We start from the raw sequence: 109,933 nt of genomic DNA, 5'->3' as shown, positions 1-109,933 counted from the left end.
GGCCCAGACCGCTTTCGCGCCGGGGGCGCGCAGCACGCCCCAGGCGGTGCTCAGCCGACTGACGATGTGCAGGCCGTGGCCGCCGGGGCGGGAGGAGCTGTGCGGGCTGCGCGGCTCGGGCACGCCGTCCCCGGCGTCGAGGACCTCGATCCGCACCGAGCGGTCGTTGAGGACGAGGACGAGCTCGCGCGGTCCGCCGCCGTGCAGGCAGGCGTTGGAGACGAGCTCCGACACGATCAGCCGGACGTCCTCGTCCAGCAGTTCGTCGCAGGCCAGGCCCCAGTCCAGGAGCACCTTGGCGGCGAACTCCCGGCCCGACCCGACCTGCCCGCCGGGTCCGAAGACGTACCGGCGGCGCTGGCCCAGCACGGGCCCTTCGGCGGTCTGCGAACTGCTGCTCATGTCCTCACCCATGGATTTCCGACACTTCCCCGGGACGCCCTCGTCCGGGGTCTTGTCGCCGGGGCGGCCCGGGGCCGTCCTCACCCGGCTGCGCACGCCTCCCCCACTGTCCCGAAGACCCGGAACACCGCTCCCGTGCCGGTCAGCTCGAACAGCCGGCTGAGCTGCGGGCCGGGCTGCGCCAGGACGAGCGAGACCCCCGACTCCTCGGCGTCCAGCCGCAGCCGGAGCAGGAGGTTGAGGCCCGTCGAGTCGCAGAATCCCACGGCGGAGAGGTCGAGGCAGAACACGCCCGGCGGCGCGGCGTCCGCCAGGAGCCCGCGCAGCGGGCCCTCCACGCCGGGGAGGCCGTCCAGGTCGAGGTCGCCGGTCAGGGAGCACACCAGCGCCCCGTCCGGGCCGGAAGCCGTCCGCAGCGCAGGCGTCGCGGCTCCCGTGGACCGGCCGGTCGTCGTCCCCGTACCCAGCTCACCGCTGCCCATGTCCTGTGCCCTCCGCTGGCGGCCGTCCTCGGTGCGGCCGCCGATCCGTCACTTCTCCCGCGTCCGACGGCCCGGCGCCGGGTCGGCCGTCCCTGGCACCGTACCCGGTGGCGGCCGCACCCGAACCCGGGCGGGCCGGGCGGGTCCCGGCGGCCGGCCGGGGCGGTCCGCGGGCCGCCCCGGCCGCCGGCGGGCCGTCAGATCATCGGCCGGTAGTAGCTGCCGAGGGCGCTGAGGTGGTCGGCGGGCACGGCCCCGTGCTCGCCGACGAACTCCGGCGCGCCCTTGATCTCGTCCTTCGGCCGGTCGACCAGCACGGTCCTCTCCTCGTGGTCGATCCGCAGGATCGTGCCGGCGGGCAGCAGGACCTGCCGGCCGAAGATCCAGGGGCCGGTGTCGACCACCAGGTAGGCGGCGTCGACCTCGGCGGAGTGCCGGTCGACCTTGCCGATGCGGCCGTCCGTGGCCTGCACCGTGTAGCCGGTGAGGTCCTGGTCGGAGATGTGGTCGGGGTGGTGGTTCCACAGCTGCTCGTTCATCGTCCTCTCCCTGCGGTTGTGTGCGGTTCTCGGTCGGTGCCGGGGTGTGCTGCACCCGGCGGTGGTGACTGCCGGTCGGTGCGGGTCAGCGGCGGCGTCCGGCGTACACCGGGGAGGCCGCGGCGATCAGCACCGCGGCGACGCCCACCTGCAGCAGGTGGCGCAGCCAGTCGATGCCGCCGGTGTGCCGTACGCCCAGGTACGAGGCCAGGGCGTTGCCGACCAGTGCGCCGGCCAGGCCCAGCAGGACGGTCAGCCACAACGGGACGGGCTGACGGCCCGGCAGGACCAGCCTCGCGAGCAGTCCCACGACCAGGCCCGCCACCAGTGCCCAGAGAATCGTCATCGCTCTCCCTCTCCTTCCGTCTGCTTCGGTCCGTCTGCGTGCGGGGGTTCGTCTGCCCCGGGTCGGCCGGGCCATGCGCCCCGTTCCGGGATCAGCCCCGGCGGGGCGGCCCGGAGGCGGCGGGCCGGCCGCGGCGGCGGGTCCGGGTGCGCAGGGCGCGGCGCTCGTCCTCGGTGAGCCCGCCCCAGATGCCGTACCGCTCGTCGGCGGTGAGCGCGTACTCCAGGCACTGGCCGCGGACGGGGCAGCGGGTGCAGACCCGCTTGGCGGCCTCGACGCGGTCCTGGTGCGGTTCGCCGCGCTCTCCGGCCGGGTGGAAGAACAGTGCGGTGTCCTGCCCGCGGCAGGCGGCCCGGTGCTGCCAGCGCCTGCTGCGGTCGTCCCGTCCGCCGGGACGGTCCTCGGTGTCCATCGGTGCTCCTCCCGGGCTCACAGCCCGTCGTAGTAGCGGCGTTCCTCGACTACCTGCTCGGCCGGGCGGCCGGCTACCGTCCGGCGGCGGCGCAGGGCGCTCGCGTACACGACCAGTCCGAGCAGGCCGGCCGCCATCAGCACGATGCCGACGGTGTCGAGGTCGACACCGGAGAGGTGCCAGTCCACCGCGAAGGTGAGGATGGCGCCGATCGCGAACAGGATGATGCATCCGCCGATGCCCATGGGGGTCTCCTCCGTCGTCGCTGCGGTCCGCCCGGACGGCGGGCCGCTCCCGCGTCTACCCCCGGGGGCGGAGTGCATGTCCGGCCGAACAGCAGGCACCTGGGTTCCCGTCAGCTGCCGGAGGCGGCGGGCAGGTCGTCGGTGCGGTCGAAAGCCGGCCTCGGCAGGGCCTCGGGGTGGTGTTCGCGGAGGTAGCCGATCAGCTGTTCCCTGATCCAGCAGCGGAGTTCGAAGGCGTCGGAGGCGTTGCGGGCGGTCATCAGGGCGCGCACCACGATGGTGGTGGGCGTGGTGTCGACGACCTGCAGGGCGCTGCCGGTGCCGTCCCACCACGCGCACTCCTTGAGCAACCGCTCGAACTCGGTGCGGAGTTCGGCGACGGGTGTGCGGTGGTCGAGGTGGAGCAGGGCGGTGCCGGTGATGGCCGGGTCGCGCCGGGACCAGTTCTCGAAGGGCTTCCCGACGAAGTAGGACACCGGCATCACGATGCGGCGCTGGTCCCAGGTCGCGATGACGACATAGGTCAGGGTGATCTCCTCCACGGTGCCCCAGTCCCCCGCGACGACCACCTCGTCGCCGAGCCGCACCATGTCGCCGAAGGCCAGCTGGACACCGGCGAACAGGTTGGCGAGGGTGCTCTGCGCGGCTACGCCGACGACCAGGCCGAGGATGCCCGCGGAGGCGAGCAGGCTGGCACCGACCGACCGCACCGCCGGAAAGGTCATCAGCGCGGCGGCGAGCGCCACCACGGCGATGCCCGCGCTGGAGAGGCGGCGCAGCATGCCGGTCTGGGTACGGACGCGGCGGATCCGGGCCGGGTCGCGCCGTTCGGTGGCGTACCGGGCGAGCGAGGTGTCGATGAGCAGGGCGACCACGCGGGCGAGCAGCCAGGCGCCGGCGGCCAGGACGAGCAGTACGAGGCCGTGCCGCAGCGGGCCCCGGGCGGCTTCCGGCAGGCCGGCGGCGGGCTCGGCCGCGAGCGCGAGCAGGGCGCCGAGGGTGAGCAGGGCGGGCACCCGGCAGGGCTGCAGCAGGGTGCGGAGCGGGCCCGTGGACGGGCGCCGGGCGATCAGCAGGACGGCGCGGTCCAGCAGGGCGATCGCGAGCAGTGCCGCCGCGGCGACGGCGACGGGCCGCAGGGCGGTCCACACGGACATGGTCCTCCCGTCGTTGGGGGCTTCGGCGGTTCAGGACGCCAGGAGGCGGTCCAGGACGGTGCGGTAGTCGCGCAGGGCGAGCCGCAGTTCCTCGGTGCCGGTGCGGGTCCCGGCGGGTGATCCGGGCTCGGCGCGCAGGCCTTCGCGGCGCCGGCGGACGGCTTCGGCGACCAGGTCGGCTGCGCGCTCGACGAGTTCGTCGGCGCGGCGCACGGCCTCGGCCGGGTCGTCCACGAAGCCGGCCTGGACGGCCTCCCACTCGGCGGAGACGGTCTCGACCTGCTGCGGGTCGAGCCAGTTGCCGAGGGCCTCCCGGGCCTGGGCGGCGGGCGCGGCGAGGTCCGCCGCGGAGGCGTTGGCCCGCGGCGAGGAGGCGTCGGGCTGACGCGGGAACGGAACGGTCCCGTCGGGACGGTCGGTGGTCATGGTTCTCCTCGAGTCGGAGTTCGGGCAGGTCTTTCATGGGTGTCCGCCTTCGGCGGTGCCGCCTTGCCGCTGGCCGGGGCGGCAAACCTGCGGCGGGGCTTCCGGTGTGACTGTCCGTCGGAATCCGGCTGCGGCACCGGCCGCATGGACGCCTGACGCCGGGGCAGGCGCCCGGGGACGGGCAGGGCCCGGGTCGCACGGAGCGGAGGGACGCAGCATGGTGGAGACGATCGAACGGCACACGACCGCGCGGATCGGCGGGCCGCGACCGCGCCGGGTCCGGGTGGTGCTGCGCTACCGGACGGACGACCCGTACGCCGTCGGGCTGTGCTTCCCGGGGCCGGCGCGACTGACGGACACGCTGGTGGTGGAGGACGGCGGCGCGGTGGAGGACGGCCCGCAGTGGACGGTCGGCCGCGACCTGCTGGCGGAGGGCCGGTACGGGCGGGCGGGCGACGGTGACCTGTGCGTCCGGCCGGACGGCGAGGACGGGTTGGTGCTGGAGTGGCGCTGCCCGGGTGCCGGTTCGGCCGTGCGGCTGGGCGCGGCGGAGGTCGGGGCGTTCCTGGACAGCACGTACCTGGCGGTGCCGGCCGGTTGCGAGTCGGCGTTCGTGGACTGGCCGCACACGCCGGAGGAGTTCCTCCGGCGGATCTTCTGAGGCGGCCGGTCCCGGGCATGCGGGCGCTCCCCGGCTGTCGGCCGGGGAGCGCCCGCGCGCGCGGGGCACGTCCGCGCCTTCCTGCCGGGGTTCAGGCTCCGGCGCCGAGCATGCCCTTCCGCAGGGAGCCGAGGATGCGGGCCAGCAGCCGGGAGACCTGCATCTGGGAGACGCCGAGGCGGGCGCCGATGTCGGCCTGGGTCATCTCGGCGACGAAGCGCATGTGCAGGATGGCGCGGTCCCGTTCGGAGAGGGCGGCGACCAGGGGCTTGAGCGCCTCCAGGTTCTCGACCTTCTCCATTCCGGGGTCGTGGCGGCCGAGGCGCTGCAGCAGGGAGCCGTCGCCGTCCTCGCCGTCGGTGCCGAGGTCGAGCGAGCCCGCGGTGTGGGCGTTGCGGGCGATCATGCCTTCGATGACCTCGTCCTCGGTGAGGTCGAGGTGGGCGGCGAGTTCGGCGACGGTGGCCGGGCGGCCGAGCGCCTGCTCCAGCTGGTCGCCGGCCTTGGCGAGGGCGAGCCGTAGCTCCTGGAGCCTGCGCGGCACGTGGACGGCCCAGGTGGAGTCCCGGAAGAACCGCTTGATCTCACCGACGACCGTCGGTACCGCGAGGGTGACGAACTCCAGGCCGCGGTCCGGGTCGAACCGGTCGATCGCCTTGATCAGGCCGACCGTGCCGACCTGCACGATGTCGTCCATCGGTTCGCCGCTCTGCCGGAAGCGCCGGGCGACGTACCGGACGAGGGAGAGGTTGAGCTCGACCAGCGTGCCGCGGACGTAGGAGTACTCGGGGGTGCCCTCCTCGAGGGTCCGCAGCCGCTCGAACAGGGCCGCCGAGAGGACCTTGGCGTCGGCGGGTGCGACCGCCGACGGGTCCTCGACCATCCGCCGGACCGGCTGCGCCTGCGCCCGGGCGACGCCCTCGGAGCTCGCGCCCGCCGCGGTCGCTCCGGGTGCGATCGTCGACCCTTCACTCATCACTGCCATGGCCATTCCTTCCGTGGGTGCGTCGGCGGCTCGCATGCCCGGGTGTCCGGAGCTCAGACCCCGAGTGCCCGATCCTCGCCGGACGGCCCCCGAAGCTCCACGGCCCCTTCACGAACGACATCGTTCGCTTACGCCCCCGGCGGGCCCCGGGCGGCCCGGTCGCGTACCGGGAGGGAGCGGTCGGCAACGCTGCGCAAACGCTGCACCTGGCAGGGGTGGGGGCCGGGCACCAGACTCGCCGCAGGGCCCGGCGGGCGGCGGCGGGCCGTCGGCCGCCGGGCTGCCGCGCCGTTCCTCCCGAAGGGCCTGCACCATGCGACACCGGCAGGGGACGGTTGGACTGCGCACCGGTGGTCGGGCGTGCAGAACGGGCCCGGGGCATCCGCTGCCCGGGCCCGTACACCTACCGCCGGCTCGGTCCACACCTACCGCCGGCTCGGTCCGCCGGACGCCTGAGGGGGTCCTGTCATCCTGCGCCCGGTGCCCCTTCCGGGCCACCCGCACCGTTCGCGCAGCGCCTGCCGGCCCGGTCCGTGGCGGGCTGCAGCAGGCCGGCCACCGACAGTGCACCCCAGCCGAGCGAGACCGTCAGGGCCATCACCCGGTGCCGCCGGGCCGGCAGGGCACCGGACAGCAGGACGGCATCGCCGAAGTCGGCGGCGACCCTCAGCAGGGTGGCGGTGCGGAGGCTGCTGTCGTCCGGGGCGAGAAGCATCGCCAGTCCGCAGGCCGCGTCGCGCAGGGCGAGCGGGCGGAGGCAGGCCTCGACCGCGGCGGGGACGGTGCCGTCCGGTGCGGTGAGCCCGGACGGGCGGGCGAGCAGGCCGGGACGGCGGGTGACCGCCACGCCGTAGAGGGCGGTGGCGGCGCCGGTGAGTCTGAGCAGTCTGCGGTTCACGAGCGGGCTCCGGAGGTTCGGCGGCTGGGGCGTACGGGGTCGGGCGTGTGAGGTGTACCCGCGGGCGTGGTGCGGCCGACCCCCGCGTGGGCCGTACGGGGGCCGTACGGAGACGAGGAGGTGGCGGCATGGGGCCGTCGGTGGACGTGGTGGTGGTCGGGGCCGGGCTCGCGGGGCTGGCGTGCGCGCACGACCTGGTGGCGGGCGGCCTGCGGGTGCGGGTGCTGGAGGCCTCGGACGGCGTGGGCGGCCGGATGCGCACCCACACGGTGCGCGGCTTCCGGCTGGACCGCGGCTTCCAGGTGTTCAACACCGCGTACCCGCAGGTGAGGCGGCGGATCGACCTCCAGGCGCTGCGGCTGCACCCGCTGACCCCGGGGTTCCTGCTGGCCGGACGCCACGGGCGCCGGCGGCTGGTCGATCCGACGCGGCGGCCCGGCGAGGCCGCCGACCTGCTGCCGGGCCGGCTGGCACCGTTCCGGGACACCGTGGCACTCGGGCTGCTCAGCGCCCGCGACATGGTGCTGCCCGCCGCGCTGCTGCGCCGCGGCCGCGACGAGCCGACGCACCGCGCCCTGGCGGCGGCCGGCCTGTCGCCGGAGACGGTGGACGCCGTGCTGCGGCCCTTCCTCTCCGGGGTGTTCCTGGACCACCGGCTGGAGACCTCCGGCCGGGTGTTCCACCTGGTGTGGCGGAGCATGCTGCGCGGCACCCTCTGCCTGCCGGAGGCCGGGATCGGGGCCGTGCCGGAACAGCTCGCGGCCGGGCTCCCGCCGGGCACGGTGACGCTCGGCTCCCCGGTCGCGGAGGTGACGGACGGGGGCGTCCGGCTGGTGACAGGTACGGAGGTGGCCGCGGAGCGGGTGGTGGTGGCCACCGAGGCGCCCGAGGCGGCCCGGCTGCTGCCCGGGCTGGCGGTGCCGCCCGCCCGGTCGGTGACCACGCTCTACCACGCGGCGCCGCGCTCCCCGCTCGCCGAGCCGACCCTGCTGGTCGACACGGACGGGCCGGTGCTGAACACGGTGGTGCTCTCCGAGGCGGTGCCCGGGTACGCGGGCGACGGGCGGGCGCTGGTCTCGACGTCCGTGCTGGGCGCCGACGCTGACGAACCGCAGGTGCGGGCCCGGCTGGCCGAGCTGTACGAGACGGACACCGGCGGCTGGGAACACCTGGCGGACTACCGCATCCCGTACGCACTGCCCGCGATGCCCGCCCCGCACCCGCTGACCCGGCCGACCCGGCTCGGCGGCGGCCGCTACGTCTGCGGGGACCACCGCGGCACGGGGTCGGTGCAGGGGGCACTGGCGTCGGGAACGCGGGCCGCCCGCGAGGTGCTGGCCGACGCCGGCCGGTGAAGGGGCTGCCGCCGGCGCCGGGGATCACCTCGCCATGGGCTGCGCGGTTCCCCGCGCCCCTGAGCGGGGTGCTTCAGGGGGCTGCCAGGGTCTCCAGGTGGACGAGGCTTTCGGTGAGGCGGCGGGGGCGGAGGGTGCCGGGGATGCGGCCGGCGCCGGACCAGCCGGGGCCGCCGAGGAGGACGGCGGGGCGGGCGCGGGCACCGCGGGGGCCCCAGGCGGTGGCGGCGGCCAGTTGGGCGAGGCGGGTGTCGGCGGTGTCCCGGGACTGCGACCAGAGCAGCGCCGCGGACGGGCCGATCCGCCGGACGGACTCGACCAGGGCGGCCGGCGGCACGGCCGGGCCGAACATCCGGAACGGGATGCCCCGGCCGGAGAGGGCGGCCGCGACGGCCTCCAGCGGCAGCGAGTGCAGCTCCCGCGGCATGCCGGCCAGCAGGACGGGCGCGACCGGCGCCGGCGGGTCGATGCAGCGGGTGACCCTCCGCAGGGCGCCGGAGACGTGCCAGGAGAGCAGGTGCTCGACCTCGACGTACCGCTCGCCCTCCACCGCCCACTTGCGGCCGACGGCGCGCAGCGCGGGCATCATGACCTCGTCCCAGGCGGTCACCAGGCCGAGGTCGGCCACCGCCACGTCGAGCAGCCGCTCGACCACGGGTGCGTCGAGGCGGACGGCGGCGCGGCCGAGCCCGCGGCACTCCGGGCGGACGGTGCCGAGCGGGAGGGTCCGGCCGCCGCCGGACTCGCGGGGTTCGCCGGTCTCGGCACGGCCCTGGGGCAGCCGGGCGAGGGCTCCGCCGCGGGCGAGGCGGGCGGCCTCGGCGGGCGGCACGCCCCGGGCGGTGAGGCGGCACATCGCCTCCAGCACGGCCACGTCCTGCGGGGTCCAGCGGCGGTGCCGGCCCGCCTCGTGGCCGGACGGGCCGATGCCGTAGCGGCGCTCCCAGGAGCGGACGGTGGTCGGCGAGACGCCGAGTCTGCGGGCGACTCCCCCGGTGGTGATGCTCGCCTCGGCGAGGGGGGCCGACAGGTCGGTCGGGGTGTCCACGCTGGGCACGGTAGTCGGTGCTGCACCTGCCCGGGGCAGGACACGCCGCGAAGCGCTGCACAGGCGGTGCGGGCTGCCGGACGGGGTCGGCGGTCGCACGGTGGAGGGGCCGGGTGCAGAACCCGGCGCGGGAAGGAGGTCGATCGCCATGGCAGCCGTCGCCCTGACCCCGTGGGAGCGATCGGTCCTCGCCGTCATCGAAGAGCAGGCCCGCCTCGAGGATCCGGGGCTCGACCGAAGGCTGCGCAGCGGGCGCGGCCGTGCGGGCCTGCTGCTCCGAGGTCCGCGAGTACCCACCGCGGTGGTCACCGCGCTTGCGGCGGCGGCGGCCGGACTCGCCCTGTGGGCCGCTGCGGGGAATCCCGCGGCGGCCCCGCTCGCCGGAGCGGCCGCCCTGGGCTCGGCGGCCGCCCTCCGGCGGTCGGGGCGTTTCGGATTCGGTTGTTGATCGAGGTTGCTGAAGGACCGGGCGGGCGCCCGCATCGGCGCCCGCCCGGCGGCATGTCGGTCGACGGCCGGCGGAGGCCGGTGGTCGACGGTGCGTCAGCGGCGGGGCGGCAGCGGGACGAAGCCGCTGGTCCTGGCGGCGTAGGCGTCCCATCCGGGCCTGCCGGAGCTCATCCGGCGCTCCAGCAGGGGTTTGCCGCTGCCGAAGGCCAGCAGCCAGGTCATCAGCAGCGGGCTCGCGACGAAGGCCCAGCCGATCGGTGCGTCCGCGGCGAGCAGGAACAGGCCCCACCAGACGCAGGCGTCCCCGAAGTAGTTGGGGTGCCGGGTGTAGCGCCACAGGCCGCGGTCCATGATCCGGCCGCGGTTGGCCGGGTCGGCCTTGAAGCGGGTCAGCTGCCGGTCGCCGACGGCCTCGAAGAACAGGCCGACGGCCCAGACCGCGGTGCCGGCCCAGGCGAGCGGGCCGGGCGGGTCGGGCAGGTACTGGGCGGCCTGCACGGGCAGCGACACGAACCAGACCAGTGCGGCCTGCAGCAGGTACACCGTCCGTACCGCGTACAGGGTGCGGGCGCGGCCGGGCGGCTTCCGGGCGAGCATCCGTTCGTAGCGCGGGTCCTCGCCGGTGCCGCGGGCCCGCAGGGCGATGTGGACGGACAGCCGGACGCCCCACACCGCGGTGAGGACGGTGGCGAGCAGCCGCCGCCCGTCGTCGCCGTACCCGGCGGAGAGGCCGTACCCGGTGAGGGCGACGGCGGTGAAGGCGAGTCCCCATGCGACGTCCACGGTGCGGTGCCGGCCGGTGCGCAGGCCGACCGCGAGGGCGGCCAGCAGGACGGCGAGCGCGGCGCCGGCCGTGGCCGCGAGGTTCACCGCGAAGGCAGCACCGTTCATGTGGCCGCCCCGTACCAGGGGGCGGGCGTGGCGGGTGTGCCGCTCGCCCCGCCGCCGGTCGGGCGGACGGCGAGGATCTGGTCGACGCCCATCCGCCGTTCGGCGAAGGCCAGCGAGCTGCCCGCCGTGTACAGCTGCCAGAGCCGGACGGTCCGCTCGCCGACCAGGCCGGTGAAGTCGGCCCGCCGTTCGCGGAGCGTCTCGTACCAGGCGTCGATGGTGCGGGCGTAGTGCTCGCGCATCGCCTCGACGTGCCGGACCTCCAGGCCGGCGCCCTCCAGCAGGTCGACGGTGCGGCCGACCGGGCGCATGTGCATGTCGGGGGCGATGTACGTCTCGATGAAGGCGCCGCCGCCGGGGGCGTTCGCGCCGCGGGACATCTGCTGCACCAGCAGCCGCCCCTGCGGCCGGAGCAGGCCGTGCAGCCGGGCGGCGAAGGCCGGGTAGTGGCCCTCGCCGACGTGCTCGCCCATCTCGATGCAGCTGATCGCGTCGTACGGGCCCTCGGCGATGTCGCGGTAGTCGCTCAGCAGGACCTCCACCCGGTCGCCGAGGCCGGCCTCGGCGACCATGGCGGCGGCGAAGGCGTGCTGGCGGCGGGAGAGGGTGACGGCGGTGACGCGGGCGCCGTGGTGCCGGGCGGCGTGCAGCGCGAGGGCTCCCCAGCCGCAGCCGACGTCGAGCAGGCGACTGCCGGGGCGCAGGCCGAGCTTGCGGCAGATCAGGTCGAACTTGGCGGTCTGCGCCTCGGCCAGACTCTGCTCGCCGGAGGTCCAGTAGGCGCAGGAGTAGGCCATCGCGGGGCCGAGCAGCAGGGCGTAGAACTCGTTGGACAGGTCGTAGTGGTGGCTGACGACGGCCCGGTCGCGGCCGCGGCTGTGCAGGGCGCCGCGGACGGCGGCGCGGCCGCCGGGCGGCGCGGGCCGGGGGCCGAGGGCGCCGAGCCGGGCGGCGGCGGCGAGCAGCCGGGGCAGGTCGCGGGCGGCGGGGCGGACCGGGCCGCGTCCGGCGAGGGCCCGGCGGACGGTGCCGAGGCCTTCCGCGAGGTCGCCCTCGACGTCGAGGTCGCCGGTGATGTACGCGTCGGCGAGGCCGAGTTCGCCGGGCTGCCAGAGCAGGCGGCGCAGTGCGCGGCGGCGGCGCAGGACGACGGTGGGGGCGTCCTCGGGGCCGGCGGTGGAGCCGTCCCAGGCGCGGATGCGGAAGGGCGGCGGGCCGCCGATCAGGTCGGCGAGGAGCGGGGCGAGGCGGGCGGCGGCGGTCACCGGGCGTCCTCCCCGCGGGTGAGCAGGATCTGCCGGACGTCGAGGTAGCCGGTGCGGAATCCGGCCTCGGAGTAGGCGAGGTAGAGCTCCCAGGTGCGGCGGAAGACCTGGTCGAAGCCGAGCGCCGCGACGTCCTCGGCGCGTTCGGTGAAGCGTTCGCGCCACAGCCGCAGCGTTTCGGCGTAGTGCGGCCCGTAGGCGTGGTCGGCGGCGACCCGCAGCCGGGTGTGCTTGGCGGTGGTCTGGTCGATGGCCTGCACGGAGGGGATCAGGCCGCCGGGGAAGATGTACTTGAGGATCCAGGTGTAGGTGTTGCTGCTGGCGATCATGCGGTCGTGCGGCATGGTGATGGCCTGGAGCGCGGCCCGGCCGCCGGGGGCGAGGACGCGGTCGATGGTGCGGAAGTACTCCGGCCAGAAGGGGCGCCCGACGGCTTCGATCATCTCGACGCTGACCACCGCGTCGTACCGGCCCTCGGCGGAGCGGTAGTCGCAGAGCCGGACGTCGGCGCGGTCCGCGAGGCCGGCGTCGGCGATGCGGCGCCGGGCGAGGGCGAGCTGCTCCTCGGAGAGGGTGAGGCTGGTGACGCGGGCGCCGCGGGCTGCGGCGCGCAGGGCGAGTTCGCCCCAGCCGGTGCCGATCTCCAGGACGCGGCCGCCGGGGCCGACGGCGGCGAGGTCGAGCAGGCGGTCGATCTTGCGGTGCTGGGCCTCGGGAAGGTTCTCCCAGGTGGCGAGGGGTGCGCCGGCGGGAGTGGTGGGGAAGACGGCGGACGAGTAGGTCATCGTCCGGTCGAGGAACAGCGCGAAGAGGTCGTTGGACAGGTCGTAGTGGTGGTGGATGTTGCGGCGGGCGTTCTCGGCGGTGGAGAGTTCGGCGGCCGGGGGCCGCTGCACGTACAGCCGGCGCAGCCACTGGGCGCCGGTCGGGACGATGGTCTCGGGGGCGGTGGCGAGGACGCCGAGCAGGCCGATCAGGTCGGGGGTGTCCCAGTCGCCGGCCTGGTAGGCCTCGCCGAAGCCGATCAGCCCGGTCGCGCCGACGCGGGCGAGGAAGGCCTCGGGGCGGTGCAGGCGCAGTACGGGTGCGCCGGGCGGGGCGGCCACCAGGGGGCTGCCGTCGGGGAGCTCGACGCGCAGGCCGCGGCGCCGGGCGACGCTGCGCAGCAGGCGGCCGGCGACGGCGGCGCGCAGCGGGGCCCGGGGAATGCGGGCGACGTCGGGCCAGCGGCCGGGGTCGACGGCGGTCGGCGGCGGGGCGGTCGGAAGGGCGGGCCGGGTCACGGGGCGGACACCTCTTCTTCGGTTGCGGGTGCTGCTGGGATTGCGGTTGCCGGGGGCGTGGCGTGGCTGCGGTCGGCCGGGTTCGGGGGCGCGGTCCGGGGGTGGACGGGCAGGCCCTGCAGGTAGAGGCGTATGCCCTGGTAGCGGATGTGCACACTGACGGCGAGGGTGGCCAGCGGGTGGTGCAGGGCGGCCCGCAGCAGCGCGGCCGGCCCCGCGGGGCGGCGGGTGCCCTGCACGGTGGCGGTGAACGGGCTTCCGCCGGCCCGTTCCAGACGGACGGTCAGGCGGAGCCGCTCGCCGGGTTCGGGCAGGGCCATCCGGTAGCGGCCGTCGACGGGGAAGAACGGCGAGACGTAGAACTCCTTGGCCGTCTCGGCGCGGCCGTCCGCGTCGGGGCGGAGCAGGTAGCGGTGGTGGCCGCCGTAGGTGTTGTGCACCTCGGCGACGGTGCACAGCGGGCCGCCGTCCGCGCCGCGGCACCAGTAGACGGTGAGCGGGTTGAAGACGTACCCGAGCGAGCGGGCCTGCGCGAGCATCAGGACGCGGCCGCCGGCGAGGTCGATGCCCTGCCCGGCGAGGTACTGCTCCAGGTTGCCGCGCAGGGTGCCGCGGGGGTCGCCGGGGTGGTCGGCGGCCCGGAAGCGGGCGAGCGGGCGCAGCGGGCGGGGCAGCACCGGCAGGTGGTCGAGGTCGACCAGCCACAGGTAGGTGCGGTGGCGGAAGGCGTGCCGCAGCGGAACGGTGCGGACGTGGCCGATCCGGCACTCGTACAGGGCTGCGCCCCAGGGGCCGGGGAGTCCGGTGCCGGGGCGGGCCGGGCCGGGGCTGCGGCGGGTGGCTGCGGGTGCGGTCATCGGGTGCTCGCGGTGAGCCCGTGGCGGTCTGCGGCGAGGGCGGGGGTGCCGAGGAGGGCCCGGGCGGCGTGGATGCCGGAGCGGCAGCCGTCCTCGTGGAAGCCCCAGCCGTGGTAGGCGCCGGCGAAGGCGGTGCGGCCGGTGGTGAGTTCGGGGAGGCGGCGCTGGGCGGCGACGCTCTCGGCGGTGTAGACGGGGTGTTCGTAGACCGTGCGGGAGACCACGTGCTCGTCGGGCAGCGGGTCGTGGCGGTCCTCGTTGAGGGTCACGAGGTAGTCCTCCTCGGTGGCGAGGCCGAGGAGCCGGTTGAGGTGGTAGCTGACCTGGACGCTGTCGGCGCTTCCCCGGCAGTCGGCCATCCGGTAGTTCCAGGATGCGCGCGCCCAGGCGGCCCGCGGGAGCCGGGAGGCGTCGCGGTGCAGGACGGTGGGGTTGCGGGAGTAGCGGAAGGCGCCGAGGACGTGGCGTTCGGTGCGGGTGGGGCGGGCGAGCAGGGCGAGCGCCTGGTCGGCATGGGTGGCGACGACTACGGCGTCCGCGGCGGTGCGGCTGCCGTCGGCGGTGGTGATCTCGACGCCGTCGTGGTGGCGGTGCACGGCGCGGACGGGGGCGCCGCGGTGGACGGCGGTGAGGCGTTCGGCGATCCGCTCGACGTAGCTGCGGGAGCCGCCGACGACGGTGCGCCAGGTGGGCGAGCCGGTGACGGACAGCATGCCGTGGTTCTCGAGGAAGGCGAAGAGGTAGCGGGCGGGGTAGTCGCCGGCGAGGTCGGGGGCGCAGGACCAGACGGCGGCGACCACCGGCGTCATGAAGTGGCTGACGAAGTAGTCGGAGAAGCCGCCGTCGGCGAGGAAGGCGCGCAGCGAGGGGTCGCCGGCGCCGGGGTCGGCGAGCAGGCGGCGGGCGCGGCGGTGGAAGCGGGGTACTTCGGCGAGCATCCGCAGGTAGCGGCCGCGCAGCAGGGCGTCGGGGCGGGCGAGCAGGCCGGCGGGTCCGCGGGCGCCGGCGTACTCGAGGCCGCAGCCGCGGCACTGGACGGACATGCTCATGTCGCTGTCGCGGGTCTGCACGCCGAGTTCGCGGAACATCCGGACGAGGTGCGGGTAGGTGCGCTCGTTGTGCACCAGGAAGCCGGTGTCCAGGGGGACTTCGCGGCCGTCGGCGCCCACCGCCCGCTGGGTGTGGGCGTGGCCGCCGAGCCTGCCGTCCGCCTCGAACAACTGCACGTCGACGCCGGCCCGCCGGAGTTCGTACGCGGCGGTGAGGCCCGCCACTCCGGCGCCGACGACGGCGACGGTCCGGCCGGGGTGCGCGTGCCGCGCGCCCCTGCCTGCCGTCGTGTCCGGGACCGTTCCGGGCACTGTCACTGGGCCCCCTCCACTGCACGGGCCCGTGCTGGTGCCGGGCCGCTCCTTCGCTGGCTACCGGGTCTTCGGAGCGGCCCGGCGGATGGATTGCCCCCGGCCGGTGTGGAGTTGTGGTGAACGGTGCGCGCGCGGACGGGCTACCAGTACATGACCGCGGTGGGGCCGCCGCCGTAGACGGAGTACATCCGGACGCGCAGCACGTAGCGCCGGCCGGCGACGAGCCGCACGGACAGCCGGGCGTTGGCCTCGGTGCCGCTGTCGTCCCTGCCCGCGAAGTAGCGCAGTTCGCCGCCGACGTCCTCGAAGAGGACCATGACGACGTCGCTCTGGCCGAAGCTGCCGATGTCGTACGCACGGGTCTCGTCGGGACTGATCTCGAAGTCGGCCTGCTGGCCGGAGACGAGGCCGAGCGGGGCGGAGGCACCGGGCTGCAGCGCGGTCGGGCCGACGGTCAGCGCCGGATACCACTGCCGCACGACCTCCTTGTCGATCGCGGAGAGGTCCAGGCCGCCCTCGATACCGTCGCGCCCGTACTGCTCCGGCTCGATGATCAGCCCGGGTTCGAACGGGTACTCCATGACGGAGGCCACGTCCCAGTGGGAGCCGCCCACCTCGTCCTTGGGGAGCTTGCGCAGGATGTTGTGGAAGGTCTCCTCGCGGCTCCACCGGTTGGGCGGCGCGGCGAGCGCCGCGTAGACGGCCTCGTCGTTCCAGACGATGCCGGCGTTGGGGTTCTGGTGCTCGTGCTCCAGGCCGAGGGCGTGGCCGGTCTCGTGCCGCGCGGTGGCACGGCCCCAGATGCTGGTGACGTCCCAGCCGAAGTTCATCGTGGCCTCGCCGACACCGATCGTCAGGGCGTCCCGCCCGACGTACGACCACGAGCCGTCGTCCTCGAAGGCGATCCTGATCTCGGCCGCGGCGGGGCTCTCCACCTCCTCGAAGTCCAGGCCGATGCCGAGGCCCTTCCATTCCCGGAATGCGTCCCTGACCTGGTCCAGTTGGGCCTCGCCCCGGCCGCCTCCGGTGCTGTCGAGGAAGGTGAAGTGGATGTGCGTGCCGTTGACCCACTTCGAGCTGATGTTGACTATCGCGCGCTCCCGGGCGAGGCCGAGCCCGGGCCGGAGCTCCGGCAGGACGCGTGGTTGAACGGTGCAGTACTTCTGTGCGACAGATCCGGGTGCCGCTGTGTCCACCATGACCAATGCCTCCGATCCGCGGACCGGCGCTCGCACGGTCCGGCCGAAAATGGAACTGGCGGATGGTCAGCTCACCGGGCGGGCGTCACCGGTGGTCGGCCTCTTCCCACACTACGCCCGGTCGCACGGCATCTCGACAGCGAAGAGTCACGGTTGACGCTCGGTCAACACGTACCCTCGACGGTCACACCGGGTAGCCAGGGGGCGGTGGTCCACGGCCGCCGCCCCCGGCTCCGACGTCTCAGGCGAAGGGCAGGAGCATCACCGGCTGCCCGCTCGGAGTGGCGGAACCGCCGGCCGGCTCCACGGTCACGCCGATGCCCTCGGCGCCGTTCAGCGGGCCCTCCATCAGCAGGTAGCCGGTGGAGGCGGGCAGCAGGCCGGCCGGGCGCATCGTCCCAGCGTCGTCGAACCACAGCTCGTACGTCTTGCCCTCGGGCAGCGCAGGCAGCCCGGACGCCAGGAACCCGGCCCTGCCCTGGCTCTGCGACCAGACCACGGTGCCGACACCGTTGCCGGCCGTCCCGGTCGCCGTACGGGCGTCCGGTGCGGTGAGCAGGGTGCCGAACGCGGCCTGCTGCGCCTGCAGCTGAGCGGCGCGGCTGTTCGCCTCGTCCGCCCGCTGGCTCTGCTCCACGGCCAGGCCGCCGAACGCCGCCGCCAGGGCCACCGAGGCGGCCAGCGCGAACTTGGGCCAGTGCCGTGCGAAGCGGCCGCGGCGGGCCGGGCCGCCCGGTGCCCCCGAGTCACCGGGCGGCCCGGCCGGCGGCGGCGCGAGCTGGCGGACGGCCCCGATGTCCGCCATCACCCGGGCCTTGAGCTCCGGCGGCGGCGCCTCCGTCTCGGCCGCGCCGAGCCGGGCCAGCGTCGCGGCGAACTCCCGGACCTCCAGCGCACAGGCCTCGCACACCGCCAGATGGTGCTCGAACTCGATGCGCTCGGGCTCGTCCAGGGCGTGCGCGGCGTACGCGCCGGTGAGCGTGTGCAGATCGGCTCCGATGGTCATGACCCCACCCCCAGGCAGTCCCGCAGCCGGATCAGCCCGTCCCGCATCCGCGTCTTGACGGTGCCCAGCGGCGTACTCAGCATGTCCGCCACCTCACGGTAGGAGTAACCCCGGTAGTAGGCCAGGGTGACCGACTGCCGCTGGAGCTCGGTCAGCATCTTCAGGCAGCGCCGCACCTGCTCGCGCTCCAGGCGGCCCTCCACCTGCTCGGCGACCTCGTCGAAGGCCGGCATGTGGGAGCGCGCGGCGACCCGCTGGTCGCGGTCGGCCGCGGCCTGGACGGCGCGCACCCGGTCGACCGCCCGGCGGTGCGCCATGGTCAGCACCCAGGACATCACCTCGCCGCGCTCCGGCTGGTACCGGGCTGCCGTGCGCCAGACCTCCAGCATGACCTCCTGGGTGACCTCCTCGGACTGCGCCGGGTCGCGCAGGACCCGGCGGACCAGGCCGAAGACCGGGCCTGCCACGGCGTCGTACAGCCGGGAGAAGGCGTCCTGGTCGCCGAAGGCCACCTGGGCGACGAGTTCCTTGAGATCGGGTCCGCGCCGGTGCGGGCCCGACAGGTGGACGACGGTGTTCACTCCACCACCCCGCCGGGACGTGTCGTCACGGGCAGCCGGGCGGCGCGGGCCGGGCAGGCGCGCGGCTCGCCCGTCTGACGGGTGGCGGGCATCGGGAACCTCCGCAGATCGACTGGGGACCGCGCCGTCCGCCGACGGCGGCAGTCATCGGTAACGGGTGTTCGGAGCCGGGCGCCCGTCGGATTGCCCGCCGCACGGACCGTCGCAGAACTGCTACGCCCGAGCGGCTCGCCGACCGAACCGGTCGGCCACCGGACACCTCGACAACGGAGCACCTCGCAGACCGAGCAATTCACCAACCGGACCGGTCGGTCCGGGCAGCAGGCTGTCACATCGGGTACCGCCCGGCCAGTCACCGGGCCGTACCCACGCCCTGCGAACCCGCGGCCCGGGGCCGGGCCGACGCTCAACGGCCGCTGCCGGGCAGCCAGTCCCGGTCCGGGTCGCACTCCAGCCAGCGCAGCCGCCGGGCCGTCCGGGCGAAGGCATCGAGGAGGGGGCGGAACGCGGGCGGCTCCTCCGCGCCCGCCCACAGCAGCGACCAGGCGTAGAGCGGGGTCGGCCCGACCAGCGGGACGAAGCGCAGGCCGGGGTGGTCACCGGTGACGGCGTCGGCCGGGAAGAGCGAGAAGGCCCGGGGGTCGTCCCGGATGCCGGCCAGGAAGGGCTCCAGGCCCAGGTTGGGGCCGCCGATGCGCCGGGAGACCCCGAAACGGTCGGCGAAGGCGGTGAGGAAGTCCAGTCGGCCCGGCTCCCCCGGATGATGCAGCAGGCCGTCCCGCAGATCGGCCGGCCGCAGCTGCGCGGCGTCCGCCAGGGGATGGTCGGCGCTGAGGACGGCGTCGACCGGCTCCAGCCGGACCGTCCGGTGGGCGAGGCCGTCCGGCGCGGCGGCGGCGGGCACGCGTCCGAGGCCGAGGTCGGTCTCGCCGCGCCGCAGGGCCTGGACGACCGCCGGGAAGTCCCGGGCGGCGCCCGGTTCCACGGCGGGCAGCCCGGCCCCGTCCAGCACCAGGGCCAGGCTGCGCATCGGCGCGTAGAGGTGGCCCCAGACGTCGATCCGCAGGCTGCTGCGGCCACCCGCAACGGCTGCGACCGCCTGCTCCCCCGCCGCCAGGGCCCGGCGGGCCGGGCCGAGGAACCGCTCGCCGGCCTCGGTCAGCCGCACCCCGCGCCCTCCGTTGCGGTCCAGCAGCCGGGCACCGAGCAGCTCCTCGAGCCGGGCGATCCGCTTGGAGAGGGCCTGCTGGCTGATGCCGAGCCGGTCGGCGGCACGGCCGAAGTGCAGGAAGTCGGCCGCCGCGACGAAAGCACGCACCTGGGCAAGATCCGGATCCACCCCGCTGACCTTAGGTGACAACCCCCGGTTGTCGATCCTTCGGGCCGGTTGTTGGACCGTCAGACCTGGCGCACGGTCTGCTGGGGGTACTGCCCGCCGACCCTCAGGACCAGCTTTGTCCACCTTCCTCGAACTGCCCGGCATCCTCCGCGACTTCACCCGCGTCAACCGTTCCCGGGCCGTCGCCGCCGGCCTGGACGCCTTCGCCTACGACCGCGTCACCGCCGGGCTGGGCTGGCTCACCGACTGGCCCGCGGCCTTCCACGCCGCGGGACGGGACCGCCTGGAGGCGGCGGGGGCGGCCGACGCCCGCGGCCACCGCGTCTCCGCGGGCGAGTCCTACCGCTCCGCCGCCCGCTGGTTCCACTGCGCGAGCTGGCTGCCGCACCCGGACCGGACCCTCGCGGCCCGCGCCGCCGCAGACGCCGACGCGGCGATGGCCGATGCGCTGGCCCGGCTGGACCCGGGTGCGGTGCGGATCGAGGGCGAGACCTTCACCGGCTGGCTGCGCCGCCCGGTCGGCACCGGCGGGCCCGCCCCTGCCACGGTCCTGGTGATCCCCGGCATGGACTCCGGCAAGGAGGAGTTCCACGGCGTCGTGGAGGCGCTGCTGGCCCGCGGTCTGGCCGCACTCGCGCTGGACGGCCCCGGGCAGGGCGTCCGGGCGGCCACGAGTGCGCCGCGCTCCGACTACCGGGCGGTGGTGGGCGAGGCCCTGGACGCGCTCGCCGCCCTGGGCGGGCTCGATGCCGCCCGGACGGCACTGCTCGGGCTCAGCCTGGGCGGCTACTACGCCGCGGTCGCGGCCGCCCACGAGCCGAGGGTGCGGGCCGCCGCCACGGTCAGCGGCCCGTACCGGCTGGTGTGGGACGAGCTGCCGCCGTTCGTCACCGACACCCTCACCCAGCGGGCGGGCAGCCGTGAGGCCGCCCGGGAGTTCGCCGACCGCGTCGACCTGGCGGCCGCCGCCGGGCTGATCAGCTGCCCGCTGCGGGTCGTCGACGGCGGCCTGGACACCATCCCCGGCGTGGTGAACGGCGAGCCGCTGGCCCGCAGCGCCCCGCGGGGCGAGTACCTGCTCGTCCCGCACGGTGACCACCTGCTGGGCAACGCCCGCCCGGACTGGCTCCCCGGCACCGCCGACTGGCTCGCCGACCGGCTCCGCGACTGACCGGCGGACGCGGGCAATCCGCGCGGCCGCACGCTCCGAATACCGTCCGGCGGGGCGTACGGTCGGACGAGCGGCCGGGCGCTGCCGTCGTACCGCCCGACCAGCACCGCACAGCACCACCCCAGGAGACCGACCGCCGTGCCGACCGCCCGCCGACCGTTCCCGCTGTTCGACGTCCGGGAGATCTACGCCGAACCGCAGGCCGCGGCCTCCCCGCGCGGCCGGCAGGTGCTGGAGCGCTTTCCGCAGGCCAGGGTGGTCGAGGTGCCCTCGCACTGGCAGATCCCGCACCTGCACGGCAACGCCGGGAACGTCGAGCGGTGGGCGCGGATCAAGAGCGAGGTCCTGGTGCTGGGCGTGAAGAAGTCCCTCGCCGCCCGGCCCAACGGCCGCTCGGCGGACTGGATCGCCCCCAGCTCCGCCAACGGCTGCGCGCTCGCCTGCGCGTACTGCTACGTGCCCCGGCGCAAGGGCTACGCCAATCCGATCACCGTCTTCACCAACATCGACCGGATCATCGGCTACCTCTCCGGGCACGTCCGCCGCCAGGGCCGAAAGCCGGGGCCCAACCAGTGCGACCCGGCCGCCTGGGTGTACGACATCGGCGAGAACAACGACTGCTCGGTGGACGCCCTGGTCTGCGACAACACCGCCGACCTCGTCCGGGCCTTCCGGCACTGGCCGACCGCCAAGGCGTCCTTCGCCACCAAGTGGGTCAACCGCGACCTGCTGGACCTGGACCCGCGCGGCCGAACCCGCATCCGGTTCTCACTGATGCCGCCCGCAGACGCCCGGCTGCTGGACGTCCGCACCACGCCGGTGCCGGACCGGATCACCGCCGCCGGCGACTTCCTGGAGGCCGGGTACGAGGTGCACTTCAACCTCTCCCCCGTCGTCCTGCGCGAGGGCTGGCAGCGCGACTGGGCCGAGCTGCTGCACCGGATGGACGACATGCTGCCCGCCTCCGTGAAAGCCCGGGCCGCCGCGGAGATCATCATGCTGACGCACAACCAGGGCCTGCACGAGGTCAACCTGGGCTGGCACCCGAAGGCGGAGCAGCTGCTCTGGCGGCCCGCCCTGCAGGAGCCCAAGCGGTCCGAGAACGGCAGTATGAACGTCCGCTACCGGGCCGGCCGCAAGGCCGCGGCGCTGGCCGAGCTCCGCACCCTGATCGACCGTCACGCGCCCTGGCTCACGGTGCGGTACGCCTTCTGACCCACCCGCGGGAGACCCGATGACCGAACAGACCGCCCGGCCGCAGCTCTGCCTGGTCACCGGGGCCACCGGCTACATCGGCGGGCGGCTGGTGCCCGAACTCCTCGCGGCGGGCCGCGCCGTGCGCTGCCTGGTCCGCAACCCGGGCCGGCTGCGCGACCACCCCTGGCGGGCCCGGGTGGAGACCGCCACCGGCGACGTCACCCGGCCGGAGACCCTGCCCGCCGCCTTCGAGGGCGTCGACACCGCCTACTACCTCGTCCACTCGCTCGGCACCGGGCCCGGCTTCGAGCGCACCGACCGCGAGGCGGCCCGGGCCTTCGGCGCGGCCGCCGCCCGCGCAGGGGTGCGGCGGATCGTCTACCTGGGCGGACTGGTGCCGGCCGGCGTACCGACCGCCGAGCTGTCCCCGCACCTGCGCTCCCGGGCCGAGGTCGGCCGGCTGCTGCGGAACAGCGGCGTCCCGACCGCCGAACTGCGCGCCGCAGTGATCATCGGGTCCGGCTCCGCCTCCTTCGAGATGCTGCGCTACCTCACCGAGCGGCTGCCCGTCATGGTGACCCCCAGCTGGGTCGGCACCCGCATCCAGCCGATCGCCGTCCGGGACGTGCTCCGCTACCTGGTCGCCGCCGCCGACCTGCCGCCCGAGGTCAACCGGGCCTTCGACATCGGCGGGCCCGACGTCCTGACGTACCGCCGGATGATGCTCCGCTACGCGGCCGTCGCCGGGCTCCCCCGCCGGATCGTCGTACCGGTGCCCGTGCTCACCCCCCGCCTCTCGAGCCTCTGGGTCGGCCTGGTCACGCCCGTGCCCAACTCCATCGCCCGGCCGCTGGTGGAGTCGCTGCGGCACGAGGTCGTCTGCGCCGAGCACGACATCGCCCGGTACGTGCCCGACCCGCCCGCCCAGTCCGTCCCCGGCCTGCCCCGGCCGGTGCACGGCCCGATCGGCTTCGAGGACGCGGTACGGCTCGCGCTGCGCCGCATCCGGGACGCCGAGGTCGTCACCCGCTGGTCCTCGGCCTCACTGCCCGGGGCGCCGAGCGACCCGCTGCCCACCGACCCCGACTGGGCGGGCGGCAGCCTCTACCAGGACGTCCGGGAGCGGCGGGTCGGCGCGGCGCCGGAGGCCGTCTGGCGGGTCGTGGAGGGCATCGGCGGGGAGAACGGCTGGTACTCCTTCCCGCTGGCGTGGGCGCTGCGCGGCTGGGCGGACCGGGCGGTCGGCGGGGTCGGGCTGCGGCGCGGCCGGCGCGACCCGGCGCGGCTGCGGGTCGGCGACTCGCTGGACTTCTGGCGGGTCGAGGAGATCGAGCCGGGGCGGCTGCTGCGGCTGCGGGCAGAGATGCGGCTGCCCGGGCCGGCGTGGCTGGAGCTGTCGGTCGCCCCGGACGGCGAGGGCGGGGCCGTGTACCGGCAGCGGGCACTGTTCCACCCGCACGGGCTGGCCGGTCACGCGTACTGGTGGTCGGTGGCGCCGTTCCACGCGGTGGTCTTCGGCGGCATGGCCCGCAACATCACCGAACGCGCCCTGGCCGTGAGCTCATAGGGACGCTGGGAGCCGCGCAATCCGGGACCGGGCATCATGACGGTCATGGGCCGACCCGAGGTCTGTACGGTGGCCCCCATCCGAATTGCACAGTTCCTCCCCCGGCCTTCGGCCGGGAGGTGCCCCCAGCGCCCCTGTGGGGTCACCCGACGGCGGCAGACAGGCCTCGCGTGCCCCTCAGCGTTTCTTGCGGTCGAGCCATTGGCCGTAGACGGCGGCGAGTTCGGCGAGGACGGGGGTGCCGCCGGGGAGGGCGGTGGTGAGGGCGGTGAGGGCGTTGGCGGCCTGTGCCGGGGTGGCGGTGGCCAGCCACTTGGGCCAGAAGCCGGTGGCGGGGAGGACGGCGCCGGGTCCTGCCGAGGCGGCCATCCGGGCGGCCTCGCCGCCGAGGGCGGTGTCCCACTCCGTCAGGACGCGGGCCAGGCCGTCCCGCTGGCCGGCGGTGAACCGGCGCAGGCCGATCACCCGCAGGCTCTGCCGGACGAGCGCGGGCCGCATGTCGCCGACCGCGCCGGTGACGGCGAGCAGCAGGCGCGGGTCCTGGGAGATCAGTTCGACCGTCCGCCCGTCGATCAGCCGGACCAGCCGCCGGGCGGCGGCCCGGATTCCGGCCTCCGCGTCGGTGCCGTCGTCGCCGGTCGCGCCGTTCCCGCGGTTGCGGGCCAGTTCCCAGCGGGCGAGTTCGACCCGGACCTCCATCAGCCGGTCGCCGAGGTCCCCGGCGAGCTGCACGGCCTCGGCGAGGACGGGGCCGGCCTCCTCGGCGCGGCCGTCCTCGAAGGCCCAGCGGGCGCCGGCGAAGCCTGCCTCCAGTTGGAGGGCGGACTCGTGCTGCTCGGCGGCGTGACGGCGGGCCGCGTCGGCGAGGGCCCGGGCGGCGGGGACGTCGCCGAGGGCGGCGCGCACCCTGGCCTCGAGCAGCAGCAGGCGGGGGCCGTGCTCGGCGCCGGCGGGGCGTCCGGCGATCACCTCGGCGGCGCCGTGCGGGTCGTCGAGTTCGAGCAGCCGGGTGACCTGGACCTCGGCGTGGCGTTCCCATTCCTCGGCGGGGACGTCGCGCAGGGTGGCGGAGAACAGGGTCCGTCCGGAGCGGGAGGCCAGGTAGGCCTGGGCGGCGGGCGGCAGTTCGTCGATGGAGCCGGTGATCAGGGCCTCGACGCCGGGCTGCCAGCGGCGGTCGAGTTCGGCGGCGGGCTCGCCGAGGCTGAGCCGGTGGTAGAGCTCCTCGGCGCGGGAGGTGAGGTCCTCCTGCTGCACGTAGTGCAGGACGGCGGCCTCGTGGATCTCGGCGACCTGGTCGGGTGCCTCGGCCCGCAGCAGGGGCAGCAGCTGGCGGCGGACGTCGCCGCGGTGCTCGAGGGCGCCGTCGGCGGCGCGGGTGAGCAGGGCGACCTCGCGGGCGAACAGGTCGAAGAGCTCGGTGGCGCGCTGGTCGTCGCGGACGGGGACGCCGCTCGGTGCGGCGAGGACGTAGCGGAGCACGTCCGGGGTGAGCCGGCGCAGGACGAGGGCGGGGCGGGCGAGCCGGCAGACGTCCGGGTCCTCGATGTGGTCGAGGACCCGGCGGTAGAGGTAACCGTGGAGTTCCTCGCCGGTGATGCGTTCGAGGGTGCGGTCGGCGCCGGTGCCGGTGAGGTCGGCGAGGCCGTCGGCGCGGACGAGGTCGGCGGCGAGGCGGAGGCTGAGCGGGTTGCCGCCGACGAGGTCGATGACTCTGTCGAGGCCTGCCGGGTCGGCGGCGGGGCCGAGCAGGGAGTGCAGGTAGGCGCGGGCGGCGTCGCGGTCGAAGTCGGGCAGCCGCCGGGTGCGGGCGGGGAGGTCGACGGGGGCGCGGCCGGAGAGGACGATCCGGACGGCGGGGTTGGCGTCGGCGAGGCGGTCGAACATCCGCCAGAGTTCGGCGAGCACTTCGGGGCCCTGGTACTGGGCGGTCTCGAAGGTGTCGACGGCGATCAGGACGGGCCCTTCGGGCAGGACGAGGGTGAGCAGCCGGGCGAACTCCTGGTAGAGCTCCTCGCGTTCGGAGGGTGCGGTGAGGAGCCGGGCGGAGGCGGTGATGTGGTCGGGGGTGCCGCGGGCGGCGGCCGCGGAGTCGGCGTGGGCGGCGACGAGGGTGTGCAGGTCGGGGGTGGCGGCCCGGGAGATCCACTTGCCGGTGAAGAACTCGGCGAGGGGGCGGAGCCCCGGGTGCTGGATGCGCAGTTGGCGGACGGCGTCGAGGAGGAGGGTGAGCGGCTCCTGGGGGAGCATGCCGGGCCGGTCGAGGTCGATGAAGGCGAACGGGAGCCGGGGGGTGGCGCCGCGGTGTTCGCCGTCGAGGATGAACCGGGCGAGGACGGTGGACTTGCCGATGCCGCCGGGTCCCCAGAGCAGCATGGGCCGGGGGTCGGTTCCCGCGGTGTGGTCGGCGAGTTCGGCGAGGACGTCGGCGCGGCCGCCGAAGTGGCTGCTGACCAGGCGGCGCAGCGGTTCGAGGAGTTGGCGGCGTTCGAGGTGGTCGGTGACCTCGTCGCTGCCGGGCAGGCCGGGGACGAGTCCGCCGAGCCAGTCGGTGACGCGGGCGGTGGCGAGGAGTTCGTCGAGGTCCTGTTCGGCGGCCGGCGGGGCGGTGCCGGTGAGGTAGCGGGTGAGGGCCTGCTGGACGGGGCCCTGGGGGCGGTCGGGGTTGGCGTCGAGGGCGCGGCGGTAGGCGTCGGGACCGGCCATGGCGGCGAGGGTGGTGCGGCGGAGCGGTTCGGGCAGGCGCCATTCCTGGGTGCCTTCTGCGCCGTAGACGGGTTCGCTGGCGGCGAGGAGGGACTGGAGGGCGGTGTTGTCGGGTGCGTGGTCGACGGGCCGGAGGGTGGCGGGGTCGTAGCAGGCGAGGACGGCGGCGGCCTGCCGGTAGGCGTGTTCGGCGGGGGTGGCGGGCCGGGCCGCTTCGGTGGTGCTGCGGGCGAGGCGGCCGAGGCGTTCCTCGACCGCGCCGGCGGTGATGCGTTCGCGGTCCTTGCTCATCGCAGTACCTGCCTGTCGAAGACCGCGTTGGCGGTGTCGCGGACGGTGTCGGGCAGGCGCCGGATCGCGGCGGCGCGGTCCGCGGGGAGCATGTCGAGCATGCGGTCGACGATGTTCTCGACGACGGGCGGGGCGATGTCGACGTCGAGACCGGCGGCGAGGCGGGTGAAGAAGTCGCACAGGACGCGCCGGTCGATGGTGCCGACGGGTTCGGTGAGGACGGAGTCGAGGGCGTCGAGTTCGGGGTGGCCGTAGCCGAGGAGGATGACGCGCAGGCCGGGGAGGCGTTCGCGGATGGCGGCGCCGGCGAGGTGGTCGACGAGGGCGGCGGTGTCGGCCTGCAGCGGGACGTGGTCGAGGCTGTCGACGACGAGCAGGTACTTGGAGTGGACGCTCTGGTCGTAGAGCTGGCCGACGAGCCAGTCGCGCAGGCGGCGGGCCTGGGCTGCACCCTGGGCGTACTGGTCGACGGCGGGTTCGGGCAGTTTGAGCTGGGAGGCGATGGAGCTCATCAGGTCGTGCGGGGTGCAGACCTGGTCGGCCCATTCGCTGAGGTCGACGAGGACGGGTTTGAAGCTCTGCAGGTGCTGGGCGACGTGGGTGACGAGGTACCAGGTGTAGGACTTGCCGCAGCTGCGGGGGCCGGTGACGAGGAGGACGCGGCTGCGGCTGTCGGAGACCAGGTCCTTGAGGTGGGTGCGCAGCAGGGTGCGGTCGAGGAAGAGCCGTTGGCCGAGGAGGTCGGTGAGGTAGGGGTCGTCCTGGCCGCCGGCCCCGGGGGGCGGGGCCGCTGCGGTGAGGAGGCGGTCGGCGAGGGTGGCGACGGTGGGGAAGCGGCCTTCGCGCAGGGCGCCGAGGAACTGGTCGAGCCAGCCGGCGCGTTCGGCTTCCTCGACGACCTTCTGGACCATGCTGCGCAGGTCGGTGTCGGTGCTGATGGCGGCCAGTTTGCGGTCGATGTAGGAGAGTTCCTGCCGGAGGTCCTGCTCCTCGTAGTCGGTGACGACGGCTTCCACGAGGTGCCGCCGGTCCACGCCGGAGAGTCTCACCGCAACCGCCTCCTAGCCTGCCACGGGGAAGACGCGGTCGGCGTGTCCGCGGCGCTCCAGCAGGGCGCGGACGGCCGGTAGCGGGATCGCCTCGTTGTGGGTGGGGCGGTGGGCGGGGCTGTAGTCGGGGTCGCCGCTGTGGTGGAGGGCGACGGGGCTGAGGTCGCGGTCGAAGCAGGGGGAGCCGGAGGAGCCGGGTTCGGTGTCGGCGCCGTGCCGCAGCCGGGTGGCGTTGGCGTTGAGGCCGAGGACGGGTCCGATGGCGAGTTTGAGCGGTCCTGCGGCGGGGTGCTGGAGCAGGAAGAGGTAGGCGTGCTCGTCGTCGGCGGGGGCGGCGGGGCCGGTGATCCAGCCGCGTTCGGGGGCGTCGGGGGCGGCGCGGTCGGCGGCGACGGGTTCGCGGCCGGCTTCGGTGGCGAGGCGGAAGAGGGCGTAGTCGAGTTCGTCGTCGGCGGGGAGGCGGTCGCCGGGGTCGGTGCTGGTGTCGACGGGGCTGGGCGGGCTGGCGTCGACGAGCCAGTCGCCGTCGGCGAGCGGGACGGGGGTGCCGGGGTTGAGGACGGTGCCGTCGGCGGACTTCTTGTGGTCGAAGCGGACGAGGACGTCGGCGGGTTTGCTGCGGCCGTCGATGACGGGCGCGAGGACGTGGTGGTTGGTGAGGCACAGGTCGGGGGCGACGAGGAGGGCGGTGCCGTAGGAGGTGCCGTCGGCGCCGCCGACCTCGACGCGTCCGACGCGGCCCTCGAGGGCGCCGAGGCGCTGCCGCCAGCCGGTGGGGTCGAGGTAGCCGGGGCGGTCGGCGAGGACCCGCTCCAGGGTGGCGCGCTGTTCGGGTTGGACGGGGGTGAGCCGCCACTGTTCGGCGAAGGCGGCGAGGCGGGGGTTGGTGGGGTTGGCCTCGCGGGCGCCGGCGACGAGGGCGGGGGCCCAGCCTTCGCGGTCGGCGGTGTCGAGGACCTCGAAGGCGACGGTGCGCAGGTTGGGGCCGAGGGAGATCTCCTCGCGGCGGCGGTCGAGGTGGAAGCGGAGCATCTGGTCGAACGCGTTGAGGGTGAAGGCGTCGAGGAGGGCCGCGACGGCTTCCTTCATCTGCGTGCCTGGCAAGGTCATCTGGGGTGCCCCCGGTGGTGTTCCGACCGGTCCGCGGCGGGCTGCCGGCGGGCCCGGCCGCTGCGGGCGGTGGCCGCCGGGGTGCGGCGGACGCGACCCGGGCGGTCCGTCAGGCGGCGATGTGGGTGAGGACGGGGTCGCGGACGGCCGGGCAGGCGAGGTACTCGGCGGCGCCGTGGTGGTTGGCGCTGTCGTTGACCACGAAAACGTCCTCGGTGAGGACGGCGGGTTCGTACTCGGGGCGGACGGTGCTGTCGAGGGCGACCAGGTCGCGGGCGTCGCAGGCGTTGCGCCAGGCGGCGACGCCGGGCGGCACGGTGAGGGGTGCGGCGAGCCGGTCCTGGATCTCGGTGATGCCGAGCGGGGAGCCGATGGTCACGAACAGCGGCACTTCGCCCTCGTAGGTGCGCAGGACCTCGTAGGCGATCACCGAGCCGAGGCTGTGGCCGATGACGACGAGCGGGCCGTCGGCCTCGTCGAGGGCGCTCGCGACGATCTTCTGGATCTGTTCGCGCAGGCCGCCGAAGAAGTAGGCGTGCACGTCCTTGAAGGTGTGTCTGACGAGGGTCTGGAAGGCGAGGGTGCGGCCGAAGCGGGGCAGCGGCAGCGCTTCCAGGCCGTTGGCGCCACCGGGTGCGCCCTCCCCGGCGGACAGCGCCTCGGCGGCGTACACCATGTCCCGCAGCCAGGGGTCGAGCGGCCCGGCACCGCTGCTCTCGAACGGCCCGGCGGCCTCGGCGCGCACCGCGGCGAGGAACTCCTCGGGCGGGGCGGGCTCCGTGGCCCGGACGGACTCCAGGGGTGTTCCCGACGCGGGCAGTTCGGTGACGCCGTCGTCGGGTACGGCTGCGGGCAGGGGCTCGGGGTGGCGCAGCGGCGCCCAGTACGCCATGCGCGATTCCTCGCCCATCGGGCGGCCGAACAGGGCCGCGTCCCATTGCTGTTTCAACTGCTGCTCGGGCGGCTTGTTCCCGATTCCGTGCACATACACGATCGCGGGTCCCATGGCGTTCCTCCGGCGACGGGCTCTCCTACCAGTGTCGGCCCGTGGACGGCCGTCTGCCGTTCGTCCGGCGGTTGGTGACGATCCGTGACGGGAGCCGGGCGGGTCGCCGTGAGGAATGTGCGAGGCGGGCAGGGCTGTTGGGACAGCGGAGCGTGACGGCGTACCGGGTGCCGGCTGATGCCGTCGGTGCGGGCGGGCCCAGGGGGTTGCCGAGGGTGACGGGCGGTGGGCGGCGTACCGGGGAGCGCAGCGGCGGACGGGCCGTGCCGGGCGACCGGCCCGGTCGCGGACGGTGCACGGCCGCCGCCGCGGTGCGGGAAAATCGGTGTGCGGAGCGCCGCGGCGCGACTAGGTTCGGACGGCGGAACGTGATCGCGCGGAGAACGGTACGGAGGACGGCATGACCGGGACGGGTATTCCGGGCGCGGGGCTGACGCTGTCCGCCCTGCTGGCGGGCCACCGGCCGCGGACGGCCGAGGAGGCCGCCGACCTCGCCCGCCTCGCACCGCTGACCGCGGCCGACGACCCGTACGCGCGGGAGCTGCCGCTGCACGTGACCGCCTCGGCACTGATCGTGCACCCGGCCGAACGCCGGGTGCTGCTGCGGTGGCACGCGCGGATGCAGGACTGGCTGCAGGTCGGCGGGCACGGTGATCCGGGCGAGGAGTTCCCGGCCGCGGTGGCGCTGCGCGAGGCCCGGGAGGAGACCGGGCTGCCGGACCTGGCGTTCTGGCCGGCGGAGGAGCTGCTGCACGTCGTCGTGCTCCCGGTACCGGCGTCCGCGCACGAGCCGGCGCACGAGCACGCGGACCTGCGGTTCGTCCTGGCCACCGGCACGCCGGACGCGGCCCGGCCGGAGCACCGGGACGCCCGGCTGCGCTGGCTCCCGCTCGACGAGGCGGCCCGGGCGGCCCGCGGCGAGGCGCTGCGAGAGTCCCTGGCCCGGGTTGCCGAACTGCTGGACGGCGGGCCGCCGGCGCGCCGGCCGGACTGACGGACCGCCACGGAACCGGTGCCCACGGAACGGATGCGAGGAATGGAATTGCACAGCGACCAGGTGCTGGTCTTCGACGCCGACGACACGCTGTGGGAGAACAACGTGCTCTTCGAGCGCGTGATCGACGGCTTCCTCGACTGGGTGGCGCACCCGGAGGGCCGGACGGCCGCGCGGGCGGTGCTCGACGCCGTCGAGTCGGCGAACGCGGCGACGCTCGGCTACGGCGCCGAGGTGTTCCGCCACAACCTGGCCGAGTCCCTGGAGCGGCTGCACGGGCGGGCCGCGACCGCGGCCGACCACGACCGGATCGAGGAGCTGCTCGTCCCGCTCACCGCCCGGACCGTGGAGCTCATCCCGGGCGTCGCCGACACCCTCGCCGTCCTCGCCGGGCGGCACCGGCTGCTGATGCTCACCAAGGGCGACCCGGCGGAGCAGCAGCGGAAGATCGACGCGTCCGCGATCGCGCACCACTTCGGCGGCATCCACATCGTCGCGGAGAAGGACGTCGACACCTACCGGCGGCTCGTCGCCGAGCTGTCGCTCACCCCGGAGCGCACCTGGATGATCGGCAACTCCCCCAAGTCCGACATCGTCCCAGCCCGCCGGGCGGGCCTCAACGCGGTGTTCATCCCGCACGAGCACACCTGGGTGCTGGAGCACGAGGAGTTCGGCGCCCACACGGCGACCCTGGAGCTGAGGGCCTTCACCGAACTCCTCGGCCACTTCTGACCCGGCCGCGCCGGGGGCCGCACGTGCCGCGTCCCGTTCCCTGCGCCCGAGCGGCCCCCGGGTTGGGTCCGCATACGCACCACGTGAGCAGCGCGGCAGGTTTGAGCGGTGCGGGAACCGGCCAGGGGCCAGACATGGACGTTCACACCCTCCCCGGCTCCCGGCGTCCGCCGCTCGCCGAGTGGCTGGACGCGCCGTCCGGCTGGACCGACCTCGACCCCGTCTCCGAGCGCCTGCACGGCCTGCTGCAGCAGGTACCGGGGCCCGTCCGGGACGCCCTGCACGGCGTCTGGCTGGGCCACCCGCTGCACCCCGCCGTCGTCCAGGTGCCGGTGGGCTGCTGGCTGTCGGCCACCCTGCTGGACGCCGCCTGCGCCTCCCCCGACGCCGCCCGGCGGCTCACCGCGATCGGCCTGGCCGGCGTCGCACCGGCCGCCTGGACGGGCTGGGCCGACTGGTCGACCCTCCCCCGCGAGCAGCGCCGCACCGGCCTGCTGCACGCCGTCGGCGTGGTCACCGCCGCCGCCCTGCAGGGCGCCTCCCTGGGCGCCCGCTGCCGGGCCGCCCGCACCGGCGCCACCCCCACCACCGGCCGCCGCCTGGGCCTCGCCGGCCTCACCGTCCTCGCCGCAGCCGCCACCCTCGGCGCCCACATCGCCCACCGCACCGAACCCCCGGCCCCCGCCCCGGACGACACCTCCGACCTCTCCTGACCGCGGCAGCTCCGGCGCTGCCCGGCGCACTCCTCGAACCCGGCCGGAACCGGTGCCTGCCGACGGTAGCCTGGCGAACGCGGCCCGTGCCCGAGGCGGCAGCCGGAGCGGCGGGCGCCCGAGGCCGGCCCGCCGGACAGGAGGGCAGTAGGTGAGCACAGTACACGCCGGCCCCGGCGACTACAGCCGGGTGCCCAATCCGGAACAGGCGCTGAAGTACGCGATCCAGCACATCGCCGGTGAGCGGGTCGAGATCGTCGAGGGAGTCATCACCCCCGTGTCACCGTCCTGGGCGCATGAGAGTGCCGTCGACCTGATCCGCGAGCAGATCGGACCCCGGATGCGTGCGCTCGGCCTGCGCGCGGGCTCGGGAAACCTCGATCTCCCCGGCACGGAGAACTTCTACGTGCCCGCCCTGGCCGTGGTGCCGGCCGAACTGGCCAAGACGGAGGGCGCGCTGCTGCCCGACCGGACCGTGCTGGTGGTCGAGGTCACCTCGCCGTCGAACGGCGACACCGACCGCACGGCGAAGCGCCGCCGCTACTCGCAGTACGGCGCCCCGGTCTACCTGCTCGTCGACCGCCAGGAGCGGACCTGCACGCTCTTCTCCCAGCCCGGGCAGCTCGGCTACAGCCGCGTCGAGGGGCCGCACCCCTTCGGCGTCCCGGTGCACCTGCCCCCGCCGTTCGACCTGGACCTCGACACGGCGGAGTTCTGAGCCGCCCGCGGCACGGCCGTCGGCCGGTGGTGGCGGGGCGCCTGACAGGTGGACCCGGCGGGGGTTGAATGGTGGACGGGGCCGATCGGGCCGGAGGCACCATGGACGCGGCGGCCGCAATCACGGATGCCAGGCGCCTGCACGGCGGGCGTGCCTGGCGGGACGCCTGCGAGGCGTATGCCGCTGCGGACGGTGGCGGCGGGCCGGCCGGGCTGGGGCCGGACGACCTGGAGGACTGGGCGGAGTCCGCGCAGCTGCTCGGCCGCGGCGAGGAGGCCGCCGGGGTGCTGCAGCGGGCGTACCGGGCGCGGGAGGAGGCGGCGGACGTCCGGGGTGCGCTGCGCTGCGCGTTCTGGCTGGCCGAGGTGCTGAGCATGCGCGGCGAGTTCGCGCACGCGGGCGGTTGGCTGGCCCGGGCCGCGCGGCTGGCCGAGGCCGGGCCGCCGTGCGCCGAATGCGGTTACCTGCTGGTGCGGGAGGCGGAGCGGCAGCTGGAACAGGGCTGCCACGAGGAGGCGTTCGCGACGGCGGGGCGCGCCCTGGCGCTGGCGCAGCACTACGGGGACCGGGATCTCGCCGTGCTGGCCGCGCAGTACCAGGGCGCGGCACGGATCGGCCAGGAGCGAGTCGACGAGGGCCTGGCACTGCTCGACGAGGCCATGGTGTCGGTGACGGCGGGCGAGACGACCCCGCGGATCACCGGCTGGGTGTACTGCCTGGTGATCGCGCTCTGCCGGGAGCTGCAGGAGCTGCGCCGGGCCCGCGAGTGGACGCTGGCGCTGGACCGCTGGACGGATTCGCTGCCGCAGTTCGAGGGCGGCTACTCCGGCATCTGCCTGGTGCACCGCTCCGAGCTGCTGCGGCTGGTCGGCGACTGGCCGAACGCGGCCGTCCAGGCGCGGAGCGCCTGCGAGCGGCTGACCCGGGGCTTCGGGGAGTTCCTCGCCGGCGGGGCGTTCTACCAGCTGGGCGAGATCCACCGGCTGCGCGGTGCCTGGGACGAGGCCGAGGAGGCGTACCGGGAGGGCGGGCGGTACGGCAGCGACGCGCAGCCGGGGCTGGCCCTGCTGCGGCTGGCACAGCAGCGGACGGACGCCGCGGCGGGCGGCATCCGGCGGGCGCTCGCGGAGACGGCGGACCGGCTCGCCCGGGCGCGACTGCTGCCCGCCTTCGTGGAGATCACCCTCGCGGCGGGCGACACCGCGGCGGCCCGCGAGGGCGCGGCCGAGCTCGCCGCGATCGCGGAGACCTACCGGCGGACGGCCCTGGACGCCCAGTCCGCGCTGGCCCGGGCGGCGCTGCTGCTCGCCGAGGACGCGGCCGCCGAGGCGCTGCCCGAGGCCCGCCGGGCCTGGCGGCTGTGGCGGGACCTGGACGTGCCGTACGAGGTGGCCCGGTGCCGGGTGCTGGTGGCGCTGGCCTGCCGGGCGCTCGGCGACGAGGACACCACCACGGTCGAGCTGGAGGCGGCCGCGGCCGCGTTCACCCGGCTCGGCGCCGAACCGGACCGCGCCCGGACGGAGGCGCTGCGCACCCGCGGCACCGACGCGGCGGGCCGGCAGGCGGCGGCAGGGGCCGGGCTGACCCCACGCGAGCTGGAGGTCCTGCGGCTGGTCTCCGAAGGCCTCACCAACCACGCCATCGCGCGGGAGCTGCACCTCAGCGAGAAGACGGTCGCCCGCCATATCAGCAACATCCTCGCCAAGCTCGGCGCCCCCTCCCGCACGGCCGCCGCCGCCTTCGCCTTCGAGCACGGCCTGACGGGCGCCCCGCGCTGAGCATCGTCACCGTCGGGGGCGGGCTCCCGGGGCGCGCAGCCGTCCGCCCCGTCTGCATACAAATGCCCATGCCCCGGCAGCGGGAACGCATGGTTCTCCCGACGCGCGGCGGGGCGCCGGCCCGTAGCGTCGGAGATACGGCGAACGGCGACGGGAGGCGGCGATGACGGTGGCGACAGAGCACCGGACGCGCGCCCGCGGTGCGGGGCCCGCCGGGGAGGCCGACGCGGCGGCGGTGCTGGGCACTGCGCTGGAGGCGCGGGGCGAGCACGCCGCGGCGGAGGCCGCGCTCCGCCGGGCGGTGCGGATCTACGAAGCCGAGTGGGGGCCGGACGATCCGCGGCTGGCGGGGCCGCTGCGGGCACTCGGGGCCGCGTGCGCGGCGCGCGGCCGGCTGGCGGAGGCGGAGCACCTGCTGCGGCGGGTGCTGGCGCTGCTCGCGGCGGACGGACCGGAGCAACCGGATCGGCAGTGGGACCAGGGGGCCGAGGAGGAGTGATGGACGCGGAACGGCACGAGACAGTGATCATCGGCGCGGGCCAGGCGGGGCTCTCCGTCGGGCACCATCTCGCGAAGCGCGGACGGGAGTTCGTGATCCTGGACGGCAGCGACCGGATCGGCGACAACTGGCGTTCGCACTGGGACTCGCTGCGGCTGTACAGCCCGGCCCGGTACGACGGGCTGCCGGGCATGCGGTTCCCCGCGCCCGGCTGGTCGTTCCCCGGCAAGGACCAGGTCGCGGACTACCTGGAGGCCTACGCGCAGCGGTTCACGCTGCCGGTGCGCACCGGGACGAAGGTCCGCAGGCTCTCCGGCGAGAACGGCGGCTACGCGGTGGACACCGACCACGGGCGGCTGCTCGCCGAGAACGTGGTGGTGGCCACCGGCACGTTCGGACGCGGCGCCCACATCCCGGCGTTCGCGGCACAGCTCGATCCGCGGATCCTGCAGCTGCACTCCAGCGAGTACCGCAACGAGGCGCAGCTGCACGACGGCCCGGTGCTGGTGGTCGGCGCGTCGCACTCGGGCGCGGACGTGGCGTACGAGGTCGCGCTGCGGCACCGGACGGTGCTCTGCGGGCGGGAGACCGGGCAGATCCCCGTGCGGCTGGAGGCCCGCTCGACGCGGCTGGTGATCCCGCTGCTGTGGCAGCTGGCCAACCACGTGCTGACCACCGGGAATCCGCTGGGCCGGAAGATGCGGCCGGAGGTGCGGGTGCACGGCGGGCCGCTGCTGCGGGTGCGGGCCGAGGATCTGGAGCGGGCCGGGGTGGAGCGGGTGCCGGACCGGATGACCGGGGTGCGGGACGGCATGCCGGTGCTCGGTGACGGCCGGGTGCTGGAGGTGGCCAATGTGGTGTGGTGCACCGGGTTCCGGCAGGACTTCGGCTGGATCGATCTGCCGGTGATCGGTGAGGACGGCTGGCCGGCGGAGCACCGCGGGGTCGCGGACGGCTTCCCGGGTCTGTACTTCTCCGGGCTGTCCTTCCAGCGGGCGTTCAGTTCGATGCTGGTCGGCGGTGCGGGGCGGGATGCGGAGATCGTGGCCAAGCACATCGCGGCCCGCGAACGCCGTCTGCACCGGGCGGAGCGGGAGCACCGCGTGCCGGCCGCCGTCTGAGCCGGGCTCCGTCCGAGCCGGGCTCCGTCCGAGCCGGGCTCCGTCTGATCCGTACGCCGTCGGAGGGACACGGGAATCCGACTTGACCGAGGAGATACTAAGCGCGCATAGTAGTTTCATGACGAAGCTCGCAGAGGCACGGATCACCTCCACCGCACACCCGTCCGCCTTCTTCGCCCGCTGGGCGGACACGGCCACCTGGCCGGAGTGGAACACCGACACCGAATGGGTGCGGCTCGACGGCCCGTTCGAGGCCGGCACCACCGGCGTCCTCAAGCCCAAGGGCGGGCCGAAGGTGCCGTTCACCGTCGAAACACTCGTCCCGGAAAGGGAGTTCACCGACGTGTCGAGGCTGCTCGGCGCCCGGCTGACCTTCCGTCACCTGGTCGGGCGGACGGCCGAAGGCACTACCGCGGTCGACGTCGACGTCACCCTTACCGGCCCGCTCGCCCCGCTGTGGAACGCGATCCTCGGCAAGGGCATCCGGGAGAGCCTCCAGGCGGACCTCGACCGACTCGCCGCCACCGCCGAGGCCGACAGCGCGGTGACCACCCGATGAGGGCCTGGCTCGGCGTCGTCTGCCGCGACCACGTCGCCCGCGGCACCGAACTGGGCATCGCCCAGCTCAACCACGGCCGCCGGGACTCGATCGCCCGCCTGGGCCCCGGCGACTGGCTGGTCTACTACTCGCCCCGCACGAGCCTGGCCGGCGGGCGCCCGCTGCGCGCCTTCACCGCCATCGGCCGGGTCGCCGACGACGAGATCTGGCAGGCCGACGAGGGCGGTTTCAAGCCCTGGCGGCGCCGCGTCGACTACCTGCCGGCCGCCGACGCCCCGCTCGCGCGGTTCGACGGCGCACTCGACCTCACCTCGGCCCCGAACTGGGGCTACCGACTGCGCCGCGGCCTGGTCGAACTGACCGACCACGACCTCGGCCTGGTCAGGGCCGCTATGGTCACCGCATGACCGACGACCCGCCGCGCCTGGCCAGCGACTTCACCGACCCCGACGAGAGCCCCGGACTGTTGCTCTGGCAGGTCACCAACCGCTGGCAGGCCGCCCAGCGGGCCGCCCTCAAGCCGCACGGGCTGACGCACGTCCAGTTCGTGCTGCTCGCCTCGCTGAGCTGGCTCCAGGCCGACGGCCCGGTCACCCAGAAGCACCTCGCCGACCACGCCGCGACCGACCCGATGATGACCTCCCAGGTGCTGCGCGCCCTGGAGTCCCGCGGCCTCGTCCACCGGCTTCCGCACCCGACCGACCGCCGCGCCCGCGCCCTCGCCGCCACCGAGGAGGGCCGGGCCCTGGCCGACCGCGCGGTGGCCTCCGTGGAGGCCTGCGACCGCGACTTCTTCGCCGTCCTCGGCGACGGCGCCGGCGCCTTCACCGCCGCCCTGCGCTCACTGCGCAACGGGCCGGGCCCGGCCGGGGGCTGAGCTCCGTCCACCGGGCCGGGCCGCGGTCAGGAGCAGTCCGAGCGGTAGGCCCACGGGCGGTCCGGGCAGTGACGGCAGTCGAACAGGTAGATGCCGCCCATGTCACCGAGCATCAGGCCGTGCGGACGCTGGATCAGGGTGCGCTCCTCGTACGGCAGGTCGAAGACGTCGCCGTCGGCGGGGGCCTCCTCGGCGGGGAGCCAGGTCCGCCAGCTCTCGCCGTCGAACTCGACGCTGTTGACGGTGAGCAGGTGCTCCATCCGCCGGCGCAGGACCGGCAGTCGGGCCACCACGGCTCCTGGGTCCAGGTCGGGTAGCCGCCGGCTTTGATGCCCTCGGACACCGACAGGTGGCTCCAGTACGACCAGCCGGTCCCCTCCTCCACCTCGTCGAACCGCTCCTCCAGCGCGTCGCCGGTCTCCTCCGGCAGGTCCCAGGAGGGGTAGTCGACGACCCGTTCGGGGTGGAGCACGCAGGGGCGGGGCAGGTAGTCGTCCTTGGCGCCGCTCGGGCGGGGCGGGGTGCGCTCCGCGTCGCAGGCCGAACTGTCCCGCCAGTACACCTCCGGCCTGGGCACGTGGCCCTGCTCGTGGTCGAAGGGGCACCACACCACCTGCAGCAGGTCCGTGCCCGGCGGGAACGGCAGCTCCGGTACGTCCGCCGCGAAGAGCTGCAGCACCGGCACCAGCGGCAGCTCGGCGTCCCGCGGCGGTGCGTAGGCGGTGGCCGGGTGGTGGTCCTCGCAGTACGGCCAGGGCTCCTCCGCCGGCCACAGCAGCGGCCCGCCCATCGAACTGTCGCGCACCCCGGGGTCGCCCGGCCGCGGATGCAGCCGCACGGCGTCCCTGCGGTAGGGGACGACCTCGGGGAAGAGCGCCTCCACGTCGACGGGGCGGGGCGGGGTGGTGCGGGCCATGGCAGTTGCTCCGGGGATCAGGACCCTGCCGCGGCACGCACCGCGGCAGAGTCGCAGACTAACCCCGGCCCCGTTCCCGTCAGCTGTCGGCCCGGACGATCGTCCACGGGCGCATCAGGTCGTCGTCCTCGTGTTCGAGAAGGTGGCAGTGGTGGACGTACGCCGCCGGGAGCTCGGTGCCGCTGCCCGGAATCGACGCGATCGTCTCCGCCGGCGGGGTGAAGTCCTCGATCAGGATGCGGGTCACCGTCTCCGGATAGCACTTGACCGTGTCCTTGCTCGACCCCGCCTCGTCCGGGTCCGGCGGGATCGGCGGGCCCGTGAACCAGTGGGCGAGCACCGGCCTGTCCGCCGGCCTGCGGCCGCCGTCGAGCCACTTCTCGTACGCGGCCTGGTAGCCGGCCACGTCGATCGGCTGCCTGTTCAGCACCTGGAAGTTGATGAGGTGGACGTGCATCGGGTGGGCGTCGTGGTTGGGATTGACGTACTCCCAGATCTCGGCCGCGCCCTCCTTGATGAAGTCCTGGGACGGCTCCATGAACGGCACCGCGTTGAGCGTCATGGTGCCGAAGAGCTGGTGCTGGTACAGGACCCATTCCCGCCGGCGGGTGCCCGGTGCCGGCTTGGGGGTTGCGACCGCGGGCAGCCTGAGCTCCTCGGGCCGGTCCCGAACTCCCCGGCAGGGGGCGGCAGGTGGCGGGCGGCAGGGTGCGGGACGGCTCCGCCCGGCGGGGCCGTACCATCAGGCGCATGATCACAGTGGCCACCTGGAACGTGCTGCACCGCGTGCACGCGGAGAACTGGGGCGGGGACATCCCGGAGCTCTGGCCGGACGAGGCGGAGCGGATCGCCGCCGTGACGGCGCGCGTCGCCGGGACGGCCGGGCGGATCATCGCCCTCCAGGAGGTCAGCGGCGATCAACTCGCCGACCTGCGGCGGGCCTTGCCCGACCGCAGCATCCACGCCATGAAGTACCCGCGCATCCCCTCACCGCGCCGGGTCGCGTCCCGGCTCGGCGACCGCAGCGAGCACCTGGTGCTGATCCTGGACGCCCCGGGCGAGGAGGTCGCCGCCGAGGCGTACGGGGACGACCCCGGCAAGGGCCTGCTCGCCGTCCGGACGGCCGGCCTGCTCGTCGCCGCCACGCACGTGAGCACCGGTGCCCGGCGTCCGGGCCAACTCGCGCGCCTGGCCGAGGTGGTGACCGGCGCCCCGGACCGGACCGTGGTACTGCTCGGCGACTTCAACGCCGACCGCGGCACCGTGGTGGCCGAACTCGGCCCCGGGTTCGCCGCCGCGGCCCTGCCCGCCGGCGGCCCGCCGACCCGGCCCCGGACCACGGGCGAGAAGTCGCAGTGGATCGACCACGTCATCGTCCGCGGCGCCACCGCCGACGGCGCGGTGGTCGAGGACGCCGCCGGGCTCTCCGACCACAACCCGGTCCGCGCACGCGTCACGCCCGCGCCCTGACCGGACCGGCCCCACGGCCGGAGCCCCGCTGCCAGGATGTGGGAGGACGGCACCGGCGCCGGACAGGAGGACGCACATGACGCCGCAGGACCGGGTGGCCGGCTTCTACGACAGCCTCGCCGCCGACTACCACCTGATCTACGCCGACTGGGACGCCGGCATCGCCCGGCAGGGCGCCGCCCTGGACGCACTGCTCCGCGAACGGCTCGGCTCCGCGCCGGCGGACGTGCTGGACTGCTCCTGCGGCATCGGTACCCAGGCGATCGGCCTGGCCCTGCACGGGCACCGGGTGGTCGGGTCCGACCTCAGCGCGGTGGCCGCCGCCCGGGCCGTCCGCGAGGCCGCGGCCCGCGGCGCCGCACTGCCCGCAGCAGCCGCCGACATGCGCCGGCTCCCGTTCGCCGAGGGCCGGTTCGACGCCGTGGTCTGCGCGGACAACTCCCTCCCCCACCTGCTCACCGCCGAGGACGTCGGCGCCGCACTGGCCTCCATGCGACGGGTGCTGCGCAGCGGCGGGCTGCTGGTGGTCAGCACCCGCCCGTACGACGAGCTGCGGCGCTCCCGGCCGACCACCACCCCGCCGCAGGTCGTGGAGACGCCCGAGGGCCGGGCCACCACCCACCAGCGGTGGCACTGGCACGAGGACGGCGAACGCTACGACCTCGACCTCGTCCGGGAGCTGGCCGGGCCGGACGGCGTCCGCACCGCGGTGCGGCGCGCCACCTACTGGGCGCTGACCCGGCAGCAGCTGACCGCCATGGCCGAGGCCGCCGGTTTCACCGGCATCGCGTGGGCGGAGCCCGAGGCGAGCGGGTTCTTCCAGCCCGTGCTGACCGCCGTCGCACCCTGAGCGGCGCACCGGGGGCGGTCGGGGCCTGCCGCACTGCCCGGGACGGGGTTTCCCGCGGCTGTGATCGGCCAGACGCTGCACAGGGCGCGCCCGCGTCCTGACCCGCGGGCCGCCCGCCGGCGGCCGTCCCGCGCGGCGGGGTGGCCGGGCGGCGGGGTGGCCGTACGGGTCGCGCTGCGGAGGATGGGAAGCATGGCGCAGGACGACCGGCCGACGGACGGCCGGGACGAGAGCCCCGAGGAACGGGCCGACCGGCTGTGGGCGGAGCTGCTGCAGGAGGTGCGGGTCGCACAGACCGGCGCCCAGATCCTGTTCGGCTTCCTGCTGACGGTGGTCTTCACCGAACGGTTCACCACCCTGCACGGCTTCGACCGGGCCCTGTACGTCGCGGTGGTGACCCTCGGCGCAGTGGCCACCGGCACGCTGATGGCTCCGGTGTCCTACCACCGGATGCTGGCGGGACGGCACGTGAAACCGCGGATGGTCGCCGCCGCCGGGCGGCTGGTCACTCTCGGGCTGGCGCTGCTCGCCCTCAACGTCGGCGCGGCCCTCCTGCTGCTGCTCAAGGTCGCCGGCCTGACATGGGGCGCCTGGGCGATCTCGGCAGCGGTGCTGGCCTGGTTCGCGGTGTGCTGGGTCGTGCTGCCCGCCTCCCTGCTGCGGCGGCACGGAAAACGACAGTGAGGCATGGGGCCGACGAATAGGGGCGTCGGGAACTGCGCAATTCGGATGCGGCTGTCACAACGCCGTGGGCCGAGCCATCGTTCGCACGGTGGCCCACATCCGAATTGCGCAGTTCCCCGCGCCCCTACGGGTTTGCCCCGTCAGGTGTCGCGGCCGTCCTGGTGGTGGCGGTCGTACCTGTCGTGCCGGTGCGGCCAGTGGCGGTGGTGGTGCCGCGGCGGGCGCGGCTGCCGTTCGTGGCCCTCGCGGATGGTCTCCGGCGGCGGTCCCGGGTTCACCGGGACGGTGCCGGTGGCCGCGCCGCCGGGCGGGTCGGCGGGCCTCAGCTCGGGCGGGCCGGGGTTGACGGTCATGGCGGCCTCCTTACCCCTCCACTGTGCGCCTGCCCGGGCCCCGCGGCGAGAAAACCGATGACGGGCCCGTGTCGGCGCGGCCGGACGGGGCAGGCGCGGGGCAAGGGGCCGGCCTGGGTGCGGCCGGCCCCCGGTGGAGGTGATCTGCCGTGCGGTCGACGACCCGCTGGCCTTCCCGCGACACCCGCCCCGGTTCTGCTCCCGAACCGCCCGCCGGGCCTCCCGGGCATCTGCTGTGCCGGGTGGCGGCGCCGCTGCTCGGTGTGCTGACGGCGCTGTTCGCGTTCTGGGCGGTGGCCGCCGGTGACGACGGCTCCGCCGGCCTGCTGCTGCCGGCCTCGCTGGCGCTGGCCTGTGGCGCCCTGACCGTACTGACCGCGGCCGACCTGCTGGTGCTCGCCCGGTGCCGGCAGCGGCGGCACAACGGCGGCCGCCCGGGCAGTGCCTGACCGGCCGGGCCGGACCGCACTCCCCCGGTTTCGCCCGGGGCCTCCCGGTGAGACGTTCGAGGAGCCGACCGCACACGGAGGAAGGTGGCCGAGATGACCGGGCTGCAGGACAGGACGGTGGCGTTCCTGGTGGCGCCGAAGGGGGCGGAACAGGCCGAGCTGACCTCGCCGTGGGAGGCGGTGGAACGGGCCGGCGGCACGCCCCGGCTGGTGTCCACCAAGGGCGGCCTGGTGCACGCCTTCCGGCATCTGGACCCGGCGGACACCTTCCGGGTGGACGCCGTGGTGGCGGACGTCTCGGCCGGTGACTTCGACGCGCTGGTGCTGCCGGGCGGCGTCGCCAACCCCGACTTCCTGCGGATGGACCCGCGGGCGGTCGACTTCGTCCGGGGCTTCTTCCGGCGGCGCGCGCCGGTCGCGGTGATCTGCCACGGACCGTGGACGCTCATCGAGGCGGGCGTCGTACGGGGCCGGACGATCACCTCGTGGCCCAGCCTGCGGACCGACCTGGTCAATGCGGGCGCCCACTGGGTCGACCGCGAGGTCGCGGTGTGCCACGACGGGCCGAACACCCTGGTGTCCAGCCGGAAGCCGGCCGACCTGCCGGCCTTCGAGCGCACCCTCGTGGAGGAGTTCGCCCGTACCCCCGCCCACGCCTGACGGCGCCCACCAGACGCGCCGACCCGCCCGCGCCGGTCCGCCGGTCGGGCGGTCGGCGCGGGCGGGTACGGGTACCGGGTCAGGCCTCCTCCGGGCGGTCGGCGGGCTCGTCCGGCTCCTGGTCGTCGGGGGCCGGCGGTGCGCCCTCACCGGTCATCCGGGCATCGGGGGTCTCGGTGGGCGGCCAGGCGTCCTCGGGGTGGTCCTGCTCGCCAGTCGTGGGCTCGGTGCTCATGGCTGGTCCTCCTGCGGGTGGTCGGGGCGGGAGATCCTGCCCGCGCGCCTGCCCCGGCAACGTGTCCCCAATCGCATCCGCCCGGCCCGGTCCGCGGCGGGGTTGGGCCCGGCCCGAGGGGGTACGCGCCGGACCAGGGGGAGGTCGGCAGCACCGGCTCCGGGAGCCGGTCGGCTGCGATCCGGCGCAAGGCGTCGGACCATGGACGGGGCGCGCCGTCGCTGCGGCGACGGCGCCCCGGACCCGTGACAAGGAGGACGCTCATGACCGTCCCCGTTCCCCCCGGACCGGACGTCGGCCCGATTCCCGACCCGATGCCTCCGGGCCCTCCCCCGCCTTCCCCGGTGCCGCCGCCGGGGCCGCCCGGCCCCGACCCCGAGCCCGTCCCGCCCGCGCCGGTACCGCCGTCGCCGCCCGCCCCCGGACCGGACCCCGCACCGCCGGACCCGGCCCGGCCGCGGGAGTCCGCGAAACGGCCCGCGGGCGCGGCGAGAGGCCCGGTCCGGTGACGGCCCCGGCCCGCCCCCGCCGGGCCGTCGAGGTGCCGACGGTCGGTGTGGAGGAGGAGTTCCTCCTCGTCGACCGGCACTCCCGGCTGCCCGTCGGGCGCGCGCCCGCCGTCGTCAAGGAAGCCGCCGACGTCCTCGGCGAGCAGGTCCAGACGGAGTTCTTCACCTCGCAGGCCGAGGTGTGCACCCGCCCGGTACGGAGTCTGCCCGACCTGCGCGCCGACCTGGTGCGGGTGCGGTCCGTGCTGCGGGAGGCCGCGGCGGGCGCCGACTGCCGCCCGGTGGGCACCGGCATGCCGGTGATGACCGACGGGCAGCCGCCGACGATCACCGATTCGGCCCGGTACCGGCGGATCAGCGAACACGTGGGCGCGGTCGCCACCAGCTCCGAGGGTCTGGTCTGCGGCTGCCACGTGCACGTCGGGGTGGAGTGCCGCGCGCGGGCGCTGGCGCTGAACAACCTGATGCGGCCGTGGCTGCCGGTCGTACAGGCGCTCGCGGTGAACTCGCCGTTCAGCGCGGGCCGCGACACCGGCTACGCGAGCTGGCGGCACGCCTTCTACCGGCGCTGGCCGACCGTGGGGCCGGCCCCGCGGCTCGACGAGCCGGCCTACCGGGCGACGGTAGGCGGGCTGCTGGACGCCGGGGTCATCCTCGACACCGCGATGATCTACTGGTACTCGCGGCCCTCCGAACACGTGCCGACCCTGGAGGTCCGGGTCGCCGACACCAGTGCGGACGTGGACACCACGGTGCTGCTGGCCGCCCTCGTCCGCGGCCTCGCCGCCACCCTGCTCTCGGAACTGCCCGGTGATCGGGAACCCGCGGAGGCCTGCGACACGGCGAGCGACACCACGGCGATGATCGACGCGGCGCACTGGTCCGCGGCGCTGTCGGGCATCGACGGGAACGGGCCGGACCCGGTGAGCGGCCGGATCGTGCCGATGCGGTGCCTGGTCGACCGGCTGGTGGAACGGGCCCGCCCCGGACTGGAGGCCGCAGGCGACCTCGGGACGGTCCGCCAGCTGCTGGCCGGCCTGCGCACCGCCGGAACGGGCGCCGACCGCCAACGGGCCGCCTTCGCCCGCCGCGGCCGCTACGGCGACGTCGTCGACGAAATGGCCGCCCTCACCGCCGAAACCTAGGCAGAGGAGAACACCCGTAGGGGCGCGGGGAACTGCGCAATTCGGATGCGGGCGTCAGAACAGTACGGGGCAAGCCCTGATCTGTACGCGTCCCACCCTTGAATTGCGCAGTTCCCCGCGCCCCTGGTGGTGACCCATGAGGTCCCCGCGCCCTAGTCGACGCGGACGGCGATGAGGCAGGTGTCGTCGTCGGTGTCGGAGGCGCTGTGGGCGAGCAGGGCGTCCAGGTAGGCGCCGAGGTCGGGGCCGGGTGGGCCGGCGGCCTGGAGCAGGGTGCGCAGCGACTCGTCGTCGGCGGTGCCGCGGCGCTCGATCAGGCCGTCCGTGTAGAGCAGCAGGGCGTCGCCGGGCTGCATGACCAGGGAGTGCTCCTCGTAGTCGGCGTCCGGGGCGGCGCCGAGCAGCAGGCCGTGCGGCAGGGGCAGGACCTCCGGGCGGCCGGCCCGCAGCAGGACGGGTGGGGGGTGTCCGGCGCGGGCCCAGTGCAGGGTGCGGGTGTCCGGGTCCCAGCGGGCGCAGACGGCGGTGGCGGTGGCGGGCTCCGGCAGGGCGAGTGCGGTGCGGTTGAGCCAGTCCATCAGCCGGGCGGGGCCGGCGCCGGTGACGGCGAGTCCGCGCAGGGCGTTGCGGAGGGCGACCATGCCGGTGGCGGCCTCGACGCCGTGGCCCGCCATGTCGCCGACGGAGAACAGGGCGCCGCCGTCGGGGAACGGGAGGACGTCGTACCAGTCGCCGCCGACCCGTTCGCGTTCGACGGCGGGGCGGTAGCGGACGGCGGCGTGCAGCCTGGCCCGGTCGAGGGGCGGGGGTTCGGGCGGGAGGATGGCCTCCTGGAGGCGCATGGCGAGGCGGTGGCGCTGGGCGGCCTCGAGTTCGCTGTCGGCGAGGCGTTCGCGGGTGGCGGCGAGGGCGATTTCGGTGCGGTGCTGGTCGGAGACGTCCTGGCCGGCGCCGCGGACGAGGACGACCCGGCCGGCGGGGTCGGTGACGGGTTCGGCGACGATGCGGGCGTGGCGGGTGCGTCCGTCGGGCTGCAGCAGGCGGAAGACGGCGGAGGCGGCGCGGGCCTCGTTCAGGACGCCGTTGACGAGGCGGCGGACGAGGGGGCGGTCGTCGGGGTGGACGTGTGCGGCGAGGGCGGCGAGCGGTACGGGTGTGGCGTCGGGCGGGAGGCCGTAGAGGTCGAACAGCCGCTCGTTCCAGAGGATGTCGCCGGTGAGGAGGTCCTCTTCGAAGCCGCCGACGCGGGCCAGCCGCTGGGCGCTGTGCACGAGGCCGACGAGGCGGGCGTCGGCGTCCTCGAACTGCCAGCTGACCAGCAGGTGGCCGTCGGTGCGGGCGGCGCCGATCCGGGCGACGACGGGCAGCCGGGTCAGGTCGTCGGTGAGGAAGGTGAGGACGAAGTCCTCGCGGACGGGTTCGCCGGTGGTGTGCACGGCGGCGAGCCGGTCGAGGAGGCCGCGGCTGCCGGCCATCGGGTAGGCCTCGAGCAGGGAGGCGCCTTCGATGCGGGTGCGGGGGCGGCCGGCCGGGTCGCGGAAGCGGTGGTTGGTGCGCAGGATGCGGAAGTCGGCGATCGTGCCGTCGGCGGCTTCGACGGGGGCGAGGAGCAGCGCGGGGTCGAGGACGGCTTCGAGGGCGGCGGTCTCGGGTCGGGGCGGCGGGTCGTCCGGAGCGGGTGGCGCGGGGTCGACGGTGACGGCGCAGATCTCGGCGAGGGCGCGCAGCCGGGCGGGTGCGGCGGGCGGCAGTGGGTGCGGGGGTTCGGCCCAGCCGAGTTCGAGGGCGCCGAGCAGGCGTCCGCGGCGGCGGACGGGCAGGGCGAGCCGGTACGGGGCGGTGGCGAGGCCGACGGTCGGGGTGCCGGTGGCGGCGGGTCCGTCCTCGGGCCAGAGGCCGGTGTCGGTGCGGGCGGCGAGCCGGGCGGGGGTGTCGATGCCCGGGGGGACGTAGTGCCAGCTGCGGGCATCCTCGGGTGGGAGGCCGGCCTGGCCGAGCAGGGCGAGGCCGCCGCCGTCGGCGAGTCCCCAGAGGACGGCGGCGTCGGCGGCGAGCAGGTCGGCGGTGTGGTCGAGGACGGCGCGGGCGGCGGTGTCGGCGTCGGTGGGCAGCCGGGGTGCGGCCGGCGGCCGGTAGGCCGGTTCCTCGCCGACGGTCGGGCCGGTGGCGGCCACGGAGCCGACGATCTCGGCGGCGAGCCGGTGGACGGGGACGTCTGCGCCGGCGGCGAGGTCGGCGAGCTGGGCGGCGGCGTCGGCGGGCGGGCAGCCGAGGCGTTCGGCGAGCATGCCGGTGGCGATCTCGACGACGGGTCGGACGGCGAGGCGGAGGCGGAGCTCTTCGTACCGGTTGTCCAGGCGTCGGACGGCGTCGACGAGCCGGTCCACCCGGGCATCGGCGGATTCGGCCGGGGTGCGCGGCACCCGGCCCACGAACGGCTCGCCGTGGGTGTCCGCGGGTGCGTCGGTGGGGCGGGGCCGGTCCATGGCGGTCAGCCGCCCAGCCAGTGGACGATGCGGGCGAGCAGGTGCTCGGTGTCGACGGGCTTGGTGATGTAGTCGTTGGCGCCGGCGGCGAGGCTGCGGGCGCGGTCGCCGGGCATGGCCTTGGCCGTGAGGGCGATGATCGGCAGGTCGGAGAGGCCGGCCTCCCTGCGGATGGCGGCGGTGGCGGCGTCGCCGTCCATCTCGGGCATCATCACGTCCATCAGGACGAGGCCGGTCTCGGGGTGGCCGCGCAGCACGTCCAGGCCGGTGCGGCCGTTGTCGGCGTGCAGGACGCGGGCACCGTGGAGTTCGAGCATGCCGGTGATGGCGAAGACGTTGCGGGCGTCGTCGTCGACGATCAGGATCGTGCGGCCGGCCAGCCGCGGAAGGACCTCGGGCGGGCGGGTGTCCGGGCCGGTGTCCTCGGCGGCGCCGTCCGGGCCGGTGGCGGCCATGATCCGCTCGCGGAGGTCGTCCAGGCCGGTGGCGGGTACGGGGGCGCCGCGGCCGGGCGGGGTGGCGGGGGCGCCGGGGTCCTCGGTGTATCCGATGACCGGGGGGCCGCTGCCGCGCAGCGCGTCGAGGACGGGTTGCAGCCGCTCGGGGGGCAGGTCGAGGTCGACGACGGCGGACCGCCAGGGCCCGTCGTCGAGGGCGGCGCGGACCTCCTGGGCGTCGCGGACGGAGCGCAGTTCGGCGGGCGGGTCCCGGTGGGCGGCGGCGCTGGCGGCGACGGCGGTGAGCAGGCCGGGCGGGTCGGCCTCGACGACGAGGAGGCGGGCCGGGCGGGCCGGGGCGGCGGGCCGGGGCGGGCCGACCCCGACGGTGGCGGGGAGGTGCAGGGTGAAGCAGCTGCCTTCGCCGACGGTGCTGCGGGAGGTGATGGTGCCGCCGAGGAGGTGGGCGAGTTCGCGGCTGATGGAGAGTCCGAGTCCGGTGCCCCCGTAGCGGCGGCTGGTGGTGCCGTCGGCCTGCTGGAAGGCGCCGAAGATCGATTCGAGGTGCTGTTCGGCGATGCCGATGCCGGTGTCGGTGACCCGGAGGGCGAGGCCGCCGGGCGGGACTCCGGAATCGGCGTCGGACTCCTCGGCGGTGGAGGCCTCGATGCGCAGTTCGACCCGTCCGGAGTCGGTGAACTTGACGGCGTTGGAGAGCAGGTTGCGCAGGATCTGGCGCAGCCTGGCCTGGTCGGTGAGCAGGACCTCGGGGGTGCCGGGGGCGGTGGCGACCCGGAAGTCGAGGTGCTTCTGCCCGGCGAGCGGGCGGAAGGTGGACTCGACGTAGTCGAGGAGTTCGCGCAGCGGGAACCGTTCGACGTGGATGTCCATCTTCCCGGCCTCGACCTTGGACAGGTCGAGGATGTCGTTGATCAGCTGGAGCAGGTCGGAGCCTGCGGAGTGGATGATCTCCGCGTACTCGACCTGTTTGGCCGTCAGGTTGCCGACCGGGTTCTGGGAGAGCAGCTGGGCGAGGATGAGCAGGCTGTTGAGCGGGGTGCGCAGCTCGTGGCTCATGTTGGCGAGGAACTCGGACTTGTACATGGAGGTGCGGGCGAGCTGGCGGGCGCGTTCCTCGAGTTCGCGGCGGGCCTGTTCGATCTCCAGGTTCTTGGCCTCGATGTCGCGGTTCTGGGCGGCGAGCAGGTCGGCCTTGTCCTCGAGTTCGGCGTTGGAGCTGCGGAGTTCCTGCTGGCCGTTCTGGAGTTCCTCGGAGCGGGCGCGGAGTTCGGCCGTCAGGCGCTGGGACTCCTCGAGGAGTTCGTCGGTGCGGGCGTTGGCGAGCAGCATGGAGATGTTGGCGCCGACGGCGTCGGCGAAGCGGCCGAGGAAGTCGCGGTGGACGTCGGTGAAGGGGTGCAGGGAGGCGATCTCGACGACGGCGAGCAGTTGGTCCTCGACGACGACGGGCAGGACGACGAGTTCGCGCGGCGGGGCGCTGCCGAGGCTGGAGGAGATGGCGGCGTAGCCGTCCGGGAGGTCGCCGACGGCGATGGTGCGCCGGGCGAGTCCGGCCTGGCCGACCAGGGATTCGCCGAGGGCGAGGCGGGCGGGGCGGTCGCCGGCCGGGCGTCCGTAGGAGCTGACGAGGGCGAGTTCGGTGCCGCCGGGGGTCTCCTCGGCAAGGTAGAAGGCGCCGTACTGGGCGTCGACCAGCGGGGTCAGCTCGTTCATGATGAGGTCGGCGACGGCGGCGAGGTCGCGGTGGCCCTGGATGAGGCCGGTGAGCCCGGCGAGGTTGGTCTTGAGCCAGTCCTGTTCCTGGTTGGCGCGGGTGGTCTGGCGCAGGGACTCCACCATGGAGTTGATGTTGTCCTTCAGGTCTGCGACCTCGCCGGAGGCGTCGACGCTGATGGAGCGGGTGAGGTCGCCCTCGGCGACGGCGCCGGTGACCTCGGCGATCGCGCGGACCTGCCGGGTGAGGTTGCCGGCGAGTTCGTTGACGTTCTCGGTGAGGCGCTTCCAGGTGCCGGAGACGCCCTCGACCTCGGCCTGGCCGCCGAGCCGGCCCTCACTGCCGACCTCGCGGGCGACCCGGGTGACCTCGGCGGCGAAGGACGACAGCTGGTCGACCATGGTGTTGATGGTGGTCTTGAGTTCCAGGATCTCGCCGCGGGCGTCGACGTCGATCTTGCGGTTGAGTTCGCCGCGGGCCACGGCGGTGGTGACCTGGGCGATGTTGCGGACCTGGTTGGTCAGGTTGTTGGCCATCGAGTTGACGTTGTCGGTGAGGTCCTTCCAGGTGCCGGCGACGTTGGGCACGGTGGCCTGGCCGCCGAGGATGCCCTCGGTGCCGACCTCGCGGGCGACCCGGGTGACCTCGTCGGCGAACGCGGACAGCGTGTCGACCATGGTGTTGATGGCGTCGGCGAGGCCGGCGACCTCGCCGCGGGCGGCGACGGTGATCCGCTGCGACAGGTCGCCCTTGGCGACGGCGGCCGCGACCTGGGCGATCGAGCGGACCTGGTCGGTCAGGTTGGAGGCCATCACGTTGACGTTGTCGGTGAGGTCCTTCCAGGTGCCGGAGACGCCGCGGACGGTGGCCTGCCCGCCGAGGCTGCCCTCGGTGCCGACGGCGCGGGCGACCCGGGTCACCTCGTCGGCGAACGCGGACAGCTGGTCGACCATCGTGTTGATGGTCTCCTTGAGTTCGAGGATCTCGCCGCGGGCGTCGATCCGGATCTTCTGGGTGAGGTCGCCGCGGGCGACGGCGGTGGCGACCTCGGCGATCGAGCGGACCTGGGTGGTGAGGTTGCCGGCCATGAAGTTCACCGAGTCCGTCAGGTCCCGCCAGGTACCGGAGACGTCCCGCACGGTGGCCTGACCGCCGAGCCGGCCCTCCGTGCCCACCTCCCGCGCAACCCGGGTCACCTCGCCCGCGAACGCCGACAGCCGGTCGACCATGGTGTTCACGGTGTTCTTCAGCTCGAGGATCTCGCCCCGTGCGTCCACCTCGATCTTCTGCGTCAGATCCCCCTCGGCGACGGCGGTGGTGACCTGGGCGATGTTGCGGACCTGCGTGGTGAGGTTGCCGGCCATCGCGTTGACGGAGTCGGTGAGTTCGCGCCAGCTGCCGGAGACGCCCGCGACCTCGGCCTGGCCGCCGAGCCGGCCGTCGCTGCCGACCTCCCGCGCGACCCGGGTCACCTCGTCGGTGACCCGGGACAGCTGGCCGGCCATGCCGTTGAACACTTCGGCGATCTCGCCGAGCAGGCCCGGTCCGCCCTCCGCGAGGCGGGTGCCGAAGTTGCCGTCCCGGACGGCGGTGAGCCCGGCGAGCAGGCCGCGCAGGCCGTCCTCGGACAGCACGGTGTCCCGTGGCCTGGGGGCCTCCGGGGTCGCGGGTGCCCCGGGGACAGGGGGGCCCGGCCGGGCGCCTGCGGACCGGTCGGGCCCCGCCCCGTCGTGACGGCCGGACGGGTCACGGGGGCCGGGCGGAAGGGGCTTGTTCATCCTCGCCCTCGGCGTGGTGCGGCGGCTGCGGACGGATGTCTCTGAGGTCCACTCTGCCACCGCCGGGGCCGCTGCGAACTGCGGGCCGACGCCCGGCCGCCTTGCCGGCCCCGGGCCCGTCCGGGATCACCCGGCCGGACCGTCCCAGCGGCGCTGCAGCGCACGGGCGCGCGCATTGTGCCAGTCGACGCCGCGGTCCACCTGCTCCTGCGACAGGCCGCTGATCGCCGCCAACTCCTCCGGGGTGAGCGGCTCCCCGGTCTGCTCCAGTGCGCGGCAGATCTTCCCCGCCCACTGCTCCTCCGGTACGAACGGGCGGCGCCGGTACTGGTCGACGATCTCCGCCAGGTGGTCGACGCCGCAGGCGGTCAGGACCCGCTTCCCGTCGAAGTCCGGTTCGAAGGCGTGCACCGCCGAGGAGTCCGGCACGAGGGCGTACAGCTCCTCGCCGTCCGCCAGGACGGCGCCGCACACGTCGCACAGCTCCGGAAGGTCGTGGTCCGACCGCCGGTCGAACGCATCGGATGCATCCATGCCCGGCGCCTACCCGGGCGCCCGCCGGGCACACGTCCCGCCCGTCCGGGCGGTCGGGGCGTGCACCGGGTGCTCAGTCCCAGGCGGGGGCCTCGACCTCCAGCCAGACGGTCTTGCCCGGCGGGCGCGGCACGCTGCCCCAGGCCGCGGCGAGGCGGTCGACCACCCGCAGGCCGTGGCCGCCCGGCGCGGAGCGGGGGCGGTCGGTCTGCAGCACCGGCAGTTCCCGGCTGTCGTCGGAGACCTCCACCCGCAGCCCGTCCCCGATGCGGTGCAGCACCAGCTCGCGGGGCCCGCCGGCGTGCAGGCAGGCATTGGTGACCAGTTCGCTGACCATCAGCAGCACGTCCTCGGCGACGGCACGGCGTTCGCCGTCCGGCGCGGGCAGCCACCCCCAGTCGTGCAGGGCCTTGCGGGTGAAGTCCCGGCAGTGCTGCACCGCACCGCGGGACTCGAACAGGGCCAGCCTGCGGATCTGCTCCCTGGGGACGGCCGGCCCTGTCATGGACCGCCGCCCCGGCCCGGCCTGGCCTCCGCGGCGGTCCCGAAGACCCCGAAGATCTCCCCCGCGCCGGTGATCTCCAGCATCCGCCGCACCATCGGGGTCAGCCCGGCCAGGACGACCTCGCCGCCGTTCGACAGGGCCTCCAGGCGGGCCCGCAGCAGCAGGTTCAGGCCGGTGGAGTCGCAGAACGACAGGCCGGAGCAGTCCACGACCACCAGCGGCGGCGGCTCGGCGACGGCGGTGCCGAGCGCCTCGCGGAACGGCCCGGCGCTGTCGTGGTCCAGCTCGCCGACCAGCCGGAGCACCCGGCGGTCTGCCGTGCGGTCCACGGAGACGGTCAGCTGCGCGGCGCCCGCAGGCCCCCCGACCGCCTCGATGTCAGCGTCCATGGCCCGGCTCCTCCCGTCCTTGGGGGTGCTCCCTCCACCATAGGTCGGCGTCCGGCGAAGCCCCCGCCGGCCCAAGGCCTGATCCACAAGACGTTTGGGCGGCCCGCTACGGGCCAGACGCCGAGCGTCCCGGCCGGTCCGGCACCGTCGAGCCGCTCCGGACATGCCGGCCGCGCCCGTCCTGTCGAGCCGTTCCGGGTCCGGCCGAACCACGGGAGCCGCCCATGTACGTCGCCGTCGTGATCGGGGAGGGCCGGGGCCCGTGGCCGCCCGGCAGCGGCCCCGCCACCGAGCCCGGCCGGTCGCTGGCGGCCGCCGGGCACCGGGTCTCGCTGTTCGCCCGCGCGGACCGGACCGGCACGGACCGGCACGGACCGCCGGGCGCCGGCACCGACGGCCCGCAGCCCGCCACCCACCCCCTGCCCGTCGGCCCGGCCCGGCCGCTCGCCGCGGACGACGCACTGGAGTGCGTGTCGGCACTGGCCGACCAGCTGGCACGCCACTGGGAGGCGGACCCGCCGTCCGTGGTGCACACCTGCGGACTGGACGCCGCCCTCGCCGCACTGGCCGCCGCGGCGGCCGGACCCGCCGCCGGGCCGCCGATCGTGCACGAGCGCGCCGGCGCCCTGCACGGCGACGATCCGCTGCCCGCCGCCTCCGCCGGCCGGGTGCACCGGCTGCGGTGCGCGGTCGCCCGCCGGGCGGACCTCCTGCTCGCCCACTCCGCGGCCGAGGCAGAGCTGCTGATCGGCTTCGGAGCGGACCGCCGCCGGGTCCGCACGGTGCCGCTGGGCGTCGACACCGGCCTCTTCTCCCCCGCAGACAGCTACCCGCCGCCCGGCCCGCCGCAGCTGCTCTGCCTGGACGGCGGCCGCTCCCGTACCGGTGTGGAGACGGTGACCAGGGCGGTCGCGGACCTGCCGGGCGCCCTGCTGACCGTCGTGGGCGGCGATGCCGACCCCTCCGAGGGCCCCGTCCGCCGGCTGCCGGAGGTGCCGCACGAGGAGGTGCCCGGTCTGCTGCGGGCCGCCACCCTGCTGGTCACCGCCCGGCCGGCCACCGCATCCGGGCGGCCCGTACTGGAGGCGATGGCCTGCGGCGTGCCGGTGGTGGCGGTCGACGGCGGCACCGTGCACGACCTGGTGGTGGACGGGGTCACCGGCGTGCTCCTGCCCACCGCCGCACCCCGGCCGCTGGGCCGGGCCGTCGGCCTCCTGCTCGCCGACCCGGCCCGCTGCCAGGCCCTGGGCATCGCCGGCACCGACCGGGCCCGCGCCCGCCACGCCTGGCCACGCGTCGCCGACCGGCTGGAACAGGTCTACCGCACCCTCACCGGCTGACACCGCACGGCAGCCCACCTGCGGACGGCGCGCCGGGGCGGTCAGTCGAGGCGGAGGCCGACCAGGCAGGTGTCGTCGAGCGGATTGGGGGCGCCGAGGCGGCGCAGGACGTGGTCGAGGCAGCCCTCGATGTCGGTGGCGCGGTAGTCGCGCAGGGCGTCGACCAGGCGGTGGACACCGCGTCCGAGGTCGTCGCCGCGGCGTTCCACCAGCCCGTCGGTGTAGAGCAGCAGGGTGTCGCCGGGGTCGAGGCGGACCTCGGCGGGGCGGTAGACCGCTCTCGGTACGGCGCCGAGCAGCATGCCCTCGGGCATCTCGAGCAGCCGGGCGGATCCGCCGCCGGTGACGACGGGGGGCAGGTGGCCGGCCCGGGCCCAGGCGAGCGTGCGGGTGGCCGGGTCGAGGCGGCCGCAGACGGCGGTGGCGATGTAGTTGCCGCGCTCGTGGCAGAGCATCCGGTTGAGGCGCCCGAGGAGTTCCTCGGGCGGGGCGCCGGTGTGGGCGAGGCCGCGCAGTGCGTGCCGCAGGTTGGCCATGCCGGCGGCGGCGCGCAGCCCGTGGCCGGAGACGTCGCCGACGACGACGAGGACGGCGCCGTCGGGCAGCGCGAGGACGTCCCACCAGTCGCCGCCGACCTTGTTGCCGCGGCCGGCAGGCAGGTAGCGGGCGGCGGTGTGCAGCCCGGGTACGGGCGGTCCCGCCGGGGCGTCCATCAGGGCGCGCTGGAGGGCCACCACGGCCCGGTGCTCGGTCTCGGTGCGGCGGCGCTGCTCGGCGAGCCGGTTGCGGGTCCCGGCCAGGGCCTGCTCGGTGCGGCGCCGGTCGGTGACGTCCTGGACGACGCCGCGCACGGCGACCACGTCGGCGCCTGCCACGCCGCGGACGGCGGTGGCCAGCACCCGCAGGCTTCGGGTGCTGCCCTCGCGGCCGACCCGGAACTCCAGGGCGGTGTCGGCGGCCCCGGCGAGCACCCGCCCGGCGGCCGCCCGCACCTCCTCGCGGTCGCCGGGGGCGACGGCGGCGAGCGCCCGGGCGATGCCGATCCCGCCGCTGCCGTCGTCCGGCAGGCCCAGCAGCCTGGGTACCTCGGGCGAGCAGGTGAGCCGCGCGGCGCCCGGCTCCCAGCTCCAGGTGCCGAGCCGGGCCAGCCGCTGCGCCTGGGCGAGCTGGGCGTCCCGCCGTTCCTGGTCGCCGTGGGCGCGCCAGCTGACCAGGACGCCGTCCAGGAACGGCGTGGCGTGCAGGGTCATCGCGGACGACCGGACGGCGCCGTCCACGACCTCCTCGAACTGCTCGGCGTCGCCCTCGTACGGCACGCCGGTGTCGGCCACCTCCAGCAGCCGGCCGAAGGTGCCGGAGACGACCATGCCCGGGTAGAGCTCGGTGAGGCGGCGGCCCACCATGGCCTCGGCGGTCCGGCCGGCCGGGTCGACGGTGGCCGCGTTGGCGTGCTCGACCCGCAGGTCGGAGACCCGGCCGTCGTCCTCCCGGACGGCCCCGAGGATCAGCACCGGGTCGAGCAGCGCGTCGAGGACGGCACGGAACCAGGGTTCGGCGACCGGCGCCGTCCGGGTGATGCCCCCGGCGGCGCCGCGGGCGCCGACCCTGAGCAGTTCGGCGGCGCACAGCGCAGCGATCGCCGCGAGATACCGCTCGGCCTCCGGCTCGGGCCGGTAGCCCTCGGCCCAGCCCAGCTTCATCGCGCCGATCACCCGGCCGCCGGTGCGCAGCGGCAGCGCGCAGACGGTGCGCCCGGGGACGAGGTCCTCGCCGGTCACGTCGGGGTAGCGGGCGGCGAAGTCCGTCCGGTCGGCGACCCACACGGGGGTGCCGAGCTGCGCCGCCTCGGTGAGCGGGAGGGTGGTCATCGGCGGGATGCGCTGCCACTGGCTGAGCCGGCGCGCCGGGACGCCGTGGCTGGCGACCAGGCGCAGGGCGCCGTCGGGTTCGAGCAGGGCGAGGACGGCGGCGGAGACGCCCAGCGGGGCGAGGGCGGTCTCGTGGAGCAGCCGGGCGAGGTCGTCGGCGCTGTCGGCCGAGGCGAGGGCGGCGGCGGCGAGGTGGTAGCGGGCGGCGAGGCCCTGGGCGGGCCGGCCCGGTGCGGGGGCCGTGGGCGCCGGGGCCTCGGGGTCGTCGGTCCCGGTCTCCGCGCCGGGCGCGGGCGGTGCGGAGACCGGGACGGAAACGGGAACGGGGGCGGGGACGGAAACGGGGACGGGGACGGCGGCGGGGTCCGACGCCAGGGGTGCGACGCTGCCGATCAGGTCGGCGGCGATGTCGATCAGCTTGCGGTTGCGGTCCTGGGAGAGCCGGACGAGGCGGTCGAAGGCCTGGTCGGGCGTGCAGCCGTGGCGTTCGGCCAGCAGCCCCTTGGCCTGCTCGATGACCGCCCGGGTCCGCATGGCCGTCTGCAGGCCCTCGACCTCGGCCCGGAGCCGGTCCACGGTGGCGTGCAGCACCGACCGCTCGGCGTCCGCATCGGCCCGATCGGGTCCCGGGCCGGGCGGCGCCGCGGGGCGGGGTTCTTCGCGGCCTGCCACGGATTCAGCGTAGCTCCGCGGGCCCGCCCGGCCGCGGCACCGCCGACCGGATCACCGACCGGCGCCGGCGCCGGTCACAGGGCGCCGGGTCCGGTCACGGGGCGGCGTCGGCCTCCCGGTCCTCCAGGCGTTCGCGCAGCAGCCCCAGGGTGGCGCTGAGGATGCGGGAGACGTGCATCTGCGAGACACCGATCCGCGCGGCGATCTCCGACTGGGTGTGGTTGCCCCAGAACCGCAGCAGCAGCACCGTCCGCTCCCGTTCCGGCAGCTCGTTGAGGAGCGGCCGGACGGACTCGCGGAAGTCGACCAGGTCGAGGTCCGGGTCGCAGGTGCCGAGCCGGTCCAGCAGGGAACTGCCGGCCTCGTCGGGGCTGTCCTCGCGCAGCGCGTCCAGTGAGTCCGAGCGGTAGGCCCGGCCCGCGGTGAGGCCCGCGGAGACCTGGTCGGGGGCGAGGCCGAGCTCCTCGGCGAGCTCCTGCGGGGTGGGCTGCCGGCCGAGGTCCTGCTCCAGCCGGTCGGAGGAGCGCGCCACGGTCAGGTAGAGCTCCTGGAGGCTGCGGGGCACCCGCACCGGCCAGGTGGTGTCGCGGAAGAACCGCTTGACCTCGCCGGCGATGGTCGGGATGGCGTAGGTGACGAACTCGACGCCGCGCTCGTGGTCGAAGCCGTCGACGGCCTTGATCAGACCGACCGTTCCGACCTGGAGGATGTCGTCCATGTCGGCGGCGCGGTGGCGGAAGCCGGCGGCCACGAAGCGGACGAGCGGCATGTTGAGCTCGATGATGGTGCCGCGGACGTAGCTGTACGCGTGGGTGCCGGGTTCGAGGCCGGCCAGGCGCTGGAACAGCGCATCGCTCAGGGCCCGCGCCTCGGTCTTGCCCATGGCCCGCATCTCCTGCTGGGTCGGGCGGGGCTCGAGGGCTGTGGCCGTGGCGCCAGTGGTGGCGGTGGCCCGGGTGGGTACAGCGGTGGTCGTGGGTGCGACTGGAGCGGACACGGGGTCATCTCCGCGGGGCGGGGGAGACCGCACGACGCGCGCACGGGGGCAGCGCGGTGCGGGAGTGGGGCGTCCGCCCGCCCGGTGTCTTCAGGCGTCGGAGCCCCGGCACGTCGAGGTGCCGAGAAATCCGGGCGGCTCGGGGCCGCCGGGGCGGAGGGGGCGTCGGCCCGAATCCTCCGTCTGGTGGTTCTACCCCGTCACAACCGGAACCAACCCTTCCGAATTCGAACGTGTCCGCCGTGTCCGGACGGGCGGGCCGGGTAGGCGCAGCCCGGGCCGCCGGCAGCGGTCCGGTGGCCGGCCCGGGAAGAGGCGACGATGACGAGGAACAACCCGAGCGCGCGCCCGGGCGCAGCTGCTGCGGCCCGCAGTGTCCGGCTGGCCGTCCGCGTGCGGCTGTGCGAGGCCGTGGCCGGGCGGCGGCCGATGCTGTCGGCGTCGGCGGTCGCGGTGTCCGGCGCGCTCCTGGCGGCCGCCCTGCAGCATCCGGCGGCCGGGGTGGCGCTGTGGGTGTCGGGTGCCCTGTGGGCGGCGGCCGTGCTGGGCGTCCTGGCGGTGGTTGCCGCCCTGACCGGCACCTCCCGCACCGGGCGACGGTGACGGCCGCCGCGCAGCCCGTAACTACGCAACATGTGTCGGAGGTACGGCTCGGTGCGCTGTGTTTCGAACCGGCCGGGATCCGGGCATCCGCCGACCACGGGCCCTCCCGACCGCCGAACGGGCCTCGTTCGGCCGGTCCGGCGGCGGGAACGGTTGGAGCCCGCGACGCACCGGCCGCACGGCCTGCCGACAGGCCGTCGCCCGGGACCGCGAACGGAGGTGACGGCGGTGGACGGCCCCGGCCTCTCCTGGCGTGAGCAGCGGATTCTCCGCCAGATCGAACTCGGACTCGGCCAGGACGCCGACCTGGAGCTGCGCCTGCGCACCATGCGACTCGGCCGCCTCAACGGGCTGCGGCGGCTCCTGCGCCGGCTGCCGGTCGGTGCGCTGGTGCTGCTCGCGCTCTGTGCGTTCGGCCTGTTCACCGCGGGGGCGCCGGCGGCCGCTGCGGCGGCCTGGGCGGTGTTCGGCGCGACCGCCGCGGGTGTGCTGCTGTGGCTGGCGTGCCGCCTCGGTCAGCGCCTCCGCCGGGGCCACTGACCTTTCAGGACGGTCAGGCCCGGCCGAGTGCGCTGTCGTCGAGGGCAGCGAGGAGGGCGGCGGGATCCGCGTGGACCTCCAGTGCGCCGGCGGCGCGCAGATCGCACTCGCCGATACCGCCGCAGGTCACGCCGATGCACGGCACGCCCGCCGCGGCCGCGGCCTGGACGTCCCAGCGGGTGTCGCCCACGAACAGGGCCTCGCCCGGTCCGGCCTCGGACCGCTCCAGGGCGGCGTGCACCAGGTCGGGCGCCGGCTTGCTCGTCTCGACGTCGTCGGCGTTGGTGGCCGCCCAGAGGACGTCCTCGGCGTCCAGGACCCGCCGCATCGCCTCCAGGTCGCGGCCGGACGCCGAACTCGCCAGCACCACCCGGCGCCCCCGTGCCGCCACCTCCCGCAGGAGCTCGCCCGCCCTGTCGAAGGCTCGCAGCCCCGGCCAGAACCTGGCGTACAGCGCCTGGTGGGCCGCACTGATGTCGGAGTCCAGGTCGCGGTCCCGGCCGGGACCGAGCACGTGCTCGAGCAGTTCGGCGCCGGCCATGCCGATGGCGCCGTGGACGCGCGACATCGGCGGCGTCAGGCCGAACTGGGCGAGCGCCTCCGACCAGGCCAGGGTGTGCAGGTAGCTGGTGTCGAGCAGCGTGCCGTCGACGTCGAACAGGGCTGCGGCCGGCATGGCGTGCTCCCTCCGGGACCGGCGCGCCGGGCGAACGGGCGGGCGGCGCGCCGGATGTGTGTGTCTGCCCCGATCCGCGCGGGGTCGGTGTCAGTGGCCGAGACCCCGGCGCTTCGGCGGGCCCTGCCAACCCGCCTCCGCCCCTTGTTGCGCCGGATCCTCGTACGCCGTCTCCTGTCGGGCTTCCGGCGCCTGCGCGGGTGCGTCGGCGGTGTCCGCCACGCGGGTGTCGGCAGCCCCCGTCATTCCGCCCACTGGCGCCCGGTCGGCGTACGGCTGCAGGCCGGCCGTCTCGGGGTACGGCTCGTGGCCTGCCGTGGTGGACGCCGGAACGGGACCCCCGGCGGTGACGGTGCCGGCCCGACGGGCCGCCCGCAGCTCGGCGGAACGGCGACGGCCGACGAGCACCATCAGGCAGCCGAGGACGAAGAGCAGCGTCAGCGCGATACCCGCGAGGAAGATCGCAAGACTGTTCATGGTGGCGAGGTCGTTGCCGAACATGGTCACCGTGTAGGTCGGCCCGCCGTCGAGGTTCTCGGCGATCAGCAGTCCGGTGAACGCGCCGGTCACCGCCAGCAGCAGGAGTCCGAGGGCAAGCATGGACTTCTCCCTCCGGAAGGGTCTTTCGGGCGCGTATGCCCGGGATCGGGAGTCCGATGCAAGGACGCCGGCCCGGTGTCCGGCCGGAACGTCACCGGGCAGGAAGGTCCAGTTCGGCCCAGACCGTCTTGCCTCGGTCGTGGCCGACGACTCCCCAGTCGGCGCTCAGCCGTTCGACGATGTGCAGGCCGTGACCGCCGGGGTGGGCCGCGTCGGCCGAGTTCCGCGGTTCGGGGCGGCCGTCCCCGGTGTCGAAGACCTCGACCCGGGCGGTCCGGCCGTCCCGCACCAGCGTCAGCTCGACGGGGCCGTCGGCGTGCACCAGGGCGTTCGAGAGGAGTTCGGAGACCACCAGCAGCATGTCCGCGCGCAGGGTCTCCCCTCCCGGACGCCCCCACTCGCCCAGCACCCGGGTGGTGAAGTCCCGGCCCGCGCGGACGTCCCCGGCCATGCCGGAGTAGCACCGGCGGCGCTCGGCCGGCTGTAGGGCCTCCGGCGGCGCAGCCGGACTCGGCGCAGTACTGCGCCGCACGGACCCCGAACTCTTCGCCATGCGTTCACCTCCTCCGTTCCGGTGCGTCCTCGGTCACCCGGCACGGGTCGGGGCTGCCGGATCGGCCGGCAGCCCCGCACTCCGTGCGTCCACCGCTCTCGCAGGAGCGGTCGTTTCCGCCGTGGATCGCCGGTCGGCTACCAGCGGTACCAGCGACCGCCCGATCCGCTGCGGGCGAAGAAGCCGATCACCCAGACGACCAGCAGTGCGATCGCGACCCACCAGAGCAGGTTCACCGCGAATCCGGCACCGAACAGAACGAGGATCAGCAGAAGTACGAGAAGCAGTGCGACCATGGAAAACACCTCCGACAGCGCGTGTGCCCAGCATCGTCCGACGTGAACACCTGTCCGGTCCCCCGGTACCGTCAGGCCCTTCCCTCCGGGACGGGCTCCGGTCCGGTCGCCCCCGGGGCCGCGGCCTCGACCAACCCGGCGATCACCATCGGCGCGACGCCGGTGCAGAAGGCGAGTATCGGCAGCTTGCGGGGCGTCGGCCCGACCCGGGGCGGGCCGGTCAGTCCAGGCCGCGGCCGTGGCGGAGGCGGGCAGCGAACTCGCCGGGTTCGACCAGCGGTTCCGGGTAGTCCGCGGGCGGCCGGTCGAGCAGCCAGGGACGGTGGACGGCCCGCCCCGGGATGTGCGCCAGCTCGGGGACCCATCTGCGGACGTACGCGCCGTCCGGGTCCAGCCGGTCGGCCTGGGTGAGCGGGTTGAGGACGCGGTTGGGCCGGGTGTCCGTCCCGGTGCCGGCCACCCACTGCCAGTTGAGCTGGTTGTTCGCGATGTCGCCGTCCACCAGGAGGTCGAGGAAGTGCCGGGCGCCGGTACGCCAGTCCTGGTAGAGCGTCTTGGTCAGGAAGGAGGCGGTGAGCAGCCGGGCGCGGTTGTGCATCCAGCCCTCGTGCGCGAGTTGGCGCAGGCCGGCGTCGACCACCGGGTACCCGGTGCGGCCCTGCCGCCAGGCCTCGGCCTCACGGGAGTCCGCGCGCCACCGGTCGCCCTTGGCGCGGTAGTCCTGCCAGGCGGCCCGGGGTCTGGCGGCAAGCACCTGGTGGTGGAAGTCCCGCCAGACGAGTTGCCGGACGAAAGCCTCGGCACCGGGCCCGCCGCGGCGCTCGGCGAGGTCGACCAGCTCGGCCGCGGAGAGGCAGCCGAAGTGCAGGTAGGGCGAGAGCCGTGACGTGCCGTCTGCTGCGAGGTCGTCGTGCACCTCCTCGTAGCGGCCGACGTCCCAGACCTGCCACCGCCGCCGGGCCTCGGTCTCGCCGCCGGGCGGCAGCCCGGGCGAGTCGGCGCGTGCGGTCGGGAGTGCGGCGCAGGCGAGCCCTTCGGGGGTGCTCAGGCGGCGGGGGGCGGGGTGCGGCGGTCGGCGTGCCGTCTGCTGCCAGGCCCGGAAGTACGGGGTGAACACCGCGTAGTGGTCCTTGCCCGCGGGCGTGACGGCGCCCGGCGGGATCGCGGTGAGCGAGCCGTCGTGGACGTGCAGCCGGTCGCCGAGGCGCTCGCGCAGGCCGCTCTCACGGCTGCGGGCGAACGCACTGACGCCTGCAGCCACATGGACCGCGTCCGCGCGCACCTCGTCGGCGAGCCTTGCGGTCTCCGCCACGGCCCGGCCCCTGCGCAGCACGAGCCGGCTCCCGATGCGGCGCAGCGAATCGTCCAGGTCGGCCAGGCAGTCGGCGAGGAACGCGAGGCGGTTGGCGGAAGCGAAGCCCGCTGCCCCGACATCGGGGTCGAGGACGAACAGCGGCACCACCCGGTCGGCGGTGCGGGCTGCTGCGTGCAGGACGGGGTTGTCGTGGAGGCGGAGGTCCTGGGTGAACAGGGCGATGGCGATCGTCATGGCCCGGCCAGGCTAGGGCCTGTCACCACGGCTGCTGCGGCAGCGGAGCGGCGTGTCCCGACGGCTCCCCTGCGGTCCGCGGGCGGCGGGCGCGGCCCGGGGCGATGGTGGAAGTGGTGAGTCGTACGGCAGCGGTGTGCGCAAGGGCCGGACGGCCCTGGCAGAAGCGGTCCGGCGCTGGTGCGATGGTGACCGCACGCGCAGGCGCCCGCCTTCGGGCCGACACGTCCTGTCCGGCTGCAGCCCACCGCAGTCCCGGCCCCGTGCCGCCGCCATGGGGCCGACAAGCCACTATTCCTCGGAGACTCCCGTGAACGGACCGATCGTCGTCGGCTACGACGGATCAGCCGAGAGCATCGCCGCGCTGCGCTGGGCCACCGCCGAGGCGGGGCGGAGCGGTCTGCCGCTGGAGCTCGTCCAGGCGTGGCCGTGGCCGAAGCACCACGTTCTCGGCGGCGAGGACGCCGACCACTGGGTCCGGCAGCAGCTCGCGGAGCAGGAGTCCGCCGTCCGGGCGGAGGCCGGTGACGTGGTGGTCGGCTCCCGCCTGGTGCCGGACAGGCCGGCGACGGTGCTGACAGCCGCGGCCGAGAAGGCATCGGTGCTGGTGCTGGGTTCGCGCGGTCTGAGCACGCTGCGCGGCTTCCTGGTGGGCTCGGTCAGCCAGGAGGTGCTGGCACACGCCGCCTGCCCGGTCGTTCTGGTGCGCACCGCGGGAGCTTCCCCGGAGGCCGCCGCCGACCTCGCCGGCGGCTCTGCCGGGTCGGGGCGGCGGGCGGTGGCACTCGCCCTGGACCTGCGCCACTCGTGCGCGGAGGTGATCGCCTTCGCGTTCCGGGCGGCACAGCAGCGAGAGGCCCCCTTGCGGGTGCTGCACGCGGCGGGGCCGCCGGCCGGCAGCGAGTACATGGCCTTCGACGCGATCGCGGCGATCTCCGCCGACCTCTCCTCCGCCGAGGAGAAGACCCTCGCCGAGGCGATCGAGCCGTGGCGGGCCAGGTACCCGGAGGTCGAGGTGACGGCGAGCGTCGTGCCCGGCAGCGCGGCCCACGCCGTGGTGGAGGCGGTGGGCGAGGACGTCGATCTGCTGGTGGTCGGCCGGCACGACCGGCGGGTGACGCTCGGCGCCCACGTGGGGCCGGTCGCCCATGCGGCGATCCACCATGTGACGTGTCCGGTGGCGGTGGTTCCGTACCGGTGATGCGACCGGCGGCCGGTCGGTTCGACCGGACAGCAGGGCAGTGGAGCAGCGACGGGGGCAGGCCTGCCGGGTGAGGCGGGGTCAGCGGCTGTCCACGGACTGGTCGTGGCGCCGGGGCGGTTGTGAACTCCTGGTAGTAGTGGCCGCGTTCAACGCAGACAGTCCAGCCGCCCCACATGCCGCACCGTCCCGTGAACGGAGACCCCGTGCCCGCCCCCATGGACACCCCCACCACCGCAGACCCCACCACCGCAGACCCCACGACCGCAGACCCCACGACCGCAGACCCCACGACCGAGGACGGCCCCGCAGGACACAGAACCGCCGAGGACAGCGCCGACGCAGCCGACACAGCCGGCTCCGTACCGGGCCACCGGCTCAAGGCCGTCCTGCTGATGGCGGGCAGCTGCCTGCCGATCCTCGGTGCCGTCCTCATGGCGCCCGTCCTGCCGCGCATCCAGGACCACTTCGCGGCCACCCCGGGCGCCGCGGCGCTCGTCCCGATCGCCCTCACGATCCCGGCGCTGGCGCTCGCCCTGCTCGCGCCGTTCGCCGGTGTGCTGATCGACCGGCTCGGCCGTCACCGGCTGCTGGTCGGGGCGACCGTCGCGTACGCCTTCGTCGGGACGGCACCGCTCTGGCTGGACTCCCTTGGCGCGATCGTCGCCAGCCGGGCGCTGGTCGGCGTCACCGAGGCCGTCATCATGACCTGCTGCACCACCCTGATCGGGGACTACTGGAGCGGGCCGACCCGTGACCGCTACCTGGCGCTGCAGACGATCTGCGCCGCCGTGTCCGCGACCGCGTTCTTCGCCGTCGGCGGCGCCGTCGGCGCGGCGGGCTGGCGGGCCCCGTTCTGGGCGTACGCGGTGAGCCTGCTGCTCGCACCGCTGATGGCGACGGTACTGCGGCCCGCGCCGAAGGCGCCGGGCGCAGCGGTGCCTGGCACAGCGGCCCAGGGTGCGCCGGCCGACGAACGCCCCTTCCCCTGGCGCCGTCTGGCGCCGACCTGCGCGCTGACCGTGTTCGGCGCGATCGTCTTCTACACCGTGCCGGTCGAGACGGCGTACCTGCTGGACGACCTGGGTGTGACGGCTCCCGCCGTCGTCGGGGCGGCGACCGCGCTGGCCAGTGCGGCGACGGTCGCGGGTGCGGCCGGGTTCGCCCGCTTCACCGGGCGCACGCAGCGCTTCCTGCCGCACGTCCTGGTGCTGTGTGCGGCCGGCTTCGCGGTGATGTCGCTGGCGGACCGGGCGGCGGTGCTGGTCGCCGGGGCCGTGGTCAACTGCCTGGGCACCGGGGTGCTGCTGCCGTTGCTGCTCACCCGGGCGACGGCGCCGCTGGAGCACGCCGACCGCGGCCGGGGCACCGGGCTGTGGACGGCGGCGTTCTTCCTGGGCGAGTTCGTCTGCCCGCTCGTGCTGCTCGCTGCGGCGGCCGGGGTCGGCAGTCTGGCGTCCGCGGTCGGCCTGCTCGCGGCGGCGACCGCGGTGGTGGCCCTCGGCGTCCACCTCAAGGACCGGCGGACGGTGCCGGCGGCGGTCTGACGCACCTGCCGGAGAAGCGTCCGGGAACGGCCCGCCCCCGCCGGCCGACGGCGGGGGCGGGTGGCCCGGCGGCGAACGCATAGGGTCGTCGCCATGACCGTGCTGCGTTCCGTCCTGCTCTTCCTGCTCGCCGCCCTGCTGGAGATCGGTGGTGCCTGGCTGGTGTGGCAGGGTGCCCGGGAGCACCGCGGCTGGGCGTGGATCGGTGCCGGGGTGCTGGCGCTGGGCGCGTACGGCTTCGTCGCGACCCTCCAGGACGACGCGAACTTCGGTCGCATCCTCGCGGCGTACGGCGGTGTCTTCGTCGCCGGTTCCCTGGCCTGGGGCATGGCCGTGGACGGCTACCGCCCCGACCGGTACGACGTCATCGGCGCCCTGGTCTGCCTGGCCGGAGTGGCCGTCATCATGTACGCCCCGCGCGGCCGATAGCGCCGCGTCAGGCAACCTTCCTTCGTGCGGCGGCAACTGCGGGGCGAGAGGCAATCACCGGCCTGCACCGCACCAGCCGAAAGGAAGGCCCATGCCCGTTTCCCGCCACCGGAGGGTCCGGCGGAAGTACACCGCCCTGGCGGCCGCGGCGCTGGTCGCCGCCGCCGGCGCCGGTCTCGCCGTGCACACCGCCGGCGCCGCCGCCGCAGGCTGCAAGGTCGACTATGCGGTGACCAGCACCTGGCCCGGGGGCTTCGGTGCCGATGTCACCGTCACCAACCTGGGCGATCCGCTGACGGGTTGGCGCCTGGAGTGGACCTTCGGCGGCGGTCAGACGGTCACCCGGGCGTGGAGCGCGGACGTCACGCCGAACAGCACGGCGGTCACCGCGAGGAACGTGTCCTACAACGGGGCACTCCCCACCGGCGGGACGGCCTCGTTCGGCTTCAACGGTTCGCTTCCCGGCACCGCCAATCCGGCGCCGACGTCCTTCTCCCTCAACGGTGTTGCCTGCACGGGCGCCGCGGCGACCCCGTCCGCCCCGGCCTCCCCGACGGCGGGCACCCCCACCGCGACCACCACGGCGACGGCTGCCCCCGCCGCCTCCGGCCGGCAGGTGGAGAAGCTCGACCGCGGTGTGGTCTCGGTGCACGGCAGCAGCGGCAACCTGGTCTCCTGGCGCTGGCTGGCCACCGACCCGGACGGCACCGCCTTCAACGTGTACCGCGGCACCACCCGCCTCAACTCCGCTCCGCTGACCGGCTCCACCAGCCTGATGGACGCGGGCGCGGCAGGCGACGCCCCGTACACCGTGCGCCCGGTCGTCGGCGGGGTCGAGCAGGCCGCCTCCGCGCCGGCCCTGGCCTTCGCCGCGGGCTACCGGGACGTGCCGATCCAGCCTCCGTCGGGCGCGTACGAGGCCAATGACGCCTCGGTGGGCGATCTGGACGGCGACGGCCGGTACGAGTTCGTCCTGAAGTGGCAGCCGGCCAATGCCAAGGACAACTCGCAGTCCGGGACGACCGACAACACCTTCCTGGACGCCTACCGGCTGGACGGCACCCGGCTGTGGCGGATCGACCTGGGCCGCAACATCCGCTCGGGCGCGCACTACACGCAGTTCCAGGTGTACGACTACGACGGCGACGGCCGGGCCGAGATCGCCGCCAGGACCGCCGATGCGACGGTGGACGGCACGGGGAAGGTGATCGGTGACGCGGGCGCGGACCACCGCAACTCCTCGGGCTACGTGCTGTCCGGCCCGGAGTACCTGACGGTGTTCAACGGGCTGACGGGCGCGGCGATGCAGACCGTCCCGTACGACCCGCCGCGCGGCACGGTCTCGTCCTGGGGCGACTCGTACGGCAACCGGGTGGACCGGTTCCTGGCGGGCACCGCCTACCTGGACGGCAAGCGGCCCTCGCTGATCGAGGCGCGCGGCTACTACACCCGCACGGTGATCACCGCCTGGGACTGGCGGGGCGGAAAGCTCACCGAGCGCTGGCGGTTCGACACCAACACCTCCGGCAACGGCGCCTACGCGGGCCAGGGCAACCACCAGTTGGCGGTGGCGGACGTCGACGGTGACGGCAAGGACGAGATCGTCTACGGCTCGATGGCGATCGACGACAACGGCGCGAAGCTGTGGAACACCGGCCAGGGCCACGGCGACACCCTGCACGTGGGCGACCTGGACCCGTCCCACCCGGGTCTGGAGGTGTTCAAGGTCGACGAGGACAAGTCGAAGCTCGCGGCCTGGTTCGCGGACGCCCGCACGGGTGCGCTGCTGTGGTCCAACCCGTCCTGCTCCTGCGACAACGGCCGCGGCGTGTCCGACGACGTGTACGCGGGCAGCCCGGGCGCCGAATCGTGGTCGTCCGCGGTGGACGGCCTGCTCGACAGCAGGGGGCGGAACATCGGCCGCAAGCCGGGCTCCACCAACTTCCTCGCCTGGTGGGACGGCGACCCGGTGCGCGAACTCCTCGACGGCACCCGGATCGACAAGTACGGCACGGCCGGTGACACCCGCCTGCTCACCGCCTCCGGGGTGCACTCCGACAACGGCACCAAGTCGACGCCTTCGCTGTCCGGCGACATCCTCGGCGACTGGCGGGAGGAGGTCGTCTGGCCCACCACGGACAACAAGGCGCTGCGGATCTACTCGACGCCGCTGCCCACCGACCGGCGGATCACCACCCTGATGCACGACACCCAGTACCGGACTGCCATCGCCTGGCAGAACACCGCCTACAACCAGCCCCCGCACCCCGGCTTCTTCCTCGGCAACGGCATGGCCACCCCGGCCCGCCCGAAGGTGTACACACCGTGACCTGAACACCGGCCGACCGGAAAGCCGCCCGGCCGCGGGTGGAGCGGTGCCAGGATGGCCGGATGACGGATCGCCGCTTCCCGCGCGCGGGTGAGGTCGTCACCGACCTCGAGGGCCGGCTCGGCTCGGTCGGCACGGTGTCCGCCGCCTTCCGCGGACAGGACTCCGGCTGCGTCTCCTACGGTGTGGAACTCCCCTCCGGGAAGCGGGTGTTCGTCAAGTCGGCGCGGACGGAGGGCGCGGCCCGGTCGTTGCTCCGCGGCTGGGCGTTCCACCGGGCGGTGCGGCATCCGGCGATCGTCCCGCAGGTGCGCCGGTTCACGGCGGACGGGCGGCCGGCGGTGGTGCTGCCGTGGTGTCCGGGCGAGGTGCTGTACCACCCGGTGGACGGGCGGTCGGGCGACCGGACGAGTCCGGGCAGCCCGGCCGCCCGTTTCCGGGCGCTGCCGCTGCCGGTGGTCCTCGCGGCCCTGGACCGCCTGCTGGACGCCCACCTGGCGGTCGAGGCCGCGGGCTTCGTGGCCGTGGACCTCTACGACGGGTCGATGCTGTACGACTTCGCCGGCCGGCGGATGCGGCTGGTCGACCTGGACGAGTACCGCCCGGGGCCGTTCGTCCTGGACGGGGGCCGGCTGCCGGGCTCACGCCGCTATCTGGCGCCCGAGCAGTGCTCGCGGGGCGCCGTGATCGACACCAGGACGACCGTCTTCACCCTGGGCCGGGCCGCCCGGCTGCTGCTGGACGCGGGCGACGAGGAAAGCGCCTGGCGGGGCGGGGCCACCCGTCTCGAGGTGATCGCCAGGGCGACCGACCCCGATCCGGCCCGCCGCCACCCGACCGTGGCCGCCTTCACCACCGCCTGGCGGGCCTGCCGGTGACGGGCACGCCGATGCGGGCTCACAGTTCGAACAGGGCGTCCTGCGGCGGGGCGGGGTGCGGGTCCAGGACCGCCCGCAGCTGCGCGATACCGCGGCGCCAGGCGGGTCCGTCGACCGCCTCGTCCCAGAGTTCGGCGAGTTCGGACTCGGCGGCGAGGACGCGGTCGAGGGCCTGCACGGCGAGTTCGCGCAGATCCTCGACCGCGGACAGCGGCACGGGTTCGTCCGGGCCGTACGCGGTGGTGACCGGCTCACCGCCGGGGCAGCGTGCGGCGACCAGGGCGGCGGACGCCACTGCTTCGACGGCCTCGGTGTAGTCCAGGTGGTCCGTCTCGTCGGCGGCGCGCAGGAGTGCGGCCCGGACCACGGCTTCGCGCGCCTCGGCCGGTACGTCGTCCAGGGCCCCGGCGAAGTCCGCGGCGCTGTCGTTGTCGAAGTGTCCGATGTCCCAGGTGCCCATGATCCCGATCCTGTCCGCCCTGTACTGCACTGGTCGGAGCATCGCAGGGCGGTACGACACCCGGACGGCTCAGACGGCGGCTCGGACGCCGTGGTGGGTGCGGGCGGCGGCGAGGGCGTCGGCCAGGGCTTCGGGGCGGCGGGTGGAGAGGTAGGCGTATGGGCTGAGCAGAGCGGGTTCGGCGATCTCGATGCGGACGGCCTGCGGCAGGTAGCCGCGCATCAGCAGCCTCGCCCGCGGGCCCGCCCGGCGGGTGCGCCAGGCGAGGGCCTCGGCCTCGTCGAGGATCTCGATCCGGCCGAAGTGCTCGGCCCGCAGCACGATCGGGCCTGCGACGAGCACACCGTCGCAGACCCGGATGCGCACCACGCCGTAGCCGCGCAGCGCCCACGCGACCACCGCCAGCAACAGCGCGGCCCCGGACGCGGCGGGGACCTCGCCCAGTGGCAGCAGGGCGGCGGCGAAGCCGGCGGCGGCCGCGAGCGCGGCCAGCCACCAGCGCAGCGGGACGGAGAGCCGTTCGTCGTAGGTGACCACGGCTCGATGCTGCCACGTCCTTACGAACCGTCGGGTGCCGGTACGTCAGGTGCGGAACAGGGCGACCTTGAGGGCTGCGTGGTCGGCTGCGTCGGCGAAGACGTCGTAGGCGTCCTGCATCTCGTCGAGGCCGAAGCGGTGGGTGACCAGGCCGGAGGCGTCGAGTCGGCCGGCGGCGAGCATGGCGAGCAGGCGCGGGGTCGAGCTGGTGTCGACCAGGCCGGTGGTGATGGTGACGTCCTTGATCCAGAGGTCTTCGAGGTGGAGCGTGGCGGGCCTGCCGTGGACGCCGACGTTGGCGACCCTGCCGCGGGGGCGGACCACCCGGGCGCACAGTTCGAAGGACTCGGGGACGCCGACGGCCTCGATCGCGGTGTCGACGCCGCGCCCGTCCCGGCTGAGGGCCCGGACGGCGTCGTCGGTGGCCTGCTGCAGCGTCAGGGCCTCGTCGGCACCGAGGCGCTTGGCGGCGTCGAGGCGGCCCTCGTCCGGGTCGATCGCGATGATCCGGCCGGGGCTGTAGAGCCGGGCGGTGACGATCGCGGCGAGGCCGATCGGTCCGGCCCCGACGACGGCGACGGTGTCGCCGGGTTGGACGCGGCCGTTGCGGACGCCCACCTCGTAGGCGGTCGGCAGGATGTCGGCGAGCAGCAGGGCGCTCTCGTCGGGGACCTCGGTCGGCAGCCGGTGCAGGGAGGTGTCGGCGAACGGGGTGCGGACGTACTCGGCCTGGGTGCCGTCGACCAGGTGGCCGAGGATCCAGCCCCCGCCGCCGGTGCACTGGCCGTAGGCCGCTTCGCGGCAGGACGGGCAGCGGCCGCAGGCGGAGATGCAGGAGACGAGGACGCGGTCCCCGGTGCCGACGGTGCGCACGCCGGGGCCGGCGGCGACGACGGTGCCGACCGCCTCGTGGCCGAGGATGCGGCCCGCTGTGACGTCGGGGACGTCCCCCTTGAGGATGTGCAGGTCGGTGCCGCAGATGGTGACGGCGTCGATGCGGACGACGGCGTCCTCCGGGTCCCGGACGGCCGGGTCGGGCACCTCGCCCCAGGTGCGGCGGCCCGGTCCGTGGTAGGTGAGTGCCTTCATGTCCGATCACTCCTCGGTCGGCGCGGCGGCGGTCGGTACACCTCCACGCTCGTCCGCCGCCCGGCGGCCCGCCATGGGCCGGTCGGCCCTGCCCGCGGCCCGCCCGGCCCCGCGCAGGCCGCACCCGGCGGCGCGTGCCCGGCGGGAAGTGACGGCCAAGCCCTAGGCTGGCAGTGGCGTCTGATCCCGGGATCTCGGAGGAGCCGGTGGGCCACGCGTCGGGTGAGGGCTCGGTGCCCCTGCCGCAGCTGCGGCTGGACGACCTGCTGGACGAGCTGCAGGGCCGGCTGGACGCGGCCCGCACCACCCGCGACCGGGTGCACAGCCTGCTGGAGGCGGTGCTGGCGGTCGGCCGCGACCTGGAGCTGTCACAGGTGCTGCGGCACATCGTGGAGGCGGCGGTGTCGCTGGTGGACGCCGAGTACGGGGCGCTCGGTGTGATCGGCGAGGACAAGCGGCTGGCGCAGTTCGTCCCGGTCGGGATGTCGGACGAGCAGGTGAAGGAGATCGGGGACCTGCCGTCGGGACACGGCGTGCTGGGCGAGCTGATCAGGAACCCGGAGCCGCTGTGCCTGGCGGAGATCTCCGCGCACCCGTCCTCGTACGGCTTCCCGCCGCACCATCCGCCGATGCACACCTTCCTGGGGGTGCCGATCCGGGTGCGCGGGCGGGTGTTCGGCAACCTGTACCTCACCGAGAAGCGCGGCGGGCGGGAGTTCGACGCCGAGGACGAGTCGGTGCTGGCCACGCTCGCGGTGGCGGCGGGCGTGGCGGTCGACAACGCCCGGCTGTACGCGCAGGCGCGGCTGCGCGAGCGGTGGCTGGCGGCGAGCGCGGAGGTCACCGCGGGCCTGCTGTCCGGCCTCGGCGAGCAGGAGGTGCTGGACCTGCTGGTCGACCGGGCCGGCGAGATCGCCCGCGCCGACCTGACGGTGGTGGCGCTGCCGGTGCCGGGCACGGAGGAGCTGGAGGTGCGGATCGCGTCCGGGCTGCGGGCGGACGAGCACGCGGGGCTGGTGCTGCCGCTGGCCGGTTCCTTCGTCGGCGCGGCGGTCACCGCGGGCACCGCGGTGACCAGCCCGGACGTGCAGCACGATCCGCGGATCACGGCGGGGCCGCCGCGCTGGGAGGGCCTCGGGCCGGCGGTCGCGGTGCCGATCGGCACCGCGGAGGGCGGGGTCCGCGGGGTGCTGATGCTGGCCAGGGCGGCGGGCCGGCCGCTGTTCGACCCGGAGGAGTCCGTGCCGCTGTCGGGCTTCGCCGGGCAGGCCGCGGTGGCGATGGAGCTGGCCGAGCGCCGCCGCGACTCCGAGCAGGTGGCGCTGCTGCGGGAACGCGACCGGATCGCCCGCGACCTGCACGACCTGGCGATCCAGCGGCTGTTCGCGACCGGGATGACGCTGCAGGGCGCGACCCGTTTCATCGACCATCCGGAGGCCGCCGACCGGGTGCTGCGCGCGATCGACGACCTGGACGAGACCGCCAGGACGATCCGCGCGACCATCTTCGGGCTGCGCACCCGGGACTCCTCGCCCGCCGCGGGCGGGTTGCGGGCCCGGGCGGTGGGGGCGGTGGAGCGGGCCGCCGCGGTGCTGGGCTTCGCGCCGGCGCTGCGGATGTCGGGGCTGCTGGACACCGTGGTGCCGCCGGGGACGGCCGACGAGGCGGTGGCGGTGCTGCAGGAGGCCCTGTCGAACACGGCCCGGCACGCCCGTGCGTCGGCCGTCGAGGTGTCGGTCGACGCGGGCGCGGAGCTGGTGGTCTCGGTGCGGGACGACGGTGTGGGGCTGCCGGAGGGCGGCCGGCGCAGCGGTCTGGCGAACCTCTCCGAGCGGGCGGCCGCCCTCGGCGGGGAGTTCACGGCGCGGGGGCGGCCGGGCGGCGGCACCGAGGTGGTGTGGCGGGTCCCGCTCGACGGGGCGTGACGGACGGGGCGTGACGGTCGGGGATCGTCGGACGGATCCCGGGCGTCACCCGCCGACGGGCTCGCCGTCCGGGTTGTCGACGACCACGGCGAGCGGGAGGCGCGGTGTCGGGGCGCCCTCGGGGCCGTAGCCGAGGCGGATCAGCAGCTGGACGTGGCCGGGGCCCCGGTGGGTGTCGCGGGCCTCCGTGCGCAGGTACGGCCACTCCATGGCCTGGTGCAGCAGCGAGGCGCGGACGCCGTGGACGGTGGCCAGCAGCAGGACGTGCTCGAGGGCGAGGCCGGCGGTCAGCCAGTCCTCGGGGCTGTCGCCGGTGGTGGTGAGGACGGCGATGCACGGGTCGGGTTCGAAGGCGGCGGGCTGCTGGTGCTCGGCGGGGTGCAGGGCGGAGAAGTCCCGCATCGGGAGCCGTCCTGCGGTGTCCTGCGGGCCGAGTGCGGCGGCCGGGATGCCGTAGGGCGCCGGGCCGGTGCGCGGGCGGACCCAGGTGCGGCTCTCGGCGCTGCGGTCCGGGTCGGTGGTGTTGCGGCGTTCGGCCTCGGCGGTGAGGTGGAGCAGCCGGTCCCGTTCGGTGCGGTCGGGCAGGACGAGGAGTGCGCCCTCGGTGCGGGCGGCCCGGGCGAGTTCGTCGAGCAGGACGGGCGGCAGCGGGGTGTCGGCGAACGGGGTGCGGACGGTGTGCCGGCGCCAGATGGCGTCGTACAGCTCGGCGGTGCCGGGGAGGTCGACGAGGGCGGGTTCGTCGAGGTCGACGGCGGCGAGCAGGTCGGGCTCGGCGGAGTCGGGCAGCAGCCGGACCCTGGGTGCCCAGCCGAGCCGGCGGGCGGCGGTGCGCAGGTTGAACACGGCGGCGCCCACGGAGATGTGCAGAGCGCGTCCGCGCGGGTCGGTGGCGGGCAGGCCGCGCTCGGGGGCGGCGTGGACCTCGAGGGTGGAGGTCTCGGGGCGCAGCCGGAAGCGCCACGGCTGGCTGTTGTGGACGGAGGGTGCGGCGATCGCGGCGGAGAGCAGTTTCTCGAGTGCGACGGCGTCGAGGGCCTCGGTGCGCATGGCTGCCTCCTGGGTGGGCGTGGTCGGCGGCGGGGCGGAGGTCATCCGCGGGGTGGTGGGCCTGCGGTGCGGAGGGTCTCCAGCCGGTGCCGGTACTCGTCGGCGTCGATCTCGCCGCGGGCGAAGCGTTCGGCGAGCAGTTGCTCGGGGGTGGGGCGGGCGGCGTCCTCCGCCGGGACGGTCGGTCTGCGGGCTGTTCGCCCACTTCGATCGTCCCGCTGCGGCGGGGGGCGGGGCTTGGGCCGATCGGCCCGGTTCGGCGGCCGCTGGGCTCAGGACGGTGGGCCCGGGCGGTGCGGGCGGGGGTGGTGGTGCGGGTCCTCGCCCTCGGCGTGGGCGGCGAGGACGGCGGCCTGCAGGCGGCGTTCGACGCCGAGTTTGGCGAGCAGCCGGGAGACGTGGTTCTTGACGGTCTTCTCGGCGAGGTAGAGCCGTTCGCCGATCTGCCGGTTGGTCAGGCCCTCCCCGACGAGGGCGAGGATCTCCTTCTCGCGCGGGGTGAGGGCGGCGAGGGCGGCGTCGGTCTCCGGTTCCTCGTCCTGGTGGCGGAGGTTCTCCATGAGTTGGCGGGTGGTGGCCGGGTCGAGCATGGACTGGCCGGCGGCGACGGTGCGGACGGCGCCGACCAGGTCGGAGCCCTTGACCTGCTTGAGGACGTAGCCGGCGGCCCCGGCCATGATCGCGTCGAGCAGGGCGTCGTCGTCGTCGAAGGAGGTGAGCATCAGGCAGGCGAGTCCCGGGAGGGTGCTGCGGAGTTCGCGGCAGACGGAGACGCCGTCGCCGTCGGGGAGGCGGACGTCCAGGACGGCGACGTCGGGGCGCAGCGCGGGCACCCGGGCGAGGGCCTGGGCGCAGGTGCCGGCCTCGCCGACGACTTCGAGGCCGGGTTCGGCCTCCAGCAGGTCCCGCACTCCGCGGCGGACGACCTCGTGGTCGTCGAGGAGGAAGATCCTCACGGGCGCCGGCCCGGTGCCGCCGGTGGTGTCCATCGTGTCTCCCGTGGGTGCGGGGCAGGTGCTCTTCGATTCTGCGCGGGGCGCGGCCGGGCCGCACCGGGCGGCACGCCCCCGGGGCGGCAGGTGTGCGGCCGGGTCAGCCGGTGGTGGCGGCGGGCGGCGGGCGGAGCCGGCGCAGGTGGGGGTCGAAGGGGGTGCGGGGCTCGATGCGGACGCGGGCGTCGACGCAGACCAGGCCGCCGGGCCGGGCGATCAGCGGGTTGAGGTCGGCCTCGGCGAGCTGCGGCAGGTCGGCGGCCATCCGGGAGACGCCGGCGAGCACGGCGCGGACGGCGGCGACGTCCACCGCGGGCGTGCCGGGGGCGCCGGCGGTCGTGTCGGCCGTCAGCGGGGTGCCGCGGAGTTCGCCCAGCATGGTGTCGATGTCGGCGGTGGTGAGCGGGGCGAGCCTGGCGGTGCGGTCGTCGAGCAGGTCGGTGGCGGTGCCGCCGAGGCCGAGGACGACCAGGGGGCCGAAGACCTCGTCCTGGACGGCGCCGACGAGCAGTTCGAGGCCGGGGGCGGCCATCGGCTGGACGACGGTGCCGGCCAGGCCGGTGCCGAAGCGGGTGGTGAACTCGCGGTGGGCGGCGCGGACCTCGTCCTCGCCGAGGAGTCCGGTGCGGACGCCGCCGGCGCGGCCCTTGTGGACGAGCCCGGGGACGTGTGCCTTGAGGACGACCCGGCCGTCGTGGCCGACGCGGCCGAGCGAGCGGGCGGCGGCCACGGCGGAGCGCTCGTCGGGCGCCTGCACGGACAGCGTGAGCGGGATGCCGTAGCAGTCGAGGAGGCGGGCGGTGCGGGCCGGATCGAGCCAGCCGCCGTCGGGGTGCTCGGTGAGGTGCTCGTCGAGGACGCGGGCGGCCCCGGCCGGGTCGTGGACGGGCGGGAGGGCCTCGGTGCCGGGCGGTTCGGCGAGCAGCCGGGCCCGGTCGCGGGCGTGGGCGAGGGCGCGGGCGGCGGCGAGCGGGTCGGCGTAGCTGGGGATGCGGCGGCCGTCGGCGCCGTCGAGGTGCCGGACGGGCATCTGCTGGTCGACGAGGACGGCGGCGACGGGGGTGCGGCGCCGTCCGGGGCCGTCGTGCAGGGCGCGGCGCGGGTCGTCGGGGCCGCTGGCGACGGCGGTGGGGACGAGGCAGACCAGCAGGGCGTCGACGGCCGGGTGCCGGTCGAGGAGGTCGATGCAGTCGAGGAGTTCGTCGGGGCGGACGGCTGCGGTGGCGTCGACGGGGTTGGCGGTGGTGGCACCGCCGGGGAGGACGGCGCGCAGGGCGGCGGCGAGGTCCTCGGGCAGCGGCGGGAGGTCGAGTCCGGCGTCGGCGCAGGCGTCCGCGGCGAGGACGCCGATGCCGCCGGCGTTGGAGAGGACGACGGTGCGGCAGCGCGGCTGCGGCAGCGCCTGGGCGTGCAGCAGGGCGGCCGTCTCGACGAGCTCGCCGATGCTGCGGGTGGCGGTGATCCCGGCCTGCCGGAACAGTGCCTGCCGGGTGACGGTGGGGGTGGCGGCGGCCGCGGAGTGCGAGGCGGCGCCGCGGCGGCCGGCGGCGGAGCGGCCGGCGTCGACGGTGAGGACGGGCAGGGTGCGGGTGACCCGGCGGGCGGTGCGGGCGAAGGCGCGCGGGTTGCCGAATGACTCCAGGTGGAGCAGGGCGAGGTCGGTGCGTCCGTCGGCCTCCCACCACTGCAGCAGGTCGTTGCCGCTGACGTCGTACTTGTCGCCGAGCGAGACGAAGCTGGAGACGCCGATGTCGAGCCAGGCCAGGCGGTCGAGCAGGGCGATGCCGACGCCGCCGGACTGCACGGCGACGCCGGCGCTGCCGGGCAGCGGGAGGGCGCCGCCGAATTCGGCGTCCAGGCGGACCTCCGGGTCGGTCTGGGCGATGCCGAGGCTGTTCGGGCCGACCAGGCGCATGCTGTGCCGGCGGCAGGAGTGCATCAGCTGGCCGGCGGCGTCGTGGTCGAGGCCGGCGGTGAGGACGACCAGGGCGCGCACTCCGGCCCGGCCGCACTCCTCGGCGGCGGCCGGCACCGCGGCGGGCGGCACGGCGAGGACGGCGAGGTCCGGGGTGCCGGGCAGGGCGGCGGTCGCGGGGAAGGCGGGCTCGCCGGCGACCTGGTCGGCGTACGGGTTGACGGCCCACAGCTCGCCGGTGAAGCCGCCCTCGCGGATCTTGGCGAGGACGGCGTGGCCGACCGCGCCCGGTCGCCGGGAGGCACCGACGACGGCGACCGCGCGCGGCCGGAGCAGGGCGGTGAGGCTGGCGACGTCGGCGGTGGCGCCGCGGGCCTCGACGGCTTCGCGGTAGTGCTCGTCGTCCTCGTCCAAGCGGACGGTGAGCCGGATCTCGCCCTGGTCGAGGTGGCGCCGGACGGGCAGGCCGAGGTCGGCGAAGACGCGGTGGACGGCGAGGTTCCCGACGAGGGTGTCGGCCTCGACGGTGTGGACGCCGCGTTCGCGGGCGGCGTGCAGCAGGTGCTCGACGAGCAGGGTGGCGACGCCGCGGTGGTGCCAGGCGTCGGCGACGGCGACGGCGATCTCGGCGGTGCCGGGCCGGTCGGGGGCGGTCTCGTAGTCGGCCTCGCCGACGAGTTCGCCGCCGACCCAGGCGCCGAGGGCGAGGAAACCGGGGCGGGGCGGGGCGCAGAGCCGTTCGGCGGCGAGCAGCGGGGCGCGCCGGCTGGCGCCGAAGAACCGCAGCCGGCGGCTCTCCTCGGACATCCGGACGGCGTGCAGGTCGAGGACGGCGGCGTGGTCGCGGGCCTCGATCGGGCGGATGGCGGTGGTGGTGCCGTCGGCGAGGAGGGCCTCGGCGGCGGGTGGCTGGTGCGGCAGGGCGGGCATGGCTGGGCTCCTCGCTCGCCGGGCGGGTGCCGGGTGGGATCGCGGTCGCCGGTGTTTCCACGGTCGGCCGGGCGGCGGTGCCGCGGACAGGGCCGGTCGGCCCCTTCCCGAGGGGCGTTGGGGCACTCACCGGGGGCACTCGCCGGGGGCGCGCCCCCATGGGTTGCCCGTGTGCGTTCGTTCAGTCGGCGGTGCGGAGTTCTCCGGCGACCTGGTGGGCCCACTGCCGGATGTGCTCGGCGTTGCGGTAGTCGCCGCCCTTGCCCTTCCTGACCATCATGCGGGCGATCAGGCCGGGGGTCTCCTCGGTCATGCTGCCGCCGAAGGTGACGTGGCCGCGGGCGTGCAGGCGTTCCATCTCGCGGGCGGCGCCGGGCACCGGCAGGAGGTCCTCCTGTTCGGCGGAGCCGTCGATCGGGCCGCTGCTGAACAGCCAGACGGGCCGCTCGTTCAGCGCCTCGGCGTTGCGGTGGGCGCAGCGCAGGGCGTCGCGGTGCCAGTGGCCGGCGTACAGCGAGCCGCCGAGGATGACGGCGTCGTACGGGGTGACGTCGCGGACCTCGCCGGCGGGGACGACGGAGGCCTCGAAGCCGTCCTGTTGGAGGGCGAGGCCGATTTCGGCGGCGATTCCGGCGGTGGCGCCGTGCTTGCTGCCGTAGGCGACCAGGATCCTCTGGGTCTTCGTAGCGTTCATCACGTCCTCCCGTCGCCGGTCGGCCGGGGTGCCGGGCGGCAGGTGCCGACATCTCCAGGGTGGGGCACGGGGGCGGAGGCGGCCAGGGCCGTCGGGGGCGGTGCGGGTGGGCCGTTCGGCAGCCCGTTGTCCCCCTCGCCTCCGGGCCCTCCGAACCGGTGCCGACGGTCTGTCAGCGTTCGGCGCCGGGCGGGGCGGTGGACTCCCGGGGGACGAGGACCGGGTCCGGTGCGGGCCGGGAGGGTGCCGTGCCGTCGTCGAGGACCTCGAAGAGGCAGCGGGCGGCCTGGGCGCCGAAGCCGAACACGTCGCGGCTCATCGCGGAGAGCCGGGGCCGTACGAGCCGGCAGAGCTGCGAGTCGTCCCAGGCGACCAGGGAGAGGTCCTGGGGCACCCGCAGGCCCATCTCGGTGGCGACGGAGAGGCCGGCGACGGCCATCACGTCGTTGTCGTAGACGACGGCGGTGGGGCGGTGCGCGGAGGCGAGCAGGGTGCGGGTGGCCCGGGAGCCGCCCTCTCCGGAGTAGTCGGCGGGCAGCGAGACCGCGTCCTCCAGGCCGAGTTCGGCGGAGACCTCTTCGAAGGCGCGGGTGCGGATGGCGCTGTGGCCGAGGCCGGCGGGGCCGCCGACCCGGGCGATCCGGCGGTGGCCGAGGGCTGCGAGGTAGCGGACGGCCTCCCGGACGGCACGGTCGTCGTCCGTCCACACGGCCGGGTACGGGCCGGCCAGGGAGGGGTCGCCGACGGCGACGGCGGGCAGGCCGGCGGCGGAGAGGGCGGGGATGCGCGGGTCGTCGGTGCGCAGGTCGACGAGGAGGGAGCCGCCGACCCGGCGGCCCTGCCACCATTCGCGCTGGACGTCGATCTCCTCCTCGATGCTGCCGACCAGTCGCAGCAGCAGGGAGCAGCGGCGTTCCACCAGGACGCTCTCGACGCCGGCGATGAAGTCCATGTAGAAGGGCTCCCAGCCGAGCATGGGCGCGGGCCGGGCGAGGACCAGGCCGACGGTGTCGACCTGCTGGGCGGAGAGCGAGCGGGCGGCGGTGTTGGGGGTCCAGCCGAGTTCGCGGGCGGTGGCGAGGATGCGTTCGCGGGTGGCGGCGGAGACGCCGGGGCGGTCGTTGAGGGCGAGCGAGACGGCTGCGGTGGAGACGCCCGCGCGGTCGGCGACGTCGCGGATGGTGACCCGTCTGGTGTCCGACCTGCCCCGGCTCATCGTCGGCCCTCCGGGGGCGCGCGGCCCCGTGTCGCGGCTCCGCGCGCCAGCCCGCACGAAGATCGGCGTCCAATCTATGTGCCGTGCCGGTCCCGTGTCCACGAACCGGTTGAGGCCGGCCGGGCGTCCGCGGGCCGCCCCGGGACGGGCCGTCGGACGCTGTCGACTCAAGCGGTTGAGCGGCGGGCGGTGCCGGTGGGGCGGTTGCGGGGCGGTTGCGGGGCAACTTGCGGGTCAGCGTTCGACGACGAGGCTGTGGCAGGTCCAGCTGAACCGGGAGGGGCCGTCGGCGGGCGGGCGCGGGTGGTAGGTGCCGTCGGAGACGGAGAGGTTGACGATCAGGTAGGCGTGCCAGGTGGAGCCGACGCCCCGGCGGTCGGAGTGGACGGCGGCACCGTTGGCGTACCAGTCGACGGAGGTGCGGCCGAAGACGGTGCGGAGCTCGACGGTGGCGCCGGGGGCTATGCCGACCGCGCCGCCGTGCCAGTAGCGGTAGCCGCCGCGGACGTGGTTGGAGACCTCCAGCAGGTCGGGGTTGTCGGGGTGGTACTCGAAGACGTCGATCTCGTTGCCGCCGTCCCGCCAGGTCCAGATGGCGGGCCAGGCGCCGAGGGCGGTGGGGAGGGTGACCCGGGCGAGCATCACGTCGCCGGGCCGCAGCTGGAAGCCGTCCGGGCTGCCCTCGGTGGTGAGCAGGTTGCAGTTCCACAGGTCGCTGCCGGGCCGCCGGGCGGCGGCGAAGACGCCGCCGGGGCAGTAGTCGGGGACGAGGTGGTCGAGCTTGTGGTCGCTCCTGTTGGTGGGCCCCATCCGGGGGTAGGCGCTGCTGCGCCCCGCCACCCACTGCCGTGCCGACGTGAAGTCCGCGCTGAAGACCGTTGCCATCGCCGCCTCCCGGTTGCCGGTCCGCCGCGTTTTGGGCGGACGCCGTCAATCACTGGGAGTGAATTACCCGTTACGGTTCGTCATATGCGAATCGGAGGTTCCGAATCCGGACCGGCGGCCGCGTCCTCGCGGCGGGCGTGGCGCAGCTCCTCGAGCCCGGTGGTCATCCGGTCGAGGAAGCGGGCGACGGTGCGCAGTTCGTCGGCGCTGAACTCTGCGGCCACGGCGTCGGTGCAGTCGGCGACGGGGGCGAACCAGGCGGCGGCCATCCGGCTGGCGCCGGGGTTGTAGTGCACCTGGACCTGGCGGCGGTCGGCGGCGTCACGGCTGCGGCGGATGTGCCCGGCGCGCTCCAGCCGGTCGAGGACGGCGGTGACGGCGCCGGAGGTGAGGGCGAGCTCCTCGCGCAGTCGGCCGGGGGTGACCGGGCCGGGGGTGACGCCGGTGGAGCCGCGCATGATCGCGAGGAGCGCCTGGACGTCGGTGGCGTGCAGGCCCTGCGCGGCGGCGAAGTCGTGGCCGAGCAGGTTCATCTCGGAGGCGAGCCCTTGCAGGAGGTTGCCGAAGGCCTTGCTGTCGGGCGTCCGCTGCGCGGGGGCGGTCGACTCCTGGTCGGACAAGGGTCACCTCTCGGTCGGTGGGCTGCGCCGGAACGGGTCGGCGGGCTGCGCCGGGCGGGAGCCCCCAGCCTAGGGCGTCTCCGCCCCTCCGATTATCTCAATGGTCAAGTCTTTCGATAATTGAGATATCATCGCGTCCGACCGCCGACCGACCCCGGAGGACCCGCCGTGCCCCCACGCCGCATCCGGCTTCTGCTCCCCCTGGCCCTCGTCGTCGTCTGGCTGGCCCTCGGCGGCGCGTTCGGCTCCTTCGCCGGCCGCCTGACCGAGGTGTCCACCAACGACCGGGCCGCCTTCCTGCCCAAGAGCGCCGAGTCGACCAGGGTCGCCGCCCTGGAGAAGGGATTCCAGGCCGAGGGCACCCTCCCGGTGATCGTCGTCTGGGAGGCCCGCGACGGCTCGGTCACCGCCGAGCAGCGCACCGCCGCCGACCGGGCCCTGCAGGCCGCGGCCACCGTGCCGGGCGCGACCGGCCAGGCCTCCCCCGCCCGGCCCTCCGAGGACGGCCGGGCCCTGCAGGGCGTGGTCGCCCTCCGCTCCGACCTCGGCCGGGAGACCGCGGACAGCGTCGACGCAGTCCGCGCCCGGGTCGAGCAGGTGCCCGGCACCACCGTGGCACTGGCCGGCCCGGCGGCGATCATGGCCGACCTGGGCGGGGCGTTCGCCGGCATCGACGGCCTGCTGCTGGGCGTCGCGCTCGGCGTGGTGCTGGTCATCCTGCTCGCCGTCTACCGCAGCGTGCTGCTGCCGCTGCTGGTGATCGTCGGCGCGGTGTTCGCCCTCGGCGTCGCCTGCGCCCTGGTGTACGTGCTGGCGCAGCACGGCATCGTCCGGGTGGACGGGCAGATCCAGGGCCTGCTGTCGATCCTGGTGATCGGCGCCGCGACCGACTACGCGCTGCTGCTCTCGGCCCGCTTCCGCGAGGAACTCCCGCTGCACGCCGACCGGTTCGCGGCGATGCGGACGGCCTGGCGGCGCTCCGCGGAGCCGATCGTCGCCTCCGGGCTGACCGTGGCACTGGGCCTGCTGGTGCTGCTGCTCTCCGATCTGACGAACAACCGGGCGCTGGGCCCGGTCGGCGCGATCGGCATCGGCTGCGCGGTGGTGTCCGCACTGACCTTCCTGCCGGCCGCGCTGGTGCTCTGCGGCCGCGCCGCGTACTGGCCGGCCCGCCCGCCGGCGGACGGCTCCGCACCGGTGCACGGGATCTGGCAGCGGGTGGCGGCGCTCGTCGGGCGGCGCCCCCGGGCGACCTGGGCCTGCGCCCTGGCGGTGCTGGCGGCCTGTGCGGCCTTCGCGCCCGCGCTGGACGCCCGCGGCGTCGCGCAGACCGACCTGTTCGTCAAGGCGCAGCCCTCGGTGGCCGCGCAGAAGGTGCTGTCGGCGCACTTCCCCGGCGGCTCCGGCAACCCGGCGGTGATCGTCGCCCGTGCGGAGAAGGCGGAGGCGGTCGCGGCCGCTGCCCGCGCGGTGCCCGGGGTGAGCGCGGTCGCCGCGTTCACCGGCGGCGCGCCGGGCGGCCCGGCGAAGACCGTCGACGGGCTGGTCCGCCTCGACGCCACGCTCGCCGACCCGGCGGACGGCGACGCGGCGGTGGCCACCGTGCTGCGGCTGCGCGACGCGGTGCACGCCGTGGACGGCGCGGACGCCCTGGTCGGCGGCTACACCGCACAGCAGGAGGACACCCGGGCCACCGCCTCCCGCGACCGCGGGGTGATCGTCCCGGTGGTGCTGGTGTGCATCCTGCTGATCCTGATCGTGCTGCTGCGCTCGCTGGTGGCGCCGCTGCTGCTGGCGGCGACGGTGGCGCTCTCGTACCTCGCGGTGCTCGGCGTCTCGGCGGTCGTCTTCCCGCACGTGCTGGGCTTCCCGGCCACCGACCCGTCGGTGCCGCTGTACGGCTACGTGTTCCTGGTGGCGCTCGGCGTGGACTACAACATCTTCCTGATGACCCGGGCCCGCGAGGAGTCGCTGCGGCACGGCACCCGGGAGGGTGTGCTGCGGGCGCTCACCGCGACCGGCGGCGTGATCACCTCGGCCGGCGTGGTGCTCGCCGCGACCTTCGCCGCCCTCGGCGTGATCCCGCTGGCGTTCCTGGTGCAGATCGCCTTCATCGTCGCCTTCGGCGTGCTGCTGGACACCCTGCTGGTCCGCTCGCTGCTGGTCCCGGCGCTGGTGTACGACCTCGGCGCCCGCTCCTGGTGGCCGGCCCGGCTCGACCCGGTGGAGGCCCCGGCCGAGCCGGCCGGGGAGCAGGTCCCCGCGGCCCGCTGAGCAGGGACGCCGCCCCACTGTCCAAGCCGGGCGGGCGGGCGTACGGTGGCCACACGGCACTGTGCGCACGCCCGCCCGGCTGCGACCGCCGACCCCGCGCTCCCCCGGCCCCGTGCCCCCACCTCCCTCCTGCCGACACTCCCCGCCCTGACGCCCGGCGGCGAACCGCACCGCTGGAGGCCGACCATGGCCGACCCCAAGGCGTTCCTGAACACGCCCCGGCTGCTCCGCGCCCGCCGGACCGTCGCGGCCCGGGTGCACGACTGGGAGGAGGTCTACCAGCGGCGGGCGCTGCTCCCGATCATCAGCAGCCAGGCCGCCCGGTGCATGGACTGCGGCCTGCCGTTCTGCCACCAGGCCTGCCCATTGGGCAACCTCGTCCCGGAGTGGAACCGCCTGGTCTCCGAGGACGACTGGCGCGACGCCGTGGAACGGCTGGCCGCCACCAACAACTTCCCGGAGTTCACCGGCCGGCTCTGTCCGGCGCCCTGCGAGAGCGCCTGCGTGCTGGCCATCAACGCCGACGCGGTGACCATCAAGAACGTCGAACTCGCCATCGCCGACCACGCCTGGGAACACGGCCTGGAACCGCCGCGGCCGCCGGAGCGCCGCACCGGGCGCACCGTCTCGGTGGTCGGCTCCGGCCCCGCCGGCCTGGCCGCCGCCCAGCAGCTCACCCGGGCCGGCCACACCGTCACCGTCTACGAGCGCACCGACCGGATCGGCGGCCTGCTGCGCTACGGCATCCCGGACTTCCGGCTGGAGAAGCACCGCCTCGACCGCAGGATCGACCAACTCCGCGCCGAGGGAACGCAGTTCCGCACCGGCGTGGCCGTCGGCCGGGACCTGCCGGCGGACGAGCTGCGGGCCGGCTGCGACGCGGTGGTGATCGCCGTCGGCGCCACCGCCTGGCGCGAACTCCCGGTGCCCGGGCGGGAGTCCGCCGGCATCCACCAGGCCATGGAGTACCTGCCGCTGGCCAACCGGGTGGTGGCGGGCGACCTCGACCACTCCCCGGTCAGCGCGCAGGGCCGGCACGTGGTGGTGATCGGCGGCGGCGACACCGCGGCCGACTGCGTGGGCACCGCTGTGCGCCAGGAAGCTCTGGACGTAAGGCAGTTGGACATCCATCCGCGGCCACCCGCGGCCCGCCCGGAGGCGCAGCCCTGGCCCGTCCACCCCAAGGTCCACCGGGCGACCACCTCGCACGAGGAGGCCGGCGAACTCCGGCCGCCGACCCTCGCGGACCCGGACATCCGGGCCTACGCCTCCGCCACCGTCCGCTTCGACACCGACTCCGGCGGACACGTCTCGGCCGTCCGCTTCGCCGACGCCGAACCCGGCGGCCGGACCCCGGTGCCCGGCACCGAGCACGCACTCCCCGCCGACCTCGTGCTGCTCGCCCTCGGCTTCTCCGGCCCCGAACACGGCAGCGGCCTGGCCGAACAGTTGGGCCTCGGCCTGGACGCCCACGGCAACCTCGCCCGGGACGGCCGGTTCGCGGCCGGGCCGGAGGGCGTCTTCGTCGCGGGCGACGCCGGCCGAGGCCAGTCCCTGGTCGTCTGGGCCATCGCCGAAGGCCGCGCGGCCGCCGCCGCCGTCCACCGCTACCTCACCGGCCGCGACGAACTCCCCTCCCCCATCACCCCCGCCGACCATGCCATCACCCCCGAGGACGTCCCCCCGCTCCCGGCCTGACCACCGAGCCCGGCGGGGCAACCCCTCAGGGGCGCTGGGCCCCTGACTTCACCACCCGTCGCCGGCCAGCAGCTCGCGGATGCAGCCGCGCAGCCAGGCGTGGGCCGGGTCGGCGTCGTGGCGGGGGTGCCAGGCCAGCCCGAAGGGGAGGGAGGGCAGGTCGAGCGGGATGTCGAGCGTCACCAGACCGAGGGCGTCGGCCAGGCTGCGGCTGCGGCTGGTGGTGAGGCCGATCAGATCAGTACTGCGCAGCACGAACAGTGCCGCCGGATAGGTCGCCACGGTGCCCACCACCGTGCGGGAGAGGCCGAGTTCGGCGAGGGCGGTGTCGATCGGGCCGTGCAGGCGGCCGCGCCGGGAGACGCCGATGTGCCGGCCTGCGGCGAACCGTTCCGGGGTGGGCGGGCCGTCGAGCAGCGGGTGGCCGGCCCGGACGACGGCCAGCATCCGGTCCTCGTAGAGCTGTTCGACGTGCACCTCGGGCGAGGTGGTGTCGATGACCCCGACCTCCAGGTCGGCGGTGCCCTCGCGCAGGGCGGGGGCGTCGAGGTGGCTCTCGCCGAAGAACCGCAGGCGCACCCCGGGTGCCTCGGCCGCCGTGCGCGCGAACAGTCCGGCGCCGTGGGCGGCGGCGAAGGCGTCGTGCGCCAGAACGGTGAACGTCCGGTCCAGGGTGCGCAGGTCGACCTGTCCGCCGGCGGTGAACAGTGCCCGGGCGCGCTCCACCACGGCGCGGACCTCGGGGTGGAGCGCGAGTGCGTGCGGGGTCGGCACCATCGTCCGCCCGGCCCGGACGAGCACCGGGTCGCCGAGGGCCCGCCGGATGCGGCCCAGGGTGCGGCTCATGGCGGGCTCGGACAGGTGCAGCCGGGCCGCGGCGCCCGAGACGCTGCGCTCCTCGACGAGCACGTCCAGGGCGATCAGCAGGTTGAGGTCCATCGTGGATTGCACGGCACGCATTCCTCTCATGCAGAACATGCACTGGATGCAATCCAAGCATCGCCCTACGGTGGACGGGAACCCACACACCTCCGCTCCGGAAGGAGCTCCCCCGCCCATGCCCGAAAACACCCGGACGGCACTGCGCCGGTCCACCCTGCTCACGATGTGCGCCAGTGTGCTGGTCGCCCAGAGCATGGTCGCCGCGATCAACCTGATGATCCCCCAACTCGCCGCCTCCGCCCTGCATCCGTCCCCGAGCGCACTGCTCTGGACGGTCGACGCGTACGTCATCGTCTTCGCCGGGCTGCTGATCCCGGCCGGCGCGCTGGGCGACCGCTGGGGGCGGCGGCGTGCGCTGCTCGCCGGGCTCGCCCTGTTCGCCGCGGGGGCGTGCCTGAGCGCCGGCGGCGGCACCCTCGGCTCGGTGGCCGCGCTCGTCGCCGGGCGGGCGGTCTCCGGCGCGGGGGCCGCGCTGGTCATGCCCGCCACCATGGCGGTGCTGGTGCACCTGGCCGGCCCGGAGCGACGGGTGCAGGCCGTCGCCTCCTGGACGCTCGCGGTCGGCCTCGGCGGCCTGGCCGGGAACGTCGGCGGCGGCCTGACCGCCCAGTACCTGCCGTGGCAGGCGCTGTTCTGGGCGATGGCACCGCTGGCGGCCGTACTGGCGGCGGCCGTGCTCCGCACCGTCCCCGACCTGCCCCGCCACCCGTCCTCCGCCGACCCGGCGGGCTCCGTGCTGCTGATCGGCGGCACCGGCGCCGTGCTGTACGGCATCATCGAGGGCCCCTCGCACGGCTGGTGGTCGGCGCCGGTACTCACCGGGTTCGCGGCCGGGGCGGTGCTGCTGGCGCTGTTCACCGGGCACGGGCTGCGGGCGCGGCGGCCGCTGGTCGACCCCCGGGTGTTCCGCTCCCGCCGGCTGCGCGCGGCGGCCGTGGGCACGGCGGCGTCCTTCTTCGGCCTGTTCGCGCTGTTCTTCGTCAACTCGCAGTTCCTGCAGTACGCCAAGGGCTACCCGCCGGCCCGGACGGGGCTGGCGATCGTGCCGCTGACCGTCGGCATGGCCCTGGTGCCGCGGCTCGCCGCTCGGTTGCAGGACCGGCACGGCGTGCGCCTGGTGGCCGGCGGCGGGCTGGCCCTGATCGGCGGCGGGCTGCTCGGCGTCTCCACGGCCGGCCCGGCCACGCCGTACCCGGTGTACGCGCTGTGGCTGCTCGTGCTGTCGGCCGGCATGGGGCTGTGCGCCCCGGGTCTGACCCACACCGTGGTGTCCGAACTCCCCGGCCACCAGGCCGGGCTGGGTGCCGGGCTGAACACCGCGGCCCGGGAGCTCGGCGCGGCGCTCGGCGTCGCGGTCGTCGGCACGGTGCTCGCCTCGCACGCCGGGGGCGGATCTGCGCACGGCCCGGCCGAGTTCACCGCCGGGATGGCGGCCGGCCTGCGGGTGGTCGCGGTGCCGGTGCTGCTGGCGGCCGTCGCCGTGACGCTCGGCCTGCGCGGTCGGCCCGCCGGCGCCGGCCCCGCGGCGGCTCCCCGGCCCGTGGCGGACCGGAGCGCGAGCTGACCCGCGCACGGGTGACCGGTACACGGGCCGACCGGCCGACCGCCGGCCCACCGCCTCCCGGACCGCCGTCTCCCGGCCGGCCGGCACCCGGCCGCGGGCGGCGGCGGGCCGGTTTGCCACCATGCCTGTCATGACCGTCATCGTTTCCGTCGACGCAGCGGGGTGCGGCTGCGCGGCGCGCCGCCCCTGGTCCCCCTCTCCTCCGCCCGGGTGGGCGCGGGCCGCCGGAACGTCGCTGGCCCGCTGGGCGGCGCCCGGGTGCACCGCGTCGCCGTACGGCGGCCACGGGTTCGCCCCCGCGGAGCGGGCCCCGGTGGCGGGCGAGGTGCGGATGGTGGGGATGGACGGCCCGTTCCTCGCCGAGGGGCCGTTCTGGTGCCTGTTCGCGCCGCCGTCCACGGTGGCGAACTGCGCGCCGGACTGCCCGGAGGAGCTGCCCGCGCACGCCATGGTCCGCTGCACGCCGCTGGCGGTGGCGGACGCCCGGCCGGGCGGGGCCTGGGTGCAGGTCTCGGTGGACGAGGTGGTCGGGCTGACGGAGGCCCAGCAGCGGTGGGCGCCGTCGGCGGAGGGATCGGTGACGGACTGGCTGCCGCCGGAGGGCGCCGGGGTCGCTCGGACGAGCTTCCGGTACGTGGAGTGGTCGGCGCAGGGCGACCTGGGGTGGTGGGCGGTGCTGCGGGAGGACGGCGACCGGCCGGTGCTGCTGCTGGCCGAGTCATGGTCCTTCGACGGGAACGACGTGGCGATGGGGCACCGGCCGCTGACGGACGGGGAGGCGGCCGCGGTGCTGGCGTGCTGGCCGCCGGAGGGCTGACGGCCGGCCGACCGGGAGGCCGGAACGGAGGGCATGCCACCGCTTTCCGTTCCGCCACGAACGGTGCCGGTCCGGTGTTCGCGCGTCGCGCCCGAACGGCGGCGCAAAGATCCTCCGGGCCTCCGTTCGTGCCGTGATCACCCCGGCGGGGCGGGCCCGCCGGGGCCGCCCGCCGACGGACCGCCATTCCCCGCACACGGCAACGGAAGCGGCCGCCCGCATTTCCGGCGCGGAATTTCGCCGAATTTCCCACGGAATTCGCCCGGGACCGCCCGCCGCGGACACGTCAGGCCGGGTCGGCATCCCCCGTGACCTGCGTGGCGACCCGTCGGCGCCCCGTCGACAGCCGTTCGCATGACGGGGCGTGTGGCCGAAATGCACGCCTGCGGCATCTCAGCACTCGTGATGATTGTGTGATGTTCAGGATGCTGGCTTGTTATCGCGGTGACGATCCCTCTAATCTCCACCTCAGCCCGACAGCACGGGCGCCCGAGGCGCGGCACGCCGAACCCTGCCCACCGCGTCGAACGGGTCACCGACCAGACCCTGGGCAGGGACGGGGGACCCACGTTTCGACGCCGCCCCCACACGGCTAGGGGTGAAGCCGCGTCCGCGCGGCCGGGCCACCTCCCCGGTCCGAACCCGACAGCTCACCTCGCAGGCGTGCGGAGAGGGAACTCGATGGGTTTCATCGGCTCCGGCCGTCACCGCCGCCCCACCCAGACCGAGCGCGCCGTCGCAGCCGCCGGCGTGGCAGGTGCAGGTCTGGCGATCCCGCTGCTCACCGCCACCGGCGCCCACGCCGCCCCGGTCACCACCTGGGACGCGGTCGCACAGTGCGCCACGGCGGGCAACTGGACCAAGGCCACCGGCGACGGCACCTACGGCGGACTCCAGTTGGACCTGCGCACCTGGGTCGCCTACGGCGGCGACCTGTTCGCCTCCACCCCGGACCGCGCCACCAAGGACGAGCAGATCACCGTTGCGGAGCGGGTGCTCGCCGACAGCGGCGCCAAGGTCTGGGGCAAGTGCGCCACCACCGCGGGGCTGACCGGCGAGGGCAAGCCCGAGACCGTCGTGCCGACGGAGACGGCCACGCCCGCGCCGACCACCACGGCTCGCGGTGCGGCCCCGGTCTTCCCCGGCATGCAGGGCCGGGACGCCAACGGCGTGTACTGGTACCAGGCCGGCGGCCAGTGGTATTGGACCACCAGCCAGGAGATCTACGACTACTGGACGGGTCCGGGCGCCACCCAGAACGACCAGGGCGACAACTCCGGCAACGGGCATTCGGCCACTCCGCCGACCCCGTCCGCCCCGACCACCGCGCTGCCGCCCACCGGCACCGTGCCGGGCACCCCTGACGCCACCACCACCCCGGCCCCGGGCACCACCCCCGGCACCACGCTCCCGGGGGCCACGGCGCCGACCACGACCGACCCGACGACCGGTCAGCCCGTCACCGGCGTCCCGCCGGTCACCGACCCCACCGGCGCGGCCACCGGCCCCGCCGCGCCCGCCACCGCGGACCAGGCCCCGGCGGCCACCTCCGCGCCGCAGGACTCCCAGGGCGCCAAGGAGGCGACCACCTACACCGTGGCGGCCGGCGACACGCTGTCCGACATCTCCGACAAGAACAAGCTCGGCGGCTGGAAGCAGGTCTACGACAGCAACGAGTCGACCATCGGAGAGAACCCGGACCTCATCAAGCCCGGCCAGGTCCTCAAGATCAAGTAACCTCGCAGGCACGCCGCACGACGGCCCCGGGCAACCGCCCGGGGCCGTCGGCGCGTTGCGCGTGCTTCGGCTCAGATCCGGCCGGTGCCGGCGCCCGCGGTGTCCACGGACGCCACGGTGTCGGCACCCGTCGGGTTGTAGGTGTAGGGCGCGGTGGTGAAGCTGCCGGTCCGGGTGATCTCGGTGGTGGTCGAGCCGAGGTCGTTGCGGAACAGGTTGGCGTAGCCGTCCGTCTTGCTGTCGCCGGTGGTGGTGACGGACTCGAAGCTGCCGGCGAAGGTGTTGCGCTCCACCAGCACCTGGGCGCCCATCCGCGAGTGGACGGCACTGTCGCCGACGTTGGTGAAGTAGTTGCTGTACACGTGCGCGGTGCCGAAGCGGACGCTGGGCAGGCGCGAGTTGACGTTGTCGAACCAGTTGTGGCCGTAGGTCACGTGCAGCTTGCCGGTGTCCTCGGAGGCGTTGCTGTCGGAGTGGCCGACCAGGCTGACCTTGTAGTGGTCGTGGAACTTGTTCCAGGAGGCCGTGATGCTGTCCGAGCCGTGCGTGATGTCGAGCAGGCCGTCGTAGTAGTCCTTGCCGTGGGTGCGGTCGGAGGACAGGTCGTTGTGGTCCACCCACACCTTGGTGGAGGCCTGCAGGGTGATGGCGTCGGTGCCCACCGCCTTGGAGATCTTCAGGTTGCGGAGGATGACGTTGGTGGCGTTCTTCACCCGCAGACCGCCGCCGGTCAGGCCGGAGTTCGCGCCGACGCCGATGACGCTGGTGTTGGAACCGACGTCGACCTGGCCGCTGAGCGAGATGGTGCCGGAGATGTACACGGTCTTGGCCGCGCTGCCCGCCACCGCGGACTTCAGCGCGGACAGGGTGGTGACGGTGGTGCTGCTGCCGCCGGCGCCGCCGGTGGTGCCCGCGGCGAAGCCGTACGGCGAGCTCTCGTAGGTGGCGGCCCGGGCCTGCCCGGCGGCGGTGGCGGAGAGGCCCGCCACCAGGGCGGCCCCGACGGCGGCGGCGAGCGCGCGGCGGCGCAGGGCAGAACGTCCCACTGTTGCGATCATGACAATCAGTCCCTCGGGTCGGACGGGTGGGGGACGCCCGGCGGTCGGCGGGTGTGGCGGTGCAGGGAGCGCCGGACCGGACTCCGGGCGGAACGGGGGCCCGGCCCGGTCGATCCGCACGGGCGAGAAGGGCTCCCCTGGATTCGGCCGTGTTCACATGAGTGAACAGTGGCTGCATCCATGGCCAGACCGTAGGCGCGAACCTGACATGCCGTCAATGCCCCCGACAGCAAGACGTGACGATCGGGCAGAGGCGTCCGCCCCGAGCCGAAGGGCCCGCCGGCGCCGAAAGGGTGGACCCCTCCTGCCCGTCGGCGGGCAAGGAGGGCGAGCACGGGAGCGAAGCGACGGAGCATGGGGGCACCTCCCGGCCGCCAGGCTGGGGGAGACCGTCGGCGCCGGATCAAGAGGGCCCGGAGGCGAGCGGGCGACACCCGCCCCGAGCCGAAGGGCCCGCCGGTGCCGAAAGGGTGGGCCCCTCCTGCCCGTCGGCGGGCAAGGAGGGCGAGCGCGGGAGCGAAGCGACGGAGCATGGGGGCACCTCCCGGCCGCCAGGCTGGGGGAGACCGTCGGCGCCGGGTCGGGAGGGCCCGGAGGCGAGCGGGCGACAGCGGACGCTCCGGCCATCGCCCGGGGCCACCGGCCGGTTCAGCCGGATGAACGATGCCGGCGTCTACCGCCGCCCGGCCGGCACGGGCCTGCGGGCGCGGGTCGCCAGGGCCGTGCGGAGCACGGGACCGAGGATGCGGCGGACGTCGGCGGAGGAGAGGCCGGCCGCGGTCGGCAGCGGGTTGACGTAGCGGGTGTGGATCAGGCCGCCGATCACGGTGACGGCTGCGGTGGCCCGTTCGGTCGCGTCCGGGCCGCCGAGGAATTCAGCAATCCTGGCCAGCACCTCGTGTTCCAGGTACTCCTGCAGCACCCGGCGGGCGTCGTCCTCCTGCAGCGGGAGGCGGTTGAAGGACGCGTCGTCCCAGAGGTCGGTGACGGCCCGCAGCAGCCGGTCCGCGAGGCCGTCCCGGTCCCCGCGGAGAGCGTCGGCCAGGCCCAGCGAGCGGGCGCACTCCACCTGCATGACCTCGCCGAACAGCCCCTGCTTGGAGCCGAAGTGGTAGGCGATCAGCGCCGAGTCCACACCGGCCGCGGCGGCCACCGCCCGCAGGGTCGTGCCGCGGTAGCCGCGCTCGGTGAACAGGCCGCGGGCCGCCTCGGCGATGCGGGCCCTGGTCGGCGGATTGCCGCGCGGACGGCCCCGGCTCTTATTCATCACCGTTGAATATCGTCCGCCCCCTCGGCGATCGTCAAGCCGTCGAAGGGCCGGGAAAGCCCGGACAGGATTGAGGAGTTGGGTGCAGATGCAGATCGTCGTCCTCGGCGCCAGTGGGCCGACGGGCCGCCAGCTGGTCGACCAGGCCCTCGCGGCCGGCCATCAGGTGACCGCGGTGTCCCGCCGACCACAGGGGCTGCCGCTGCGCGAGGGGCTCACCGTGGTACCGGCCGACGCCACCGACCCCGCGGCGGTGGACGCGGTGGTCGCGGGCAGCGATGCGGTGCTCTCCGCGCTGGGCACCACGTTCAGCCGGGCGCCCGTCACGCTCTACTCGCAGGCGGCGCGGGCCGTCACCGGCGCCATGGCCCGGCACGGCGTGCGGCGGCTGGTCGCGGTGAGCTCCAGCGTCGCCGACCCGGCCTGGCGGCCCAGCGGCGCCTTCCTGTTCAACCACGTGCTGGACCCGTACGTGAACCGAGTGCTGGGCCGCACCCTGCACGAGGACATGCGCCGGATGGAGGAGGTGATCAGGTCCGCCGAGGACGTGGACTGGACGATCGCCCGCCCGTCCGGGCTGTTCACCACCCTGGCGCCGACCGGCTACCTGCTCGCCGAGGACAGCGCCGACGGGCTGTTCACCTCGCGCGCCGACCTGGCGGCGGCGATGCTCGCACAGCTGGCGGACGACCGGTTCGTCCGGCGGGCGATGGGCGTGGCCACCACGGAGGTGAAGCCCGGCATCCTGGGGCTGCTGTGGCGCGAGGGCGTCCGCCGGCAGCGCTGAGGCCGGACGGCCGCCGGGTGCGGGGGCACCTTCCGCCTCCGCACCCAACATCCCTTTCTGCGCGGAGTCTTGACGCGCCGGATGGCGCCGACTAGACATTCCCTCGCGCTTGGGAGCGCTCCCACACTACGGGGGAAGCCTCCCGGTACCCCCGTCCGCCAGCCCTAGGAGCCGCACGTGTCCCGCCACCGCCGTCGAATCGCGGCAGCGAGCGCCGTTGTCGCCGCCGTCGCGGCCTGCTGTCTGCCCTCCCCCGCGTCCGCCGCCACCGGCCGGGACCGGGCCCCCGCGCCCGGCGCCAGGTTCTACGTCGACCTCGACAGCAAGGCCCTGCACCAGGCCGCCGCCGACCTCAAGTCGGGCGACCTCACCGACGCGCTGGCCATGGCGAAGATGGGCTCGTACCCGGTCGCCCAGTGGTTCAACGGCACGGCGACGCCCCAGGAGACCACCAGGGCCATGGCGAAGCTGCAGGCCCGCGCCGCCCTGCAGCAGCAGGTCCCGGTGGCGGTGGCGTACAACGTGCCCGGCCGGGACTGCTCGCAGTACTCCGCCGGCGGCGCCTCCAACTCCGCCGAGTACGCCGCCTGGATCGACGGTCTCGCCAAGGGCATCGGCGACCGCCGCACCGTGGTGGTCCTGGAGCCGGACGGCCTCGCGCTCAGCCCGTCCTTCTGCGGCGGCACCGACCGGCAGCAGGCCGACCGGCTCGCCGAGATCAACGCCGCCGTCGACCGGCTGACCGCACAGCCGCGTGCCGCCGTCTACCTGGACGCCGGCCACAGCGGCTGGCAGTCCACCGGCACCATGGCGAAGCTGCTCGTCGACGGCGGTGTCGACCGGGCGCAGGGCTTCTTCCTCAACGTCTCCAACTACCAGCGCGACGCCGACCTCGTCCGCTACGGCACCCAGATCGCCAAGTGCACCTGGTACCTGACCCACACCCCCGGTGCGGTGGCCGACGACTGCGCCAACCAGTACTGGCCGCAGGCCGACGCGGACGCCTGGTACGCGTCCCACGTGCCCGCCGGCGCCGAACTGCCGCACTTCGTCATCGACAGCAGCCGCAACGGCCAGGGCCCCTGGACGCCCACCTCGACCTACCCCGACCCGCAGACCTGGTGCAACCCGCCCGGCCGCGGCCTGGGCACCCGACCCACCGCCGACACCGGCGTCCCGCTGCTGGACGCCTACCTGTGGGTCAAGGTCCCCGGCGAGTCGGACGGCAGCTGCACCCGCGGAACCACGGGCGGCATCGACCCGGAGTACGGCTCCGCCGACCCGGCCGCGGGAGCGTGGTGGCCCGCCCAGGCCCACGCCCTGGCCGCCGGCGCCTCCCCCGCCCTGCGTTTCAACACACCCGCACCCGCGGGCCACTGACCCACTTCCCCAGCACGCCCGGCACCACCCACCGGGTGTGCCGCCGGGCGCCGCCTGCCTTGGTCAGCAGCGGCGCCCGGCGCTTTTTCATGCCCAGGATGCGCCGAAACTTTTCGAACCATGCGCCTGACCGGTGTCCATATCCGGACAGTCGCGCGTCCGCATGCGACGACTGAGGACCCGCCTTGAGCACGCTCTGACCGGCGGTCAGCAGGTAGGGAAACTTTCGGCATTGATCTCGAAACTTGTTATTGACGCAGCCTCAACAACACCGACATACTCGTCGGCGATCGACCTCCCCGCCGCTGGCCGCGTGGCGGATGCACCACACCGCAACAGGTCCCACCCAGCCTGTCCGGGCGGTCCCCACGGCCGTCCGGCCAACGGAAAGAGGTTGTCGATGATCCACCGCTCCCCCGGGTCCCCGGGGCTGCTGCGCCGGGCCGCACTGGCCGGCACCGCGGGCCTGCTCGCCGCGGCCGGCCTCGCCGGTGCGGCCGGCACCGCCCACGCCGCCGGCACGCTCGGCGCGTCCGCGGCCGCCAAGGGCCGCTACTTCGGCACCGCCGTCGCCGCCAACCACCTCGGCGAGTCGGCCTACGCGACCACGCTGGACACCGAGTTCAACTCGGTGACCCCCGAGAACGAGATGAAGTGGGACGCCGTCGAGGCCACCCGCAACTCGTTCAACTTCGGCTCCGCCGACCAGATCGTCAGCCACGCCCAGGGCAAGGGCATGAAGGTCCGCGGCCACACCCTGGTCTGGTACTCCCAGCTCCCGGGCTGGGTCGGCGGCCTGGGCGCGGCCGACCTGCGCACCGCGATGAACAACCACATCACCCAGGTCATGACCCACTACAAGGGCAAGATCTACGCCTGGGACGTCGTCAACGAGGCCTTCCAGGACGGCGGCAGCGGTGCCCGGCGCAGCTCGCCCTTCCAGGACAAGCTCGGCAACGGGTACATCGAGGAGGCCTTCCGCACCGCCCGCTCGGTCGATCCGGGCGCCAAGCTCTGCTACAACGACTACAACACCGACGGGCAGAACGCGAAGAGCAACGCGGTCTACGCGATGGTGAAGGACTTCAAGCAGCGCGGCGTGCCGATCGACTGCGTCGGCTTCCAGTCGCACTTCAACAGCGCCTCGCCGGTGCCGAGCGACTACCGGGCGAACCTGCAGCGCTTCGCCGACCTCGGCGTGGACGTGCAGATCACCGAACTCGACATCGAGGGCTCGGGCTCCGCGCAGGCGGCGAACTACACCAGCGTGGTCAACGCCTGCCTGGCCGTCTCCCGCTGCACCGGCATCACGGTCTGGGGCATCACCGACAAGTACTCGTGGCGCAGCAGCGGCACCCCGTTGCTGTTCGACGGCAACTACGGCAAGAAGGCCGCGTACACGGCCGTGCTGACCGCCCTCGGCGGGTCCTCCTCCGGCGGCGGCGGTGGCGGAGGAGGCGGCGGTACGGCCTCCTGCACGGCCACCTACAGCCTCACCCAGAGCTGGAACGGCGGCTTCAACGGGCAGGTGACGGTGAAGGCGGGCAGTACCGCGATCACCGGCTGGACGGTCACGGTGACCGTCACCCCGCCGCAGAAGGTCTCCGCCACCTGGAACGGCACACCTGGCTGGGACGGCTCGGGCAACGTCATGACGATGAAGCCCAACGGCAACGGCAGCCTCGCCGCCGGTGCCTCGACCAGCTTCGGCTTCACGGTGATAACCAACGGCAACACCGCGGCGCCCGTGATCGGCGGCTGTACGGCCGCCTGATCCCCCCACCCACCGGGTGCCCCGCACGGGGGCGGTGCGGCGGCCCCACCGGCCGCCGCACCGCCCCCGTGTCCGTGTGCCCGGCCGGGTCCCCGGACGCGGCCCCGGCCTTCGTCGTCACCAGAAGCGGGGCTGGCCCGGGATGCTCTCCAAGTCGGCGAGGACGAGCTCCCTGTCCTCGGCCTCGGCGACGTCCTCCGCCGCGGCCAGCGCCTGCTCGGTCCATGCGCGTGCCTGCTCGGTGTCCCCGGCGACGGCGGCGGCCCGGGCGAGGGCCTCGTAGGCGAAGGCCAGGTCCCAGTCGCCGATCGCCTCGGCGCGGCAGATGTCGAGGCTGCGCTGCGCGTGGTGGCGGGCCGGTTCCGCGCGCCCCAGCACAGCGTAGACGCGGGAGCACTGCCACTCGCCGCGGCTGAGGTTGGTGGCGGCGCCGACCTGCCCCCAGTGGTGGCGCGAGGCGTGGGCCATGTGGAGCATGCGGTCGTCGTCCTCGACCGAGCGGTCCTCCTTCTCCAGCAGCCGCCACACCCCGTTGAACAGGTCGACGGCGAGCTGCCGTTCGTCCTGCACGGCGGCTTCGGTCCCGGGCTTCTCGTCGGTCACGGCGGTGTCGACTCCTTCGTCGATGAGGTGGTCGGTGCGGTGGAGTGCGCCCCGGAGGCGGTCGAGTCGGGCCTGAAGCCGTCGGCGGTGCTCCACCAGGACTCGCTCGGTGACGGCGGCCCGGTCGTCCCCGGCGGCCAGGCAGGTGCGGACCTGGTCCAACGGGACGTCCACCGCGCGGAGGACCTGGATCAGCTGCGCCGCGGCGGCCTGGCTGCTGCGGTAGTAGCGGTAGCCGGTCGCGGGATCGACCCTGGCGGGCTCCAGCAGGCCCACCCGGTCGTAGTGCCGCAGCGCCTTGGCGGTCAGGCCGGCCCGGCGGGCCAGCTGACCGATCGTGACCAGCCGGTCCGTCCCGTCGTCCATGCACCGAATCTAGAACCTTGCCCCGCGGGAACCTCAAGGACTTGTGGTCAACGGCAATCGGACGCAGTCCTCCCCCGGCCTTCAGGCGTCGCGCCGCCGCACCGCCGCCACGGTGGTGGCCGTGGCGGCGAGTGCCCAGGCGGCCAGGGCGATCCAGGCGCCGGGGACGGTGCCCGGGTAGCGGCCGAGGGTGGCGGAGGACTCCGGGTTGAACGCCAGTCGTTCCGCGGCGTGCAGCGGCAGGTGGTTGCCGATCTCCTTCAGTGCCCGGTACCGCTCGCCGCCGAAGAGCATGGGCAGCAGGAACAGCAGCCCGACCACTGCGGTCACCGAGGCGGTCGGGTGCCGCAGCACGGCGCCGAACGCCGCGCCGACCAGCCCGCAGACCGGGACGACCAGCGCGTACCCGGCGACCGCCCGCAGACAGCCGGCGTCGCCGATCGACAGCCCGACGTGCCGGGAGGCCAGCATGGCGTTGGTGGTGAAGAAGGAGGCGGTGGAGACGGCCGTGCCGAGGCCGAGGGTGAGGCCGGCGACCAGCAGCAGCTTGGCCGCCACCACCCCGCGACGGTCCGGGACGGCGGCGAAGGTGGTGCGGACGGTGCCGGTGGCGTACTCACCGAAGACGGTGATGGCGCCGAACACCGCCGCGGCCAGCGCCATGACGGAGCAGGCGATGGAGCCGAGGCCGTGCCACAGCGGGTCGTAGCGGTAACCGGGCGGTGCGGCCTGCAGGTTGTCGATGTAGGGCAGGTCGCTGTGGACGGCGTTCACGTTGATCGCGACGGCGGCGACGGCGCTCAGCGCGAGCAGCCAGAACGTCGACCGCAGCGAGCGCATCCTGATCCACTCGGCGGCGAGCAGGTCGGTGAAGCGCGGTGCGGGTTCGCCCTCGCGCAGCGGTGCCGCGGCAGCGCGGGCGGTGCGGGCGGTGCGGGTGGTACGGGCGGTGCGGGCGGTGGGCGTGGTCATCGGGCCTCCCCGGCCTGGTGCTCGGTGCTGTCGGCGGTCAGCGACATGAAGGCCGCCTCCAGGGACGAGTCCAGGGGGGCCAGGCGGTGCAGCAGGATCCGGTGCCGGTGGGCGAGTTCGCCGATCCGGGCGGCGCTCAGGCCGGTGACCGTGCACCCGCCGTCGCCCTCCGGCTGCACCTCGGCGCCCTCGGCCAGCAGGACGCGCGCCAGGCCCGCGGCATCGGGCGCGTGCACCGCCACCACGGGCGCGGTACCGCGGGCGGCGAACTCCGCGAGGCTCTGCTCGGCGATCAGCCGGCCCCGGCCGACCACCACCAGCCGGTCGGCGGTGTGCTGCATCTCGGCCATCATGTGGCTGGAGACGAACACCGTGCGGCCCTCGGCGGCGAGGCGGCGGAACAGCCCGCGCACCCACCGCACCCCTTCCGGGTCGAGCCCGTTCAGCGGCTCGTCGAACAGCAGCACCGGCGGGTCGCCGAGCAGGGCGCCGGCGATCCCGAGGCGCTGCTTCATGCCCAGCGAGTAGCCGCCGATGCGGCGCCGGGCGGCCGTGGCCAGCCCGACCTGCTGCAGGACCTCGTCCACCCGGGTCTGCGGGATGCCGTTGCTGCGGGCCAGTGCGGACAGGTGGGCCCGCCCGCTGCGGCCGCCGTGCACGTCGTGCGCGTCCAGCAGGGCGCCGACGTGGCGCAGCCCGCGCGGGCGGGTGCCGAAGGGCACCCCGTCCACGGTGACGGAGCCGGCGGTGGGTGCGGTCAGGCCGAGGATCATGCGCAGCGTGGTGGACTTGCCCGCGCCGTTGGGGCCGAGGAAGCCGGTGACGGTGCCGGGTTCCACGGTGAAGGTCAGGTCGTCGACGGCGGGGGTGCCGCCGTACCGCTTGGTCAGTCGGGTTGCTTCGATCACCCGGCCCACGGTGCCGGGACGGGCGCCGGCGCCGCATCGGTCCGCCGGCCGCATCCGCGGGGTGCGGCCTCCGCCCCCGGGATGACGCCCGTGGGCCGATGCCGCGGCCGGGGTGTGCGCCTACGATCCTGTGCATGACCGCCGAGCCCCGCCCGCCCCTGCTCAAGCGCCTGCCACCCGGGGTGTGGGTGGCCGCCGCCTGGGTCACGGTTATCGCCGTACGCTCCCTGCAGCGCCCGGACGAGCTGCACCGCCTGTTCCGCTACCACGGGAACGTGGAGGACGGGCCGCTGCTGCTCACCGCCGTCGTGACGACGCTGGTCGCGGTGCTGCTGTTCCGCGTCCCGGCGGCGGCCGTGGCGGTGGCCCTGGCGGGCTGTGTGTTCTCGCTCGGCATGGACGTGCGGGCAACGCCGTTCGTGCTGTTCTTCCTCGCGGACGCGCTGGTCGGCTTCACCGCCGCGACCCGGCCACGGCGCTATTCGGTGCCGACGGCGCTGCTGCCGGTCGGCGTGGTCGCCGGCCACACGGCCTGGGAGATGTGGAGCGGCTACCCGTCGAGCGTCTCGGTGGCGCTCGGCCTGGTGTCGGGCGTCGCCGTGGCCTGGCTGGTCGGCCACAACGTCCGGCAGGGCCGCGAGCACGTGGAGGAGCTGCGCCTGCAGGCCACCCGGCAGGCGGTGACGGCCGAACGGCTGCGGATCGCCCGCGAGTTGCACGACATGGTCGCGCACGCGGTCGGTGTGGTCGCCATTCAGGCCGGGGTGGGGCACCGGGTGATGGACACCCAGCCGGAGCAGGCGCGGGAGGCGCTGAAGGCCATCGAGGCGACCGGCCGGGAGACCCTGGCGGGGCTGCGGCGGATGCTCGGTGCGCTGCGGGAGAGCGATCCGGAGCCCGGGCCGCAGGCCCCCGCTCCCGGCCTGGCCGACCTCGGCCGGCTGGTCGCCACCGCCGGGAACGCCGGGGTCCGGGTGGCCGTGGAGTGGCGGGGCGAGCACCGCGAACTGCCGGCCGAGGTGGAGCTGGCGGCTTTCCGCATCGTCCAGGAGGCGGTGACCAATGTGGTCCGGCACTCGGGGGCGGCGGAGTGCCGGGTGACGGTCGACCATCGGCCGGACGGGCTGGCCGTCGAGGTCGTCGACGCGGGCTGCGGCGGCGGTGCCGGCGGCGCAGGCTACGGCATCGTCGGCATGCGGGAGCGGGTGGGCCTGCTGCACGGCAGCTTCAGCGCCGGGCCCCGCGCCGGGGGCGGGTTCCGGGTGGCGGCGCAGCTGCCGGTGCCGGCGGAGGCCGGCCGGTGATCCGCGTCCTGCTGGTGGACGACCAGCCGCTGATCCGTACCGGGCTGCGGGTGCTGATCGCCGACACTCCGGACCTGGAGGTGGTCGGCGAGGCGGGCAACGGCGCCGAGGCGGTGGAGCTCGCTGTCCGGCTGCAGCCGGACGTGGCGGTGATGGACATCCGGATGCCCGGGACGGACGGCATCGAGGCGACCCGTCTGATCACCGCCGACCCCGGCTGCCGGACGCACGTCCTGGTCCTCACCACCTTCGACGACGACGACTGCGTGTACGGTGCGCTGCGCGCCGGGGCGAGCGGATTCCTCGTCAAGGACATGCAGTTGGAGGCCATCCTGGACGGCATCCGGGTGGTCGCCGCCGGGGAGGCGCTGATCGCTCCGGCGGTCACCCGGCGGCTCATCACGGAGTTCGCGGCGCGCCCCGAGCCCTCTCCGGGCACCGGTCCCGGCACGCCTGCCGGGCCCGCGGGTACGGCCGGTGCCGGGCGGGCGGTGCTCGACGGCATCACCGGGCGGGAGCGCGAGGTGCTCACGCTGGTCGGACGCGGCCTGTCGAACACGGAGATCGCGGCGGAGCTGTGCATCAGCACGGCCACCGCGAAGTCGCACGTGGCCCGGTTGTTCACCAAGTTGGACGCGCGCGACCGTGTCCACCTGGTGATCCTGGCGTACGAGAACGGACTGGTGCCGCCCGTGCGGTGAGGCGGCGCGGGCGGCACGGGCTGTGCGGGTGTGTGGGGTGACACCGCCGCCCGGGAGGTGCGGGCCCCCGCGGACGGCGGTGTCGTACCGGGCACGGGGCGGGGGTCAGGTCACCGCCCCGTGCCGCGGATCAGGAGGTGGCCGTGCAGGTCGGTACGGCCGTGGCGACGGCTCCGCTCTCGGTGCGGGTGGCCTGGACGCCGAAGGTGGTGGAGCCGGCCGGCGGGATCACACCGTTGTAGGACAGGTTGGCGGCGCTGACGGTCTGCCCGACCTGCTGCACGTCGGCGCTCCAACTGCCGCTGACCTTCAGGCCGGTGGGCCACTGCCAGACGACCTTCCAGCCCTTGGTGGCGGTGCTGCCGGTGTTGCTGACGGTGACGTTGGCGGTGAGGCCGCTGCCCCAGTCGTTGAGCGTCAGGGTCGCGCTGCAGCCGGAGCCGGTGCCGGTCGGGGCGGTGGTGGCGGTGACCGCGGCCGAGGCGGCGGAGACGTTGCCGGCCGCGTCCCGGGCCCGGACGGTGTAGCTGTACGCGGTGGCCGCGGTCAGCCCGCTGTCGGTGAAGGCGGTGGCGGAGGCGGTACCGACCTTGGCGGTGCCGCGGTAGACGTCGTAGCCGGCCACGGCGGTGTCGTCGGTGGCGGCGCTCCAGGAGAGCGTGACGCTGCTCGCGGTGGTGCCGGTGACGGTGAGCGATCCGGGGACGGTCGGTGCGGTGGTGTCGCCGCCCCCACCGCCGCCGCTGCCGCCGAAGCCGGGGGCCTTGATGTCGGCGAGGTAGCCGTCCTTAACGGTGTTGACGGTCGTCCAGTCGTCGTTCAGGATGCCGCCGGTGTCACCGGAGTTGGGGTTCCAGGACCAGAACGTCCAGCTGATGCTGTCGGCACCGTACTGGGCGGTCGGCCGCAAATACTGCACCAGCGCCTTGAGCCACTGCTGGTCGACGGTGGACTGCAGGGTGGTGCCGAACTCGCCGACCCAGACCGGGGCGATGTTCTGCTTGAAGAGGTAGCCCCAGTTCTTGTCCCAGATCGCCGGCATGTTGGCCGGGAAGGACGGGTCGGAGAACCACGGCTGCTGCGCGACGCTGGTCGCGTAGTCGTGCGCCGAGTACACCACCCGGTTGGGGACGCTCAGTTGGACGGGGTACTGGCCGGCGCCCTGCAGGTTGCCGCCCCACCAGTTGGAGCTGCCGTTGAAGGTCTGCACGCCCTCGACGAAGATCAGCAGCTTGGAGTTGGCGGAGAGCACCGCCTCGCCGCCGCGCTGGGCGGCCAGCCGCCAGTCGGTCGCGGTGTCGCCGCAGCCCCAGCAGGCCGGGTCGTGCGGCTCGTTGTGCAGGTCGATGCCGACCACGGCCGGGTTGCCGGCGTACCGGGCGGCGATCGCCTTGAGGTTGGCGAGCCAGGTGGACTCGGGGACGGCAGCGGTGTACCAGAGCGCCGACTGGCCGCCGGAGTCCGGGCGGTGTCGGTCGAGGATGACCTTGAGGCCGGCCGTGCCGGCGTAGTTGACCAGCTTGTCCATCACCTGGAGGGAGTTGAGGCCGACCAGGTCGGCGTTCATGCCTCCGGAGGTGTTGATGCTGGCGGGCTGGGTGCCCTTGAAGATGTCGTCGCTGTACGGCATCCGGATGGTGTTGTAGCCGAGCGACTTCATCTGGTCGATCATGCTCTTGTAGTCGCGGCTCCACAGGCCGTGCGCCACGTAGTTGCCGGTCTCGAAACCGAACCAGTTGATACCGGCGATGCGGACGGGCTGGTTCGCCTCGTCCAGGATCTGCCGTCCGCTGGTGTGCCAGTAACCGGCCCCGGCGGACGCCGCGGCAGCAGCGGCCGGGGCTGCCGCCGGGGCGGCGGCGTGCGCGGTCTGCAGGCCGGTCGGCGCGGTGGCGACCGCCGTGGCCGCGGCGAGCGCTGCCGCACTGCGGCCGAGCCGGCGCATCAGGTGCCGGCGCAGCTGAAGGCGCATGGGTCTCGTTCCTCTCTGGAGGCTGTCCGGCCTCCGCCGCGGGGGAAGTCGGCGGCGGAAGCCGGGCGGGTGGGGCGTTCCGTGGTACGAGAGTGCGGCGGTACAGGACCCGGGAGTTCATTGCGGGAGCGCTCCCACAGGTTGGTCGACCCGGCCGGATCGACCTCATCAAAGCCAGAGAGGCATTGGGCCGTCAATATGTCCAACAGTCTTCAATACTTGAAGATTATCGACAGCACTGCCTCTCTTGAACGGCTGAACAGGCGGAGAAGTGAACTCCAAGCCGACTGGGAGCGCTCCCAACTGACGTGTCGTCGCCACACCGCGTGGGCAACCGGCGGGACGGCCGGACCGCGCCTACGCTGACCGGACACGGCCACGCACCCACGACGGCGAGGAGGACCCGCATGAGCCGCCGCCCGCGCCAGGTACTGGAGGACGTCCGCCGCGAGCTGGCCCCCGGCGAGCGCGAGAACCGCCTCGTCCCCGCGATCGCCGCGGGCACCGCACCGCTGACCGTGCTCTCCGAACTCGCCGCCCAGCAGCACCGGATCATCACCAGCGACCGGCGCAGCCTGCTGGTGCTCGCGGCCCGCTGCGCGGACGGCCCGGCCGGCGGGTACTTCGCGGGCCTCGCCGACGGCGAGAGCCGGGCACTGGAACTGCTCGACGCGTTCGCGGCCCGCTGCGGGCTGGCCCCGCGGGAGACCGCGGCCCGTCGGCCGCTGCCGGGCTGCCAGGCGTACCCCGCCTACGTGGCCTGGCTCGCCCTGAACGGCGACCCGGCCGGGGTGGTGCTCGCGCTCACGGCCAACTTCGCCGCCTGGGGCGGCTACTGCGCCGCCGTATCGGCCGGGCTGCGCCGGCACTACGGCTTCGGCGACGCCGACTGCGCCTTCTTCGACTTCTTCGCCCGGCCCGACCCGGCCGCCGAGGAGTCGACCGTCGCCGTCCTGGAGTCGCTGGCCCCGGACGGCGAGCGGATCAGTGCCGGACGCGGCTACGGACAGCTGCTGCAGGCGTACGAGCTGATGTTCTGGAACACCCTCGCGGACGCTCCCGCGGGGCGGCAGAAGCGGTAGCGCACCGTCGGACGCGGGTGCCGCGGGGCTTTCCGAAGGGCTCGGTGCGGGCGGGAGGCGGTCCGGGTGTGCTGGAGTGCGGAGGCGGACGCCGCGGCCGGTGTGCTGGTCGCCGGGCTCGGCACGGTCTGCCTGCTGCGGGTGCGCGATCCACGGCGGCTGCCGCTGGCGGCGCTGCCACTCCTCCTCGGGGTGCACCAGCTGGTGGAGGCCGCGGTGTGGCTGGGCGAGGACGGCCGGATCGGCGCGGGCCCGGCGCAGGCGGCGCGCACGGTGTGGGCGCTGATCGCCCTGCCGCTGCTGCCGCTTCTGGTGCCGTTCGGGGCGTGGTGCGCGGCCGGACCGGGCGGTGCGCGGCGGCGACAGCTGGGGTGGCTCGCGGCGCTCGGGGCCGTGGTGGCCGTCCCGCTCGCGGTGGCGGTGCTGCGCCACCCGGTGGCGGCCGAGGTCCGCCACCACACGCTGGCGTACGCGGTGGGGGTGCCCTGGGCCCCGGTGCCGACCGCCGCGTACCTGCTCGCCACGATCGGGTCCCTGGTGGTGAGCGGAGACCGGGCGCTGCGGCGCCTCGGCCTGGTCATGGGCGCGGGCGCGGTGGTGTGCGCCGTGCTGTGGCGGGCGGCGTTCGCCTCCACCTGGTGCGCGCTCGCCGCGCTGGCCGCAGCCATGCTGATCGGCTGGTCCGGCGGCACCGACCCGCCGCCACGGCCCGGCGCGGCGGGTGCACGTCCGGGCGGGGCCGGCTGACGCCCTATCATCTCCCCATGGCCGATCCGCTGCGTATCGTCACCCGCTCGTCACCGATGGCGCTCGCCCAGGTCGAGCGCGTCCGGGCCGAACTCGCCGTCCTCCACCCCGACGTGCAGACCCGGGTCGTCCCGGTCACCACCTCCGGCGACCGCTGGATGGGCGATCTCGCCGCCCTCGGCGGCAAGGGCGCGTTCACCAAGGAAGTCGACGCGGCGCTGCTCGCCGGGGAGGCCGACCTCGCGGTGCACTGCCTGAAGGACGTCCCCGCCGACCGGCCGCTGCCCGCGGGCACCGTCTTCGCCGCCTACCTGGAGCGGGACGACATCCGCGACGCCCTGGTGCACCCCGGCGGCCTGACCCTGGACGAGCTGCCCGCCGGCACCCGGATCGGCACCTCCTCGGTGCGGCGGATCGCCCAGCTCGCCGCCTCGCACCCGCACCTGGCGTGCGTGCCGATGCGCGGCAACGCCAACAGCCGGCTGGCCAAGCTGGACGCCGGGGAGGCGGACGCGCTGCTGCTCGCGGTCTCCGGACTGGAGCGGATCGGCCTCGCCGACCGGATCAGCGAGGTGCTGGACGTGGCGGCGATGTGCCCGCCGATCGGCGCCGGCATCCTCGTCCTGCAGTGCCGCGAGGACGACACCCGCACGATCGACACCGTCACCGGCCTGAACCACCCGCAGACCTGGCGGGAGGCGGCCGCCGAGCGGATGTTCCTGCACGTGCTGCAGGGCCACTGCAACGCGCCGATCGCCGGCTACGCACGGGCCGAGGCCGACGGCCGGCTGTCCATGCGCGGGCGGGTCTTCTCGCCGGACGGCAAGCGCGTGCTCGACGCCCACGAGTGGGCCGGCGCGCTCGGCCCGGAGGACCTCGGCACCTCGACGGCGCTCGCACTCAAGCGCCAGGGCGCCCAGGAGCTGATCGAGGGCATCGCGCACTGAACAGCGCCGCGACCTCGGGGCCGCCACCGGGCGCGCCGGCTCCGTTGACAGTGCTCGGACGAGCTCCTAGCGTGGCGAGCTCGATTACCCGCGAGTAGGGACTGTTGATGGCCGCGCCGCGCCCGTACGACCTCGTCCTGTTCGGTGCCACCGGGTTCACCGGCGGCCTGACCGCCGAGTACCTGGCGCGGGCGGCGCCGGAGGGCTGCCGCTGGGCGCTGGCCGGCCGGGACGAGGGCAGGCTCGCCGCGGTCCGCGACCGGCTGGCCGCGATCGAACCGCGCTGCAAGGACCTCCCGCTGCTGGTCGCCGACGCCGCCGACCGGGAGGCGCTGCGCGCGGTGGCCGCCTCGGCCCGGGTGGTGGTCTCGACGGTCGGCCCGTACCTGCACCACGGCGAGCCACTGGTCGCCGCCTGTGCGGAGAGCGGCACCGACTACGTGGACCTCACCGGCGAGCCGGAGTTCGTCGACCGGATGTACCTGCGCCACCACGAGCGGGCGGTGGCCTCGGGCGCGCGGCTGGTGCACGCCTGCGGCTTCGACTCGGTGCCGCACGACCTCGGGGTGCTGTTCAGCGTCGAGGAGCTGCTGCGCCGCGGCGGGCCCGCCGCCCGGGTGACGGTCGAGGGCTTCGTCCGGGCCGGCGGCACCATCTCCGGCGGGACCTTCGCCTCCGCCATGACCGCCTTCTCCCGGCCGCGCGCGATGGCGCAGGCCGCCCGGGAGCGCCGCGCCGCGGAGCCGCGGCCCAGGGGCCGGCGCATCCGTACCCCGCTCGGCCGGCCGCACCGGTCGCGGGCGGCCCGCGCCTGGGCGGTGCCGCTGCCGACCATCGACCCGCAGGTGGTGGCCCGCTCGGCCGCCGCACTGGATTCGTACGGCCCGGACTTCGGCTACACCCACTACGCGGCGGTGCGGCGGCTGCCGATCGCCCTCGCCGGGACGGCCGCGGTCACGGTACTGGCGGTGGCGGCGCAGCTGCCGGCGGCGCGGCGGGCGCTGGGCGCGCTGCGGAAGCCGGGTGCGGGGCCGAGTGCGGAGCAGCGGGCGCGGTCCTGGTTCACCGTCAGGTTCGCGGCCAGGGCCGAGGGCGGCCGGGCGGTGTACACCGAGGTGTCGGGCGGCGATCCGGGGTACTCGGAGACGGCGGTGATGCTCGCGGAGTCGGCGCTGTGCCTGGCGTTCGACGAGCTCCCGCCCGTTTCGGGGCAGCTGACGACGGCAGTGGCGATGGGCCGGCCGCTGATCGACCGCCTGATCGCCGCGGGCCTGTCGTTCCGTGTACTGGACGCCCCGCCGACGGCGGCACCGGGCCGCTGATCCCTGCGGGAGCGCGGAGCTGCGTGATCGGGGCTCGGCCCGTGCCGTCATGAGGCCCGCATCCGCATTGCGCAGTTCCGCCCCCGGCCTCCGGCCGGGAGGTACCCCCGGCGCCCCTGATCGATCACCCGCCCCGGGTCACTGGTCGACGGTGAAGACGGCGGAGCGGCCGTTCGCCGCGGCGGCGGCGTAGAAGGCACGCAGTTCGCCGAACCAGTGGCGGGTGTAGGCGAAGTCGTCCTCGTCGCGGGCGCCGTCGTAGTCCTCGGGGTCGAGGGCGAAGAAGCGTTCGCGCAGCCAGGCGTCGTCCAGGTCGGCCATGGCGGCGGCGATGTCGGCGACCTCGGCGGCGGTGACGTGGACGACGACGTAGTCGTCGCCGTCGTGGAGCGGCAGGCCGCCGAGGACGGCGTACGAGAGCGGGTAGCTGCCGCCCTCGTAGGTGAGGCGGCCGTCGGCGAGGCAGCGGTGGATGGCGTCCCAGGCCTTGTCGGTCTCGGCGAGGTGGTCGGTGTCCCAGCGTTCTTCGATGTCCTCGATCACGGCGAGGACGTCCTCGTCCTGCTCGGCGGCGAGCAGGCGTGCGGCGTCCTCCTCGGTGAGGGCGAAGTGGACTCCTCGGCAGGCCATCGGTCTCTCCTCTGCTCGGCGGCGGGTGGTCGGCCGGGACGCTACCGGCCGCCGGTGACAGCCGACGCGGACGCCCTTCGGGCTACTTGTGGGTAGCGGACCCGCGTGGGCGGGGGTGGTGGGCAGGGTGGAAGGATGGGCGGTCCGCCCCCGGTGGCGTACCTAGGTCGACCAGGCCCGCCTGCCCATCCTGCGGCGGCCTCCGGTGACGGGACCAGGTCCGCGCTGCGTATCCCTGCAGCCTCGGCGGCGTGAGTGACATCAGACTTCCCACTTCCCTCCCTCAGGAAGCTCCCTCACCATGCACCACTTCTCCCTGCCCAGGCGCGCCCGCATGCCCGGACGCGCCCTCGCGGCCGCCGGCGCGGCCGGTCTGCTGCTGTCCGGCTGTGCGAGCTCGGCCTCGCCGGCCTCGGACGGCGCGTCCGATCTGCGCGACCGGTTGCCGAAGGACGTCCGCAAGGCCGGTGTGCTGCGGATCGGCTCCTACCTGAACTACGCGCCGGTGGAATTCAAGGAGGCCGACGGCCGGCCGGCGGGCCTCGATCCGGATCTGGCGGCGGCGATCGGCCGACTGCTCGGCCTGCGGGTCGAGTTCACCGACATGCCGTTCGAGCGGCTGATCCCGGCCGTGGAGGCCGGGGACATCGACCTGGCGATGTCGGCGGTGATCGACACCACGGACCGGCAGAACGGCATCGACGACCGCGGCCGCACCTCCGGCCCGGGTGTGGACTTCGTCGACTACTTCTTCACCAGCACGTCGATCCTGGTGAAGGCCGGGAATCCGGCCGGGATCTCCGGGCTGGACAGTCTGTGCGGGCACGCCGTCGCGGTGCAGCGCGGCACCGTCCAGGCGGAGATCGCCACCCGCCAGGCGGGCGCCTGCAGCCGCTACGACAAGAAGCTGGACGTGCATCTGCTGGCCACCGACGAGCTGGCCCTGGCGGAGGTCGCGGACGGCACCGCGGTGGCGGACCTCAACGACTACCCGGTGGCGCAGTACAACACCTCGGCGGCGCGCGGCGGGAGGTTCGCCCTGACCGGCGAGCACATCCAGTCCAGCCCGTACGCGATCACGGTGAACAAGGCCGACACCGAGCTGCGCACGGCGGTCGCCAAGGCGCTGGACCGGCTGATCCGCAACGGCGAGTACGACCGCATCCTGGAGAAGTGGGGCCTGCACACCGGGGCGGTCTCCAGTGCGGTGGTGAACGGCGGGCGCTGAGGCGCCCGTTGCCGCGCCGGCCGGGGCTGCGGGGCACGACCGTGCACCCGGCGGCCCCGGCCGGAAGGACCGGGGCGTCAGCGTTTGCGGGCCACGCCCGCCCAGTACCAGGCGGCCTCCGGGTCGGCCGGGGGCTCGCCGTCCTGGCGCCAGGCCATCACGGGCACCACGCCGGGCTCGAGCAGCTCCCAGTCGCCGAGGAAGGCGGCGACCTGCTCGCGGCTGCGCGGGACGAGGGTCAGCTTGCCCTGGTCGGCGGCGGCGACCACGCCGGCGACGGTCTCCGGGTCGAAGTCGGCGGTCGGGTGGGTGACGACGATGTGGCTGCCGGACGGCAGGGCGTCGAGGAGTTCGGCGACCCGGGCGTGCGGCTCGTCCTCGTCGGCGACCAGCATCAGGACGGCGACCAGCATCAGCGCGACCGGCTGCGTGAGGTCGAGGGTCTCGGTGAGCGCGGGGTGGCTCAGGATCGCCGCGGGGTCGCGCAGGTCGGCGTGGATGTAGGCGGTGCGGCCGCGTTCGTCGCCGACCAGCAGGGCCCGGGCGTGGGCGAGCACGATCGGGTCGTTGTCGATGTAGACCACGCGGCTCTCGGGCGCCTCGGCCTGCGCCACCTCGTGGGTGTTGCCGCCGGTGGGGATGCCGGTGCCGATGTCGAGGAACTGCCGGATGCCGGCCTCGCGGACGAGGTGCCGCACCGCGCGGCCGAGGAAGACGCGGTTCTCCTTGGCCATCTGCCGCATGGTGGGGATGGCCTGCTCGAAGACCTCGCCGAGCGCCCGGTCGGCCGGGAAGTGGTCCTTGCCGCCGAGCCAGTAGTCGTAGACCCGGGCGGAGTGCGGCAGCGAGGTGTCGATCTCCGGCGGCTGCCAGTCGTCGAGCGGCCGGCCGGCCACGAAGGCCATTCCGATCTCTGCCTGACGTTCCGTCATGAATGCTCTCCCCGTGGGTCGTCGGCCGGCGATGGGCTCGCAGCCTAGCCGCCCCGCGGTGTGTTCGTACGCCTATCCGACGGCCCGTCAGGCGGGTTTGTCGTCGGGTCACCACT

At 75.1% G+C, this 109,933-nt stretch carries 106 protein-coding genes and 1 riboswitch (1 of these 107 only partly in view); of the genes, 46 read left to right on the top strand and 60 right to left on the bottom strand.

Annotated elements, in window-relative coordinates; translation table 11 throughout:
* The 8 genes from ACQ614_RS32000 to ACQ614_RS31965 all read right to left on the bottom strand — a co-directional run.
* On the bottom strand, positions 1 to 402 hold the 5' portion of the coding sequence (locus ACQ614_RS32000; RefSeq protein WP_431682469.1) for an ATP-binding protein. The gene continues 48 nt to the left of window position 1, outside the view; the window shows 402 of its 450 coding nt (coding positions 1-402); its start codon is at positions 400 to 402; the stop codon falls past the left edge of the window.
* Between the two features lie 80 nt (positions 403 to 482).
* On the bottom strand, positions 483 to 884 hold the full coding sequence (locus tag ACQ614_RS31995; RefSeq protein ID WP_431682468.1) for an STAS domain-containing protein: 402 nt from the start codon (positions 882 to 884) through the stop codon (positions 483 to 485).
* Between the two features lie 197 nt (positions 885 to 1,081).
* Positions 1,082 to 1,423, bottom strand: coding sequence for a PRC-barrel domain-containing protein (locus tag ACQ614_RS31990; RefSeq protein ID WP_431682467.1), 342 nt, complete (start codon positions 1,421 to 1,423; stop codon positions 1,082 to 1,084).
* Between the two features lie 85 nt (positions 1,424 to 1,508).
* Positions 1,509 to 1,769 carry a GlsB/YeaQ/YmgE family stress response membrane protein gene (locus ACQ614_RS31985; RefSeq protein ID WP_363499967.1) on the bottom strand — a complete coding sequence of 87 codons (261 nt, stop codon included), beginning with the start codon at positions 1,767 to 1,769 and terminating at the stop codon, positions 1,509 to 1,511.
* A gap of 91 nt (positions 1,770 to 1,860) precedes the next feature.
* Positions 1,861 to 2,181 (bottom strand): WhiB family transcriptional regulator, encoded by a 321-nt coding sequence (locus ACQ614_RS31980; protein ID WP_431682466.1) that lies wholly within the window; start codon positions 2,179 to 2,181, stop codon positions 1,861 to 1,863.
* 17 nt (positions 2,182 to 2,198) lie between these two features.
* Complete coding sequence (locus ACQ614_RS31975) at positions 2,199 to 2,426, bottom strand: DUF6458 family protein (protein WP_431682464.1); 228 nt, start codon at positions 2,424 to 2,426, stop codon at positions 2,199 to 2,201.
* Positions 2,427 to 2,536: 110 nt separating this feature from the next.
* Positions 2,537 to 3,583 carry a mechanosensitive ion channel family protein gene (locus tag ACQ614_RS31970; RefSeq protein ID WP_431682463.1) on the bottom strand — a complete coding sequence of 349 codons (1,047 nt, stop codon included), beginning with the start codon at positions 3,581 to 3,583 and terminating at the stop codon, positions 2,537 to 2,539.
* A gap of 30 nt (positions 3,584 to 3,613) precedes the next feature.
* Entirely contained in the window at positions 3,614 to 4,009 is a 396-nt protein-coding gene (locus tag ACQ614_RS31965; protein WP_431682462.1) for a hypothetical protein, read from the bottom strand.
* 217 nt (positions 4,010 to 4,226) lie between these two features.
* Here ACQ614_RS31965 and ACQ614_RS31960 point away from each other — a divergent pair, with 217 nt between their 5' ends.
* Positions 4,227 to 4,670, top strand: a complete 444-nt coding sequence (locus ACQ614_RS31960) for an SsgA family sporulation/cell division regulator (protein ID WP_431682461.1) — start codon at positions 4,227 to 4,229, stop codon at positions 4,668 to 4,670.
* Positions 4,671 to 4,761: 91 nt separating this feature from the next.
* Here the strand turns inward: ACQ614_RS31960 and ACQ614_RS31955 are convergent, their stop codons facing one another.
* The gene (locus ACQ614_RS31955) at positions 4,762 to 5,661 is read right to left on the bottom strand and encodes an RNA polymerase sigma factor SigF (protein WP_431682460.1); all 900 of its coding nucleotides are present in this window, start codon (positions 5,659 to 5,661) and stop codon (positions 4,762 to 4,764) included.
* Between the two features lie 460 nt (positions 5,662 to 6,121).
* Positions 6,122 to 6,553: a hypothetical protein gene (locus ACQ614_RS31950; protein ID WP_431682458.1), complete on the bottom strand. Its 432-nt coding sequence runs from the start codon at positions 6,551 to 6,553 to the stop codon at positions 6,122 to 6,124.
* A gap of 128 nt (positions 6,554 to 6,681) precedes the next feature.
* Between ACQ614_RS31950 and ACQ614_RS31945 the strand changes: the two genes are divergently transcribed.
* Entirely contained in the window at positions 6,682 to 7,908 is a 1,227-nt protein-coding gene (locus tag ACQ614_RS31945) for an NAD(P)/FAD-dependent oxidoreductase (RefSeq protein ID WP_431682457.1), read from the top strand.
* Positions 7,909 to 7,981: 73 nt separating this feature from the next.
* On the opposite strand, the gene ACQ614_RS31940 is transcribed toward ACQ614_RS31945, so the two are convergent.
* Positions 7,982 to 8,956: a MerR family transcriptional regulator gene (locus ACQ614_RS31940; protein WP_431682455.1), complete on the bottom strand. Its 975-nt coding sequence runs from the start codon at positions 8,954 to 8,956 to the stop codon at positions 7,982 to 7,984.
* A 148-nt stretch (positions 8,957 to 9,104) separates the two neighbouring features.
* Here ACQ614_RS31940 and ACQ614_RS31935 point away from each other — a divergent pair, with 148 nt between their 5' ends.
* Positions 9,105 to 9,404, top strand: a complete 300-nt coding sequence (locus tag ACQ614_RS31935; protein ID WP_431682453.1) for a DUF3040 domain-containing protein — start codon at positions 9,105 to 9,107, stop codon at positions 9,402 to 9,404.
* A gap of 95 nt (positions 9,405 to 9,499) precedes the next feature.
* Here ACQ614_RS31935 and ACQ614_RS31930 read toward each other — a convergent pair whose 3' ends face one another.
* From ACQ614_RS31930 to ACQ614_RS31890, 9 genes are all read right to left on the bottom strand, one after another.
* Positions 9,500 to 10,297 carry a DUF1295 domain-containing protein gene (locus ACQ614_RS31930; RefSeq protein WP_431682452.1) on the bottom strand — a complete coding sequence of 266 codons (798 nt, stop codon included), beginning with the start codon at positions 10,295 to 10,297 and terminating at the stop codon, positions 9,500 to 9,502.
* Positions 10,294 to 11,562, bottom strand: a complete 1,269-nt coding sequence (locus ACQ614_RS31925) for a class I SAM-dependent methyltransferase (RefSeq protein ID WP_431682451.1) — start codon at positions 11,560 to 11,562, stop codon at positions 10,294 to 10,296. Before ACQ614_RS31925 ends, ACQ614_RS31930 begins: the two co-directional genes overlap by 4 nt.
* Positions 11,559 to 12,845 (bottom strand): class I SAM-dependent methyltransferase, encoded by a 1,287-nt coding sequence (locus ACQ614_RS31920; protein WP_431682450.1) that lies wholly within the window; start codon positions 12,843 to 12,845, stop codon positions 11,559 to 11,561. Before ACQ614_RS31920 ends, ACQ614_RS31925 begins: the two co-directional genes overlap by 4 nt.
* Complete coding sequence (locus tag ACQ614_RS31915) at positions 12,842 to 13,702, bottom strand: DUF1365 domain-containing protein (protein WP_431682449.1); 861 nt, start codon at positions 13,700 to 13,702, stop codon at positions 12,842 to 12,844. The genes ACQ614_RS31920 and ACQ614_RS31915 overlap by 4 nt, the downstream gene beginning before the upstream one ends.
* The gene (locus tag ACQ614_RS31910; RefSeq protein WP_431684082.1) at positions 13,699 to 15,063 is read right to left on the bottom strand and encodes an NAD(P)/FAD-dependent oxidoreductase; all 1,365 of its coding nucleotides are present in this window, start codon (positions 15,061 to 15,063) and stop codon (positions 13,699 to 13,701) included. Before ACQ614_RS31910 ends, ACQ614_RS31915 begins: the two co-directional genes overlap by 4 nt.
* Positions 15,064 to 15,206: 143 nt before the next feature.
* The gene (locus tag ACQ614_RS31905; RefSeq protein ID WP_431682448.1) at positions 15,207 to 16,265 is read right to left on the bottom strand and encodes a M12 family metallopeptidase; all 1,059 of its coding nucleotides are present in this window, start codon (positions 16,263 to 16,265) and stop codon (positions 15,207 to 15,209) included.
* Positions 16,266 to 16,506: 241 nt separating this feature from the next.
* Entirely contained in the window at positions 16,507 to 17,271 is a 765-nt protein-coding gene (locus tag ACQ614_RS31900) for an anti-sigma factor (protein WP_431682446.1), read from the bottom strand.
* Positions 17,268 to 17,852 (bottom strand): sigma-70 family RNA polymerase sigma factor, encoded by a 585-nt coding sequence (locus ACQ614_RS31895; RefSeq protein ID WP_431682445.1) that lies wholly within the window; start codon positions 17,850 to 17,852, stop codon positions 17,268 to 17,270. The genes ACQ614_RS31900 and ACQ614_RS31895 overlap by 4 nt, the downstream gene beginning before the upstream one ends.
* A 406-nt stretch (positions 17,853 to 18,258) precedes the next feature.
* Positions 18,259 to 19,170 (bottom strand): LysR family transcriptional regulator, encoded by a 912-nt coding sequence (locus ACQ614_RS31890; protein WP_431682444.1) that lies wholly within the window; start codon positions 19,168 to 19,170, stop codon positions 18,259 to 18,261.
* Between the two features lie 136 nt (positions 19,171 to 19,306).
* Here ACQ614_RS31890 and ACQ614_RS31885 point away from each other — a divergent pair, with 136 nt between their 5' ends.
* From ACQ614_RS31885 to ACQ614_RS31875, 3 genes are all read left to right on the top strand, one after another.
* Complete coding sequence (locus tag ACQ614_RS31885; protein ID WP_431682443.1) at positions 19,307 to 20,362, top strand: alpha/beta hydrolase family protein; 1,056 nt, start codon at positions 19,307 to 19,309, stop codon at positions 20,360 to 20,362.
* Positions 20,363 to 20,500: 138 nt separating this feature from the next.
* Positions 20,501 to 21,577, top strand: a complete 1,077-nt coding sequence (locus ACQ614_RS31880; RefSeq protein ID WP_431682441.1) for a spore photoproduct lyase family protein — start codon at positions 20,501 to 20,503, stop codon at positions 21,575 to 21,577.
* Positions 21,578 to 21,596: 19 nt separating this feature from the next.
* Positions 21,597 to 23,126, top strand: coding sequence for an SDR family oxidoreductase (locus tag ACQ614_RS31875; RefSeq protein WP_431682439.1), 1,530 nt, complete (start codon positions 21,597 to 21,599; stop codon positions 23,124 to 23,126).
* Between the two features lie 177 nt (positions 23,127 to 23,303).
* Here ACQ614_RS31875 and ACQ614_RS31870 read toward each other — a convergent pair whose 3' ends face one another.
* The 4 genes from ACQ614_RS31870 to ACQ614_RS31855 form a co-directional block, all read right to left on the bottom strand.
* Entirely contained in the window at positions 23,304 to 26,123 is a 2,820-nt protein-coding gene (locus tag ACQ614_RS31870) for a hypothetical protein (RefSeq protein ID WP_431682438.1), read from the bottom strand.
* Positions 26,120 to 27,172, bottom strand: a complete 1,053-nt coding sequence (locus ACQ614_RS31865; protein ID WP_431682437.1) for an effector-associated domain EAD1-containing protein — start codon at positions 27,170 to 27,172, stop codon at positions 26,120 to 26,122. The genes ACQ614_RS31870 and ACQ614_RS31865 overlap by 4 nt, the downstream gene beginning before the upstream one ends.
* A 12-nt stretch (positions 27,173 to 27,184) precedes the next feature.
* A complete protein-coding gene (locus ACQ614_RS31860; protein ID WP_431682436.1) occupies positions 27,185 to 28,282 on the bottom strand; it encodes an effector-associated domain EAD1-containing protein in 1,098 nt (365 codons plus the stop codon).
* 109 nt (positions 28,283 to 28,391) lie between these two features.
* Complete coding sequence (locus tag ACQ614_RS31855; protein WP_431682435.1) at positions 28,392 to 29,288, bottom strand: hypothetical protein; 897 nt, start codon at positions 29,286 to 29,288, stop codon at positions 28,392 to 28,394.
* A 400-nt stretch (positions 29,289 to 29,688) separates the two neighbouring features.
* On the opposite strand from ACQ614_RS31855, the gene ACQ614_RS31850 reads away from it, so the two are divergent.
* From ACQ614_RS31850 to ACQ614_RS31805, 10 genes are all read left to right on the top strand, one after another.
* Positions 29,689 to 30,282, top strand: a complete 594-nt coding sequence (locus ACQ614_RS31850) for an NUDIX hydrolase (protein ID WP_431682434.1) — start codon at positions 29,689 to 29,691, stop codon at positions 30,280 to 30,282.
* A 42-nt stretch (positions 30,283 to 30,324) separates the two neighbouring features.
* Entirely contained in the window at positions 30,325 to 31,014 is a 690-nt protein-coding gene (locus ACQ614_RS31845; RefSeq protein WP_431682433.1) for an HAD family hydrolase, read from the top strand.
* Between the two features lie 134 nt (positions 31,015 to 31,148).
* A complete protein-coding gene (locus ACQ614_RS31840) occupies positions 31,149 to 31,727 on the top strand; it encodes a DUF2231 domain-containing protein (RefSeq protein WP_431682432.1) in 579 nt (192 codons plus the stop codon).
* A gap of 151 nt (positions 31,728 to 31,878) precedes the next feature.
* Positions 31,879 to 32,445: a Uma2 family endonuclease gene (locus ACQ614_RS31835; RefSeq protein WP_431682431.1), complete on the top strand. Its 567-nt coding sequence runs from the start codon at positions 31,879 to 31,881 to the stop codon at positions 32,443 to 32,445.
* 101 nt (positions 32,446 to 32,546) lie between these two features.
* Positions 32,547 to 34,223 carry a LuxR C-terminal-related transcriptional regulator gene (locus ACQ614_RS31830; RefSeq protein ID WP_431682429.1) on the top strand — a complete coding sequence of 559 codons (1,677 nt, stop codon included), beginning with the start codon at positions 32,547 to 32,549 and terminating at the stop codon, positions 34,221 to 34,223.
* 163 nt (positions 34,224 to 34,386) lie between these two features.
* Positions 34,387 to 34,722: a tetratricopeptide repeat protein gene (locus ACQ614_RS31825; RefSeq protein ID WP_431682428.1), complete on the top strand. Its 336-nt coding sequence runs from the start codon at positions 34,387 to 34,389 to the stop codon at positions 34,720 to 34,722.
* The gene (locus ACQ614_RS31820) at positions 34,722 to 35,843 is read left to right on the top strand and encodes a flavin-containing monooxygenase (RefSeq protein WP_431682426.1); all 1,122 of its coding nucleotides are present in this window, start codon (positions 34,722 to 34,724) and stop codon (positions 35,841 to 35,843) included. Before ACQ614_RS31825 ends, ACQ614_RS31820 begins: the two co-directional genes overlap by 1 nt.
* Positions 35,844 to 35,961: 118 nt before the next feature.
* Positions 35,962 to 36,402, top strand: a complete 441-nt coding sequence (locus ACQ614_RS31815; protein WP_431682425.1) for an SRPBCC family protein — start codon at positions 35,962 to 35,964, stop codon at positions 36,400 to 36,402.
* Positions 36,399 to 36,809 (top strand): EVE domain-containing protein, encoded by a 411-nt coding sequence (locus ACQ614_RS31810; RefSeq protein WP_431682424.1) that lies wholly within the window; start codon positions 36,399 to 36,401, stop codon positions 36,807 to 36,809. Before ACQ614_RS31815 ends, ACQ614_RS31810 begins: the two co-directional genes overlap by 4 nt.
* Positions 36,806 to 37,279 (top strand): MarR family winged helix-turn-helix transcriptional regulator, encoded by a 474-nt coding sequence (locus tag ACQ614_RS31805; protein ID WP_431682422.1) that lies wholly within the window; start codon positions 36,806 to 36,808, stop codon positions 37,277 to 37,279. Before ACQ614_RS31810 ends, ACQ614_RS31805 begins: the two co-directional genes overlap by 4 nt.
* A 133-nt stretch (positions 37,280 to 37,412) precedes the next feature.
* Here ACQ614_RS31805 and ACQ614_RS31800 read toward each other — a convergent pair whose 3' ends face one another.
* Together ACQ614_RS31800 and ACQ614_RS31795 are read right to left on the bottom strand one after the other, a co-directional pair.
* The gene (locus ACQ614_RS31800; RefSeq protein ID WP_431682421.1) at positions 37,413 to 38,195 is read right to left on the bottom strand and encodes a DUF1963 domain-containing protein; all 783 of its coding nucleotides are present in this window, start codon (positions 38,193 to 38,195) and stop codon (positions 37,413 to 37,415) included.
* Between the two features lie 79 nt (positions 38,196 to 38,274).
* Entirely contained in the window at positions 38,275 to 38,757 is a 483-nt protein-coding gene (locus tag ACQ614_RS31795; RefSeq protein ID WP_431682419.1) for a multicopper oxidase domain-containing protein, read from the bottom strand.
* Positions 38,758 to 38,945: 188 nt separating this feature from the next.
* On the opposite strand from ACQ614_RS31795, the gene ACQ614_RS31790 reads away from it, so the two are divergent.
* From ACQ614_RS31790 to ACQ614_RS31780, 3 genes are all read left to right on the top strand, one after another.
* Positions 38,946 to 39,665 carry an endonuclease/exonuclease/phosphatase family protein gene (locus ACQ614_RS31790; RefSeq protein ID WP_431682418.1) on the top strand — a complete coding sequence of 240 codons (720 nt, stop codon included), beginning with the start codon at positions 38,946 to 38,948 and terminating at the stop codon, positions 39,663 to 39,665.
* A 76-nt stretch (positions 39,666 to 39,741) separates the two neighbouring features.
* Entirely contained in the window at positions 39,742 to 40,515 is a 774-nt protein-coding gene (locus ACQ614_RS31785) for a class I SAM-dependent methyltransferase (protein ID WP_431682417.1), read from the top strand.
* A 192-nt stretch (positions 40,516 to 40,707) separates the two neighbouring features.
* Positions 40,708 to 41,199 (top strand): DUF6328 family protein, encoded by a 492-nt coding sequence (locus ACQ614_RS31780; RefSeq protein ID WP_431682416.1) that lies wholly within the window; start codon positions 40,708 to 40,710, stop codon positions 41,197 to 41,199.
* 140 nt (positions 41,200 to 41,339) lie between these two features.
* Here ACQ614_RS31780 and ACQ614_RS31775 read toward each other — a convergent pair whose 3' ends face one another.
* Positions 41,340 to 41,552, bottom strand: coding sequence for a hypothetical protein (locus tag ACQ614_RS31775; RefSeq protein WP_363497647.1), 213 nt, complete (start codon positions 41,550 to 41,552; stop codon positions 41,340 to 41,342).
* A gap of 242 nt (positions 41,553 to 41,794) precedes the next feature.
* On the opposite strand from ACQ614_RS31775, the gene ACQ614_RS31770 reads away from it, so the two are divergent.
* Together ACQ614_RS31770 and ACQ614_RS31765 are read left to right on the top strand one after the other, a co-directional pair.
* Entirely contained in the window at positions 41,795 to 42,001 is a 207-nt protein-coding gene (locus tag ACQ614_RS31770; RefSeq protein WP_431682415.1) for a DUF6343 family protein, read from the top strand.
* Positions 42,002 to 42,094: 93 nt separating this feature from the next.
* On the top strand, positions 42,095 to 42,661 hold the full coding sequence (locus tag ACQ614_RS31765) for a type 1 glutamine amidotransferase domain-containing protein (protein ID WP_431682413.1): 567 nt from the start codon (positions 42,095 to 42,097) through the stop codon (positions 42,659 to 42,661).
* Between the two features lie 79 nt (positions 42,662 to 42,740).
* Here ACQ614_RS31765 and ACQ614_RS31760 read toward each other — a convergent pair whose 3' ends face one another.
* Positions 42,741 to 42,896: a hypothetical protein gene (locus tag ACQ614_RS31760; protein WP_431682412.1), complete on the bottom strand. Its 156-nt coding sequence runs from the start codon at positions 42,894 to 42,896 to the stop codon at positions 42,741 to 42,743.
* Positions 42,897 to 43,401: 505 nt separating this feature from the next.
* On the opposite strand from ACQ614_RS31760, the gene ACQ614_RS31755 reads away from it, so the two are divergent.
* Positions 43,402 to 44,550 carry a carboxylate-amine ligase gene (locus ACQ614_RS31755; protein WP_431682411.1) on the top strand — a complete coding sequence of 383 codons (1,149 nt, stop codon included), beginning with the start codon at positions 43,402 to 43,404 and terminating at the stop codon, positions 44,548 to 44,550.
* 152 nt (positions 44,551 to 44,702) lie between these two features.
* Here the strand turns inward: ACQ614_RS31755 and ACQ614_RS31750 are convergent, their stop codons facing one another.
* The 5 genes from ACQ614_RS31750 to ACQ614_RS31730 form a co-directional block, all read right to left on the bottom strand.
* The gene (locus ACQ614_RS31750; RefSeq protein ID WP_431682410.1) at positions 44,703 to 47,036 is read right to left on the bottom strand and encodes a PP2C family protein-serine/threonine phosphatase; all 2,334 of its coding nucleotides are present in this window, start codon (positions 47,034 to 47,036) and stop codon (positions 44,703 to 44,705) included.
* A gap of 5 nt (positions 47,037 to 47,041) precedes the next feature.
* Complete coding sequence (locus ACQ614_RS31745; RefSeq protein ID WP_431682409.1) at positions 47,042 to 50,986, bottom strand: HAMP domain-containing protein; 3,945 nt, start codon at positions 50,984 to 50,986, stop codon at positions 47,042 to 47,044.
* Between the two features lie 126 nt (positions 50,987 to 51,112).
* Entirely contained in the window at positions 51,113 to 51,520 is a 408-nt protein-coding gene (locus ACQ614_RS31740; RefSeq protein ID WP_431682408.1) for a hypothetical protein, read from the bottom strand.
* A gap of 73 nt (positions 51,521 to 51,593) precedes the next feature.
* Complete coding sequence (locus ACQ614_RS31735; protein WP_431682407.1) at positions 51,594 to 52,025, bottom strand: ATP-binding protein; 432 nt, start codon at positions 52,023 to 52,025, stop codon at positions 51,594 to 51,596.
* Positions 52,022 to 52,414, bottom strand: coding sequence for an STAS domain-containing protein (locus ACQ614_RS31730; protein WP_431682405.1), 393 nt, complete (start codon positions 52,412 to 52,414; stop codon positions 52,022 to 52,024). Before ACQ614_RS31730 ends, ACQ614_RS31735 begins: the two co-directional genes overlap by 4 nt.
* Positions 52,415 to 52,638: 224 nt before the next feature.
* On the opposite strand from ACQ614_RS31730, the gene ACQ614_RS31725 reads away from it, so the two are divergent.
* Positions 52,639 to 53,754, top strand: a complete 1,116-nt coding sequence (locus ACQ614_RS31725) for a glycosyltransferase family 4 protein (protein WP_431682404.1) — start codon at positions 52,639 to 52,641, stop codon at positions 53,752 to 53,754.
* Positions 53,755 to 53,795: 41 nt separating this feature from the next.
* Here ACQ614_RS31725 and ACQ614_RS31720 read toward each other — a convergent pair whose 3' ends face one another.
* Complete coding sequence (locus ACQ614_RS31720) at positions 53,796 to 56,294, bottom strand: SpoIIE family protein phosphatase (RefSeq protein ID WP_431682402.1); 2,499 nt, start codon at positions 56,292 to 56,294, stop codon at positions 53,796 to 53,798.
* Positions 56,295 to 56,388: 94 nt separating this feature from the next.
* On the bottom strand, positions 56,389 to 57,177 hold the full coding sequence (locus tag ACQ614_RS31715; protein ID WP_431682401.1) for a SigB/SigF/SigG family RNA polymerase sigma factor: 789 nt from the start codon (positions 57,175 to 57,177) through the stop codon (positions 56,389 to 56,391).
* A gap of 435 nt (positions 57,178 to 57,612) precedes the next feature.
* Between ACQ614_RS31715 and ACQ614_RS31710 the strand changes: the two genes are divergently transcribed.
* On the top strand, positions 57,613 to 57,894 hold the full coding sequence (locus ACQ614_RS31710) for a hypothetical protein (protein WP_431682400.1): 282 nt from the start codon (positions 57,613 to 57,615) through the stop codon (positions 57,892 to 57,894).
* Between the two features lie 228 nt (positions 57,895 to 58,122).
* Positions 58,123 to 58,434: a DUF3040 domain-containing protein gene (locus ACQ614_RS31705; protein ID WP_431682399.1), complete on the top strand. Its 312-nt coding sequence runs from the start codon at positions 58,123 to 58,125 to the stop codon at positions 58,432 to 58,434.
* Positions 58,435 to 58,447: 13 nt separating this feature from the next.
* Here the strand turns inward: ACQ614_RS31705 and ACQ614_RS31700 are convergent, their stop codons facing one another.
* From ACQ614_RS31700 to ACQ614_RS31680, 5 genes are all read right to left on the bottom strand, one after another.
* Entirely contained in the window at positions 58,448 to 59,110 is a 663-nt protein-coding gene (locus ACQ614_RS31700; RefSeq protein WP_431682397.1) for an HAD family hydrolase, read from the bottom strand.
* Positions 59,111 to 59,200: 90 nt separating this feature from the next.
* Positions 59,201 to 59,710: a hypothetical protein gene (locus tag ACQ614_RS31695; protein ID WP_431682396.1), complete on the bottom strand. Its 510-nt coding sequence runs from the start codon at positions 59,708 to 59,710 to the stop codon at positions 59,201 to 59,203.
* 91 nt (positions 59,711 to 59,801) lie between these two features.
* The gene (locus tag ACQ614_RS31690) at positions 59,802 to 60,263 is read right to left on the bottom strand and encodes an ATP-binding protein (RefSeq protein ID WP_431682395.1); all 462 of its coding nucleotides are present in this window, start codon (positions 60,261 to 60,263) and stop codon (positions 59,802 to 59,804) included.
* 137 nt (positions 60,264 to 60,400) lie between these two features.
* Positions 60,401 to 60,559, bottom strand: coding sequence for a hydrophobic protein (locus ACQ614_RS31685; protein WP_431682394.1), 159 nt, complete (start codon positions 60,557 to 60,559; stop codon positions 60,401 to 60,403).
* 220 nt (positions 60,560 to 60,779) lie between these two features.
* Positions 60,780 to 62,108, bottom strand: coding sequence for a cryptochrome/photolyase family protein (locus tag ACQ614_RS31680; RefSeq protein WP_431682393.1), 1,329 nt, complete (start codon positions 62,106 to 62,108; stop codon positions 60,780 to 60,782).
* Positions 62,109 to 62,418: 310 nt separating this feature from the next.
* Between ACQ614_RS31680 and ACQ614_RS31675 the strand changes: the two genes are divergently transcribed.
* From ACQ614_RS31675 to ACQ614_RS31655, 5 genes are all read left to right on the top strand, one after another.
* The gene (locus ACQ614_RS31675) at positions 62,419 to 63,309 is read left to right on the top strand and encodes a universal stress protein (protein ID WP_431682392.1); all 891 of its coding nucleotides are present in this window, start codon (positions 62,419 to 62,421) and stop codon (positions 63,307 to 63,309) included.
* A 395-nt stretch (positions 63,310 to 63,704) separates the two neighbouring features.
* Positions 63,705 to 64,856: an MFS transporter gene (locus ACQ614_RS31670; RefSeq protein ID WP_431684081.1), complete on the top strand. Its 1,152-nt coding sequence runs from the start codon at positions 63,705 to 63,707 to the stop codon at positions 64,854 to 64,856.
* 93 nt (positions 64,857 to 64,949) lie between these two features.
* The gene (locus ACQ614_RS31665; RefSeq protein WP_431682391.1) at positions 64,950 to 65,285 is read left to right on the top strand and encodes a YnfA family protein; all 336 of its coding nucleotides are present in this window, start codon (positions 64,950 to 64,952) and stop codon (positions 65,283 to 65,285) included.
* A gap of 91 nt (positions 65,286 to 65,376) precedes the next feature.
* Complete coding sequence (locus ACQ614_RS31660; protein ID WP_431682390.1) at positions 65,377 to 67,614, top strand: cellulose binding domain-containing protein; 2,238 nt, start codon at positions 65,377 to 65,379, stop codon at positions 67,612 to 67,614.
* Positions 67,615 to 67,676: 62 nt separating this feature from the next.
* Positions 67,677 to 68,492 (top strand): serine/threonine protein kinase, encoded by an 816-nt coding sequence (locus ACQ614_RS31655; RefSeq protein ID WP_431682389.1) that lies wholly within the window; start codon positions 67,677 to 67,679, stop codon positions 68,490 to 68,492.
* 19 nt (positions 68,493 to 68,511) lie between these two features.
* Here the strand turns inward: ACQ614_RS31655 and ACQ614_RS31650 are convergent, their stop codons facing one another.
* From ACQ614_RS31650 to ACQ614_RS31640, 3 genes are all read right to left on the bottom strand, one after another.
* The gene (locus ACQ614_RS31650; RefSeq protein WP_431682388.1) at positions 68,512 to 68,952 is read right to left on the bottom strand and encodes a DUF4259 domain-containing protein; all 441 of its coding nucleotides are present in this window, start codon (positions 68,950 to 68,952) and stop codon (positions 68,512 to 68,514) included.
* Between the two features lie 69 nt (positions 68,953 to 69,021).
* Positions 69,022 to 69,489, bottom strand: coding sequence for a DUF3093 family protein (locus ACQ614_RS31645; RefSeq protein WP_431682387.1), 468 nt, complete (start codon positions 69,487 to 69,489; stop codon positions 69,022 to 69,024).
* Positions 69,490 to 69,534: 45 nt separating this feature from the next.
* Positions 69,535 to 70,578 carry a zinc-dependent alcohol dehydrogenase family protein gene (locus ACQ614_RS31640; RefSeq protein WP_431682386.1) on the bottom strand — a complete coding sequence of 348 codons (1,044 nt, stop codon included), beginning with the start codon at positions 70,576 to 70,578 and terminating at the stop codon, positions 69,535 to 69,537.
* A 206-nt stretch (positions 70,579 to 70,784) separates the two neighbouring features.
* Between ACQ614_RS31640 and ACQ614_RS31635 the strand changes: the two genes are divergently transcribed.
* Complete coding sequence (locus tag ACQ614_RS31635) at positions 70,785 to 72,503, top strand: GAF domain-containing protein (RefSeq protein ID WP_431682384.1); 1,719 nt, start codon at positions 70,785 to 70,787, stop codon at positions 72,501 to 72,503.
* 45 nt (positions 72,504 to 72,548) lie between these two features.
* On the opposite strand, the gene ACQ614_RS31630 is transcribed toward ACQ614_RS31635, so the two are convergent.
* The 8 genes from ACQ614_RS31630 to ACQ614_RS31595 form a co-directional block, all read right to left on the bottom strand.
* Positions 72,549 to 73,598 carry an Acg family FMN-binding oxidoreductase gene (locus ACQ614_RS31630; protein ID WP_431682383.1) on the bottom strand — a complete coding sequence of 350 codons (1,050 nt, stop codon included), beginning with the start codon at positions 73,596 to 73,598 and terminating at the stop codon, positions 72,549 to 72,551.
* On the bottom strand, positions 73,595 to 73,693 hold the full coding sequence (locus ACQ614_RS31625; protein ID WP_431684080.1) for an SHOCT domain-containing protein: 99 nt from the start codon (positions 73,691 to 73,693) through the stop codon (positions 73,595 to 73,597). The genes ACQ614_RS31630 and ACQ614_RS31625 overlap by 4 nt, the downstream gene beginning before the upstream one ends.
* 132 nt (positions 73,694 to 73,825) lie before the next feature.
* Entirely contained in the window at positions 73,826 to 74,542 is a 717-nt protein-coding gene (locus ACQ614_RS31620; protein WP_431682382.1) for a response regulator, read from the bottom strand.
* Between the two features lie 103 nt (positions 74,543 to 74,645).
* Positions 74,646 to 77,390 carry a GNAT family N-acetyltransferase gene (locus ACQ614_RS31615; RefSeq protein WP_431682381.1) on the bottom strand — a complete coding sequence of 915 codons (2,745 nt, stop codon included), beginning with the start codon at positions 77,388 to 77,390 and terminating at the stop codon, positions 74,646 to 74,648.
* 181 nt (positions 77,391 to 77,571) lie between these two features.
* Positions 77,572 to 78,084 carry a flavodoxin domain-containing protein gene (locus ACQ614_RS31610; protein WP_431682379.1) on the bottom strand — a complete coding sequence of 171 codons (513 nt, stop codon included), beginning with the start codon at positions 78,082 to 78,084 and terminating at the stop codon, positions 77,572 to 77,574.
* Between the two features lie 172 nt (positions 78,085 to 78,256).
* A complete protein-coding gene (locus ACQ614_RS31605; RefSeq protein ID WP_431682378.1) occupies positions 78,257 to 79,300 on the bottom strand; it encodes a LacI family DNA-binding transcriptional regulator in 1,044 nt (347 codons plus the stop codon).
* A 234-nt stretch (positions 79,301 to 79,534) separates the two neighbouring features.
* Positions 79,535 to 80,185 (bottom strand): beta-glucanase, encoded by a 651-nt coding sequence (locus ACQ614_RS31600; protein ID WP_431682377.1) that lies wholly within the window; start codon positions 80,183 to 80,185, stop codon positions 79,535 to 79,537.
* Positions 80,186 to 80,265: 80 nt separating this feature from the next.
* Positions 80,266 to 80,805, bottom strand: coding sequence for a MarR family winged helix-turn-helix transcriptional regulator (locus tag ACQ614_RS31595; RefSeq protein ID WP_431682376.1), 540 nt, complete (start codon positions 80,803 to 80,805; stop codon positions 80,266 to 80,268).
* 168 nt (positions 80,806 to 80,973) lie between these two features.
* Here ACQ614_RS31595 and ACQ614_RS31590 point away from each other — a divergent pair, with 168 nt between their 5' ends.
* A complete protein-coding gene (locus ACQ614_RS31590; RefSeq protein WP_431682375.1) occupies positions 80,974 to 83,079 on the top strand; it encodes an MMPL family transporter in 2,106 nt (701 codons plus the stop codon).
* A 186-nt stretch (positions 83,080 to 83,265) separates the two neighbouring features.
* Positions 83,266 to 84,777, top strand: coding sequence for a glutamate synthase subunit beta (locus ACQ614_RS31585; protein WP_431682374.1), 1,512 nt, complete (start codon positions 83,266 to 83,268; stop codon positions 84,775 to 84,777).
* Positions 84,778 to 84,825: 48 nt separating this feature from the next.
* On the opposite strand, the gene ACQ614_RS31580 is transcribed toward ACQ614_RS31585, so the two are convergent.
* Entirely contained in the window at positions 84,826 to 85,737 is a 912-nt protein-coding gene (locus ACQ614_RS31580) for a LysR family transcriptional regulator (RefSeq protein ID WP_431682372.1), read from the bottom strand.
* 97 nt (positions 85,738 to 85,834) lie between these two features.
* On the opposite strand from ACQ614_RS31580, the gene ACQ614_RS31575 reads away from it, so the two are divergent.
* From ACQ614_RS31575 to ACQ614_RS31565, 3 genes are all read left to right on the top strand, one after another.
* Positions 85,835 to 87,283, top strand: a complete 1,449-nt coding sequence (locus ACQ614_RS31575; RefSeq protein WP_431682371.1) for an MFS transporter — start codon at positions 85,835 to 85,837, stop codon at positions 87,281 to 87,283.
* A gap of 130 nt (positions 87,284 to 87,413) precedes the next feature.
* Positions 87,414 to 88,100 (top strand): hypothetical protein, encoded by a 687-nt coding sequence (locus ACQ614_RS31570; protein WP_431682369.1) that lies wholly within the window; start codon positions 87,414 to 87,416, stop codon positions 88,098 to 88,100.
* A gap of 527 nt (positions 88,101 to 88,627) precedes the next feature.
* A riboswitch (cyclic di-AMP (ydaO/yuaA leader) is annotated at positions 88,628 to 88,780 on the top strand.
* A 1-nt stretch (position 88,781) separates the two neighbouring features.
* Entirely contained in the window at positions 88,782 to 89,837 is a 1,056-nt protein-coding gene (locus ACQ614_RS31565) for a LysM peptidoglycan-binding domain-containing protein (RefSeq protein ID WP_431682368.1), read from the top strand.
* 71 nt (positions 89,838 to 89,908) lie between these two features.
* Here the strand turns inward: ACQ614_RS31565 and ACQ614_RS31560 are convergent, their stop codons facing one another.
* The gene (locus ACQ614_RS31560; RefSeq protein ID WP_431682367.1) at positions 89,909 to 90,895 is read right to left on the bottom strand and encodes a pectate lyase family protein; all 987 of its coding nucleotides are present in this window, start codon (positions 90,893 to 90,895) and stop codon (positions 89,909 to 89,911) included.
* Between the two features lie 673 nt (positions 90,896 to 91,568).
* Positions 91,569 to 92,162: a TetR family transcriptional regulator gene (locus tag ACQ614_RS31555; RefSeq protein WP_431682366.1), complete on the bottom strand. Its 594-nt coding sequence runs from the start codon at positions 92,160 to 92,162 to the stop codon at positions 91,569 to 91,571.
* Positions 92,163 to 92,250: 88 nt separating this feature from the next.
* Here ACQ614_RS31555 and ACQ614_RS31550 point away from each other — a divergent pair, with 88 nt between their 5' ends.
* The 3 genes from ACQ614_RS31550 (at position 92,251) to ACQ614_RS31540 (ending at position 96,103) form a co-directional block, all read left to right on the top strand.
* Entirely contained in the window at positions 92,251 to 92,949 is a 699-nt protein-coding gene (locus ACQ614_RS31550) for an NAD(P)-dependent oxidoreductase (RefSeq protein WP_431684079.1), read from the top strand.
* A 177-nt stretch (positions 92,950 to 93,126) separates the two neighbouring features.
* Entirely contained in the window at positions 93,127 to 94,329 is a 1,203-nt protein-coding gene (locus ACQ614_RS31545; RefSeq protein WP_431682364.1) for a glycoside hydrolase family 6 protein, read from the top strand.
* A gap of 400 nt (positions 94,330 to 94,729) precedes the next feature.
* Positions 94,730 to 96,103 carry an endo-1,4-beta-xylanase gene (locus ACQ614_RS31540; protein WP_431682363.1) on the top strand — a complete coding sequence of 458 codons (1,374 nt, stop codon included), beginning with the start codon at positions 94,730 to 94,732 and terminating at the stop codon, positions 96,101 to 96,103.
* A gap of 117 nt (positions 96,104 to 96,220) precedes the next feature.
* Here the strand turns inward: ACQ614_RS31540 and ACQ614_RS31535 are convergent, their stop codons facing one another.
* The 3 genes from ACQ614_RS31535 to ACQ614_RS31525 form a co-directional block, all read right to left on the bottom strand.
* Positions 96,221 to 97,072: a MerR family transcriptional regulator gene (locus ACQ614_RS31535; RefSeq protein WP_431682362.1), complete on the bottom strand. Its 852-nt coding sequence runs from the start codon at positions 97,070 to 97,072 to the stop codon at positions 96,221 to 96,223.
* An 81-nt stretch (positions 97,073 to 97,153) separates the two neighbouring features.
* Positions 97,154 to 98,044 carry an ABC transporter permease subunit gene (locus tag ACQ614_RS31530; protein ID WP_431682360.1) on the bottom strand — a complete coding sequence of 297 codons (891 nt, stop codon included), beginning with the start codon at positions 98,042 to 98,044 and terminating at the stop codon, positions 97,154 to 97,156.
* Positions 98,041 to 98,952, bottom strand: coding sequence for an ABC transporter ATP-binding protein (locus ACQ614_RS31525; protein WP_431682359.1), 912 nt, complete (start codon positions 98,950 to 98,952; stop codon positions 98,041 to 98,043). Before ACQ614_RS31525 ends, ACQ614_RS31530 begins: the two co-directional genes overlap by 4 nt.
* Positions 98,953 to 99,086: 134 nt before the next feature.
* Between ACQ614_RS31525 and ACQ614_RS31520 the strand changes: the two genes are divergently transcribed.
* Positions 99,087 to 100,256: a sensor histidine kinase gene (locus ACQ614_RS31520; protein ID WP_431682358.1), complete on the top strand. Its 1,170-nt coding sequence runs from the start codon at positions 99,087 to 99,089 to the stop codon at positions 100,254 to 100,256.
* Positions 100,253 to 100,957 carry a response regulator gene (locus ACQ614_RS31515; RefSeq protein ID WP_431682357.1) on the top strand — a complete coding sequence of 235 codons (705 nt, stop codon included), beginning with the start codon at positions 100,253 to 100,255 and terminating at the stop codon, positions 100,955 to 100,957. The genes ACQ614_RS31520 and ACQ614_RS31515 overlap by 4 nt, the downstream gene beginning before the upstream one ends.
* Before the next feature lie 130 nt (positions 100,958 to 101,087).
* On the opposite strand, the gene ACQ614_RS31510 is transcribed toward ACQ614_RS31515, so the two are convergent.
* A complete protein-coding gene (locus ACQ614_RS31510) occupies positions 101,088 to 102,929 on the bottom strand; it encodes a cellulase family glycosylhydrolase (protein WP_431682356.1) in 1,842 nt (613 codons plus the stop codon).
* Between the two features lie 407 nt (positions 102,930 to 103,336).
* Between ACQ614_RS31510 and ACQ614_RS31505 the strand changes: the two genes are divergently transcribed.
* The 4 genes from ACQ614_RS31505 (at position 103,337) to ACQ614_RS31490 (ending at position 107,027) form a co-directional block, all read left to right on the top strand.
* The gene (locus tag ACQ614_RS31505; protein ID WP_431682354.1) at positions 103,337 to 104,011 is read left to right on the top strand and encodes a transcriptional regulator; all 675 of its coding nucleotides are present in this window, start codon (positions 103,337 to 103,339) and stop codon (positions 104,009 to 104,011) included.
* 66 nt (positions 104,012 to 104,077) lie between these two features.
* Positions 104,078 to 104,758 (top strand): DUF6629 family protein, encoded by a 681-nt coding sequence (locus ACQ614_RS31500; protein WP_431682352.1) that lies wholly within the window; start codon positions 104,078 to 104,080, stop codon positions 104,756 to 104,758.
* Positions 104,759 to 104,775: 17 nt separating this feature from the next.
* Positions 104,776 to 105,705, top strand: a complete 930-nt coding sequence (hemC, locus tag ACQ614_RS31495) for a hydroxymethylbilane synthase (RefSeq protein WP_431682350.1) — start codon at positions 104,776 to 104,778, stop codon at positions 105,703 to 105,705.
* A gap of 107 nt (positions 105,706 to 105,812) precedes the next feature.
* A complete protein-coding gene (locus ACQ614_RS31490) occupies positions 105,813 to 107,027 on the top strand; it encodes a saccharopine dehydrogenase family protein (protein ID WP_431682348.1) in 1,215 nt (404 codons plus the stop codon).
* Positions 107,028 to 107,165: 138 nt separating this feature from the next.
* On the opposite strand, the gene ACQ614_RS31485 is transcribed toward ACQ614_RS31490, so the two are convergent.
* Positions 107,166 to 107,657 (bottom strand): DUF1877 family protein, encoded by a 492-nt coding sequence (locus ACQ614_RS31485; protein WP_431682347.1) that lies wholly within the window; start codon positions 107,655 to 107,657, stop codon positions 107,166 to 107,168.
* Positions 107,658 to 107,958: 301 nt separating this feature from the next.
* Between ACQ614_RS31485 and ACQ614_RS31480 the strand changes: the two genes are divergently transcribed.
* Positions 107,959 to 108,885, top strand: a complete 927-nt coding sequence (locus ACQ614_RS31480; protein WP_431682346.1) for an ABC transporter substrate-binding protein — start codon at positions 107,959 to 107,961, stop codon at positions 108,883 to 108,885.
* Positions 108,886 to 108,962: 77 nt separating this feature from the next.
* Here ACQ614_RS31480 and ACQ614_RS31475 read toward each other — a convergent pair whose 3' ends face one another.
* Positions 108,963 to 109,817, bottom strand: a complete 855-nt coding sequence (locus tag ACQ614_RS31475; RefSeq protein WP_431682345.1) for an SAM-dependent methyltransferase — start codon at positions 109,815 to 109,817, stop codon at positions 108,963 to 108,965.
* Positions 109,818 to 109,933: the final 116 nt, after the last annotated feature.

This window comes from Kitasatospora dryopteridis, assembly GCF_050749075.1.
In the GTDB taxonomy this organism is placed as follows: domain Bacteria; phylum Actinomycetota; class Actinomycetes; order Streptomycetales; family Streptomycetaceae; genus Kitasatospora.
The sequence above is the reverse complement of the archived record's forward strand: the minus strand, read 5'-3'. Positions and strand labels throughout refer to the sequence as shown.

Excerpts from the sequence above, each read along its gene's own strand:
- ACQ614_RS31540 (WP_431682363.1), top strand. The coding sequence starts at position 94,730 with ATGATCCACCGCTCCCCCGGGTCCCCGGGGCTGCTGCGCCGGGCCGCA.
- ACQ614_RS31490 (WP_431682348.1), top strand. The coding sequence starts at position 105,813 with ATGGCCGCGCCGCGCCCGTACGACCTCGTCCTGTTCGGTGCCACCGGG.
- ACQ614_RS31780 (WP_431682416.1), top strand. The coding sequence starts at position 40,708 with ATGGCGCAGGACGACCGGCCGACGGACGGCCGGGACGAGAGCCCCGAG.
- ACQ614_RS31620 (WP_431682382.1), bottom strand. The coding sequence starts at position 74,542 with ATGGACACCACCGGCGGCACCGGGCCGGCGCCCGTGAGGATCTTCCTC.
- ACQ614_RS31715 (WP_431682401.1), bottom strand. The coding sequence starts at position 57,177 with ATGGGCAAGACCGAGGCGCGGGCCCTGAGCGATGCGCTGTTCCAGCGC.
- ACQ614_RS31815 (WP_431682425.1), top strand. The coding sequence starts at position 35,962 with ATGACGAAGCTCGCAGAGGCACGGATCACCTCCACCGCACACCCGTCC.
- ACQ614_RS31765 (WP_431682413.1), top strand. The coding sequence starts at position 42,095 with ATGACCGGGCTGCAGGACAGGACGGTGGCGTTCCTGGTGGCGCCGAAG.
- ACQ614_RS31830 (WP_431682429.1), top strand. The coding sequence starts at position 32,547 with ATGGACGCGGCGGCCGCAATCACGGATGCCAGGCGCCTGCACGGCGGG.
- ACQ614_RS31535 (WP_431682362.1), bottom strand. The coding sequence starts at position 97,072 with ATGGACGACGGGACGGACCGGCTGGTCACGATCGGTCAGCTGGCCCGC.
- ACQ614_RS31970 (WP_431682463.1), bottom strand. The coding sequence starts at position 3,583 with ATGTCCGTGTGGACCGCCCTGCGGCCCGTCGCCGTCGCCGCGGCGGCA.
- ACQ614_RS31475 (WP_431682345.1), bottom strand. The coding sequence starts at position 109,817 with ATGACGGAACGTCAGGCAGAGATCGGAATGGCCTTCGTGGCCGGCCGG.
- ACQ614_RS31785 (WP_431682417.1), top strand. The coding sequence starts at position 39,742 with ATGACGCCGCAGGACCGGGTGGCCGGCTTCTACGACAGCCTCGCCGCC.
- ACQ614_RS31965 (WP_431682462.1), bottom strand. The coding sequence starts at position 4,009 with ATGACCACCGACCGTCCCGACGGGACCGTTCCGTTCCCGCGTCAGCCC.
- ACQ614_RS31695 (WP_431682396.1), bottom strand. The coding sequence starts at position 59,710 with ATGCTTGCCCTCGGACTCCTGCTGCTGGCGGTGACCGGCGCGTTCACC.
- ACQ614_RS31700 (WP_431682397.1), bottom strand. The coding sequence starts at position 59,110 with ATGCCGGCCGCAGCCCTGTTCGACGTCGACGGCACGCTGCTCGACACC.
- ACQ614_RS31685 (WP_431682394.1), bottom strand. The coding sequence starts at position 60,559 with ATGGTCGCACTGCTTCTCGTACTTCTGCTGATCCTCGTTCTGTTCGGT.
- ACQ614_RS31800 (WP_431682421.1), bottom strand. The coding sequence starts at position 38,195 with ATGGCCCGCACCACCCCGCCCCGCCCCGTCGACGTGGAGGCGCTCTTC.
- ACQ614_RS31990 (WP_431682467.1), bottom strand. The coding sequence starts at position 1,423 with ATGAACGAGCAGCTGTGGAACCACCACCCCGACCACATCTCCGACCAG.
- ACQ614_RS31585 (WP_431682374.1), top strand. The coding sequence starts at position 83,266 with ATGGCCGACCCCAAGGCGTTCCTGAACACGCCCCGGCTGCTCCGCGCC.
- ACQ614_RS31935 (WP_431682453.1), top strand. The coding sequence starts at position 9,105 with ATGGCAGCCGTCGCCCTGACCCCGTGGGAGCGATCGGTCCTCGCCGTC.
- ACQ614_RS31725 (WP_431682404.1), top strand. The coding sequence starts at position 52,639 with ATGTACGTCGCCGTCGTGATCGGGGAGGGCCGGGGCCCGTGGCCGCCC.
- ACQ614_RS31840 (WP_431682432.1), top strand. The coding sequence starts at position 31,149 with ATGGACGTTCACACCCTCCCCGGCTCCCGGCGTCCGCCGCTCGCCGAG.
- ACQ614_RS31810 (WP_431682424.1), top strand. The coding sequence starts at position 36,399 with ATGAGGGCCTGGCTCGGCGTCGTCTGCCGCGACCACGTCGCCCGCGGC.
- ACQ614_RS31690 (WP_431682395.1), bottom strand. The coding sequence starts at position 60,263 with ATGGCGAAGAGTTCGGGGTCCGTGCGGCGCAGTACTGCGCCGAGTCCG.
- ACQ614_RS31960 (WP_431682461.1), top strand. The coding sequence starts at position 4,227 with ATGGTGGAGACGATCGAACGGCACACGACCGCGCGGATCGGCGGGCCG.
- ACQ614_RS31480 (WP_431682346.1), top strand. The coding sequence starts at position 107,959 with ATGCACCACTTCTCCCTGCCCAGGCGCGCCCGCATGCCCGGACGCGCC.
- ACQ614_RS31550 (WP_431684079.1), top strand. The coding sequence starts at position 92,251 with ATGCAGATCGTCGTCCTCGGCGCCAGTGGGCCGACGGGCCGCCAGCTG.
- ACQ614_RS31825 (WP_431682428.1), top strand. The coding sequence starts at position 34,387 with ATGACGGTGGCGACAGAGCACCGGACGCGCGCCCGCGGTGCGGGGCCC.
- ACQ614_RS31655 (WP_431682389.1), top strand. The coding sequence starts at position 67,677 with ATGACGGATCGCCGCTTCCCGCGCGCGGGTGAGGTCGTCACCGACCTC.
- ACQ614_RS31955 (WP_431682460.1), bottom strand. The coding sequence starts at position 5,661 with ATGGCCATGGCAGTGATGAGTGAAGGGTCGACGATCGCACCCGGAGCG.
- ACQ614_RS31775 (WP_363497647.1), bottom strand. The coding sequence starts at position 41,552 with ATGACCGTCAACCCCGGCCCGCCCGAGCTGAGGCCCGCCGACCCGCCC.
- ACQ614_RS31600 (WP_431682377.1), bottom strand. The coding sequence starts at position 80,185 with ATGGCAACGGTCTTCAGCGCGGACTTCACGTCGGCACGGCAGTGGGTG.
- ACQ614_RS31905 (WP_431682448.1), bottom strand. The coding sequence starts at position 16,265 with ATGGTGGACACAGCGGCACCCGGATCTGTCGCACAGAAGTACTGCACC.
- ACQ614_RS31680 (WP_431682393.1), bottom strand. The coding sequence starts at position 62,108 with ATGACGATCGCCATCGCCCTGTTCACCCAGGACCTCCGCCTCCACGAC.
- ACQ614_RS31855 (WP_431682435.1), bottom strand. The coding sequence starts at position 29,288 with ATGGGACCCGCGATCGTGTATGTGCACGGAATCGGGAACAAGCCGCCC.
- ACQ614_RS31570 (WP_431682369.1), top strand. The coding sequence starts at position 87,414 with ATGACCGTCATCGTTTCCGTCGACGCAGCGGGGTGCGGCTGCGCGGCG.
- ACQ614_RS31790 (WP_431682418.1), top strand. The coding sequence starts at position 38,946 with ATGATCACAGTGGCCACCTGGAACGTGCTGCACCGCGTGCACGCGGAG.
- hemC (WP_431682350.1), top strand. The coding sequence starts at position 104,776 with ATGGCCGATCCGCTGCGTATCGTCACCCGCTCGTCACCGATGGCGCTC.
- ACQ614_RS31980 (WP_431682466.1), bottom strand. The coding sequence starts at position 2,181 with ATGGACACCGAGGACCGTCCCGGCGGACGGGACGACCGCAGCAGGCGC.
- ACQ614_RS31870 (WP_431682438.1), bottom strand. The coding sequence starts at position 26,123 with ATGAGCAAGGACCGCGAACGCATCACCGCCGGCGCGGTCGAGGAACGC.
- ACQ614_RS31665 (WP_431682391.1), top strand. The coding sequence starts at position 64,950 with ATGACCGTGCTGCGTTCCGTCCTGCTCTTCCTGCTCGCCGCCCTGCTG.
- ACQ614_RS31945 (WP_431682457.1), top strand. The coding sequence starts at position 6,682 with ATGGGGCCGTCGGTGGACGTGGTGGTGGTCGGGGCCGGGCTCGCGGGG.
- ACQ614_RS31575 (WP_431682371.1), top strand. The coding sequence starts at position 85,835 with ATGCCCGAAAACACCCGGACGGCACTGCGCCGGTCCACCCTGCTCACG.
- ACQ614_RS31660 (WP_431682390.1), top strand. The coding sequence starts at position 65,377 with ATGCCCGTTTCCCGCCACCGGAGGGTCCGGCGGAAGTACACCGCCCTG.
- ACQ614_RS31745 (WP_431682409.1), bottom strand. The coding sequence starts at position 50,986 with ATGAACAAGCCCCTTCCGCCCGGCCCCCGTGACCCGTCCGGCCGTCAC.
- ACQ614_RS31505 (WP_431682354.1), top strand. The coding sequence starts at position 103,337 with ATGAGCCGCCGCCCGCGCCAGGTACTGGAGGACGTCCGCCGCGAGCTG.
- ACQ614_RS31975 (WP_431682464.1), bottom strand. The coding sequence starts at position 2,426 with ATGGGCATCGGCGGATGCATCATCCTGTTCGCGATCGGCGCCATCCTC.
- ACQ614_RS31900 (WP_431682446.1), bottom strand. The coding sequence starts at position 17,271 with ATGACCATCGGAGCCGATCTGCACACGCTCACCGGCGCGTACGCCGCG.
- ACQ614_RS31630 (WP_431682383.1), bottom strand. The coding sequence starts at position 73,598 with ATGACCTCCGCCCCGCCGCCGACCACGCCCACCCAGGAGGCAGCCATG.
- ACQ614_RS31845 (WP_431682433.1), top strand. The coding sequence starts at position 30,325 with ATGGAATTGCACAGCGACCAGGTGCTGGTCTTCGACGCCGACGACACG.
- ACQ614_RS31760 (WP_431682412.1), bottom strand. The coding sequence starts at position 42,896 with ATGAGCACCGAGCCCACGACTGGCGAGCAGGACCACCCCGAGGACGCC.
- ACQ614_RS31795 (WP_431682419.1), bottom strand. The coding sequence starts at position 38,757 with ATGACGCTCAACGCGGTGCCGTTCATGGAGCCGTCCCAGGACTTCATC.
- ACQ614_RS31530 (WP_431682360.1), bottom strand. The coding sequence starts at position 98,044 with ATGACCACGCCCACCGCCCGCACCGCCCGTACCACCCGCACCGCCCGC.
- ACQ614_RS31860 (WP_431682436.1), bottom strand. The coding sequence starts at position 28,282 with ATGACCTTGCCAGGCACGCAGATGAAGGAAGCCGTCGCGGCCCTCCTC.
- ACQ614_RS31820 (WP_431682426.1), top strand. The coding sequence starts at position 34,722 with ATGGACGCGGAACGGCACGAGACAGTGATCATCGGCGCGGGCCAGGCG.
- ACQ614_RS31850 (WP_431682434.1), top strand. The coding sequence starts at position 29,689 with ATGACCGGGACGGGTATTCCGGGCGCGGGGCTGACGCTGTCCGCCCTG.
- ACQ614_RS31915 (WP_431682449.1), bottom strand. The coding sequence starts at position 13,702 with ATGACCGCACCCGCAGCCACCCGCCGCAGCCCCGGCCCGGCCCGCCCC.
- ACQ614_RS31640 (WP_431682386.1), bottom strand. The coding sequence starts at position 70,578 with ATGAAGGCACTCACCTACCACGGACCGGGCCGCCGCACCTGGGGCGAG.
- ACQ614_RS31750 (WP_431682410.1), bottom strand. The coding sequence starts at position 47,036 with ATGGACCGGCCCCGCCCCACCGACGCACCCGCGGACACCCACGGCGAG.
- ACQ614_RS31875 (WP_431682439.1), top strand. The coding sequence starts at position 21,597 with ATGACCGAACAGACCGCCCGGCCGCAGCTCTGCCTGGTCACCGGGGCC.
- ACQ614_RS31560 (WP_431682367.1), bottom strand. The coding sequence starts at position 90,895 with ATGATCGCAACAGTGGGACGTTCTGCCCTGCGCCGCCGCGCGCTCGCC.
- ACQ614_RS31615 (WP_431682381.1), bottom strand. The coding sequence starts at position 77,390 with ATGCCCGCCCTGCCGCACCAGCCACCCGCCGCCGAGGCCCTCCTCGCC.
- ACQ614_RS31805 (WP_431682422.1), top strand. The coding sequence starts at position 36,806 with ATGACCGACGACCCGCCGCGCCTGGCCAGCGACTTCACCGACCCCGAC.
- ACQ614_RS31930 (WP_431682452.1), bottom strand. The coding sequence starts at position 10,297 with ATGAACGGTGCTGCCTTCGCGGTGAACCTCGCGGCCACGGCCGGCGCC.
- ACQ614_RS31740 (WP_431682408.1), bottom strand. The coding sequence starts at position 51,520 with ATGGATGCATCCGATGCGTTCGACCGGCGGTCGGACCACGACCTTCCG.
- ACQ614_RS31650 (WP_431682388.1), bottom strand. The coding sequence starts at position 68,952 with ATGGGCACCTGGGACATCGGACACTTCGACAACGACAGCGCCGCGGAC.
- ACQ614_RS31605 (WP_431682378.1), bottom strand. The coding sequence starts at position 79,300 with ATGAGCCGGGGCAGGTCGGACACCAGACGGGTCACCATCCGCGACGTC.
- ACQ614_RS31995 (WP_431682468.1), bottom strand. The coding sequence starts at position 884 with ATGGGCAGCGGTGAGCTGGGTACGGGGACGACGACCGGCCGGTCCACG.
- ACQ614_RS31610 (WP_431682379.1), bottom strand. The coding sequence starts at position 78,084 with ATGAACGCTACGAAGACCCAGAGGATCCTGGTCGCCTACGGCAGCAAG.
- ACQ614_RS31580 (WP_431682372.1), bottom strand. The coding sequence starts at position 85,737 with ATGCGTGCCGTGCAATCCACGATGGACCTCAACCTGCTGATCGCCCTG.
- ACQ614_RS31555 (WP_431682366.1), bottom strand. The coding sequence starts at position 92,162 with ATGAATAAGAGCCGGGGCCGTCCGCGCGGCAATCCGCCGACCAGGGCC.
- ACQ614_RS31670 (WP_431684081.1), top strand. The coding sequence starts at position 63,705 with ATGGCGGGCAGCTGCCTGCCGATCCTCGGTGCCGTCCTCATGGCGCCC.
- ACQ614_RS31510 (WP_431682356.1), bottom strand. The coding sequence starts at position 102,929 with ATGCGCCTTCAGCTGCGCCGGCACCTGATGCGCCGGCTCGGCCGCAGT.
- ACQ614_RS31730 (WP_431682405.1), bottom strand. The coding sequence starts at position 52,414 with ATGGACGCTGACATCGAGGCGGTCGGGGGGCCTGCGGGCGCCGCGCAG.
- ACQ614_RS31985 (WP_363499967.1), bottom strand. The coding sequence starts at position 1,769 with ATGACGATTCTCTGGGCACTGGTGGCGGGCCTGGTCGTGGGACTGCTC.
- ACQ614_RS31710 (WP_431682400.1), top strand. The coding sequence starts at position 57,613 with ATGACGAGGAACAACCCGAGCGCGCGCCCGGGCGCAGCTGCTGCGGCC.
- ACQ614_RS31565 (WP_431682368.1), top strand. The coding sequence starts at position 88,782 with ATGGGTTTCATCGGCTCCGGCCGTCACCGCCGCCCCACCCAGACCGAG.
- ACQ614_RS31520 (WP_431682358.1), top strand. The coding sequence starts at position 99,087 with ATGACCGCCGAGCCCCGCCCGCCCCTGCTCAAGCGCCTGCCACCCGGG.
- ACQ614_RS31735 (WP_431682407.1), bottom strand. The coding sequence starts at position 52,025 with ATGACAGGGCCGGCCGTCCCCAGGGAGCAGATCCGCAGGCTGGCCCTG.
- ACQ614_RS31485 (WP_431682347.1), bottom strand. The coding sequence starts at position 107,657 with ATGGCCTGCCGAGGAGTCCACTTCGCCCTCACCGAGGAGGACGCCGCA.